Raw genomic sequence first — 115,343 nt, 5'->3', positions numbered from 1 at the left:
ACGGCGTTCTTCGCAGCGCTAGCGGTCTTCCCTCCCCTTCTCGGCCGCTGATTCGTTCGTCCCGTCCGCTTCGTTGAGCCCTCGGCGTACGAACTCGCTCGTCGGAATCGGTTGGTCGTCCGCGCCGAGGCGATCGACGAACACTCGTTCGGCCGGCAAAGCTTCGCGAAGGCCGACGAGCGCGGTCGTACACTTCCCGCAGACGGTGAAACGGTCGTGCTTCCGAATCAGTCGCACGACGGGGTTGGTGCCGACGGCCTTCGTAGTGAGTTCGTACTCGGCGGGGTCGTCACAGAGCACGCACCGATCGCCGACCGTCGTCCACCGCGGATCCCACCAGACGAGCGAGCGCTTCGAGAGTTTCTTTCGTCGCAGTTTTCCCCCCTCGGCCAGTGCATCGAGTCGATTGAGCGTTCCCCGTCGTCCGAGCGGCACGCGGTCGGCGACCTCGCCCGTCGCGAGGACGGGATCGGTCGTCTCGCGGAACACGGAGAGGATTTCCGCGTCGGTGACCTTCTCCTTCGAGTTCGGGTCCGGCATCGAATAGGGACGACGAGACCCGTCGAGTTAAGTGTTTCCTTATTAGGAAGGAAATCTTCGAGCAGAGATCGCGGCACGGACCAAAGAAACGATAGATCTCAGATAATGCAAAATTCGTCCACTTCAGAGAGAAAAATCGTGATCAATGGAAACAGCGCACAATATTACATTCCCTATAAGGAAATAAAGAACGCCGACTACGATAAACGTCCATCTTTTCTCCGCGAGAAGCCCCGAACTGAGCGAAGCGGAAAAATCGCAATCTCGCTCCGTTCCGCATCCGAATCGAGGTACCGTCGCGCGTCGCTCGCCCTCCGATCGGGGGACACTCCGCCGTCCGTGTTCGCATCGGTCGAAGAGGACCGGCGTCAGGGGGAGGTGAACCGCGCCTACGCGCTCGTTCGACGGAAACGGCCGTCCGAAGCTATCTCAGCGGTTAGAGGCCGAAACGTTCACCCAGAGGTGAAGCTCGCGGTACGCGTTCCCCGCCGCAGGCCGAGGCGGCGCGTCGCCCTTGTAGAGGAGATACTGCAGCCGCAACCGCTCACCCGTCATTCGCGGCGTAACCTCGTGTTTGACCCGCCACGTCTCGTTCGCCCTGACCGACGGATGAAAGCGGTGGAGTTCCCGGGACTGGGTCACTCGCACCGTGCCGTTCGCGGTTTCAACGCGCTGTAACAGGACGACGACGGTGTAGTTCGTGGTTCGGTGCTCGCGGTTTCGGATGCCGACGTACAGGGGTTTGCTCTCGCCGCGCGTGAACTTCGAGGGGTAGTCGTCCGCAACGAGCTCTCCGGTTTCGTCCTCGGAGAGGAGGTAGAATTCCGTGAACGAGTCGCTTCCCTCCTGAACGGTAGCGGGGTACGTCACGCTCCCCACGGCGAGAAGCAGACTCAGAACGAGAGCGACGTTCAGCGCCAATTCCGCGCGAGAATCGGGTTCGAGCAGCTTTTCTCGTCCGAAGTTCACCCAGTACTCGTACGAAACGGCAAAGCGTTCGTTCGCGGGTAACTTCTCCCGGCGATACGTAGCGATTCCGGCGGCGATCAGGGTGAAACCGCTGGTCGCGAGGAGCATCGGAACGAGGCGAATCTTCCAGGGAGTGAAGTTCAACAGGAGAGCGATCGTCGGGACGACGGTAATGCTCGTCCCGATGGAAAGGAGGAGACGTTCCGATCCGCCAATGCCGCGACCGGGCCGCGGGAGAACGGTGTTCCGCTCTCCGGCGTCGTCCGTTCGAGACTCGGCGTCCCCACCGTCCCGCGCTTCCGGAAACAAAGCCGCGATACACGCGTAGCCGGGGGCGAACGACACGAAAAACAGACCGAAAACGATCCGAAGAGGCGTTCCTTCGAGACCCGGGAGTAGTACGGAGCCGCAAGTTAGCGCGACGATGCAAACGACGGCGGCCAGATCGGCGGGGAACCGACGAACCGAGCGAGGAATCAACAACCACAGATCGCTTTCGAAGGCCATCGGCTCGCACTTCGATAGTGATAGTAAAAAGTATTGAGCCGGTTCGCTACTCGTCCGCGGTCGGCTCCGAAACCAGAGCGGCCGCCGCATCGACGGCAGTTCGTGCGTCATCGGGTGAGAGAGACGCCGACGCGAACGCTGCGACCTCGTACGCTCGCGTCAACTCGTGTAACGCGCTCAGGCTGTCGTCGTCACCGTCGCCGAGTTGGAAAGCGCGGTACATCTCCCAGTGCGTCAACCCGGTACGTCCGTCGTCCGCCCCCTCGACCGCGAGGTGCCGCCGAACGGCCGCGTACGCCGTTTGAACGGCGACGTTGGATCGTCCGGCGGCTAGCTGTTCGCGCGCCGTCCGAATCAATTCGCGAGAGACCTCGCCTTCGGCGGACTCCTCGGTCGAGTCCGGTTCTTCGATACCGTCCTCCGGGACGATGGACTCGTCCGAGTCCGAATCGCGCTCCAGCAGCTCCCGCGACCGAATTGCGTACGCGCAGCCGACGATGAGGCCGAGCAGGCCGACGCCGGCGAGCCAGAGTCGCCAGTCGGCTAGCTCGGTCGATTCCGCGGGGAGTTGAATGCGAGTTCGTGCGGTCGAAGACTCGAGGTTCGTCGTCGGTTCGGCGTAGACGGCAGCGACCTCGACGCTCTCTCTGCCCGAGACCGTGTCGTTCGGGAGGGGGGTTACCACCGAATAGTGCCCCGTCTCGTTCGTTCGAACGGTCGTGACGGTTCGCCCGCTCACGCGGAGTTGAATCGTCTGGTTGGCCGCCGGAGCGCCGGTTGTAGTGGTAAGCGCCCCCGTCGCGTGGATTAGACTCCCGTTCCGAGTCGCGTTTATCGAGATATCGGTGGCGGTCGGCCGGACGGTGATCGGTTTCGACGTTTTCGCGCTCGCTATCGCTCGTCCCGTCTGCGCGATACGCGCCCGAACGCGCCGTTCGCCGGCGGATACGTTGGCCGGAAGCGTACCTTCGACGGTGAACGAACCGTCCGACGACGTTTGCGCGGTTCCGATCGGCGCGCCGCCGACGGTTACGACCACCGGCACCTGCGATGCGCCCGCGTTCGCCGCCGTGACGTTCCCGGTGACGGTGAGGTTATCTTCGTAACGCCCGGTCCTCGGTGCTTCCTCGATCTCGACCGTCGGCTCGGTTTGTCTGATGGTAACGTTCACCGTCGCGTTCGTCCCGAGATAGGCCGAATTGGGCTGGGGAATGTACTTAATCGTACGCGGCGCGGAACCCGCCTTCAGCGAAGTCGGACGATAGCTCGCGTTGAACCACCCGTCGCCGTCGGTCTTCGTCCGGATGGATCGGTTCCCTATCCTGAGCGTGATCGGTCGACTACTCAGCGCGGATCCGTTCGCCGCGGTCAGTTTCCCGGTTATTGTAAGCGGATTGCGGAAGGAAGCGGGCGTTTGGACGATCAGGTTCGACAGTCTCGTCCCCGTGAACTCCCGCTGAGCGATGGAAGTTTGGCGCTGGGTGATATTCTGCGAAATCTCGTCGATGGTTCGCGTGGTGTTCGAGAACTGCGTCTGGTTGGACGAAACGTTCTTTAGATTCCGCTTGAGGTCGTCGCCGTTTCGTTTTACCCGATCGGAATACCGGTTCAGTTCGCGTGCGAGCTGGTTCGCCCGCTGCTCGTTCCCGTTTCGCTTGGCTTTCTGGTACTTTTTTAGCGTTTTTCGATACGATCTCACGTTTTCGACGAACTGCTGTTGGTTCCGTTGGGATCGCTCGAACTGCTTTCCGGACTCCCCTTCCTTCGCCCCCTCGGAGACGTTGACGTACTTTCCGAGCATCTCGGAGTACTCGGAGTCGTTGTCGACGAGACGCTTGGCGCGCTGGTAATCCCCTTGACTGATCTGAACCACGCTCTGGTTGAGTCGCCCGGACAACCGGTTGGCGAGCCACCGCTCCACGTCCTCGGACGACCCCTTCTCGCCCGCGCTGTCCGGGTTTTTATGCCGTAGAACCGACGAATTGTTCGCGGCGCTCTTTCCGACACCGGTTCCGACGAAGAGTTCACCTCCGTCGACTTCCGAGATGATCCCCCGCTCGGTACCCGACGCCGTCGGATCTTCCGCCGCTGTCCCCGCTCCCGAGAGTAACAACAGGAGCACGAGTACGACTTCACCGTGTCGCATAACCTTGGATCCCGAAAGACGGTACAAGTTACTAGGTAATACCTCTTTTTGGTCGCGGACCGAGAAGGGAAAGCCTACGCGAACGAATCGACCAGTACCTTGAACTACCGCGGTATCCTCTCTGAGGCCGATGGAGTTCACGCGTCACTACGTGGCGGGTATCGGTCTCGGGGTCTTCCTCACGGGCGGAGCGGTCGTTCTCGCCAGACCGCTACTGCTAGGCGGTGCGGTGGGCATTTTTGCGTGGCTGTTGGCTCGGCAGTACTTGTTCGTCCGAACCGCGCGAGAAACCGTGGAGAACCTTTCCGTGACGCAGTCGCTCGAGCGCGAAACGGTGTCTCGCGGAGAGGAGGTCGGTGTCGGCCTCACCGCCGAGTTACCGGATACTGCGGCGGTGCGACTGGACGTGGAGGCGGACCCGCCCGTCGCCGCGGCGGGGTCGGACGCAACGGAGCGCGGCGCGACGATCCTGACCGGCGATCGAGCCGCCACGACGACGTACTCCGTCACGATGCCCGTAGCGGGTTCCTTCGAGTTCGCCGCCCCGACCGTGACGCTGACCGACCGCGCGAACCTGTTTCGGACGGCGGTCACGGCCGGCGAGGCGCGGACGATCACGGTCGACGCACGAGCGCCCGAAGACATCCACGTCGGAATCGGCGGCGAGCGCGTGGCGGGCGAGTACGGGGAATACAAGACGAGCGGGAGGGGAATCGGGATCGACCCGGAGGAGATTCGGGAGTACGTCCCCGGAGATTCGCTCAGACGGATCGACTGGAAGGCGACGGCTCGACTGGCTCACCCCCACGTTCGCGAGTTCGAGCCGCAAATCGACCTGCGGACGGCCATCCTCATCGACCACGGCGAATCGATGGCCACCGGCGCGGAAGGCAGAACGAAGCTGGATTACGCCCGCCAAGTCGCGATATCGCTCGTCAGCTACGCCTTTTCGGAGGGGGAGCCGCTCGGTTTGTACGCGGTCGATGAAAGCGGTCTCACCGCCAAGCACCCCCCGAGCGCCAACAGGAGTCACTACGTGACGGTTCGGAGGTGGCTGTACGGCCTCGATACGTCCGTCTCACCGGCGACGGGGGTGACGCCGGCGCCGGTGAGACGGTCGCCGGCCCGAGCGCAACGCGCGATGGATCATCTCCGCGCGGACGATTCCCCGTTCGGAACGCGACTCCGACCCTTTTTCGGCGAGTCGGAGTCGTACCGTCGCCGAGTCGAGACGGATTCGCTGTACGACGTCACTCGAACCGAACTCGTGCGATTGCGCGGAACGGTCGTCACCGTGTTGCTAACTGACGACACGAACAGAAGCGAAGTGAGCGAGACCGTGAAGCTGGCGAGGCGACGTAACGACGCGGTGCTCGTGTTCCTGACACCGTCGGTTCTCTTCGCGGAAACCGGAGTGGCCGACGTCGAAAACATCTACGATCGGTACGTCAACTTCGAATCGTTCCGCCGGGAGCTCGCCGGACTCAACGGCGTTCAGGCGTTCGAGGTGGGACCGAGGGACGAACTCGAACGTCTGCTGGAGGCAGCAGCGCACCGCAGGCGTACGACGACCACGTAAAACCATGAAAAGACGAATCATACCCGACAGGCATCGGACGACCATCGGCGGTGGCGGCGCGTTTGCCGCCTCCCTGGCGCTCGCGGCGTTTCACGGTTCGTCGGGGCTGGCGGCGGGCGCGGCGCTTCTAGCCGCGTGGTACGTGCTGGCGCCGATGTACGCGTTCGCCTTGGGACACGTCGTGTTGGGTGCGCTGTTTCCGGACGGAATCGGAGCCGTCCCGTTTGCGATCGTCGAGGCGGGGCTCCTCGGCGTACTGATCGAACCCGCGATTCGGTTCGATCACCGGCGTCTGCTCACGGGGCTCGTCGTCGGCTGTTTCCTACTGCTCGGTGCGCTCGTGTGGGGAATCCACCGATGGAGCGAAATCACGTGGCACGCGGCCCTCGTACTCGTCGGAACCGCTGCGCTGTTCGCGTACGGCATTCACCGGTACGACATCGTCGTGCTCGGATCCGAAGGGAGGATGAGCGATGAGTAGCGATCGACCCGCCGAACTGGCGGACGACGAATCGATCGCGCAAAGCTCGACCGACGAACTCGCGGCGCAGGTGGCACTTCTGACCGAGGAGAATCAGCGTCTGCGCGCCGAGTACGTACGCGCCCGTCAGGCGCAACATCGAAGGGCCGCGCTCGGAATGGCCGCGCTCGGCGGACTGGCCGCCGTCGCCGCCGTTCTCCTTCCGGACTCGCGCCCGCTTTTACTGGCGTTGGCCGGAACCGGCTTTTTCGCGGCCGTCCTGACGTACTATCTCACGCCGCAGCAGTTCGTCTCGGCCGAGGTCGGCGAACGGGTCTACGCGTCCGCGGCGGCGATGGGAGCCAGTATCGTCGACGACCTCGGACTGCAAGACGAGCGCGTGTACGTCCCGACGGAATCCGACGGGAACGAAACGTTCGCCAACGTTCGACTGTTCCTCCCTCAGCACGCCGATTACGTCGTCCCCGACGGCGACGAGCTGATTTCGCCGTTCGTCGTGACGAACGACGAACGCGGGCGAGGGGCGTCCTTTTTCCCGACCGGTGCCGCACTCTTTCGGGAGTTCGAGACGACCATGACGAACGCGGTTCCGGACGAACCGGAGGCGCTCGCCGGACAGTTGACCGATGCGGTGGTCGAGGGGTTCGAACTGGTCGATAGCGCCAGCGCCGACGTAGACCGAGGCGGTACGACCGTCACGGTCGGAGTTCGCGGAAGCGCGTACGGATCCGTGACTCGCTTCGACCACCCGGTCGCGTCGTTCATTGCGACCGGGATGGCGAAGGGTCTCGACGCGCCGGTGACGGTCGAACAGCTACCGGCCGACGACGACCGGTTCGATTATCTCGTCTCCTGCGACTGGACGGAAGCGACCGAACGAGAGTCGTAGACCGACCACGACGGTCGACGTAACGCGTTTATCACGTCCTGTTCAAAAAAGTCCGTTTCGAACCCGCCGGTGGTTCGCTCCGGCGAGGCGGTTTATCCGTCGACGCGAGATGCACGTCCGTGCTCAGTTCAGCCCCCGCATCCGAAAGTAGGACTGTTCATGAGGCCGGTTATCGCCTGAATCGCGCTGTTCGGGACGAACGGATTGTCATTGAGCTGGCTCAAGGCATTCTGTAGGCCGGGACAGGCTGGGTTTGCCGGCGCGTTACCCTGTGCACTGGCGGTTCCCACCGCCGATAGGGCGAGAACCACACTGATCACTAGCATTACGGTTAGTATTCGCTTTTTCATGGCAACACCTCAGTCACGATGCTCAACCTGTTCGTATATAGAATCTTCGGCTATCGCACGACAGGTGGTAGAGAAAGCCTGGAGATCGATGACGGTGTGTTCTCCCCGGAGTTCGATGTCCTAGCGGGATGAGCCGCACGGTTTTGGGGGTCAGGAGAAGAAACCCGACGAGTGCGAAGGACGTGCCAAAAGCCGCCATCTCCTCGAAAAACTTCGAGCAAATCGTCGCCTTCTGTCTTCGCGATGCCCCCCGGTTCCGTCCGACGACGAGCGTCGGAGTCCAACGACTGCCGAGGGACGAGTCGAAAACCGCGGTCGGCCGTGGTCGCAACCGGCGAACTGCGACGGCGATAATCGCCGCCATCCGCTCCGCCTCTCTTACGGATCGCCTCGTTTCGACCGAGGCGATCGGGACCGGGATGCGCCGACGCTCGCGACGAGTAATCGCCGATACGTGCGGAGTTCGGCGTATCTCTTCCGGGCACCGTTCGGTACTCGAACGCAACTTCGGAATTTTCCGATTTAACAAGAAAACTCCGAGCTTCAAATAAACGATGTCAGTTTTTGAACGCTTTCGGCGCTCCCGTGAACCCCCGTACGGCGGCCTGTCTTTCCGACGAGTGCGTATCCTAACTTGATTATGCCGCGTTGACAGGGTGTATTACATTACTATCGTTGTAATGGAACCCTTGTGGAGTAATCGTCTGTTTATGGAAATACTGGCCCATGAAATTGGAGCTGGAACCAATTTCGGGTGGAAATTTGCATCTATTCCAATCATACGGGTCGGAGCGGCGTCGGTACGCCGATTCGGAGTCGTTAGGCCCCCTCGCGACCACCCGACCGGATTCCAGTATAATTGGGATATTCCCGAAATGATCCGTTCATCCACCGTAATAAAAAGACGCCGAGCGGAACGACGCTTCGAGAGCGACGGACGTCGGCTTCCCGATACTGCTCTGCCGTCAGATTCCGGTCACCGTCCCACCGTTCGCTCGCCGGTTCCAATCAGTTGGGAACGAGCTCCTCTTCTCGTTACACCGACCCGATAAGTCGTCGCGCGATATCGCGGATGCGGTAGTCGGAACTCGCTTCCGCTCCCCGCCCGCAGTTTTGGCGTCGACGGAGGCGGGCGAGCCGAAGACCGAGCAGTGGCTAACGGGCGCTTGCACCGCCGCGAACGAAGGACCGAATCGGAACGACGATTGGCCCGTATCGCGGTCGCACGCTACGCGGACTATCCGTCCGTCGGACGAGGACATCGTCCCATCGCTTTCGGACGAACTGCTCCGTCGGAGACGCGGACCTCGTCGATCGCGCCCTCGAAGGTTCGTCGGTTACCGTCGGCGTACCCGCCCGCGATGCGGAGGCGACCACCCCACTCCGCCGTTCCCTCGCCGATTCTATCCCTGCCGACGCTTCGCCCGTTGACGTATATAGTCCGGTGCGTTCCGTCGTAGGTCGCCGTGACGCGCGTCCAGCGGTCGGAAGGGACGCTTCCGGCGACGAGGGGTTCCGTTTCGACGCCGGGCACGCGGAAGCTCACTCGACCGTTCCCCGTCAACGTGAGCAGGCGACCCGCCTCGCTGCTGACGAGGTGCTGGGGCCCGGAACCCGCCCGCGATTCGTCCGGGTTGACCCACATGTCGAGGGTGAATCGACGCGGCGCGTCCACCTTCGATTTCACGTACGATTTCTGGCCGCCGAATGCCAAGGCCTGACCACAGACGCCGTTCCGTACCGATGCGGCACCGTCGATGTTACCGCGGTGGCCGCCGATTCGGTCGTAGACATCGGCCCCGTCCACGCGATCGAAGGGCCAGTGAACGAGGCCGTCCCGGTCGTGCCACATCACGCGTCGACCGGCGGTCGCGGCTCCCTTCTGAACCGTTTCCACCCGCCCGTCGACGGAGTAGTTGCCTGCGTACGGAACCGTCAGGGCGTAGATGCCGTACGGGTTCGCTCGAGCCGTGCGCCTGTAGACGAACTGCTCGCCCTCGAGGCGAACCGTCTTCGACACCGACACCGTTTCGCCCGGCCGCGCGGTGCCGACGACGGTCGCTCCGCGAACGATCTCGAACGCCTTCTGCGATCCGTCGTCGCTCGCGTACACGGCCCGGTAGTGTCCCACTCCGGCCACTCCGTTTCCGCGACTTCCGAAGCGCTCGTGCAACCGCGAGTGCATCGACTCGTCGGGGAGCGCGGTGGAACGGTCGTGAGTTACCACGAACCCGGTTCGGTTTTTTCGTTCGAACGTCCGGATCCACCTGTCCGGATCCGTGGAGGTGGCGAACTCGTGAAAGTACGACCTCGCGAATCCGTACGATCTGGACTCGCCGTTTACGAAGTAGTTGTAGACGCGGTTTCGCCACCAAGCGCTGAAGACGTAGTTGTCGGGGTACGTCAGGTCGTTCCGGTCCGCGTACGCGTCCACGCGAGTCGCCGTCTCGTGAGTATCGGCTTGGACGCCGATTTGTGTCGTCTGCACGAACGAGAAGAAGAGTCCGATGCTTCCGACGAGCAGAACCACGGACAGGACCACGAGCACCGTCCGCTTGGTCGGAAGGGACGACCGAAGGGTCGCTCGTCCTCGGAAACCGAGGTCGGTTTCGATTCGGCGACGGAACGGAGCCTCTTTCGTCGCCAGGTGAACGACGCCGGCTCCGGCGAACAGAGCGACGAAAAGCGAGAGTTCCCCGGCGAACCGAACCTGAACGAGCGCGAGGAAGAGGAAGTACCACGCGTAGACGGAGACCGCGAACAAGGCCGGTCGACGTTCGCGGATCGCGACGTAACTTCCCCACGCCACGTACGGTATCGCCACGAACAGCAGCAACCCGAACACGTAGAGCGGTCTGAGGACGAACGCGTATCCACCTCCGACCAGCGGCGCTGACTCCATGACGCCGCCGCCGCGAGTTTGACGAATGTGGCCGAACAACGCGGCGATCGGGTCGGAAAACAGCACCGCGACGGTGATAACGGAGAGAACCGTGACGCCGACGGCGCCCGCTAACACTCGCCGGGACACCGTCCGCCTGGTGGAACTCTCGGCCACGGCGAACAGAACGAAGACGGCACCGAATAACAGCGCCGGGGCAAACGCGCGAAACGCGGGAAGCCAGCCGAAGGCGACGTGCGCGATGCACGCCCCCGCCGAGCCGAGTCCGAGACCCACGAGCAGCCGCTGGTTCTCGGCGAGCGGAGACCGCCCTGCTCTAGCGTCGACGACCGCCTTGAAGGGAGCGTAGAGTGCGATCGGAAGGAGAAGGAGCGGTCCGCCGCGCCAAACGAGCGTCTGTGCGGCGATGCCGATCCCCAACGCGGCGGTCGCCGCCCTGAGACGCCACCTCGTCAGTCGGGGAGCGTCCGTCCCCTCGCTCGCGCTCTCGGTCGCGAGGATGACGACCGAGAGTACGGTGAGCGCGAGCCACGCGTAGTCGAACGCGTGGTGGTCGGCGAATCCCAACGCGGTTCGAAACGCGTGAACCGGCGTAATCGCGAGCAGCGCCACCGCCGCGACACCCGCCCAGCGGGTGTCGGTCACCTCAATCGTCAACGCGTACACGAGGATCGCGCTAATCAGAGCCGCGACTACCGGGGACCAGGCTAACACCTCTCCAACGGACTGCGGGCTTCCGCCGACCGCGCTCGCGGCCGCCCACATCGTGACGACGGTCAGTACGTCGTGGTTTTCGAGGGACGAAGGGAGGTGAGCCAAAGCGCGGACGTCGAACGTCGAGTGGCCGGCGGTCAACTGCTCGACCCAGTACCGATAGTAGTACGGATCGTTTCCGGCCAACACCACGTCGCCGTTCCTGAACACCATGTGGTGAATGAACGCGACGCGGACGCCGACGACCAGCGCTAGCGCACCGGCGATTGCGAACAGAGCGAGGACGCGACCGCTCATCCGAACCCGGCGATCCGCGGACGCCCCGGTCGGCGCGTCGTTTCTATCTACTACCCTGCGGATCGCCGCACGGTCGGTCACCCGCGCACCGTCGCCGTTTCGAACGACGATCCCCTCGGAGACGAGTTCTTCGAAGAGCGCAGCGTCGACGGACACGTCCTCGGGCGACCACCGGTCCCGTCGTTCGTCGATCGCCAGTATCTCTCGCAGCGCGGCCGTTCGCTCCGGGTCTTCGCGGACGAGAGCCTCTACCGCCCTACTAGCGTCGTCCATGCTCGCTTACGTACTCCAGCGAATCCCTTAAATATCCGCCTCGTCGGCGGTACGACGGGTGACCGTAACCGCCGGGGACGAACCGAGAGTGTAGATTCCACGTTCACCGCGGCGAGAAATTCGATTCGAGTACGCAAGTCGTTCGCGTCCGTGCTCGTTTTGTAACGGAGCGGACACAACCTTAAAGTTGAACAGGATGGTTCACCAGCGTGGAGATGAAGGATGTCAAACGAAATTGACGAGAGTAGCCGAGAGTACGTCCAGCACTTACAGGGAGTGCCGGACGGATGCGGCTGCACCGAAATTTGGGAGCACTTGAGCGACAACAGGGAGTGCGAGAAAGAAAACGAGAAGTTGAAGGAGGAGTTATGACCATCCTCGTCACGGGCGGCGACGGGTATCTGGGGTGGCCTACTTCCCTTCGCATCGCCACGCGGACGGACGAGCGGGTGGTCATCGTCGACAACGGAAGCCGTCGGCGATGGGTCGAGGAGGTCGGAAGCGTTAGCGGCGTTCCGATCGAGGATCCCGTCGACCGGGTCGAGGCGGCGAAATCCGAGCTAGACGCGTCGAACCTCTCATTCGTCGACGGCGACCTCGTGAACCGCTCGTTCGTCGACGAGCTCCTCGCCGTTCACGAACCCCGCGTCATCATCCACACGGCGGCCCAACCGTCGGCCCCCTACTCGCAGATCAACGGCGAGCGCGCGAACTACACCCAGCACAACAACCTCCAAGCGACGCGCAATCTTCTGTGGGGGTTAGAGGAGAACGGTCTCACCGGAACGCACTTCGTGGAGACCACGACGACCGGCGTGTACGGCGCACCCGAATTTCCGATCCCCGAGGGCGGCGCGACGATGGAAAACGACGGCCACCGCGACGAAGTACCGTTCCCCGCGATGGCCGGTAGCTGGTATCACCTCACGAAAGCTCACGATGCGGCTAACATGCGCCTCGCGCACGACCAGTTCGGGCTTTCGGTTAGCGACGTCCGGACGGCCATCGTGTACGGCACCGAGACCGAGGAGACCAGGAACACGGACGAACTGAAGACGCGATTCGACTTCGATTACTACTTCGGGACGGTCGCCCACCGCTTTTGCGCCCAAGCGGCCGCGGGCTACCCGGTGACGGTGTACGGCAAAGGGAAACAACGCAAGCCGTTCGTCAGCCTCGAAGACGCCGTCGAGGGGTTGGCGCGACTCGCACTGGCCGACTCCGACGACCCCTCGGACGAGTACGTCGTGTACAATCAGGTGACGCGGGCCATCAGCATCATCGAAATCGCCGAAACCATCGCGGACGTCGGCGAGGAGTTCGACCTCGACGTGTCGGTCGAACACTTCGAAAATCCGCGCGACGAGGACGAGACGCACAAAATGAGGATCGAAAATGAACGGTACGCGTCGCTCATCGGAGAACAGCGGCAGTCGTTCGAGGACGGTGTCAGGGACATTCTCGCGACGCTCACACGTCACGAGGAAACGATCACGGAACACGAAGACCGATTCCTTCCGGACGTTCTCGAACGCTCCGAGAGCCGCCCCGTGGCTCAACACACCGACTGAGGGTTCGCCGACCGATCCATGCCGAGATGCATCTCTGGATTCGTTTACCTTTTCCGTTGTCGCAGTCCGAATCCACCGCGAACGACCGTCGATTCGATCGTCGAAGGGGAACGCGAACCGGGCCACCGACGTCTCGAACAGTAAGTATATAATCGCTCGTATCGATTCGGTAGCTGGAACATGGCGAGACTCGCGCTTATCTGGGAGACTCACGTTTCGGCGAATCGAAACTCGGTCCGTTTTCAGCGGGCGCGCAGTTTGTCCGAGAACTACGACTGCGCTTTCTACACGCGAGCGGACGGCGGTGTGCCCGAGGAGATATCGATACCGGAGTCGGCGGTCCACGTCTGTCCGGGCGAATCGCTCGTCTCGCACCTCCTGTTTCCGTTCTGGGTCGTGTACCGGATTCTCGTTACGGACGACGCTAACGTCGACGCCGTGCACACGAGCTACCACCTGGTCTGCATCCTCGCGGGGTTCGTCTGTTCCGTCGGCGGGAAAACGTGGATTCTCGACGTCTGGGATCATCCCCGTCTGAAGATAGAATTCTTACAGGAAAGCGAAGGGATCGTCTTAAAATCGGCCCTGATGTTCTATCGGGCGGTGTACGTCGTCGCGCTCCCCGCGATGGCTCGCGCCGATCTCATCGTTCTCACCCTTCACTCGAAGTTCGCCGAAACCAACGGACTGCCAGGAAAGAAGGTCGTGAACGTGCCCAACGGAACCGACCTGGCGCTGTACGACGACGTGCGGACGGAGACCGGCGACGGATTCAACGTCGTGTACGTCGGGTACGTACAGCCGAGCAGAGGGGTCGACACCGTAATCGAGGCGCTTTCCGAATTCGACTCCGCGAACGATCAGTGGACCGCCACCATGATCGGACCGGCGACCGACGAGGACGAACGGCGGCTACGACGGTTCGCTCGGCGGAAGAATATCGCCGAGAACGTCGACTTCGTCGGACGACTCAGTCACGAGGAGACCATCGCGAGGATAGCGAGCTCCGACGCTTGCCTGTACCCGTTTCCCCGCCGGCAGGTGCTGCGGTACATCTACCCGATCAAGCTATTCGAGTACATGGCGCTCGGAAAGCCCACCGTCGCGTCGAGGCTCGAGGGTGCGACCGAGGTGCTGGAACACGACGTGACGGGACTCCTGGTCGAACCCAGCGACGCCCAAGCGCTCTCCGAGGCGCTGCGTCGTCTTTCCGAGGACGAGGACTTACGGGCCGAGATCGGTCGGAACGCCGCGCGGGCGGTCGAGCGGTACGACTGGAACGGTATCAACGACCGATTCATCGCCGCTACCGACCGATGTCTCGCGTCGCAGGGCGACTTCGAAACCGAGTGATTCCGTCGCGGCGCCCCCGCCGCTTACCGGGTTTCGTCGACGCGGCACCCTCGCCGGGGGAAAAAATATGTCCCCTTCCCGCGAACACCGTATATGGATAATTCCAAGATAGTGACGGAACCCGTTCCGGATAAAACGTGCGTGATCGTCGGTACCCGTCCCGGAATCATCAAGATGAGTCCGATAATCGCGGCGCTGAACGACAGAGACATCGAGTCGTTCACGATTCACGCCGGGCAGCACTACTCCTACGAACTCGACGGTCGCATGTTCGAGGATCTGCAACTCGACGAACCGAAATACAGAATCGAGGGCATCGAGGAGACGGAGTACCACGGCGAGCAGACCGCGGCGATGCTCGAAGGTATCGAAGCCGTGCTGCTCGAGGAACGGCCGCAGACGGTTCTCGTCTGCGGCGACGCCAACTTCAACCTCGCCGGAGCGCTGGCGGCTCGGAAACTTCGACTCGACCTCGGACACGTCGAAGCCGGGCTTCGAAGCGGCGACTGGCGAATGCCGGAGGAGCACAACCGGGTGATGATAGACCACATCTCCGATTATCTGTTCGCTCCGACCGAACAGACGCGAGCGAATGCCGTCGAGGATAACGTCAAGGGTGAGATAGTCGTCACCGGGAACACGATCGTCGATGCGGTCGAACGGAACATGGAAATCGCCCGAGAGCGGAGCGATATTCTGGAGCGCCTCTCGCTGGGGGGGAAGGAGTACGCGGTCTTCACCGCGCACCGGGAGGAGAACGTCGACGATCGGGCCGTTCTTTCCGACTTGGTCGAAATCCTCGACCGGGTGACGTCCGAGGTGGGGATTCCGGCCGTCTATCCGCTACATCCCCGCACCGAAAAGCGCCTCGAACAGTTCGGGTTGATGGAGCGCATTCGCGAGATTGCGGACTTGCACCTTATCGATCCGGTCGGCTACCTCGATTTCCTGCAGTTGCTGGCCAACGCGGACGTAACGCTCACGGACAGCGGCGGTATACAGGAGGAATCGTGCATCATCGGCGTCCCTTGCGTAACGCTGCGGGAGAACACGGAACGGCCGGAGACGGTCGAAGTCGGCGCGAACACCATCGCCGGAACCGACCCCGATGCCGTGATACGCAGGGTCGAGGAAGCGCGAGGGCGGACCGGGGATTGGGAGAACCCCTTCGGCGACGGAGACGCGGCGCATCGAATCGCGGACACCGTACTCGACGAAGGAAGATGACCCTCGTGACGCGTTCGGCTGACCGAGGGATACTCGAGCGACTCGCCTACTCCGACGCGGTACTCGCCGCGGCGTCGCGGTCGAATCACCATCAGCTATTTAGCGGTGATACGCGACATAGGCCATGATGTTCGGTAAAGTAGCGAAAGCGCTCGACGAGCCGGCGTTGATCAAGTACGCCATCGGACGGAAAATCAACCGAGCGTACCACACGCGATTCGGAAAACGCGAACACAATCCCGACGGAATCGACGTGTTCGAGGAGGACTGGGACAACCTCGTCATTCTCGACTCGTGCCGGTACGATCACTTCGTGGGGTACGACCTCCCGGGGACGCTCGACTGGCGGTACTCGAAGGGCTCTTCGACTCGCGAGTTTCTCACCGCGAACTTCCGGGAGACGAAGCTCCACGACACGGTGTACGTCTCCGCGAACGCCTGGTTTCCGCGCCTCGCCGACGATATCGGCGCTGAAATCCACGACTTCGTCAATCTCCAGCAGAGCGAGTATCAGGACGAGCAACTCGGCGTGGAACTCCCCGAGACCGTGACGGATGCTGCGATACGAACCGAAAAGGAGTACCCCAATAAGCGTCTGCTGATCCACTACATCCAGCCTCACTACCCGTACATCGGGCCGGTCGGCCGGCAACACATCTCGCCGAAAACCAACATGCTCACGGCCATACTGGAGGCGGACGTGCCGCCGGCGGTCGTCCGAAAGGCGTATTGGGAGAATCTCGACGAGGTGATGGACGAGATGAAAACGTTGTTCGACTCGCTTCGCGGGAAGACGGTCGTCACCGCCGATCACGGCGAACTGATAGCCGAGCGGTCGTTCCCGCTCCCGTACAGGGAGTACGGCCATCCCCTCGGCACGTACACGAGAAAGTTGGTGAAGGTGCCGTGGCACGTTCACGATTCGGGGGAACGAAAAACCGTCGTCCCGGAGGAACCGAGATACGATCGAAGCGAGGTCGATGAGGACGTGATAGACGAGCGGCTCAAGAACTTGGGATATCGCGTTTAGCGGTCGCGTGTCCGCGTCGTGGCGTTGGACGGCGTCGCAGAGTAGAGGACGACGTCGCCGTTATCGTACGTTCTGTGGTACTCGCGGTCGAATCCCCGTTCGGGACGCCACGTCGGCCGCCACGACTCTCCCGGCGTCCTGTAAACGCTGACCGTCTCCCGGAACAACACGTGTTGGTGGCGGTACAGGGCGTTCGATCGGTTCAGGAGTTCTTCGCTGAGGGAACTGTACTTCTCCTCCGGGCCGACGAGAGCCGGGTTCGCGGGGGGCGCGTTGGCAAACACGTAATCCGTGTGTACCGTTCCGTCGACGCGTTCGTCGACGAACCGCTTCCCCGCCATTTCGGTCGTCACGAAGTAGCTCCGCGGCGCCTCGGGATGGGCCGGGAAGGCCGGAATCGCGAACAGATTCGCCGTTAGTAGCATCCCGACGATGAGCAGGCGAAGCGGGCGGGTGGGGAGTCGGGTCCCCGACGGCACCAACCGATAGACGGCGACCGAAGCGAGAACGACGAGGAGGATCTCGCCGATGAAGGTAAACCGCCGCGGATTCGCGACCGCCCGCCGTAAATAGCCCAACGCGATCATGGCGGTGATAAAAGCGGTGGCCGCGAGGAGCACCCGAGTGCTCGGCTCTCGTCGCCGGCGCAGGAACAAGACGAGCCAGCCGAGTCCCGCAAGCGGGATGAGGGCGATGGCGTACGTGTTCATCAGGAAGAATAACAACAGGGGATTCAGAGGATTCGCCCACTCGTACTGCATCGAGCCTCCGGACGCGCCTCCGAGGAAGAGACTGGTGAACCGCTCCGCGAAGGCGGCGAGCGCCTGCGGCGTCGCGAGCAGCGCCATGCGCAACACCACTCGGTACGCGTAATCGGTGACGAACACCCATTGAACGAGAACCGCGACCGCTGCGAGCGCCGCGAGGGTTCGTACGGATCGGGAACGGAGCTTTTCCGCCATCGATTCGGTCGCCCCGTCGCGGACGAGACGGTCGAACGCTATCAGAGTCACGAAGGTTCCCGCCACGACGAAGCCCGGGATCTTGTGCGTGAATATCAGCGCGAACAGCAGCAGGGCGAGCAACAGGAAGAAGCGAGGATCGCGATCGGTGTAGTAGCGCACGACGACGACGACGAAGACCAGCCACAACATCACCGCGAGCGTCTGTGCGACCGGCCAGAAACCGTACCGAAGCGAAAGGGTTGCGGTTGCGGCGATCGTCGCGGCGATACACGGGAGTCGCCACCCCTCTTCGGAGGCGACGCACCGAACCAACGCGAACGCGATGAGCGGGTAGAACACGCCGACGACGACCGGATAGATGACCATCGCCTCCGCCGGCGGAAGCCGTACGAGCGTCCCGAACGCGCCGATCAACACGAGGAACAACGGCGCTTTCGTGTAAAAGGAGATCTCGCTCTCCTGAATGCTGCCGAGCCGTCCCGTTTCCATCAGCTGTCCGACCTGCTGGGCGTAGAGTCCCGGGTCGTGTCCGACGACGCTCGCGGGGAACAGGAAGACGTGACAGCGGTAGAGAACCGAGAGGAAGACGATGCCGCCCACGTACGCGAGCGCGGTCCGGGCGTTCATCGAGTCCCGAAAGAGCAGGGAGACCAGCGGTAGACCGACTGCCAGCAGGAATCCGACGGGTAGCGTCGGGAAAACGTTCCCCGAGACGTTCGCGTAGATCACGCTCCCGGCGAAGACGACGAACGAGAGGGAGAAGATGCGTTTCATCTTGCTGAATCCACCCCGTGGAAGAACCGCGGATGGTAAGTTAAATCGTCCGGCCGTTCGAACGGTCGTCTGGACACGTATCTCACTCCTCGGTGTCGGTTCGCCGACTTACGTGGCGGAGTTGCCGCTTGATACTCCGCAGTTTGCCTTCGAACCTGTTATCGGCGGTTTCGAACAGCGCGAGTTCTTCCCGCGTGATTCCAAATCGAATGATGATGACGGCGTAGGCGGGCGCGAACACCGCCGCGGTGACGAGCATGGTCGATATCTGCCGTAAATCGAACTGCCGCGTTACTGCCCACGCGGCGATGAACGCCAGGGCTCCGATGGCACCGATTCGGAGCACCTCCAACGACACCGGTCGAATGCCGACTCTGCGGTACAGTTGAACGGTCACGATCACGTTCAGCAAACAGAACGAGAGCGCGGTCGCGACGGCCGCGCCGAAGTACGAGTAGTGAGGGATGAGAGCGACGTTCAGGCCGACGTTCGCGAGCGCGACGATGATGTTATCGTACATGATGAGTCGGCTTTCGCCGATCGAGGTCAAGGCCTCCGCGTTCGGTCCGGCCATCGAGTGCGTGAAAAACGCGAGCGAAAGCACGGCGAGCGTCGGCCCGGCGATCGCGTACTTCTCGCCGAACGTGTAGCTGATTATCGTCTCGGGGAAGAGAACGAACGTGAGGCACACCGGGAGCATGAAGAGGAACACCCACTTCACGGCGACTCGGTACACCCGCCGAATCTCGTCCTCGTTCTTCTCGCTGTGTAACTCCGAGATGATCGGTAGGATCATGAAGCCCACGGGACCGAGAAAGACCGTGAGTAACTGCGAAAGCGGATAGACGACCTGATAGACGCCGATCGGTGCCGTTGAACCCGTGAAGTACCCCAAGAGAAACACGTCGATGTTGGTGAACATTTGGTACGTCATCGACGAGATGAGGAGCGGCGCCGAAAACAACAACAGATCGCGATACATGGTTTTCGACGGCACGTTCACGTCGAAGACGGCGGTGTGACGTCCAAGGTAGACGAACGCTATGGCGGTGGCAATCACGTAGGCGACGAGGTACGCCAGGGCGATATCGAACGCCGTTCCCCCTACTGCGATGACGGCGAAAATGAGCACGAGTCGGGCGAGCGGAAGCGCGATATCCTTGGCGTAGACCCGGGGGGTAGCGAGTTGGAGGCCGCGGATGCTTCCCACGGTCAGGCGAAGCAGCGCGGCTATCGGGATCATCAGCCCGAAGACTCGGATGACGCCCACCGCATCGCTCCCGCCGAGCACGGACGCGATGCGGGCGGGAAACAGCGCGGTCACCGCGCCGACGAGCACGGCGACCGGGATACTCATCCGGAACGCGGAGACGAGAACGCCCCGCGTCGAACGGGAGTCATCGTACCGAGGGAGAAACCGAGCGACGCCCATATCGACGCCGAGAACGGAGAGCGTCCCGAAGAACGTGACCAAGCTGATACCGAGACCGATCGCCCCGTACTCCGCCGGCGAGAGGTATCGCGCGGTGACTATTCTGGCGACGAATCCGAGCACTAACTGACAGACCATCCCCCCGAATAGGACGACGCTTCCGCCCAGGAGCGTTCGAAGCGAGCTATCGCTCACGATACCCCTCGATACGAACTACGACGCGTCCGCTGGGAAGACGGTGCGTAGTCGTCATACGTGTTACCGAGTTTCGACGTATCCGAGGTTTCGTAACTGTTGCCGTGCGTCGACCGAGAGATCGGTTTCCCGGACGGTTCCGAGCCTCCGCATCGACTCGAAAAGAACGCGACGGGCTTCTTCACGATCGAATCTCGGCGTGCCGTAGCGCGTTTCCGAGCGGGCGTACGCGACCGCTAGCGATCCTACCCGTCGGCGCATGTGGCGGCGCTTCGAACTCCGAAACAGCTTCGCTCCGAGCACGGCCAGCCGATCGGCCCGGGAACCCCTGGCGAACGCGTATCCGCCGTTTGCGTCCCACGCCCCTCCGTAGGCCAAGTCGCCCGATAGCATCGGTACGGAGTCGGGAAGAAATTCCCTGAAGCAGGCGGAGGGCCGCGCTTCGTTCGACAGTCCCTTGGTCGCCACCGCGCCATCACAGGCGTTCGGAGGCGTCTCTAGGTCCAGCACGTCGAACGCGGTCGGAAGGAGGTCTGCGTGGTGCAACACCTCGTTCCGAACGCCCCTTTCCGGCAGGTCGGGATGGATGAAAACGGTCGGCACGTACACGAGTTCGGGGCGCATCGGCGAACTGTGGCCGACCATCCCGTCCTCCCCGAGTAGCTCACCGTGGTCGGAGGTGTACACTACCAGAGTGTCATCCGTGAGCCCGCGCCGTTCGAGTTCCTCGATTCGGCGGAGGAACTGGTTCGCGTCGAGTTCGACGCTTCGCAGGTAGTCCGAGACGAGGTCGTCACAGTCGGTCGCGTCCTCGCTCAGGAAGTACTCGGTAGCGGTACCCGAAAACTCGCCGTAGGGCGCGTGTCCGCCCGGCCCGCGCTCCATCGCGATAAAAGGCGGTTCGACGTCGTCGAACGGGTCCGCGTCGTCCGGCGGTTCGACGCCGAGGACCGAGAAGATCGGGTCGACGTCCCGCCGATGTTCCCTGTCGGCGTACTCGAAAATCGAGTTGACGAACGTCGTTTCGACGTCCTCCGCATCGAAGAAACGAAATACGTCGTTCGGTATCCGGTGGGAGAACGTCCGAACTCCGTGATTGGGAGTGTACCGACCGGTGACGAGCGAGGCGAACGACGAGGGACTGTACGTCGAGGCGGCGACCGTTTTCACCGTCGTTCCGAGCCCCGCAATCCGAGGCGAGAGCGCGTCCCAGCGAACGGCGTCGCCGACGTATATGAAGATGTTATCGACGTCGATACCGTCGAGTGTCGACTCGAACGCATCGTCTATCATGGAGTGTTTATACTTCGGTGCTCGTTAAATGCTTATCCCCGGACGGCGGTGTCCGGAGCGCCGGATGAACGTGAGCCCCGACCAAGGAGTTATACGCAGGGAGAGAAACAACTCGAACGAATGCGAGTGCTGAACTGCCTTCCCGACCCTCGCGTCGGCGGTCCGCAACTCCGGGCGCTGTCCGTCGCCGTGAAACTCCGAGAGCGAGGTATCGAGACGTCGTTTCTCCTCCCGAACGGAACGGACGCGTTCGAGCGGCGAGCGGTCGAACGCGGATTCGACGTCTACCGACCCGGTCTCCCCCGCCTCCGTCCGCCGCGCAGGGTCGGCGCGAACGCACGATACCTCGCAAACCTCCCTCTTTCAACCCGTCAGATCGCGCGCGTCTTCGGCGCCGCGTCCGCCGACGTCGCTCACGTGAACGGCCCGTTGAACGTCCAAGCCGGGATCGCGGCCGCTGCCGCCGACGTTCCGCTCGTTTGGCACTTCAACGACACGTCGATGTCGTGGCCGGTAACCCGGATTGCGGCGGCGCTGGCGACTCGACTCGCGGACGAGATCGTCGTCGCCGCCGACGCCGTCGACGATCACTACTTCTCAGCGGAGAGTTCCCACCGAACGATATACGCGCCGGTTGACGTACGCGCGTTCGACCCCGATCGGATCGAGCCGTCCGTCGATGGACTGCCGGAAGCAGTGAACTTAGATTCGGAGAGGACGGTCATCGGAGCCATCGGTAACCTCAATCCGATAAAAGGGTACGAGTACTTGCTGCGAGCTACGAGACGGATCGTCGACCGGCACGGTTCCGTCACCGTACTGATCGTCGGCAAGCGACTCGAGACGCGCGCCGAGTACGTCCGTCGCCTTGAACGGCTCCGTTCGAAGCTCGATCTCGACGGTATCGTCCACTTCCTCGGCCACCGTTCGGACGTCGCCGAGGTGCTCGCCCTGTTCGATATTTTCGTGCTGCCGTCGGTCGCGGAGGCGTGTCCGATGGCCGTTCTCGAGGCGATGGCGATGCGCCGCCCCATCGTGGCCACGGACGTCGGCGGCGTTAGCGAACAGATCCGCGACGGTTCGCACGGATGGGTCGTCCCGCCGAAGGACCCCGACTCGCTGGCAACGGCCGTGAGTCAGGCGATCTGCCGACCCGAGGAACGACGACGGCGGGGAAACCGAGCGCGACGTCGAGCGGAGCGCGTGTTCTCGCTAGAGCGGTGCGCCGACCGACACGAACGCGCGTACCGCGCGGCGGTCAAGGGGGAGTCGGCCGCGGAAGGCGTTTCACTCTCGACCTCGTCGTGAAAAACAGTAGCCTTCTTGAGGTCGGAGGTAGCGTTTCAAATTGGAATGGGGGACACGAGATTCGTAACGATACTAGGGACGCGTCCGGAGATCATAAAACTGTCACCAATAATACGAAAGTTCGGCGACGATAACGTTCCGAACGCGGTGATTCATACGGGACAGCACTACTCCGAAAACTTGGACGCGGTGTTCTTCGAGCAACTCGACCTCCCGCCGCCGGAGTACAATCTCGACGTGGGTTCGGGGTCACACGGGCGACAGACCGCCGAGATGCTCGCCCGTATCGAGGACGTGCTCGCGGACGAACGGCCCGACGCCGTCTTAGTTCAGGGCGATACGAACTCCGTTCTCGCCGGAGCGCTCGCGTCGGCGAAACTCGACGTCGAACTCGCCCACGTCGAGGCGGGGTTACGGAGTTTTGATCGCCGGATGCCCGAGGAGGTCAACCGGGTGCTCACCGACCACGCCGCGGATTACCTGTTCGCGCCGACCGAGCAGTCCAAGGAGTACTTGCGGGCAGAGGGCATTTCCGACGATCGGATCTTCGTCACGGGAAACACCATCGTCGACGCGGTCGAGCAGCACCGAAAGTTGGCGGCGCAGCGAAGCACCGTCCTCGACGAGCACGACCTCATTCCCGGGGAGTTCTGTCTCATGACCGCGCACCGTGCGAGCAACGTCGACGACCCCGGTCGATTCGCGTGCATCCTCGACGGGGTCGCCTCCTTCGCCGAGGAGACCGATAGCGACATCGTGTACCCGCTCCACCCGAGGGCCGAATCCATGCTCGCGGCGCACGACTTGCCGGTTCCGGACGTGATACGAGTCATCGAACCGCAGGACTTCCTCGATTTCCTCCGACTCGAAAGCGCATCCGCGCTCGTCTTCACCGACTCGGGCGGCGTTCAGGAGGAGGCGTGTATCCTCAACACGCCGTGCGTGACGATGCGAACGGCGACGGAGCGACCGGAGACGCTCGAAGTGAACGCGAACGTCCTCGTCGGCACCGACCCGGATCGCATCCGTACCGCTGGGGAACAGATGCTATCGGCGACGCGCGACTGGCCGAATCCCTTCGGAAACGGGACGGCGGCCGAACGCATCGTCGACGCGTTACTGAACGGCGACGACCCGAGCGACGGACGATCGGGCGGGACGCGTCCATAAACTAAATAACACCGGCCGGTGTCTACTTTGCTGCGATGACGGACATCTTAGTCACCGGAGGGTTAGGTGCGATTGGCGCACCGCTCACAGAGGAGTTAGAATCCCGAGGCCACGACGTCTGGGTTGCGGATCTCCCGTGGCACGAACGCGATCGATACTACCGCTGCGACGTGAGCGAGTATCGGCAACTCGAACGAGTGTTCGAGAGTCGGGATTTCGATTACGTCTACCACCTCGCCGCCGAATTCGGGAGGCGAAACGGGGAGGACTTCTACGAAACGATGTGGAATTCGAACGCCGTCGGAACGAAGAACATGCTCCGACTCCAGAAGGAGCACGGATTCCGCATGATATTCTCCTCGAGTAGCGAGGTGTACGGCGACTACGACGGCGTCATGACCGAAGACGTTCCGTTGCGAGACGGCCCTCGCCATCTGAACGATTACGCCATCTCGAAGTGGGTGAACGAACAGCAAATCTTGAACGCCGCCGACCGCTACGACACCGAGACCGTGCGCGTTCGATTCTTCAACACCTACGGTCCCGGGGAGAAGTACAGCGAGTACCGAAGCGTCGTCTGCAAGTTCTGCTACCGCTCGCTCCACGATTTACCGTACCACGTTTACGTGAACCACCACCGGTCGTTCACGTACATCGACGACACGGTTCGCACGCTCGCGAACATCGTCGAGAACTTCAACCCCGGCGAGGCGTACAACATCGCCGGCGAGGAGTACCACGACATCGCGGAACTTTCGGATCTCGTCCTCGACTACCTCGACAAGGACGACGACCTCGTCGAGTATCGCGGCAGAGAGCCCCACAACACGCTGAACAAGCGGGCCAGCGTCGAGAAGACCAAGCGTCACCTGAACCACGAGGCGCGAGTTCCGTTGGAGGAGGGAGTTCCGGAAACGATCGAGTGGATGCGTGAGTACTATGACGTCGAGTAACGATCGAGTCGCACGGGCGGCCGGCGGAGACGCGCTCGACACGATCGTCGTTGTCGGTACCGGATTCATCGGATTGCCGCTCGCGCTCCTGCTCGCGAAGCACGAACGGAACGTCGTCGGCGTCGACATCGACGAGAAGGTGGTGAAGGCGATCAACGACCGAAACCTCAACTTTGACGAGGACGAGTTCGAGACGCTGTTAGCCAGCGACCGTGTGAGCGAGCACCTCGAAGCGCGAACCGAGCCCACCGAGGGCGACGCTTTCGTCATATCGGTTCCGACGCCCTTGGCGGAGCCGAGCAAGACGCCCGACATCTCGTTCGTCGAGACCGCGCTCGATTCGATCCTCCCGTACCTCTCCGAGGGTGATCTGGTGAACATCGAGTCGACTCTGCCACCGCGCACCTTCGAAAAGACGATCGTACCGACGCTCCGGCAGGAGGGGTTCGAACCCGGACGAGACGTACAACTGGCGCACTCGCCGGAACGAATCCTCCCCGGCAACGTCTTCGAGGAGATTCGACACAACGACCGCATCATCGGCGGCGTGGACGACGCGAGCAGGCGCCGCGCGGCGGCGATATACGAACCGTTCTTGGAGGGGGACGTCTACTTCACGGATCTACTCTCCGCGGAACTGTGCAAACTCCTCGAAAACACGTTTCGCGACGTCAACATCGCGCTGGCGAACGAATTCGCGCTCATCGGCGAGCAACTCGACCTGAACATGAATCGGGTCATCGAACTGGCGAACAACCATCCGCGCGTCGATATACTGACGCCCGGAATCGGGGTGGGCGGCCACTGTCTCCCCGTCGATCCCTGGTTCCTCAACGAGGTCGACCCGGAGCACACGAATCTCATCACGGGCTCGCGGCGAATCAACGATAAGATGCCGGAGGTCGCCGCTCGAAAGATCCGTCAAGCGGTCGGCGATCGGACGGCCCCGCTAATCCTCGCCCTCGGCGCGGCGTACAAGCCGGAGACGTACGATTCCAGGAACAGTCCCGCGATAGAGATCGTAGAGTCCCTTCGCAACGAGCACTTTCGCGTCGATCACTACGACCGCCACGTAGACGGAATGGGGTACGACGACCTCGATTCGCTACTTCGCAGGGTGAAACCCGACGTCGTTCTTCAACTCGTTTCGCACGACGCGACCGACGCGGAACTGCGCGCGCTCGAACCGGAACTGGCTGAAGCGGGTATTCAGCTGCTACGTTTCGGGGGAGAAAATCCGCTCGATCCTCGACGGTACGATGAGTGAATCGGCGAACACGGAGACGGTGCGCGTGCTCGTCGTTTCGCAGATGTTCCCCCCGGAATCCGTCGGAGGCGCGCATCGATGGCAGCAGATGAGCCGACACCTTCCGGAGCGGTTCGAACCTCACGTCGTCTGTCCACCGCCGTCGGTTCCGTGCGAGGAGTTCGACCGGACGTACCGTCCGTGGAAACGCGAACGGGTCGAGGGCGTCCCCGTGACGCGCCTGTGGACGTACCAACCGGCCGAGGACAGATCGAACTTCGCCCGAATACTCAACTACGCCATTTTCGCGGTTCACGCCGCTCTGTACGTGCTCTGTACGTGGTGGCGTTACGACTGCGTAGTGACGCTCGTCGGACCGCACAGCACCCTCCTTCCGGGCGTCGTAGCGAAAGCGCTCGGTCGGGGATGGGTGGTGGACGTCTTCGACCTCTGGATCGACAACGCGGCCGACTTCGGGTTCGTGTCCGAGCGCTCGATCAGCTACAGCGCGGTTAGCTACCTCGAACGGCTCGCGATCACGCACGCCGACCACGTCACGGTGATTACACCGACGATGGCTCGGCAGTATCGGGAGAAATACGACGTCGGGTCGGACCAGTTCACGGTGCTCCCGTTCGGCGTGAACACGGATCTGTTCGACGGCGCGTCGGGGAGATCCGTACCTCGAGTCGTCTACACCGGGAAGCTGGGCGTCGGGCAGGCGTTCGAACCGTTTCTCCGCGGATTCGCGGATCTGACCGACGACTACGATCACGAGCTCCTGATGGTCGGGTTCGGGGAACGACGGGAGGAACTCGAAGCGCTGTGCGACGACCTCGGCATCGGATCCAGCGTTACGTTTCGCGGCGTCGTTCCCCGCGAAGAGGTCGCGGACTTGGTCGCCTCGTCGACGCTCAGCTGGGTGCCGCTTAAAACGGACCACCAACTCGATTACGCGCGTCCGACCAAGTTCCTCGAGACGATGGCCGTCGGAACACCGTACGTCGCCAGCGAGACCGCGGAGATCAGATCGGTCACCGACAACGTCGATGCCGGTATCGCGGTCGCGAACGATCCGAACGAGATCGCCGACGCGATGCGACGACTCATCGCCGACGACGAAAAGCGGAGGGGAATGGGCGAGCGAGGCGTCGAATTCATCGCCACCAACCATCGGTGGGAGACCATCGGTGAGCGGGCGGGTTCGGTGCTTTCGAAGGTGGCGCGAGAAAGCGCGTAACTGACCGTTCCTCGAACGGTCGGTGCGCGAGCGGCCTCCGTCCGGGCGAAGCGGCTTCGCTGCGATTACACGCGAGAATGGTATCCGTCGCGGAGGACGAACGCTACCGCATCCACGTACTGATTATCGTCCGAACGAGTCCGATCGCGTACCCGAGGCGCGGCTTTTTCGTCTCCCCGTCCTGTCGTTCGTTGATGGTTATCGGAATCTCCATGATTCGGAGGCCGTTCTTTCGCGCTTCGATGATCAACTCCGGCGCGCTGAACCGCTCTTCCGTCAGCGTGAGTTCGGTAAGGCTGTCGCCGCGGATCGCACGGAATCCGTTCGTGCAGTCGGTTATGTCGGATTTCAGGAGAACGTTTATGAGAGCGGTAAACACCCGAATCCCGGCTCGGCGGATCGTTCCGTTCCCGGAGCGATCGGTTCCCTTGTATCTCGACCCCATCACGAAATCCGCCTCGTCGTTGATGATCGGTAAGATGAGCGCCTCGAGTTCCTCCACAGGGTGCTGGCCGTCACCGTCCATCGTTACGATGATGGATGCGCCCGTCCGTCGCGCGATCTCGAATCCCGTCTTCAGCGCGCCTCCCTGTCCCTGATTGAGCGGATGTTCGACGACGATCGAGGAGTCGATGCGCGCTCGTTCCGCGGTGTCGTCCGCGGAGCCGTCCGAGACGACGATCGGCGTGACTTTCCGCTCCGCGATCGAATCCGGTAGCGATTCGACGATGGTCCGAATCGTGCTCTCCTCGTTGTACGCCGGGATGACGACCTGAATATCCCCCCGTTCGCCGGGAGAATCCGAGAGTTGGTCGATAGAGAGGTTTCGGGTCAGCTTATTCACTCGCTTGCGGGTGGTCCGAACGTTCGTGTGGAGGTAGAGAACGAGCGTGAGAAGCGCGAGATTCCCCAGCAGCGCGACGACGACGAATCGTTTTCGGATATCGAGTGCTAGGCCGACGAGGTCGTAGATCTGCGGGACGAACACGAACCCGAGAACTCCAACCGCCAGGATGATTCCGGTGAGCAGATCGGCCTTGACGAACTGCGTTCGATACCGATTGAACCCCCAAACGAGGATCGTGACGGCGATCCCCACGAGGAATAAATCGAGGGAAAAACTCATCGGTCGCTCCTTTTAGCGGAGCCCCTATCGCTTCCGCTGTTACTGATCGGTCGTCCGACTAGCCCACCCATGCTCTACCACCACTCATCACCACTGCCCGCTATAGTAGTAATGGATGCGAGCTGACTTGATAACCATCTAACTAGTGTGCCGTCAGTTAGCGTTGTCGCCCTGGTTCGATCTCCGGCGTCTATGAATTAATAACCGATATTCGAGCAGGAAGAGTGTAATCTTTTTACCACTAGCCGATGTCATCCTTTTAGAGGTAGATGGTAGTGCTATTCGACACCAGCAACGGTAGGCATAATCGACGAACACCCTTACGGCTCATTCGGAAGAACGGGCGAGTCGACGCTACTCCCCGATACTAATGCGGGTGCTAGTTACCGGGGGATGCGGTTACATCGGGAGCGTCCTCGTCCCCGAATTACAGGAAGCGACCGAAATAGAGGAGGTCGTCGTCCTCGACTCCTTAGAAACCGGATCTCCGCGAAATTTATTCGATGCGAACGTCGCGGAGGAGTTCTCGTTCTATCGGGGCGACGTCCGCAATTACGACGACGTTGAAAACGCCACGCGGAACGTCGACGCCGTCGTTCACCTCGCCGCGATAACCGGTGCTGAGAGCACTCACAATCGACCGGACGAAACTCGCTCCGTGAACTTAGAAGGGATGAGGAACGCGCTGAATGCGGCGAGAAAGTTCGATGTCGAGAACTTCGTGTACGCGTCTTCGTGCAACATCTACGGACGCGCGGGTAGCACGAACATCGACGAGGGAACTGAGCCCGATCCCCTAACGCCGTACGCGGAAACGAAAGTCGAAGCCGAGGACTTACTGCGGCAGTACGTCGACGAGTACGGGATCGCCGGCACGGCGCTACGAATGAGTACGAACTACGGGTACGCGCCGGGGATGCGGTTCAACCTCGTCGCCAATCGATTCGTCTTTCAGGCGCTAACCGACCGACCGCTAACGGTGTACGGAGACGGAACCAACTGGCGGCCGTTTATCCACGTTCACGACGCCGCTCGGGCGTACGCCCACGCCGTCCGCAGTCCCGCTTCGTGGCCGAAGACCGAGTACAACGTCGGCGTGAACGGGGAAAACTACCGTATCTCGGAGATCGGCAAACTCGTCCGCGAGGAGACGAGAACCGGGACGGAGATTACGTATCTCGAAGACAAGAATCCGGGGCCGTCCTACCACGTTAACTTCGATCGAATGACCGAGACGGGATTCGAACTGAGTTGGTCGCTCCGCGAGGGAATCAGGGAACTGATACGGCGTTTCCGCGGATTCGAAGCAGCGCCGGAGGTGTCGGTCCGTGGCTGAGGACAACTCCGATGCACCGCGCGTTACCGTCACCGGTGCCGCCGGGTACATCGGGAGCCGCGTCGTGAACCAACTCAACGCCGTCCACCCGGAGTGGGACGTCCGCGGCCTCGACAATTACTACAACGGCCAGGTTCGGTCCGTGGCCGACACGAGTATCGAGTACGTCGACGTTCGCAACCGTGAACGTCTCGAGCGAGCGCTCTCGGGGTCCGACTTGGTTCTGCACCTCGCCGCGCTCAGCGGCGTAGACGACTGCGAGGCGAATCCCGATCTCGCTCAGGAAGTCAACGTGCAGGGAACGAACAACGTCGCGTGGTGGTGTCGAAAGACCGGTTCCGGTCTCACGTTCCCGTTCAGTATGGCCGTGCTCGGCGACCCGACTTCGTTCCCCATCACGACCGACTTCCCGCGAGCGCCGATGAACTGGTACGGTCGAACGAAGCTACTCGGTGAGCACGCCGTCACCGCGCTCGCGGAGGAAACGTTTCCCGCGCACCTCTTCATGAAATCCAACGTCTACGGGGAGCATTCGATCGACGGACAAGTGCTCTCGAAAGGGACGGTCGTCAACTTCTTCGTGAACCGCGCACTCTCGAACGAACCGCTGACCGTCTACGAGCCGGGGACTCAGTCGCGCGACTACATCCACGTCGTCGACGTGGCCGACGCGTATCTGCGAAGCGCGGAGCGTCTACTCGAGGAGTTAGAGGGGGGCGAAACCGGAACATCGGCGTACGAAATAGCGAGCGGCAACGATAGGAGCGTCATCGACATCGCCCACCTCGTACGGCAGACCGTCGCAGAAGAGGCGGACGTCGATGTGGACGTCCAGCTCGTCGACAACCCGCGAGGGAACGAAACACTGGTCGAGGAGTTCTCCGTCGACACGAGCAAGGCGCGGACGGAACTGGACTGGACGGCCGACGAGGAGATCGAGGATAGCGTCCGAGAACTCGTCAGACGGAAAGTCGACGATAGCGCCTGAACGGCGACCGATGAGGGCGTAACGGTGGATCCGCATCCATGGTTCCAGCGAGCGCGTCCGATTCACCTTCCCGCCGGTTCGATTTCGACGAGCTACGTTCCTCACACCGCCGCTTCGTTCGAGTTAGGAAAGGGACCCGGGCCATAAACTCGAAGCGGCTCGAAAGCGGGAGTACTCGTTCCGTCGGTCGCAGAACCGGACTAACGAGACCGAACGGACGGTCGCGCTCCTCGGTTCAATCTCCCTCTCTCTGGCTTACCGGTACCGTCCCGTCACCATCCGAGACGTCCGCATTCTCGGCATCGACGGCGCCGCTCGGCGGTGATACCGACTCGAGGATCTCCTCGACGAGATCGCCGCTCGTCACGCCACTCAGCTCCGCTTCGGTGTTGATCTGGAGGCGGTGAATCAGAATCGGTTTCGCTAAAGCCTTCACGTCGTCCGGGATGACGTACTCCCGTCCGTGAATGGCGGCGCGCGCTTTTGCGGCGTTGAGAAATGCCAGCGACGACCGCGGCGATGCGCCGTATTTCACGTTCGAATTCTCGCGCGTCGCTCCGATGATGTCCAAGATGTATCCCTTCACCGCTTCGTCGATGTACACGTCCGAGACGATATCCCGAGCGGAGATGATGTCATCGACCGACACGACCTGCGATACGTCCTCCGATCCGAGATCGGGGTGACCATCGAATCGGTTCAGTAACTCGAGTTCGTCGTCTCGTTCGAGCAGGTCCACCGTCAGTTTGAGTTGGAAGCGATCGCGCTGCGCCTCCGGGAGTTCGTACGTACCCTCCATCTCGATCGGGTTTTGGGTCGCGATCACGATGAAGGGGGACGCAAGCGGGAACGTGTCTCCCTGGATCGTCACCGCCTGCTCCTGCATCGCCTCCAGCAGTGCACTCTGGGTTTTCGGGGTTGCGCGGTTGATCTCGTCGGCGACGGCGACGTTCGCGAAGATCGGTCCGCGTTGAATCTCGAACTCGCCGGTTCCTTCCCGGTAAACGTACGTCCCGGTGATGTCGGCGGGAAGGAGGTCGGGCGTCATCTGCATTCGGTTGTACTCCAAGCCCGTCGCGCGCGCAAATAAATTGGCGATCGTCGTCTTCGCCACGCCCGGTACCCCCTCCAAAAGCACGTGGCCCCGCGATAGCATCGCGATCGTGAGGTTTTCGACGATCGCCTCGTTTCCGATCAGAACGTTGCTCACTTCGTCGACGACGCTGGTGTAGATCTCGGCTGGATTACCCATTGGTGCGGCTTCGACTTCCAGCCAGATAATTCATCTGGCGCGGTGCGCCCGTGGCGGGTGTTCATCGCCCCCTATCGCTTTTCGCGTAGCGACTCGACGACTCGTTCGACGCGCTCGGAGTCCCACTCGGGGTGTCGTTTTTCGACGTAGGCGACCATCTCGCGTTCGCCGACTCGCGGGGTACTATCCGCGACGTCATTCCGCCGGAACTCGGCGAGTCGTCGCGGCAGTTCCGGCCGTCTCACCCAGAGTGCGAGCATCCCGATTCCGCAGGCTCCTACGACGATCTGAAGTAGCGGAGACGTTCGAAGCGTCAGTACGGCGAGCGCCAGCGGCGGAAGCTCGTTTGCGTGTGAGTAATCCAGTAGTACCGTCGAGTGGCCTTCGAAGATCTGACGGACGAACGCCCGGTTTCCGGATCGGTCGAGCATCGCGTTGACGAACAGGCTCGGATCGCTGACGATGATGACTCGTCCGTCGCCGATGCGCTCAGTGGCGGCGACCGGATGAGTTGCGAGCGTCTCGTCGGCGTCCAGATTCCCGTTCCGATTCGCATCGAGGTAGGCGTACTCCGACGTGTTCGCGAGCACGGTCGCGTTGTGCGGGCGGACGACCGTCCCGTAATTGAGCGTAAGCCTCTCGACGCCTCGGGTGAGGGAGCGGTTCCCTACGTTACGCGCCACCGGCATCGCCGGGGATCGATAGTTGTACCGCTCGTCCCGAACGAGTTGACCGTCTACGCGCGTTTTCGCTCCGAGCGATCGGAGCAGCGGATTGGAGTGCGGGCCGAAATCCTCCGCGACGATGAGCGTCCCCCCGTTCTGAACGAACTCCTTAACGTCGGCGCGTTCGGCGGGACGGTACGGCGTATCGGGGGAGAGAACGACCGCGACCGTCCCGTTCGGATTCGCGTCATCGTACATCGCCGTCTTCCGAACTATCTTGCTATCTGCCCCGGTAGCACTCGCTTCGGACTGTAGTTTCGACGCGCCGTCCCACGCGGAGTTGTAACTGCTGAACGACGCCGTCGATGTGCTCATGGCTACGAAAAGCGCTCCGATCGTCACCACGGCCAGCGCGAGGAGAAGCAGTTTCGGGTACTCCGCATCGAGTGGGTTGCTCACGGAATCAACCCCGAAGGTACGATTTTCAGGATCTTTCGAACGACGATGACCATGAGAATCAAAAATCCGAGGATCGTGATCCATCGCAGTCGCGCCCGCCACCGCGGAGCGACGTTAACCGGAGTAGTCAGTTCGACCACGATGACGAACCCGACGAAGGAAACGACGAAAAAAAGGGGAAGGGAGAAGACGCCTAACGCAACCAAAGCGACGAGCGCAGAGACCATCCACAGGACCTGCCAGTGAATAAAGCGTTGGCGGCGTCGAGTGACCATCGTCTTCCCAAACGTCCTTCGCGAACTTAAGCCGTGGGGGTGGAAGATCGCCGCTCGTGTCGGCCTTTCTTTCTTCCTGCGACACCACGACTACAAGGGTCCGCAAACGATCTCCGCCCCGTACGGTTCCGCACCGCGTCGCAGTAACGGAGGACTACCATCGGAGCACGGTATTTTAGGCTCTTCGAGTTCCGTCGCCATCCTCGTTTGAAGCATACGAATTAGCCGGTCGAATCGGATCGACGCCCCCGCCCTGGCTTCTCAGAACGGAAAATCGTATTTACAAGGAGGACGCTAACCGTTTCGGCGAACGGTACGCACGCCATTCTATTACATTACTATGGGCGTAATGGAATGGTACTGGAACAGAGTAGGTAGATCGGAAAAATCCAGACACGGTAGTCGACCCAAAACGTCACGGTGGCACGAACTTCGAGAGCGGGCGACGATTCCCCGGAAACGTCGGTGCACGGAAGGCGCGTCGATAACGCTTCGCGGAGAAACCGAGGAGGTGCCGAAACCCGCGTTCGTTCGTAACCGGTTCCTTGATGATTCGGAGTCTAAAATAAGCCGATGCCGGTCAGGAGGAAATAAGGACCTGAGAACGTGCTATCGTACGAGAAAAGAGTACCTACTCGCGAGCGGAAGTATATAGCTGCGTTGAGTAGAATTTAAAATCACTAAAATTCATTCGAAAAATCCTCATAACTGGGTATTAGGGCGGTTTGAAGGGGAAAATATATTATCTGGAAATTATATAGCCATTTTCACCACCGAGAGAATCGGTGATAGAATCAGCGCTCTCTTTTCCTCTCGTACTCGTGTGAGAATATAATACGAAAATAGGGTACCGAAAATCGGCGTCGATGGACGGTACTTCTCCGACATCCGCGTGCCGTCCGCGCGAAAAATTACCCTTCGCGCGTATCGGCGGTGAACCGACGTAAAGACCCGAAGAAAACGGCGCAAACGGAAAGGAACCGGCGACGCCGGTTCTAGTAAACGTCGAGAAGTAGTACGATACGCGTCCGATACTACCCGGTTCGATCGAAAGACGCGATACAAACGGACCAGCCCGGTGAACCGTTGGATTCCCGTTAAAATCGGACGTCGCTGACCACCCGAAGGGTGGCTGCGGACTACCGTATTCGGTAGTTATCGGAACTGACGCGTCACGTTCACTCGCCGATTTTGAGAAACGTTGCTTCGCCGTCCTGATAGACCGATACGCGATAGCCCTCGTAGGTGAACTCGATTTTAGCCTGCGCGGGTTCCGGCGGTGGGCTCGTAAAGAGGTTGCTCATGAAGGAATCGATCGCGTCGTAGACGGGCGTGAGCTCGTCGACGTCCTTGCCTTCGAACATCGCAATTACTTCTGCGACATCTGCTTGTGGGTCGCCGTCGTCTTCGGCGCGGAAACTCCAGTGACGGATTTCGCCGGGTTCAAGTGGCGTCTCGCTGGTCATCATTTGACCATCGGCGGTCATGGTGGTAAGCGAAGTGGCTGTTTTTTCGGCATATCTACCGTACCGAGCGTCTGAGAACCGATACGCTCACCCCGATACGGATTCTTCCGAGGTGTACGAGGGAGAGGGTCGGTCTTTATGGAACCGCTTGTCTCGGATACGTGACCAGCTTCTGATACGGTATACGCTAAACGGGAACTCGGGCGGCTTTTTCTCGATGGATGGTTCTGTGAACGTCACGGATGATTCCACTCACGAAATATCCGATCGCGTCAGTCGGCGGCCACTGATCCGATGGATGCCTGCACAACTGTCGTGTATCGGTCGGCGGTTGCCGCATCTACGCCGGCCGTGTACAGATCGCTGATGACGGCCTCGTCGCCGGCCGCCCAGGCGATTACGTCGAGATCGTTTTCGTGAGCGAGGTCGACGATACCCGTCTCCAGACACTGCGTCGAGTGAGGGTGGAGCGAGTCACACTCGAGGGTGAGCGCGGTTTGGATACCGACGGTGGCATCGACCGGCTCGCCGAACAGGTAGCCTCGCTTCACACTCGGGTCGTGTTCCCGCACCTCTGTCAGTGCGCTCGGGAGGAACGAGGTGATGCGTGCGTCTACGCCTGCGTCGTCGATGCGTCGCAGCACGTCGGCTGCCGTCCCCGTTTGTTTGAGTTCGATTTGAACGCTCACGCTCGACGGAATCGCGGCCAGCGCCTCGGATAACAGCGGAATTCGCTCGCCGGAGTCCAGAATCTCTAGGTTCCGTAGTTCGTCCCATTCTTTCCCGGCGACCGAACCGCGCCCTTCGGTCAGGCGATCGACGGTTTCGTCGTGGAAGACGACGAGCTCTCCCGACCGACATCGTCGGACGTCTATCTCGATGGCCGAAAAATCGCGCGATGCTCGCTCGACTGCAAAGACGGTGTTTTCAGGATATTGATCCGCACACCCTCGATGGGCGATGAGTTCCATTACTCTATCGGTGCACTGAACTCCCGAAGAATAAGTCTACCGTTTCGAAATCGGATCGGTCGACGCCGTTGAACGTCGGTTATCGCGGTGCGATAATCGTTTACGTGCACTCGCGAGGTCGTCGGGCCGATTGATTTCGAGATGATGGACGGGCGGAATCAGATGTCGCTTCGTCGGCAACTCGGCGTAAACGTGTGGATACCATTCCGTGCGGTTACGGGCGAGGAACTCGATCGCCTCCGTCCGGTACCGACGACTGACGATTCCGACGCCGGCGTGGCGAAGGCCGGGAACCATCCCGTAGTCGATGACGGTTCCCTCCTCGTCGCATCGGATCGCGGTGTGTTCGGTCTGACGGCCCGGAAGACAGGCGACGACGTTGTACCGACCGTTCAGCGCCTCGTGACGCTGGAGTAGCCGGTCGATAACCGACGGCGTGACCACCACGTCGCCGTTCAACACGAGAACGTCGTCGTCGATACATTCGAGCGCACGTCGAAGCGACTCCGCGTTTTCGTACTTCTCCCAACCTTCGAGGACGATGACCTCGGTTGCGGTGAGGTCGCCGATGACGTTCTCGCACCTGTAGCCGAGCACGATCGTAATCCCGTCGACGCGACCGTCGAGTGCTTCGCGTTGCCGGTCGTAAAGCGTCCGGTCGTTGACCTCGAGGAAGGCCTTCGGAATCTCGGCGGTCGCGTCTCCCATCCGGCTTCCGCAACCCGCCGCGAGAATCACTGCCTGCATGCGAGCACCTCCTTGGCGGCGCGTTCGCCGGCCCGTCCGTCCATCGGAATGCCGAGTTCCGCGCGACGCGCCGCCTCGCGCTCGGCGATCGAATCGGGGTAGCCGCGTTCGTACAGGTCGCCGACGGACGAGATATCGAAGTCGACGACGCTCGTTGCGTATCCGATCTCGGGGACGACGTTTTCCTCGGTGGCGATATCGGTTAGCTGGATGAGCGGCCGTTCGGTGTGGAGCCACTCGGCGATGATACCGGAGTAGTCGGAAACGAGCAGGTCGGCGACCCGCATGCTCGCGTTCGGCGTCGGATTCTCATCGAAGGTAACGTTCGGCAGCGTTGAGATTCGCTTCTTGCACGCTCTCGTGAGCGACCGCCCCGGCTCCTCGATTCGATCCATCGGATGCGGTCGGAAGAGCAGTTCGTACTCGGCGTCGGCGAACGTGTCGAGGACCGCTTTGGCGGTGTTCAAATAGGAACCACCGCCGTAGTTGTGATTGGTCGGCGCGTACAGCACCCGTTTTTCGCGAGGTGCGTCGGTCGTGACGAGGTCGTCGGCCTCCGGAATACCGACGACTGCGACGCGGGTGTCGTCGGAAAACGCCGCTCGGTATCGCCGCGCCCACCGCTCGCCGGGTGCAAGTGCGACGGCGACGGCGTGTCTGATCGTTTCTGCCGTTACGGTTCTCTCTCCACGTCCAATCGACGCACCGTGGCGGACGTGGACGAGCGGGTACTCGTCGTAAAAATCGATGTCCTTGATGCGGTATCGGTGGTTGTACACCACGACCGCCGGGTCGATCGTCCGTACGTTACGGTTGATATCGGTTATATCGTCGACGTCGATCTCCGATATAGTGTCGCTGCATCCACGGGCTTCCGATCGAACCGGAAGATACGCTGATGGGACGGTGACGTGCCTATCGATCGATTCGAACGTCTTCCCCATGAATTCTCGCTCTATGACATACAGTATTTCGACCATAATTACCCCTCTTATTCCACCCCTGGAAACGAGCACGTTATACTCGAATAACGCGATAGCAACGCAACTGCGTCTCGTCTTCCCTACTAACTAGGTGTGGTTCATATTTAATAATGTCCCTTGCTGCAGGACAAACGGTGCCCGCGAACCGCGACGAGTCACGCGCTCGTGCCAGCGAGAGCGAAATAGCCGGAATGAACGGTCACCGTACGAACGCGGTTCTCGCGTCCCGACCCGCCACGGCGAGGGAAAGCGAGCCCTCTCACCTTCAACCCCGATTCAACACGAACTATCGTTGAAATCATTCGGAAGAGAGTTCGTTTACGGGCGCGTGAGAGCAGTAATGGGAGAGAGCACACATACGGCGACGAAGGAAACGCTCGCACGGCTACCATCGGGGACGCAAATCGAGACGACGATACACACCTACACCGGTTCTGACGAGGGGCCAACGGTGTATTTACAGGCCGCACAACACGGTCGCGAAGTGAACGGGGCGGAGGTTCTTCGCCGGCTGCACGATCACATCGTCGACGTCGATTTGGCGGGCCGAGTCATCGCCGTGCCGGTTGCAGATCCGCTCACCTTCGATCACGTCTCGTACATTACTCCGGAGCAACTGGATCCGGTCAATCCAAATATGAACCGAGTCTGGCCGGGGAACCAAAACGGAACCGTTCACGAGCGAATGGCGGCGCGGCTTTGGCAACACGCTCGCCAAGCGGACGTAATCATCGACTTGCACACGGGCAGTCCGGATATGCTTCCCCACGTGGTCGCACTGGCAGGGCACGATAAATCACTCGCGCTAGGGCGCGTCTTCGGTACCAAGCTACTGCTCACCGAGCAAGCACACGCGGCCGCGAGCGAGGAATGGCATCGGCGAAGCTTCGGGGGGAAACTTCGCGTCGCCGCGGTCGAAGAAGGGATTCCGAGCATCACGCCGGAGTTGGCGTACAACAAACAAATTCTCGAAGATGCCGTCGATGCCGGCGTCACGGGGATTTTAAACGTACTGCGGCACCTGGATATCCTCGATGGTGCACCGATCGACACGGGGCCGCAAACCCTCGCTCGTAATCATCTCGGTCGCATCGTCGCATCGGAGTCCGGTCTCTTTCGCTCTAATCCGGACGTCACCGTCGGCTCGTCAGTTCGGAGCGGCGCGTTCCTCGGGACACTGTACGATCCGACGACGTACGAGCCACTCCAAACCGTTCGAGCGGATCGAGACGGTCTCCTCTACGCACTGACGCAAGAAGCGACGATCATAATGGGCGAGGCGCTCGCTAACATCGCGGAGCCGATCGAGGCGGAGGGCTGAGCCCTCGGTCGGCGTGACACCCCGACCAACGATCACGTTTACAAGGAAACGATAAACTAGGGGTCGGTCCTGCGGCGTGACTGCGATCAGTCAGCCGGGTAGGTAACCCGCCCGTCGGTTACCTCCGCGAAGCGAGTCAGTTCGTGCTCGTCAGCGCGGTCAGCGTCGTAGATATCGACGACCTCGCAGCCGCGGGCGAGGAGCCAATCGGCGACGATACGGCGGTGACAGCGCCAATAGACGGCCTCGGCGCAGACGATCACCGGCACGGACGTTTCGGCGAGCGCGACCACCTCGTCGAGCGCGGTCTGAAACTCGTCGGTGAGCGCGTAGTCGGCGTAGGCCCGGAACGAGTCGTTCTCCCACGCATCGTTCGGCGAATCCTCCAACGGGGACGAACGTCGCCCTCCGAGCGCCTCGAGATGGCGATACTCGATGCCCTGCTCGTCGAGAGCCCCGGCGAGCGCGTCGGCATCGAACTGCGGATTTCGACGCGAGCCAGGGAACCGGCGGATATCGACCGCGAGCGTGACGTCGTAGCTGCGAAGCGCCGATATGAACTCCTCGATCGAACGTGAGGAGTGCCCGATGGTGTACGCGCGTGTCACGCGGACCGATAGGGGACAGAGGGTAAAAGGCGCGTTGGCGAAAGGCGTTGATCGCCGAGACGGGACCGTCCGGCTTCTACCCGAAGCCGGGGTCTCGTCACCCGAGAAAAATCGCGCATACGGGCGAGAGATGGACGGAGGTGCGGTCGATGCCGTGTTCTCGAACCCGCTGAACGAGGGGTCCCGGTGACCGGCGCGAAAGCTACCCGACAACGCTCGTCTCCCCCGTGATGACCGAGATTCCGTTTTCGGATCTCTATCCGGTGATATCGGGAGTACGATAGAGAATCCGCCGACCGGGTTTTTGAGTCAGAAATACGAGCGCTTCCGCTAGTGGGACTGTTCGTTGACGATATAGCGATTGGTGATTTGGTAGCCGTCCCGCCAGTAGAGAACCGCGTGAATCACGAGTGCAACCGCGAACAGTCCGAAGTTCACGAGCGGTGAGTTGTAGTAGTAAAGATCGAGCGTCACGATCTGTCCGTTCACGAGCGGCCACAACGGTTCGAGTCGCGGGGCGATGTCCGGCGCTGAGAGCATGTCGGCGAAAATATGGCTAATGCTCCCGAGGAAGAAAGCACTCGCACAGAAGACGAATACGGTCTCTCGATCGAGAGTTCCTTCCGGGAACCAATTTCGATCGAGGTAGTCGGTCAATACGACTGCCGCGATAGCGCCACCGACGAGACTCACGACGATGGCAAAAAGGAGAGTATGGGTCACACCGTGGTGGTGTATCGTGGGGAATATCTTCCGCAAGTACAAGTCGCTGTCCGGAAAGAGCGCGCTGACGATCGTGATGCCGATGAACAGCATCGCGGGCCGGCGATTCCATAAAAACCACGCCGGGATTGCGAACAGTGCTCCGACGGCGATGTGTCCAGCGACGTCGGCCATGGTTCAAAATTGGCCGCGAGACGGATAACCATTGTCCCCGAGAGGTGCGTCCCTTCCCGAAACCGGCATTTATGGGGATATCAAACGCTCAATTAGGGAATCTATATCGAGAAACTATTTAACCATCTATGTGAAATGTGATACGTGAATCGACGGAGGTTCCTCGCTACAATTGCCGCCTCTCTCCGCCCTCTCCGGTTGCGTTAACGACCCGGGGGTGAGTGGTGGCTGGCTGCAGTTGCTGTCTACTGCTAATCCACCCGGCGCGATAGTCACCGACGCCTCCGACGAACGAAGATATCGCTCCTCTACAACGGGGGCTCCGACGAGCACGGCGAACCGGCGCTGCGGACATCGAAGTGACCGAACGCGAGTACGATACGGTGGCGCAGGCGCTGTCGGGTCTTCCGCGGTACTCACGAACCGAACACGACCCGGACCGTATCTCCGGTATCTATCTCCTGTACGAGGACGCCGTGTACGTGGTCGTCCTCACGCCGTTCTGTGCCGACTCGTGGATTCGGAACGCTCGCAGCAAGCGTGGGGAGTACGGATGGGGCGGCTGCGTCGACCGAGAGGAAATGACCAGAGGCAAACCCGATGCGCCGAGTCGATATCCGTGGGCTCGCTGGGCGAATCCTGCGTACCGGATACGCTACCGACGAAATACACCTTCTACGTTCAGCACGGCACTCTCGCTCGCCGTTCGGCAGTACACCCAGTTGTTGAACAGCGATACGTATCGACTGGGTAGCGGTGAGAACCGGGACGAGTTCGCGTTCAACGCTCGAATCGCGCTCGTCACTACTACGGAGTTCGTCGTGGATATCGACCGCTGCAACGCCCGTGGCCTCCCGCGTTCGAAATCGCCGCCACGACTGACCCTCGGTTTCGACTCTTGCAGGTCTCCGGCCACGGCGTAATCACGTCGCTTCGCTCGCCCGCTTCGGAATGCGAGTAGCTCTCGGTCGTGATCGCATCGACCAGCGGCGCGGTTCGTGTATCGGTTCGATCGAGATCAGACCGGTAGGCCCGCGCTCTCGCGCCACTCCTCGTCTAACCGCGCTCCCGTCTCTGCCAGGCCGTCGAACACCGTTTCGATGTCTTCGACGGTCGTCCGATGGCTGCAGATGGACATCCGGAGAGCGCGCCTGCCGCGGATGCTCGTGGTCGTGAGAAACGCGAGCCCGCTCTGTACGACCTCGTCGGCGATGCTCTGGTTCAGTTCGTCTACGTACTGGTGGATTCTCGCCAACGGGATTGCCGGCGGGTCGGCCAGCACCTCTCGGAGGTCCGCCGGAACGTAGCGAAACGAGTAGATGAACAGGTTCGGCTCCTGAACCGTCGCGAAGTCGTCGTGGGCATCGACGAGCGAATCGAGGTGCTCGGCACAGTCGACACTCTTTCGGAGCAGCGTTCGATATCCCTCCAACCCGTACTGTTTCAGGGTCATCCAGAGTTTCAGCGCGCGGAACCCGCGCGACATCTGCGGTCCGAACTCGTAGTAGTCGAATTCCTCCGGGGTCTCCGCGATCGATCCGCGGAGATACGACGCGTCCATCGCGAAGGTCTTTGCGAGTACGGTCTGCTCCCGGACGAGAACTGCTCCGCACTCGTAGGGAATAAACAGCCACTTGTGGGGGTCGAGCGTCACGGAATCGGCCCGTTGCATCCCGACGTAACGAGATTCGAACTCGGGAACCATCGCCCCGACTGCCCCGCAGGCCCCATCGACGTGGAACCAGAGATCCCGCTCCGCACAGACATCGGCGATCGCGTCGAGCGGGTCGATCGCACTGACGTTAATGGAGCCCGCCTGCCCGACGACGCAGAACGGTTCGTCGCCGTTCGCTCGATCGGCCTCGAGCATCCGTTCTAATGCGGTCACGTCCATCGTGAAGTCGTCGCGACTCGGGACGCGCCGAACGGCGTCGCGCCCGAGATTTAGCATGTCCGCGGCCCGAACGACGCTGGAGTGGCCTTCGTGGTCGACCATGTAAATCGTGTATCGCGGTCGGTCCGCTCCTTGCAACCCGGAACCGGTGGTCTCGTAATTAGTACGGTCACGGAGCGCAGCCAGAAGGGCGGTGAAGTTGGCCATCGTTCCGCCGCTGGTCAGTAGGCCGCCGGTATCGGGCGTGAATCCAATCGCCTCGGCTAACCACCGGATGCAACGGCGCTCGACTTCCGTTCCGGAGGGTGCGGGGTGCCAGCCGCCCGTATTCATATTAACCGTCGCCGCGATAGCGTCGGCCAGCGGAGCGAGCGCGGTTCCCGATCCCATCACGAAGCCGAAGTACCGCGGCGAGGGATTGTGGGTCGCGTACGGGATGACGTACTCTTCTACGGCGTCGAGGATCGTCTCCGGATCTTCACCGTTCTCGGGGAGGGGCTCTTCGAACGCAGCGACGACGTCCGCCGGTTCGGCCTGGACGTAAACCGGGCGGTCACGGATACCCTCGTAGTAGTCGGCGATCAAATCAACCGTCCGGTATCCCAAGTCTCTGAACCTCTCGCTGTCGATTTCGGCGACCGAGGATTCGTCCGAGGGTGTCATAGCAGACGATACTCTATGTGGGAAGTTAACGATTCCCTCGGACCGCGGATCGATGACCCGTTTGTCGGTCGAATAAACGACGCCGGTTTCGCCGGCGATGTCCGCGTCCACCCCACCGCTGATGCGGGAGGACACCGAAGGAACACACCGTTCGTACCGCCGTCCAGCGAACCGGCTTCTCGGACGACGAGTACGCGCTAAAACGCATCGTGACCAACCGAGCAACCTTCCCTCTACATCTCCACTCGCTCTACGAAAGTAGTCAGATAGAAGTGGATCGCACGTCAAGATCCGCTAATGGTACTGACACGGGGGCGATCGAGAGACGGAGATGCCGAAGAGAGGTTGCCCTATCTCAGGTTCGGACGACCGCTTTCCGTTCTACTCCTTTTTACGCTCTCGCTTACGCGAATCCCCACCGCCGCCGCGCACGGGGCAACTGCGACGGCGGGGCTCGCTCAGTGGCACGGAATCCTCCTCGGTCTCGGCGGTATCGTCGTCCTCGGAGGCGCCGTTCTCCTCAAGCGTACTAACCGTATTTCGCCAACGGTCGCGCTCTACGGTGTGTTCGCCGGAATCGCCGTAACTGCGCTCGGGGTTATCCTCTTCGAAGGGCTGTCATCTGATCCCACCTATTCGGCGCGGTCGATGCCGTTCCCACGTTCGTGGTATCAGCCGCTGGCGTTGTCGGTCGGCCTGTTGATCACGGTAACGAGTCTCGTCGTCGGCTTGCTTCGATGGCCGAACCGACCTCGCTACACCTTCCTCGGAATTATAGCGGGGATGTGGATCGCGTATCCCTATCTCCTTTCGGGTTCGACCGGCGATTCTCACCCGCTCGGATACGCGATCGTCTTCGGTACTCCCATCCTCGTCGGTTACGTCGTCTGGAAAGACGCGGGAAGTACGCTCCGCGCAGTGTTACGCGATCCAATTGCTCGTCGGTTCGGAATCGGAGTCGGCGTCGTGCTCGCTCTATTCTTCGTCACTGTAACGGGCTATCTATCGTTTTTCCCGGATGAGGCGTTCCCGCACGAAAACACCGTTGTCGTCTTGCCCGCGACCTATCAGTTGGTCACGTGGCCGACGCTCGAAATCGCACTGCCGCACGTCCCGCTATTCCTGGCGATTTCGCCCGGACAGATCATCGTGGTCGGACTGCTGAGCACCCTTATCGGGTTGAACGCCGCCCTCATCGCTCGCCACTGGCGCGTCGAAGAACGGGCGGGCATGACGGAAGGAACCGTCGGGAGTGCTGCGATTGTCGGATCGTGTACCTGCGGCTGCTGCGGTCCGCTCGTCGCCAAAATCGCTGTGTTAGCTGCCGGCCCCTCCATCGCAGCACCGCTGTACTGGGTGTTCGTCGATACCGCCTCCCCGCTGAGCGCACTGTTCATCGTCGGCAGTATCGTCCTGTTCGCCGGAAGCCTGATCTATTCGGTCGAAGCAGCACGGCGGCCCGATCGATCGAGCTCGATCGTTCCTGCGGATTGAACCGCAGCAATCCCGAATTCGGTGCGCAGGAACGTCGGGTCGCCATTCCCGCGTGTGAGCCGAGCAAGCTCGGAGAATATACCGGAGGATCGAGGGTTGTCCGCTTCCCAATCAGCGTCGACCCGAATCGTGCTGCCTCGACGGGTGGCTACCGGAATTCTCTATCGACGGCACTCGCGAGGCCCCCCACGTCGAGCCGCTACCGCTGCCACAGCGATAGTATTGCACCACCGCCGCCGATACTCATACCAACGAGGCCGTACTCGAACTCCTCCTGGCGGAACTGGTACGCAAGCGAGGCCGTCAGCATGCCGCCAGAGGCTCCGATCGGGTGTCCGAAGGCGACGGCGCCGCCGCGGGGATTCATCCTTTCGCGGGGAATGCCGATTCGTTCCATGACGTAGACGGACTGGACCGCGAACGCTTCGTTAATCCAGTACGCGCCGATATCGTCGGCGTCGAGATCGTTAGCGTCGAGAAGCCGTTCGACCACATCGCCGACCGCTTCGTTGAACTCGTCCGGGTTTCGGTAGACGACTTCGTAGTCCAATAACCGAGCCATCGGGTCGAGACCGGCGTCAGCGGCTGCATCGGCATCGGCGAGCAAAACGGCCCCGGCGCCGTCCGAGAGCTTCGACGCGTTCGCGGGTGTCACGGTACCGTCTTCCCGGAACGCTGGCGATAGTCGAGAGAGATCCTCCAGGGTCGACTCCGGACGCGGTCCCTCGTCGCGGTCGACGGTACCGGTTGGCGTCTCCACCGGGACGATTTCGTCGTCGAAAGTTCCGTTTTCTATCGCTTCGGCCGCTAACCGATGACTCTCGAGAGCGTACCGGTCCTGCCGTCCGCGCGAGAGATCGTACTGATCACCGGCTCGGTCGACGAGTCGTTCGGCGATCTCGCCCATGTGAACGTCGAGGTTGACGTCCCAGAGGGCGTCGAGGATCATCGAATCTTCGAGCGTGACGTTCCCGTGGCGCTTCCCTTTCCGGTGATCGGGGAGAATCCACGGGGCGTTGGTCATCGACTCGAACCCGCCCGCGATGGCGAACGAGGAGCGACCGGCATCGATTCGATCGGCGGCGAGTGCGATCGCCCGGACACCTGAACCGGACGCTTCGTTGATCGTCGTGACTTCGGTGGTGTTCGGGAGGTCGGATTTTACGACCGCCTGTCGGGCGGGAACCTGACCGATACCCGCCTGAATCGCATTTCCGAGTCCGACCCAGTCGATCCGATTTGGGTCGAGTGGGATGCGGTCGAGTAGGCCGTCGAGCGCTGTTTTTCCGAGGTCGACGGCTGACACGTCCGCGAGCGAGCCGAGCAGCGTCCCGTGCGGTGTCCGAACCCCATCCACGAGCACGACGTTCTCACGCGGAGTCATCCGTCGCTTCCCGACCTAGTTCCTCCTCGACGGACGTAACCTGCTCATCGGCCTGCTCGTCGGTGGTTCGCTCGTCATCGATCTGCAGGACGGTGGCGACCCGTTCGGCATCGACCGCTCGGTGGGCGGCCTTTACCGCTGCAAACAGTTCGTCGATGTCGTCCGCCTCGATCACGGTTCCCATCGCGTTCGTCTCGTACGAGACGTCGAATCCATCGAGTTCTTCGACCGCTGTCGCGACGTCCTCCGCCATCGATTCTTTCGGTACCGGCGTTACGCTGAGTGATGCAATGACTGTCACGCACACCGTAACGAGGTGCAGTTCCTAAACCGTACGGGCCGACCGGGGGGAGGACAGTGAGACGTGACGCCACCGGAAGAGGAACACCGACGGACCCGCGAATCGGACGCGGGCAACTGACGGCCGCCGTTCCCGAACCGCTTCCCTCTCGGAGAGCACACCGGCGACGACTCACTCGACGGACTCCTCGCTCGACTGAAGGAATTGAAGGAAGGGTAGTCTTCGACCGATTTGACCGCTCCTCCAACGGACCGTTTAGAATAACTTACCCGATAGCGTGGGGAAGTCGATGCGCGCTCACCTGCGAAATCCTTCTCCGAACTAGCGCCGGAAACGGTGTTACTCGTTCGGCGTAACGGTCAACGTTCTCGAGCGACCCTTCCGGTGGAAGGAGACCTCTGGTCGCTCTTCGTGCTCGGATTTTGGTAGACGGGCGGTACGGAACCGTCCCGCTGGCCGCATCGTTCGAATAAAATACGCCTCGAGCGTGGAAGCGGTTCCAGACCGTTTTCCGGAGCGACAGAGCTACGGCTACGTCCGTCTGCGTACCGTTCTCTCGGATGCGATCGTGACCGCGATCCACTTCTTTGCTGGAACCTCATCTCCAGAAGCGGGCGCATCCGTTTTCGGCGACCGGGATATCCGTCAAATGGCCCATCGCCGAGACGGCGAGATACCGTGTAAACAATTTCGGGACGACGTAGCGAATTTCGTGGTCGCCAGGGTACACGTCTACGGTCGGCCAGAATACGTTTTCCAGCCCGCAATTTTGATGACGTGGTCACAACGGATTAGACGTGCTAGCTGGTATCCTATTCCGTCGGGCATTGGTTGACACGCGCCAATCGGGGGATGCCCGACACAGCGAGGGAAACAAATCGGAGTCCAGGGTGGCCGTCAAAGCGTCCTCTGCCGACTCATCAGAGACGCTACCCTGGCGACACGATTTTCGGTGCCGGGAAGCGATATCGAGTTTCGCGGTGGAATACCGTACTCTCGAGTTCCGAGTTCTCCCAACGAACTCCGTCCGAGACGGACGAGAATCGGGGGAAGGGGGCGCCGTGTTTTAAGGCTGGTAATCGTTGTTGTCCCGTCACCACCGCCCCGATGGCTCGTGGAAGGCTGCTACTGAGGAAAGTTTGGCGGGCGGCTCTCCGATGGCGGAAGGAGTAAAACCGCAAGTTCTCGGGGGTTCGGTCGAAAACATCGGATATTCACGAGTGGACGACGACCTTCCCATCCGTGATTTCAACGTCGACGAGGCTCTTCACCTCGACGGGAACGTCGCAACGATGGTCGGTCCGCCGTCGAATGACGACGATAGCGTCGACGATTTCGGCGCCGATGTCGAGGAGACCGGAACAAATCGCTGCGAGCGTCCCCCCGGTTGAGCAGACATCGTCGAGAACGAGAACGCGGTCACCTGCGCCAACGTTGTTAATATATAGCTCCTGTTCGCTGTACGCCGTTCGTTGTTCGACCGCGACCTCACCTTCGAAGTAGTACGGTCGTTTTCGAATGACTGAGAAGGGGACGTCAGTCTCGAGGGAGAGGGCCGTCGCGTGGTGAATCCCCATCGATTCGGGTGTGACAATCTTGTCGACGGTATCGATCGCCGTGCGTTCTACGATTCCGTGGACGATCTCGCGCAGTAAATCCGCTTCGACGAGCGGAATACCATCGGTCACAGGGTGCACGAAATACTCGTACTCACCGCGAGTGACGACGGGTGCATCTTCGAGAGTTCGCCGGAGTGTTTCCATCGGTACTCAATGGGCGCTTCACCGGATTTGCTCTTGCGGCCATCAACGAATAGGCGGTTCGCGCTCCCACCCGCCGGATGCGATACCACCGGGCGACAACTGCGGTAGAATCACTCTTCGATGGACTGGGTAACGTCGACGGCGTAGTACTGAAGAACGTCTCGGCCGAGCAAAACGGGATGCTTCATATGTCCGCGGTCGGTAACGTTCGCGGTCACCGTGTGCCAGTCCCCTTTGATTCCAAGAACGACGTCCACGATAGGTCGCGCCGTTGTCGTTTTCGAAATGCCGGATTTCACCCGCGTTCGTTGTTTGATCGGTCCGACCCCGAGTCGCGCTGCCAATCCGAGATCGATGCTCGTTCGGGTGGCTCCCGTGTCCGATTTTGCGAGGACGGACTCCGAACCCTGCGCCCCACTCACGGTTATCCGCTCCGTGTATCCGATGAGCGGCGGTTCCCGACGGCGTTCGTACGTCGGTCGAGGAGTACAGCGAGGCGTCGAATCGTCCAACTGCGTGGCGAGGGTTGCTACTTGGTCGCCGTCGACCGCGCCACCGACGTGCTCGATCGCTAGCTGCGCGATGTACGGTGCAGGACTAACGCCAGTCGCTCGGAAGAACCCGCGAAAACCCGCTGTCGGGTTCACTTCGAGCACGTACCATCCGTCGTCCCCGCCAACGATATCCACACCGGCGTAGTCGAGTCCGACGGCAGTTGTTGCGTCTCGCGCCATCTCTCGGACGTGATGCGGGAGTTCTTCCGTCGCGTTCGTAACTTCGCCGCCCTCCGCTACGTTCGTTCGAAACTTGCCCTGCACTGCGGTTCGTTTCATCGACCCAAGAACTTCTCCACCGACGACGTAGACGCGATAATCGAAGTGACGACTACCCGCTGTTCTGACGAATTTTTGGAGGAACGCCTGCCGATTGCCGACTTTGGGTTGGATCGGAGTATCCAGTTCGATAAGCCACGTCCCGCCACCGTGAGTCCCGATCGCAGATTTATAGACCGCCTGGTTCGCAAAGTACGACCGCGCCTCGTTCAGTCGGGAGGGATCGAGACCGAGAAAGGCGTCCGGGATCGGAATCCCCGCGGAGTGCAACGTGGAGGCGGTCGCGAATTTGTGGACTGCTTTTAGAACGGCACAGGGTTCGTTTAGCATTGGTACGATATCTTCGTAGATACAGGCTAACCCGAGCGCCTCAGCCGGTTGATCGGTGTTCGAAACGAGGAGACGGTTGATGATAACGTCCACGTGCGGCTCGAACGTGAACTCGTCGCCGTGGACGCGAACGGACGTGTTTTCCTGGCGGAGCCACTCCGTATCGTACCCGAGCGCGGCAACGGCGTTCAAAATCGCCTTCGTCTCTTTGCTCTTATGGAGGCTCAGTACTCCTACCGTTATTTCGGAACTATCGGTCGTCATGTCGTTCACTACCGTCCCCTACGTTCGACGCTAGCGAGAATGTGACGGCGCGGCGCTCGCAATCCTCCCGGCGATCAAACTTCGGAACTGGTCGAACCGGTCGGTCGCGGCAGCGCGACGAACGACAGTTTCTCGATGGAGAAGGGGTCGTACACCGACTGGTGGCACGGACAGTAGATCTCGTTTTCCGCGTTGAACTTCGCGCTCGTCGGATCCGCTTTGAACAGCGGGACGCAACAGAAGTGCGTACACTTGTCCAAGATAGCGACGAAGCCCTCCTTCGTACTGGCCCGCAGCCACCGGTTGGTTTTTGCCGCCTGCTCGATTCTGGGACTCCGGATGATTTGGACGGGAATCGTTCCGCTCGCCGGGACGTCCTGCGAGCGCCAGATCGCCGAGGCCGGTTTTCCGAGTCCCGACTTTCCGATGCCGTTCCCCCACGTCGTGTAGTCGGCGAAATCGTCGATGTTTACCCTGTCCCCCTCCGATACCTCCTGGGACTGCCACTCGTACTGTGACGATGCGTACCGGAAGTAATTGTCCTGGTCTGCGTCGGGTGCAACGCCGGGATACGTCTGCACCCCGCAGTACTGGAACCACTCCGAGGAGTACGTGATACCGCCTAAGCGCTGCTCGGCGACAGTAGTCGTTCGGCCTCCTTTCTGCTTTTTCTTCACTTCCGGCCACACTCCCAGCAGATCCCCGTTGTCGTCTATCTCGACGGGAATTTGCGGCATTCCTCGCGGAGCAGGCCCCGCGACGCTCTCGACACCGTAGTACTGCGTGAGACCACCGCCGGCGCCGGTCGGTGCGGTCGCGGTCTTCATCATCGCCGCGGTCCCCGTCCCGATACCAACCAGCGCCGCGCTTCCCACGACTCCCTTCACGAAGCGACGACGAGACGAGCTCTCTGGATATTTATCCGCGGCAGACATCGTAGTTCGCGCTACACTTGCATCTCTCACCGCTAATCTGTTGTGACCAGTTCATCAAAATTGCTCGCTGAAAGTATGCGGAGGGTGACGGGAACCGACGGGGACTAGCTCTCGAACGAGGGCGAGGCCCGTTCCGGGAACTCGTAGCCGTCAGCTTGCTCCGCGGCCTCGTATATCCATAGTGCTCCGTGAGACGTCTCCGCTTTGTCGTAGATCTTCGTCTCGTCCATCGTGATGAGTTTGTACCTCGTCCCGCCGTCGTACGGGACGGGAACGACCGACGGATGCGGCGCCTCATCGTTCGTGTTCACTTCCAAATCGAAGCCCGTCCGGTTCGTCGAGACAGTCGGGTAATCGCAACTCACCATCTGGCCCGACATCGTGGGGTCGGCGTACAGAACCTTGTATTCGCCGTTGACCCTCACGATCCGGCCGCCCTCGATCTGATTCGTCGGATCCCGATACGAATCGAGTACCGACCACCCACCGGTTAACGAATCGTCGGTCGTCTCTACGATCGACACCTCGTCGATTCCACCGGAGTTGTACACCGCACGCCATTTCCCGGCTTCCTCGTCATAGATACCGTTGAAGTCGTGGTAACCCCCGTTCCCCGCGGTACGGTTCCGCGGTAAGTTCGAGTCGACCGCCTCCAAGTAATGCGTACCGTGGAGGATGTTCTCTCCCGTGTGCGTCACCCAAATCCGTTGGAAGCCGTCGTCTTGCTTCGGGTCGTTCGGACCGTTTCCGAATCCGCTCCACATAATCGTGAACTCGTCGCTCTTATCGTCGTAGATAACGTGCGACGCGACGTAGTTCGAGATGTAGTCGGTCTTGGCTTCCGCGAAGAGAACGGATTTCATCTCGATTTCGAACGTCTCCAAGTCGATGGTCGCTATCGATTGGAACCCTCGATGCTCGACCGCTCCCGGCGTGAGCGCGCAGTAGAGCTTATCTCCTTCGATGAGCGGTGCTCCGTCTTTGTAGGTGACCGGAATCGGCCCACGCACGCCGATTTGGTACGAGTAGAACAACTCGAAATCGCTGAGCACGACACTTTCACCGTCGTCACACGCCGCGTGGACGTACGGATTGAACCGCTCCCACGTCGGCCTATCGAAGAAATCGTACACCGCGTTGGTCGTCCCGGCTTTCCCGATGGTGGCGTCTCCGTAGTACTTCCAGCCTTTGTCGTCACCCTCCTCTCGGGCCAGACAAGAAACGCGGTCGCCCTGAAAGATGACGTACAAGTCGAACGGGGCCGACGGTAAAGCGTAGTCCGAGTCGAACGCCACCGTGTTCGTACGAGTTGTCCCGGCGTCGTCGGTTAGTTTCTCGAACAACTGGAGTCGGTTAGCGGCCACGTTACTTCCGACCCAGAGATAGTTGTCGTCGTCCTCGACGAGTCCGATGCCAGCGTTCGATGCGGCGCCGGAGGCTCCGCCAGTTCCGCTGTACTCCTCGACGCGGAGCATTCCGCTGAAAAACGGCGCGACGGGATGACAGCGAGGCTCGTACCCCATCGCCTCGAAACTCCCCGACTTGTTCGACACGGTCATCGTCCCCGCCTCGATGGATTGGCCGATATCCTTCCCCGTAAGGAGGTGTTTTCCGATCATGTTGCCGGCACCTTCCGCCGCGCTCCTGAACGGTTGAGCGTCCATCTGCCACCGGTACAACGAGAGCGCCGGCGTTTCGTCGATCCCGAACTCCTCTGGGAGCACGTCGCGCCACGTCCGGTCGATCTCCCACGTCATCTTCTCGAGGGGGATTCCATCCGTGATTCCGGACGACCGTTCCGCAGTCGTTCCCGGCGTTACGGAAGCGGCGGTGAACCCCGCCGAAGCGATGGCCGTAACGGCCGCACCAGCCGCCTTTAGATACGAACGTCGGTCGAGTAACGACTCGTTGTTCTCCTTCTCGCGTGCCATAGCGGACTTCAATGTTTGCCTATAGCTTAAATAGCCTCTGGTTCGGTTCGGCGATGCGCTTCTACGAATACGGGGGAGGAAATCGCGCTCTAACGCGGTGGAGTAACCTCGAGTAGGCGCGCGGCCTACCCCCGTAACGGTTCGTTTTCTCGACGACGCGATCGCGATTTCCGACGGTCTTTCGAGAGGCGGAGATCTTTCGAGAAATTCGAGGAGATTGATCCGCAGGCAATTCGATTTTTCTCGAAGAACCTCGATTGACAAGCACGCGAACGCGGCGCGAAACGTCCGTTCGCGGTGGGATTTCGACGGAGGACGCCGGATCGACCGATTCGGGGACCGGACTTCGCCGTCGAATCCCGTCACTCGGTTCGCTTCTCCCGGAACCGTGCGTTTACTCGTCGAAGGTGAGGACTACGTGATTCTCGATCTGTTACTACAGGTATCGGCAATTCGTTTCAAACCTATGACTGGAAACGCCATATTTCAACCTCGGCTTCCACTTCTCAGTGAGATATACTTATAGACGTAGACAACATTACTACCTATTGGTATGACAGAGAATACCAATCGACGCGATTTTTTGCAGAAGGTGGGGGTAGCGAGCGCCATCGGACTTGCCGGCTACACCGGCAGCGTCTCTGGCCAACAAGGACAACAGATTAGAGTCGGAGTCTTACAACCGGTAACTGGCGACTTAGCATCGGTCGGCCGACCGATCAGGGACGCCGCACTACTGCCGGCGACGCAATTGAACGACGCTAACACCGACTTTCAGATAGTCACGCAGGCTGAGGACACGCAAACCGATCCGCAAGCCGGCATCAGCGGGGCGCAGGCGCTCGTCGACGCCGGTTTTCCGTCCATCACCGGTGCGGCCTCCTCGGAGGTGACGATTCAAGTCGCTCAGAACGTCTTGATTCCGAACCAAGTCGTCGGTTGCTCGCCCGCAAGTACGTCGCCGGAGATTACGGAACTGCAAGACAACGGCTTCATCTGGCGGACGTGTCCGAGCGATACCGTCCAAGGACGGGTGCTAGCGCAGCTCGCGACGAATCGCGTGAACGCCTCGTCGGTGTCGGTCATGTACGTCAACAACTCCTACGGGCAGGCGCTCGCGAACACCTTCGCGCAGTCGTTCAACGGACAAATTCCGGCACGGGTCGCCTTCGAACAGGCGCAGTCGTCCTACGCCGCGCAGTTGCAGGAGGCGATGGCGAACCAACCGGACGCGCTGTTGGTCATCGCCTACCCCGAAAGCGGCGTTCAACTGTTCCGGGATTACTATTCCAGTTACGGCCGCGATACGCAAATTCTCGTGACCGACGGGTTACGCGATACCGCACTCCCCGGAGACGTCGGCCAACCCTTGACGAACGTCATCGGGACGGCACCGTCCGCCGCCGGGCCGGCGAGGCAGTTCTTCACGCAACTGTTCGAGGACGAGACCGGCGGACCACCCGGCGTGTTCACTGCCCAAGCGTACGATGCGACCGCCGTCCAGATCCTCGCGAACATCGCCGGTGGTGCCCAGAACTCCGGACAGCGCGTCCGAGACAACATGCAATCGGTCGCGAATCCACCCGGACAGCAGGTCGGTCCCGACAACCTCCCCGAAGCGCTCACGATGGCCGCGAACGGCGACGAGATCAACTACCAGGGTGCGTCGAGCAGCGTCTCGTTCGACGATAACGGTGACGTCACGTCGGCCGCGTACGAGATCTTCAGCTTCACGGAGGGCGGTGAGATCAGACAACTGGATCTCATCGAATTCCAGACCGACCAAGGACAAGGCGGGGGCGGAGGTGGAGGACAAGGATAAGTCGGCGATACTCTAGCTCCTTCGCCTCGACTCATCCGCCGAGGAACTCACGACGAACCTCGGTATCCGCGAGCAGCGCGTCGCCGGTGTCGGCAAAGCGGTTTTGCCCTTGCGCTAGCACGTAGCCGCGGTCACACCGTCTGAGCGCCTCGTTCGCGTTCTGTTCGACGATCAGCACCGCGGTTCCAGCGTCGTTGATAACGTCGATTCGATCGAACATCTCGTCGACGAGGTCGGGTGCCAGTCCCGCGGAAGGCTCGTCGAGCAACAACAGATCGGGATCGAGCATGAGCGCCCGTCCCATGGCGACCATCTGTTGTTGCCCGCCCGAGAGGGTGCCAGCGCGCTGTGATTGGCGCTGTTCGAGAACCGGGAACCGGTCGAACACCTCACGAAGCGCATCTTCCGGCACCGAATCGAGGATGTACGCGCCCATCTCGAGGTTCTCTCGAACCGTCAGCGCCGAAAAGACGTTCTCGTTCTGGGGGACGTAGCTGATTCCTCGTCGAATGATCGCTTCGGGTGGGAGGGCGCTTATGTCTTCGCCGTTGAACGTGATTTGCCCGCCCATGTACGTCGTGAGTCCGAAGATCGACTTGAGAACGGTGGACTTTCCGGCACCGTTCGGGCCGACGAGCGCGACGTACTCGTCACCCCTCACCCTGAGATCGACGCCGTCGAGTATCCGTAAATCCCCGTAGCCCGCGCCGAGATCTTCGATGATGAGTTGTCCGTCGTGTTCGCTTCGGTCGTGGACGCCCTGATCTTTCTGGTTCGTGGTCATACGTTCGCTCCCAAGTACGCGTCGATCACCTGTTCGTCCTCCAGTATCACCTGGGGTACGTCGTCCGCGATCACCCGCCCCTGATGCATGACGATGACGCGCTCGCAGTTGTTCATGATCAGATCCATGTCGTGTTCGACGAGCAGAAACGTGTAGCCCCGGTCGCTGAGATCGTGTATCCGTTCGAGCAACTTCTCCTCTAAGACGGGGTTCACACCGGCGAACGGTTCGTCGAGCAACAGGACGTCGGGGTCGGTCAGAAGCGCCCGCGCCATCTCCAGCAGTTTTCGCTGGCCGCCGGAGAGGTTGCCCGCGTGCTCTTCGGCGAGGTGGTCGATCTCGAAGAACTCGAGGGTTTCCCAGGTTCGCTCGCGGAGTTCGCGTTCCTGCTCGGCGATCTTTCGACGATATCCGGGTAGTATCGTCCGCCAGAGCCGTTCGCCTTGCTGGTTCTTCGGCGCGAGCATCATGTTCTCGAGAACCGTCATCTCGTCGAGTTCGCGGGCGATCTGGAACGTTCGCACTACGCCGCGCTCGGCGGTCGCGTACGGCGGTAAACCGGTGATATCCTCTCCGTAAAGGCGAACAGAGCCGCTATCGGGCCGGTGGACGCCGGTGATGCAGTCGAACGTCGTCGACTTCCCGGCTCCGTTCGGCCCGATGAGACCGGTCAACGAGTTCTCAGCCACGTCGAAACTCGCTCCGTCGACGGCGGCTACTCCCCCGAAGTGCTTTTTCAAGTCTCGGATGCGAAGCGGTGGCACCGTCGTCGTCGTTTCGGCCTCGTTCTCGCCCTGCGACACACGCACACCGCCGTCGAGGGCCACCGTGGTCGACTCCCTATGCTTTCGGTTGTCGGTTCTGTCAGTCTTCGGTTCGCCTCTCGAGTGTCTCATGTGTTTTCACCGTCGGGTTCTTCGGTGGACTGGGTTGCTCCGTCGTCGGTCGGCGCTCGACCGCCGTCGGCCTGCACCGGTTGCCGTCGGCGGCGGGAGAGGTCGACGCTCGAAGCGACCTCTTTGCGGTGACCGAGCAGTCCCTCCGGTCGGTTCTGAATCATGTAGATGAGCACCACCCCCGCCAGCACGAACCGGAAGGAATCGAGGTTCCCTAACAGGAACGAAAACAGCGGAACGACGTCGAGAGACGCCAACGGCGCCACGGCGTCGATGAACGTGTTCGGAGCGTTGCCGAGCGGGAGGACCTGTCCGAGAATCCGCCGGACGAACGTCGGGCCCTCGAAAAGGAGACCGACGAACAACACGCCGCCGATGACGCTGCCGGTGTTCGACCCCGATCCGCCGATGATGAGGGCGATGAAGATGTAGAACGTGAGCATCGGAAGGAAGCTACTCGGACTGACGTACGACTGACTCCCCTGCCAGAGAATCCCTCCGAGCCCCATGAAGGCGCATCCGAGCATGAACACCTTGATCTTGAAGCGACCGGTGCGCTTTCCGAGCGAGGAAGCGACGAGTTCGTCCTCGCGGATGGCCTTCAACACTCGACCGAACGGCGAGTTACCGACGCGACTCAGTACCGCGTAGAATAGACCGACGAAGACGATGAGCACGATCGTGTACGCCCAGTCGACGACGGTCGTCTGCTCGACGCCTACGAGTCCGAAGAATCCGAATACGGCTTCGCCGAGGGCGGTTGGCGGAGACGCCGGACTGTTGGCGTTGCTGTAGAACAGCGCGCTGATCGGATTCGTCGGTAGCGGCATCCCCTGTGACGCGCCGGTGCCAAGGTCGACTCCGGCGATCGAGAACGTCTGGAGACTCGTCGAGTTGAAGGTGATTCGAATGATCTCCGAGAGTGCGAGCGTGACGATCGCGAGGTAGTCGGCCTTCAATCGGAGCGCGGGTAACGCCGCGAGAGCGCCGACGAGCGCTGCGGCGATCATCCCGCCGACGATTCCCACGGGAAGGGGCAGTCCGAGACCGGGAACCCCTCCGGGACCCGGGTTGACGGGTGCGGTAAGCATCGCCATCGTGTACACGCCGACGGCCATGAAGCCGGCGACGCCGATGTTGAACAGGCCGGCGTACCCCCATTGGAGGTTGAGCGCGAGCGCGAGGAGCGCGTAGACCGCCGCGAAGAAGGTAATTCGTTGGAGGGTGCTCGCCAACCCGTTAACGTCGAGTCCCAGGAGGAGACCGATGAGGGTGAATCCGACGTACAACGCGAAAAGTACGCCGAGAATCAAGCCCGCGTCGCCGCCAGGTAGGCGGCTCGACCCGCGCTCAGTGCTCTCACTCATCGGATATCACCTCGCAGTGTTCGTCCGCTCTTTCGAGCCGTGCGTCGCGATTTCGAACCTCCCGTCCGACCGGGCGAACTCGACGCGCGCGTCCGCTGAACCTCACGTGCGGGAAGAACCGCGGTCATGCCGTCGTCACTCCGCTGAAGAGCCCCGCCGGTTTTATCACGAGGATGACGATCATGACGCTGAAGGCGGCGGCGTACGTGAACTCGGAGGGAAGCCAGATCAACGACATCGTGCTCGCAATACCGATCGTGAGGCCGCCGAGGACCGCACCGTAGACCGAACCGATCCCGCCGAGGATGACCGCCGCGAAAATCAACAGGAGGAGCGTCCATCCGTAATCGAACGAGATGGTGCCGGTTTCGAGGACGACGAGGTAGCCTGCAGCGGCCGTCAGCCCTCCGCCAATCATCCACGTTGCGCGAATCACTCGCTCGGTTTGGATGCCGGTCACGCGCGCGAGATCGGGATTGTCGGCCATCGCTCGCATCGCCTTGCCGAGTTTCGTCCGTTGGAGTAACGCGTGGACGCCTCCCATCATCGATAACACGAGGATCACCAACACGAGTTCGTGTGCGCTGATGATGAGGTCGATCACCGGCACGGTGTACGTCGGCAGCGTCCCGCCCGTGACCCCGGTGCGGCTCGTCCCGAAGACGATCGCGAGAACGTATCGAAGCGCGAGCGCCACGCCGATGCTCGCGATGAGTAGGGCGATGGCGTTCTGACCGCGCATGGGTCGATAGACGATACGATCGATCGCCAGCGAGAGACCGACACCGAACAGAATCGCGACGCCGAATCCGGCGAGGACTGCCAACGGTGTGGCGACAGCACTTGCCCCCACGCTTCCCGCGTCCGCACCGCCGCTGACACCGACCAGGAATAAATCGCCAGCGGGTATTCTACCGAACCCGGCGATCAGATACGTCGTTACCCAACCGGCGAACGCACCGGCGGTGAGGTAATCACCGTGCGCGAAGTTCGCGAAGTTCAGGATGCTGTACGTCATCGAAAGCCCGATTCCGGCGAGCCCGATGATGAGCCCGATGATGATTCCGTCTTTCAGAAAGAGGGCGAGTGTGAGCCCGGTTACCGCCCCGGAAACCAGCTTCGAGACGAGATCGATGACGAGCAGTATGCCGAAAAGTATGAGACCGATTTGAAACGGTCGCTCTACGAAGAGCTGTTTGCCCTGGATGTACGCTTCCCCCATTCTCATTGGTACTCCCTCACAATGGTGAGAGAGGTGTAAAAGTAAATATCTTCGCACTAATCCGGGTCCGTTCTCTATGCAATCTACTCCGCTTCGTGTCGGATAATTTTGGTTGGGATTCTCCCGACGGCGAGTACGCGTTACCGAGTATCGTTTCTCTTCCCAGCTGTCTTCCGCGGGTACTTCCTCTCTATTCGAACCGAGAGGATATTACCGAACGGCGAATTTCCGTTACAGGACTAACTTTGTAAAGCAAATGGGTTTCCTTCTTGATCCTATCCGACCGTCAAGGAGCGTCCGTCTGCCGTTTCGGCCTGTTTTCGATAAGCGGTCCGTTCGTGCTCGAACCTCTCGATATTCGAACTGTGCGTCATCGACCGCCGGAAGAACCGCATACCGAGCGTTTCCCGTCAGCGGCGAAGCGCCGCGGCATCCCCCCGCGATCGTCCGACAAACTCCAAACGTGCTTCCGGAACCGCTCAGTCGCTAGCGATAATCACGACGTCATCCCGTTTCCGGTGTCGCTCTAACCGGTAGCAGTACGCAAAGTGGCGAACAAGCTACCCTCTCATTGATATATACCGCAGGTCTACTTAGTAGGGGGAAGAAAAATGAAATCGCGACACTCCACCAGCGACAAGCCTCCGCGATCCGGTGTTACACGGCGGGGATTCGTGCAATCGGTCGGTGCACTAGGCGGACTCGGTGTTGCAGGGGGGGCTGCATCAACTCGCGCCGCTCGGGACGGTACGACGGTACAATGGGCCTCGAACACCGATTTCTGGGAGCTATCGGAGGTGTTCCAGAAAGCGCTGTGGGAGTCCGGACTGGATAGAAGTATCTCTCTCGAAATCCTCCCCGGTCCCGCTGAGACCACGGAAGTCGAGCAACAGTACACGCGATGGCTCTCGGCCAATCTGGAAGCGCCCGACCTCCTTATGACGGACAGCGGTTGGACGCTCGATCTCATCGTTCGGCAACAGCTGTTGAATTTGAGCGAACACCTTCCCGGAAAGCTGCTGAAACACATCGAAGGGAACTACTTCGAGACCAGTCTCTCGACGGCGAAGGGGCCAAACGGTGACCTCTACGCCGTACCGCTCTACCCGGACTTTCCGACGATGCTGTATCGGAAAGACCTGGTCGAAAAAGCGGGATACGATCCGGAAGGGGAGAAGTGGGCGACGAACTCCATCAGGTGGAAGCAGTTCTCACACGTCACGCGGGACGTACTCGACCGAAACCGGAACGTTCCGTACGGATTTACCTTCCAGGCGAGCCAATACGAAGGGCTCTCCTGTTGTGACTTCAACGAGTTTATGACGGGATGGGGTGGCGCGTATTTCGGCGGACGGAAATATCTCTTCGGACCCGTCGGAAAGCGGCCGATCACGGTCAACGAACAGCCCACGATCGACTCGCTCCGAATGATTAGGACGTTCATGAACGGGCAGCGCGACGAATCCGCCCTCGAGGGGTATGCCGGGGGGATCGTTCCCAGAGCGGTCCTTTCTTGGATCGAGGATACGTCGTTGGGGCCGTTTCTCAGCGGCGACGCCGTGATGCACCGCAACTGGCCGTACGCCATCCTCAGTGCCGGCGATCCGAGTGCGTTCGGTACCGACTTAGGCGTGATGCCGATTCCCTACGCAGTAACGCAACAACAGGCGAAGTATCCCGGGGCGGGCGGACCAACCGCCGCACTCGGCGGGTGGCACGTCGCAGTAAATCCCAACTCGAAGAAGTTGAGCGAAACGTTACAAGTTATCGAAGCGATGACGCAGGAACACTTCCAGTTGGCACTCCTCCGGAACATCGGATTGCTGCCGCCGAATCGGGTGCTCTTTCGATCCAAGGAGGCGAAGCAAGTTCCGGTGATGGGACGCTACCTGGACTCGCTGCGCATTGCGGGCGAGAACGCGATTCCGCGCCCCGTTACGGTGGCTTGGATACAGGAATCCGGGAAAATCGCCGAGAACGTCCACGCGGTGTACTCCGGACTCACCTCACCGGAGCGGGGGATGGCCGAGCTGGAATCGCAGCTACGGTTCATCGAAAACTATAACGAGTTATGACTTTTGTTCGCGCCGTAAACCGGTGATCACTTCGCCTTTCGCCACTCGGCTATTAGTCGTCCCGCCAAGGACCGTCGTGGAAATGCTCGAATCTACTAGAGACAAGTTCCAAAATAAATTTCTCGAACTTCGGAGATGACGATACGTGTTCGTGCCGAGTTCGCAACCTCTAACCACCCGTCTAAAACCGTTGAACGATTGGAGCGCTTCGTTCCTTGGCGTTACGGCAGGCGCTCTCGGGAAATCCCCACAGCGGTCGGAACGCCCCGGGTCGGTCTCCGCGATCGAGTTTCGACGGGCCGCCCGTTCAGAACTCCTCGAAGACTACGTTACCGACGGATTCGTCCTCGAATCGTTCGAACCGGTTGTACACACGCTTTCGGGAGCCTGTACCGTCCGACTACGTCCTATCGGGAGATATCTCGCTTATAGGCAATCGCCACCGTGAACCGTTTTTGTCGATTCGGGGCAGCCGGTGATTCGACGAGGAAACGAGTAACCATTTTTGGGCCGAGTGGGTTTCGCCGATAAACCGATCACGTCCCTGAATTGTTTCCAATCCCGACCGGCGTCGCCCGACTTTCACCCGTCGCCCGGTCGCCGGCAGCCGACGTTCGAGCGAGCTCCGTCGGTCTCGGTTTTCGGAGTCGGCTCTACGTGCTCGGATGGTCCTCGTAGACGGCCTCGGCGAGCGCGTCCTTGTGACCTTCGTTCGGCCCTCCGGCGATCGTCAGGAGACGAGCGTCGCGAAGGTACCGCTCGACGTGCTTTTCGGTCGTGTAGCCGATGCCGCCGTGGAGCTGGACCGCCTCGTTCGCGTTGTCGACGGCGGCCTGTGTCGCGTACACCTTCGCCATGCTGAACTCTCGGGCGGTATCGCGGCCTCGATCTGCCATCTCGGCCGCCCGGAGCGTGAGCAGTCGAGCCGTATCGACCCGTTCGGCCATCTTTCCCACGTTCCACTTCACGCCCTGAAAATCGGAGATGGTACGGCCGTACTGTTCGCGTTGGCGCGTGTACTCGACGGTATCGTCGAGCGCGGCACGGGCGATGCCCACGCCGCGAGCGGGGACGTTCACGCCGGTTTTGATCCCGCTCCGTTGAACGTACGCTTCGCCTTCGTCGCCGACCATCCGACGGTCCGGAACGCGGACGGCGGAGAGCGTCGCCTTCGTCGCTTTCGCCGAATTCGCACCGAGTGTGTCCCAGACCGCCTCCACCTCGAACTCGTCGGTCGGAACGAGAAACGCGCTGATGTTGTGCGGCGCCTCGTCGTCGGGGCCGGTCTTCGCGTACGTGAGAACGTAATCGGCGTGCTGGAAGTTGGTGATCCACCGCTTGTGTCCGTTCACCACCCATTCGTCCCCGTCACGTCTCGCGCTCGTTTCCATCTGCAGTTTGTTGCTCCCGGCGTTCTCCTCGCTCAGTCCGAGAGCGCCGACCGTCTCGTACGACGCCATCTCCGGCAGGAATCGGTCCCGCTGTTCGTCCGTCCCGAAGCGTTCGATGACCGTTGCGACGCCCAGGTGAAGGGCGAGGGCGCTCGCCACCGACATGAGCGCAGCGGATAGCTCCTCGACGAGGAGCGCGAGTTCGACCGGTCCCTCCCCCATCCCGCCGTACGTCTCGGGAAGCGTGACGCCCGCGTACCCCCGGTCGCCGAGTTCGTCCAGTATCGCGCTCGGGTGCTCCCCGTTTCGGTCGAGGTCGATCGCTCGCGGCCTGATCTGCGTCCGGGCGTATTCGCGGGCCTCGTCGCGAAGCATCCGCTGGGACTCCGTGAGTTCGAATTTCATGGTCGTTCTTCGGCTTTTCCACCCGCGTAGCCATCAAGATTTTCACGGACTCCCGATACGGCGTTCGACGCCGGCGCGAATGCCGAAAGACGATACGCCACACGTTCGGACCCGCGATTCGGCGACGGAACCGCGCGACCCCATCGAAGAGCGGATCGCCGACGGGCGGCTAGGGGCGGAACCAGCAGTAACCGTGCGCGGGCAGCGAGACGTGCAGGTCGTCGCCGTCAGGCCCGAACCGAGCGTCGCCGAAGACCGGCGTCGGGTCGGCGTTCAGCGCCAACGTGACCGTCGCCGCCTCGTCGCCGAGATTGTGAACCGCCACGACGGTGTCGCCGTCGAGCGTGCTCGCGTGGGCGAACACCCCCGGATGATCCGCGTCGAGGATAGTGCAGTCCCCGCGCGCGAGTTCGGGGAACTCGTCGCGGGTGCGGATCAGACGGCTCGTCCAGTTGAGCAGGGAGTCGGGGTCGGTTCGCTGGTCGGCGACGTTCACCGCTTCGGGACCGAACGCCTCGTCCGACACCAGCGGGCGGACGAGGTCGTCGGGATCGGCGGTCGAAAAGTCCGCGTTCTTCTCGTCGGACCACTGCATCGGCGTTCGGACGGCGAAGCGGCCGGACTGTCCTAGATCCTCTCCCATGCCGATCTCGTCGCCGTAGACGACGATGGGGGTTCCCGGAAGCGAGAACAGGAGGCTGTAGGCGAGTTCGAACCGGTCGCGGTCGCCGGCGAGTATCGGCGCGAGTCGCCGACGGATGCCCCGGTCGTAGATGCGCATGTCCTCGTCGGGTGCGAACGCCTCGTACACGTCCGCCTGTTCGGCCTCCGTGAGCGAGCCGATGTTGAGTTCGTCCAGGTTCCGCAGGAAGTTCGCCCAACCGGCGTCGGCGGGGGGGTCGGGCAATTTTTCGAGCACCGAGGCCAGCGGTGCGGATTCGCCCCGGGCCAGCGCGAGCACCAGGCGCGCGTTGAGTTGGAAGTTCAACAGGAGGTGCATCTCGTCGCCGTCGCCGAAGTACTCCCCCAGTTCGGCGGGCGGTCTGTCGGCCTCCGCGAGGAGGACGGCGTCGCTACGCCGCCGGGAGACGAACGCGCGCATCTCCCTCAGGAAACCGTGGGGGTCGTCCAGTTCCCCCTCCGCCAGCCCCTTCGTCTGCGTGAGCAACCCCGCGGCGTCGATGCGGAAGCCGGCGACGCCGAGCTCCAGCCAGAACCCGAGTATCCTCTTGACCTCCTCGCGCACCGCGGGGTTGGCGACGTTCAGGTCCGGCTGGAAATTGTAGAACCGGTGGTAGTAGTACGCGTCCGCTCGCTCGTCGTACGACCAAACGTGATCCTCCTCCCCGGGGAAGATCGGTCCGCGGTCGGGACGGAGGTCGGGCTTCTCGTCCGCCCAGAGGTAGAAATCCCGGTGCTTCGAGTCGGGGTTCTCGCGCGCCTTTCGAAACCACGGGTGCTGGTCGGACGTGTGGTTCACCACGAGGTCGACGACGACACGGATGCCCCGCGACTCGGCCTCGCGCACGAACTCCACGAAGTCGCCGAGCGTGCCCAGCCGAGGATCCACACCGTAGTAGTCCATCACGTCGTACCCGTTGTCGCGACCCGGACTCGGATAGAACGGCAACAGCCAGACGCAGTCCACTCCCAACCTGGAGAGGTAGTCCAAGCTCTCGGTGAGCCCCCGAAAGTCACCGACGCCGTCGCCGTTCGCGTCACGAAACGCCTTCACGTCCACGGAGTAGATGGTGGCATCGCGGTACCACGAATGCTTTTTCTCTCGCACAGCCGCAACCAAGAAGAGCGGATAGGAAAATCATGTGGCTCTCGAGTTACGTCTAGCGATCCCTCTTCGTCCTAAAGAACGGAGTATTCCGTTTCAACGACGCGCATCGTCGGAATCGGATCGGTTCCTCTCGAGCGAAATCTCGGCGGGCGGTGATTCGGGGAGGCTAAACTCCAATCACGGTCGCGAGCCAAGGCGACCGCACCGGATCCGCGCGCTGTCCGATTTCCGCTTCGGTGGAACGCGAACGCTTCAGCACTCGCGGCGAGAAATTAGTTCGGCAGTTCTTTCCGACCCGTTCGAACGCACTCCCAACACGGAAATCCGCCCAAGTCGTCGCAGTCGCAGTTCTCCGGCGGTTCGTCGTCGGTTCGATTCGCGCGCTGCGCCGTATCGTCGGGTTCGGTCGACACGATAAATCACCCACCCGCCGTCCGGCGTCGCGTGCCGGTGGACGGACGATCGGTCCCGCGGCCGACCGCGCCGACAGCGGTGGAGCCGATTCCGGCTCCCGCGAAATGCGCGACCTTCCGCGAAGGGTCGTCGCTCGTGACCGCGTCGTTCGGCGCTTCGACGGTGACCGGTGGCGATGAACGAATCATGTATTCTAGTCCACCGCAAGCACCATAGTCCCGCGCCATCACCGTAGTGAAAGTGGTTTTTCCATCCCCCGAGACCCCGATTTTCGAGCGGGTGAGCGGCCGTCCGTACACTTTCATCGGCGATGAGACGGTCGGTGATCGGGGAGCGACGAGAACCGCTCCCGGAGCGAAACACCGGGCGCGCGACGCTGCTCCATCGCGTCCCGGGAACTCGGTGGCACGGTTGGAGGGTCGACCGCGGTAATTCTCGAAGACGACATCCTGATCTTCGGCACCGAGACCGAGCGTCTCGTCGGGTAAAAACGTGAAAACGAAGCGTTCCCCTTTGTCCGTATCTCGACTCCGTTCTACCTCGTAGGCCGACGAAAACGCTCACGGCATATCGATCGGTTCGGCCAAAATACCGAGAGAGTACGACAGTTCGCAACGGAAATCGGGGTTTCGCCGACCCGTTGGACTACGAATGCGTACTGCTAGTGGCGAAGGTAGCCATGTGCGGGTAGTCCGCGATCAGTCCATCTACGCCCAGTTCGAGTGGTTTTCGCGCTTCTCTCCAACTATCGATCGTCCAAACGTTCACTTCCCGGCCCTCTTCGTGGGCGGTCTCTACGAGATCCCGGTCGAGAACTCCGATGGACGGATTGACCGCTTTAGCGTCCAGTTCGCGAGCGATCTCCAGATTTTCGTCCTTGTTGCTTCCGAAAATCGGGGCCACGCCGACGTCGGGATCCACGTTCCGAACGGCTCTGAGCGCGTCCGGGTCGAACGAGGACGCGTAGTACTCTCCGGGGTACCGTGACGCGATCCGCAGCGTCCGTTCGGCGAACTCCTCCCAGGAAAGGGGGCCCGAATCTTTGAACTCGATATTAATCAGGACGCTCGGTCTAGTTGCGGCAAGGGTTTCGGCGAGCGTTGGAATCGTCTCCCCGGAGTCGAGAACCTCCGCTTGCAAGACTGTTTCAGCCGGGGTTTCCGCGACGAGACCCTCTTCGTCCGTGAGATCGTCGAGCCGCGCATCGTGAAAAACGACGATTTCGCCGTCGCTTGTCGCTTCGACGTCGATTTCGATTCGTTCCGCTCCTAAGCGCGACGAACCTTCTACAGCGGCGATCGTATTCTGCGGAAACACGTCTCTGAACCCGCGGTGTGCCGTTATATAAGGGTCCTCACGGGCTCCTCGGGTACCGTTCCGCGTTTCGCGTGCCGTTCCGGTACCACTCAGTGCGGAAACGCCGAGTGTCATGCCGGCGGCTCCGAGGACATTTCGTCGGGACACTCGATTCACGACGCGTTTACTATATCTCGACATCCGTTAAGTTAACGCATCGAAGGAATATAAATATTTGCGGCGGTAGGATACGTTTACGAATAGGAACGTGGATGCCCGCCCTCGCGGTTCACGCTTAACGGTAGTTAGAACCGCGATTTTCACCCGGAGCGCACGCTGAAACAGCCGAAACGGAAAGTTAGTCCGTCGAAACCGCCGTCGTTTCGGCCACCGAGTCATCGATGACGGTCGAAGTCCTCGGGCGATAGATAGCGGAATTCTCACCCGGCTAAGAGAGACGGCCTCGCTGCGAGGAGATCGGCGGCTTCGGAGACCGCTCGATCGCGGTGCCGATCGACCGTGGATTACCGTTTCGGAGCTCCGCGATAACCCGGGCGATTAGGCGGACGAGTCGAAAGACGCGTTCGCCGTGCGGGAGGGGAACCCACTGCTGTCGGTTCGAAGAAGACTTCGCTCGGGGATGTAGTCGGCTTCCGCCCTCGGAAACGCGAATGCCCGACGGTACATCCCGAATTCGTCCACCATCGTCCGATGCGCTCCCGTCACCGCCTGCGCCGAAACCGTGATGACCGCATCTCTCGGGCTGGTAGAGAGCCCCGACCGCGGTTCGTCCACTCGCCGGAGCGTTACGGCTGCGAGTAGTCCATTTTTCCTTCCCCCTCGCTCATGTGGATCCAATAGAGGCGAGTGTACGGAATGTGTAGGTACCCTTCTTCTTTGAGGTTGACCCTGATTCCTTCGACCTTTCCAGAATCGGAGATGTTGTCCGCATCCACGGTTCGTTCGTGGACTCCGTCCGGCCCGTCGTAGACGACGTTTGCCATACTGTTTGCTCGCGTTCCAGTTCAATAAACGTGGTTCTCGCACGACGCCGCCATCCTCCCATACCATCTCCGAAAGGGCGAGGTCGTGCGCCGGTTTAAGCGCGACCGGGCGACTGCTGCGGCGGGACGGCGAGTAGTGCGTCAGTCGTCCTCCCGTGCCGCGTCCAGTAGCATGATGCTGCACCCGAGCAGCGCGCAGTTCTTCAGGAAGTTTATCTTGTTCCCCTGCCGCTCCTCGCCCTCCATCGTCCAGAAATTGTGGATGACGGGCGTCGTCCCGAGGAAGAACGCGATGAGAGCGGCGGCGGAGGCTCGCGGGTACTTCCAGAGGACGATTCCCACGTTGGCCGCGAAGAGCACCCCCGTGACGAACGGGACGAGGAGTTCCGGAACGGGGACGCCGCTTTCCTTTGCGATTTCGACCCGTTTCTCGTTGTTCTTGAAGCCGTCAATCGCCATGTACGCCAGAATCCCGCCGTACAGGAGTCGTCCCAGCGCGGACGGTGGTTCGTTCGATGTCATTGAGTCGGTGGTGGTTGATTCGTTGGATGGTGGTTCGTGATCTGTCCTACTCGCTCCGTTCGCTCCCCTCTCGATCAGAGCGCTTTGATGCGGCTCACGTTCGACGAGAGGTGCCCGACGGTGCGATAGGTACCGTCGTCGTCCCGGCGCATGATGCGCCCCTCGACGTCGTCGCGCGCGTCGGGCACGTCGAAGAGTCCCGAACCGCAGATGACGGCCCCCTCGTAGACGTCCCACGTTTCGATGACTTCGTGGGGTTCGCCCGGGTAGGACACGCGCTCGAAATCGCGACCGAAGTTCGTCGACTCGAAGAGGGCCGACTCGTGTTCGTCGTTGACCCACGCCGGCGGGGCCTCCTCACCGCCGCAGAAGAACACGGTGCCGTCGTGGACGAACACGCGTCGGATGTACGAGAAATCGTTTCCGCCGTCGAGGCGCGTCCACGAGTCGCCGGCGTCGACCGTTCGGTACAACCCCCCTTCGCCGACCGCGTGACCCAGCCCTAGATTCTCCAGATTGTGGTCGAGGTAGCCGGTCGTCGCGAGCCACACGTCCTCCGAGATGGGGAGAACCTGATGGACGTCGTCGACGATGGTGTCCCGACGGTCGGTCCACGTCCGACCGCCGTCGTCGCTGAGGTGGATGCCGCCGGCCTCGACGCCCGCGATCAGACGCTCCGGGCGTCCCGGAACGGACTCGAGCGCCCGTAAACGGGCGTAGTGCGGGTCGATGGGGGACTCCCAGTGGCCTCTGGAGGGGAGGTCGCGAAATCCCTTCAGTTCGGACCACGTCTCCCCGTCGTCGACCGACCGGTAGATGTAGGGGTCGTTCGTCCCGGCGTACAGCGCTCCGTCCGACGTCCCGAGGATCGACCAGACCTCGCTCTGCCCGGCGTGCCAGAACCGGTCGCCGAGCGGCACGCCCAAGTCCGTCCACGTCTCCCCTCCGTCCGCGGAACGGAACGCCCCTTCGGAGGACGCCACGAAGACGCCTCGGTGGTGGTCGAACGTCTTTACGGCGGTTACGACGCCGCAGTCCAAGACCTGCTCGGCGTCCTCCTTTTCGAACGGAATCTCGGCGACGCGATACAGTCCGGTATCCGTTCCGATGAGCAGCGTCATATGGGATGTGAAAGCGTGGCACATAATAAAGATTTACCAAGCCGTAAAACGCTAAGTGGCGGCCTTCCCAAAGGCGAACGAGAGGCGTTCGCGGCCAAACGAGTGCACCCACCGGACATCATGAAATCGACACCACCTACGAAGCGACCGACCGACGCAGCGCACCTGGACGACGAATCGCGCTCGCTCCCGACCGAGCTGCTCAACCTTCCGTGGATCGACGGGCACAACCACGCCCACACGCTCTCGTGGGAGGACCGCGAGCGATACGCCCTCTCGGGCTGTGAGGGCATGGTCATGGTCGCATCGGGGTATCACTGGACGCCGTACAAGCCGGCGAGGGCCGAGGACGTTCGATACCTCTGGGACGACGCGATCAACCGGCGAGCGGCCATCGAACGCAACCACTTCTTCGAAGCGCGACTCGGGCTCGGCATCCACACCGGCGTCCGCATCCAGAACCCCGACGAACTGCTGAACGCGATGGCCGACTACTGCGAACTGGACGAGGTCGTCGCGGTCGGCGAAACCGGGGTGACGCCGTCACAGCACGTCGAGGCGTGGGACGTGGACGAACAGCGCGCCATCGTGCAGGGCCAGATGGAACTCGCGGCCGCGCGTGACCTTCCGGTCATCCTCCACACCCCGAACACGTCGGCTGACGGCGGTCGCAGCTACCGGCCCGAGCTGGGGACGCCGGGATACGAGAAGAACACGACGCTCGGCCAGCCGCCGGTCCTCGCGGGGGAGAACCCGGCCCTGGAGTCCGTGAAACTCGATTTCGAGGCGGCGCGCGACGCAGGGCTGGACGAGACGAGGGTGGTCGCCTCCCACGCCGACGAAAACAACACGGAGTACTTGATGGAGGAGACGGACTGCTATCTCAGCTACACCATCGGCCACTCGTGGTTGATCGGCATCGACGCCGAGGACGTCGCAAACGCGATCGACGAGTACGGGCCGGAGCGGATCATGATCGATACCGACTGCGCGAACGTCCTCCGCACCGACCCGTACGCCATCAAGCGGGCGATCTTCGAACTGTACCGCTACGGTATCGACCCCGAGTCGATTCGGCGGGTCGTCCTCGAGAACCCGCGGGACGTGTACGGGTTCGCCGAGTGAAGGATCTCCGCTTACTCGAACGCGCAGTCGTTCGTTAGCTCTCCGAGCTTCTCGATGCCGATAGTGACGCTGTCGCCGTCCTCGAGAAGCACGGGCGGCTCTCGATAGACGCCGACGCCGGGCGGTGTGCCGGTGAACAGCAGGTCGCCCGGTTTGAGCGTGAAGGCCCGACTGCAGAACGAGACGAGTTCGCCGACGCCGAAGATGAGGTTCGACGTCGAAGAGTCCTGCAGTCGCTCGCCGTTGACCTCCGCCCAGATGTGGAGGTCGTGCGGGTCGGACACCTCGTCGGCGGTGACCAGTTCCGGGCCGATCGGCGCAAAAGAGTCGAGGCTCTTGCCCCGTACCCACTGGCCGTCGCCGTGTTGGAGGTCGCGGGCCGAGACGTCGTTTCCGACGAGGTAGCCCGCGACGTGGTCGAGCGCCTCGTCTTCCTCGACGCGTCGCGTCTCGCTGCCGATGACGACGACCAACTCCGCCTCGTAGTCGACCTTCTCGGTGAGGTCGGGACTCCACGCGATGGTGCTGTCCGGCCCCGTGACGGTCGTGGGAAATTTCGAGAAGAGTACCGGCGTCTCGGGGATCTCGTTGCCCCCTTCCTCGGCGTGGTCGCGGTAGTTCAACCCGACGCAGACGACCTTCTCGGGGTTCGTCACCGGTGCGCGTCGGTCGATTCGCTCGTCGTCGTACAGTCCGCTACCGGTCTCTCGGGCGAACTCGACGGCGAGTTCCGCCTTCTTCTGCCACTCCCAGTCGGCCAGCAGTTCGGTGCTCGTTTCGGGAAGGTGGACGCCGGCCCCCGCCCCCGCCTCGGGGAGGTTGACCACCGTCCCATCGTCGAGTCGTACTCCCGTCCACGGTGCTTCCGCGTCGTCCGCGCTGTATTGTCCGATTCGCATGTCTGTGTCTGTGTTTCGGTCTGAAGATAGTTACAACGGCCTACCGGCGACCGTCGCGTTACAGGTCGATTCCGGCCTCCTCGATGAGGCGGTTGCCGGACTCGACGAATCGGTCGAACTCCTCGTTGACCTTCGAATTGCGTAGCTCACCGTCGGCCTTGACGACCTCGCCGTCGACGAGTACCGTGTCGATGTGCGACGGGTCGGACTGGAACACGGCCGTCTGGATGGGCGAGTGGGAGGGAGCGGTCATGAAGTCACTGGCGTCGATCATGACGATGTCCGCCCGCTTCCCGGGGGTGAGCGTCCCGATCTCGTCCTCCATGTTCAGCGCCCGTGCCCCTTCGATGGTCGCCATCTCGAGGGTGTCGCGGGCGGTTAGATTCACGCTCATCACCTCGTCGCCCTCCTCGAGGAGCGTCTGATTCTCGAGCATCCGCTGGACTTGGAGGCCGATTCGCATCTGGCTCCCCATGTCGCCGCTGACGTTGGAACAGACGTCGACGCCCCACGTCGGACGGCCGCCTGCCTCGAGTACTTTCCCGGTGACTGGGATGCCGTGGCCCATCTGCATCTCCACCTCGGGCGTCGCCGAGAACGAGACGCCCTGCTCGACGGCGTGTTCGATGTCCTCCTGGGAAAAGTGATTCGCGTGGGCGACGTTCACGTCAGGGCCCAGCATGTCGCTGATCGCGCCGAAGCCCTGATAGTCGGGGTTGTACTCGGACGATGTCCACTGCGCCGCCCCCATGTGAATGGTGGCGACGACGCCGAGTTCGCGGGCGAGTTCGACGTCGCTGCGCGCGACCTCCTCGGTCGTGAAGTCCGGGCCGCGGAGGGCAACCCCCAGCGACAGCAGGTCGTCCTCCGCGATCTTGTCGTCGCGAAGTTCTTTGACGTGTTCCTCCGGGTGGTGCGTCGAGCTGTCGAACCACCACGTCTCGGCGTCGTTGCCCGGCGGACCGTACGCGTAGAGCGCCCGGAGCCCGGCGTCCTTGATACCGTCGACGGCCCGCTCGGCGTGTTCCGGCGTGTTGATGGCGTGTGACCAGTCCATGGCCGTCGTCGTCCCGGTGTGGAGTTTCTCGAGCGAGCCGAACAGGTTTCCGAGATACATGTCCTCGGGTTGGTAGAGTCCGGCGATGTTGCCGAGCATATCTTGGAAGTAGTCTCCCATCAGCGACCAGTCGCCGGCTATCCCTCGAACCTGCGTCTGCCAGAGGTGGATGTGCGAGTCGACGAATCCGGGGAGGACGATGTGGTCCTCCGCGTCGATCACGTCGGCGTTCGACGCGGTCAGACCGTGACCGATCTCGACGATCTCCCCGTCCTCTATCAGGACGTCAGCTCCGTCTAACTCCCCGATCTCCGGATCGAGCGAAACGACCGTTCCGTTTCGTATGAGTGTTTCTGTCATGCACGGTAGCACAGTCTTACCAAGAGGTTAAAAATTTACCGTCCGGTAAACAACGGCGGGAAATCGCTGAAACAATCAGATTATATGGCTCTCCACCGGAGCAACAGTATGAGCGAATCCGACGGGAAGGTCACCTCCAAAGATACGCGGGAGGTGATCATGGAGGCGACGTTCCGTGCGTTGAGTAAACACGGATACAAGGATCTCAGGATGCGCGACATCGGCGAGGAGATGGAACTGACCCGGCAGGTGATCCACTATCACTTCGACGGGAAGTACGACCTGATGTCCTCCTTTCTAGAATACATCATCGAGCAGTACGAGGGGAGCGTCGAAGTGGAAGCGGACGCGGATCCGCGGACGGAACTCGACGCTCGAATCGACCAGTGTCTGTTCGGACCGGAGTTCGACGAGTTCACCCACTGGGACCGCATGAGGGTCTACCACGAACTGTTCGCACACGCCCAAAACGACGACCAGCACAGAGCGACCCTCAACGAGCACTACGACCAGATTCGGGGAAGCATCGTCGAGGTCGTCGAAGAAGGAATCGAAGAGGGTGTTTTCCGCGACGTCGACGCCAACCTCGTGGGGCAGCTCATCACGGACGTGATCCACGTCGGTCGCGAACGACGAATCTCCCTCGGACACGACGACGCCCCCGAAGAAGCGCGCCGGGCCATCGACGAGTACGTCCTCGACACCCTGTACGTCGACGATTGACATCTGTCGAGTGCTCCTGCCGTTCTTTACGTCTGTTCGATTTCTTTGCGCGTACTTCCCGCATCTGTATGGCCGTTTATCGCGTTCGCCGAGTAACGACGGTGGTAATCCGAATCCGTTTTGGAGACGAACGAACCCTTGGCGCTGAGAGAAATCGAGCCTTTTTGGCGTGCTGCGGTCGTCGTTCTTCTCGAATCTAACCGAGGTCGGTGTGCTTAAACCACCAGTAGCCTACGACCAGTGGGACAACGCCCCACGCGAGCAAGACGACCACCGAAAACCAGTCCGCGAGATAAAACGGAACCTCGCCCGCGAGACGGTTAGCGAGTTCGAGTCTCTCGAATCGGGAACCGGCGGGAACGTCTTCGAGGGGAAACTCGGGAACCTCGTTCACCCGCCGGTCGAGGACGGTTCCGGTAAGCACGCGGTAGGCCTCGAGCGGATTGAGGCGCTTGAGGAAGAAGTACCACCGCTCGGCTCGGAACCCCGGGACCGACCCGGTGACCGCGTAGTACAGTCCAACGACCATCGGTTTCCAGAAGAATAGCATCCCCGTGAACGACCCGACGGTGAGTAGCATCGCCCGCCCTCTGGTCGACGCCGCAGCGGACCCCCCGACGGCGAGAGCCGTGAACGTCAGCCCGACCAACACGCCGGTGGCTACGAATCCTACGAACGCGATACCGTCGGGAGCGCCGTACAGTGCGACGACGAGAACGCCGGCCACGGCGAACCCGACGAGCAGCGCCGTACCGGTGACGAGCGTCCGTCCGACGAGTTTTCCAACTACGACGTCGAACCGGCTGAAGGAATAGCTCAGCAGTAGTCGCAGGCTCCCCGAGCGGCGTTCGCCGACGACCGCCATGTAGCCGGCGACCAACGCGATGCCCGGAACGAACAGTTGCGCGAGCATCGCCACGCCCGTCAGCGCCATCGCGGCGTCGACAGTCACGGTCTCCGGGAAGAGTCGTTCGGCGGAGAGCAACGACATCACCAGAAAAGCGACGAAGACGAGGATGAGTCCCCACAGCATCTTCGAGCGCACGGCGTCCTCGAAGTCCTTGCGAGCGATGGCCATCCAAGTGGCCCTCATGTCGACGCCTCCGTGGCCGTCGCAGGTTCGATTCGTTGCGCTTCGGGAACGCTATCGCCCGTCGTGTACGCCGCGAACACGTCCTCCAACGAGGCTTCCTCTGAGGTGACGTCGAGGATACCGACGCCGGCGTTAGTGAGCCGGGTGACGACCGTTGCTTTCGAATGCGAATCCGAGCATTTGACCCGGAAGATGCCATCCGCAGATCGCACTGAATCGACGCCCTCGATATCGTGCACGTCGACGTCCACGTCGTCGGTCACGTGCAGGCGCAGTTCGGAGCCTGCCCCAACGGTTTTCCGCAGCCCTTCCACGGTATCGACGGCCACGAGTTCACCCTCGTACAGGATGCCGACCCGATCACAGATGGCCTCCACTTGACCGAGCAGGTGACTGGAGAAGAACACGGTCGTTCCGCTCTCGGCTTCCTCGCGGACGAGTTCGCGCATCTCACGGATTCCGTGTGGATCGAGACCGGAAGAGGGCTCGTCGAGGACGAGAAGATCTGGGTTGCCGACCACCGCCATCCCGAGCGCGAGCCGTTGTCGCATCCCCTTCGAGTAGTCACCGACTGCGCGGGCGGCATCGCCTTCCGCTAGACCGACCCGGTTCAGCACCGCATCGGGATCGTCGTCGTCGTCCTTCCAATCGACGGCGAACTCGAGGTGTCGCCGTCCCGAGAGACGCTCGTAAAGGCCGAACCCCTCCGGGAGGACGCCGATGCGTTCGCGGAGCGCCTCCGATTCCTCGTGGACGTCCATGCCGAGTACCGTCGCGGTTCCCGCTGTTGGACGCACGTAATCCAGGAGCATGTTGATTGTCGTGGACTTCCCCGCGCCGTTCGGGCCGAGGAAGCCGAACACTTCGCCCTCCGTAACGTCTAAGTTGAGGCTATCGACGACCACGGCATCGTCGAAGCGTTTGGTGAGGCCGTCCGTCTGAATCACGGTCATCGTCATAGCGATACTGGAAGGATAGCCAAAGATTGCGCTCCGGATATGCTGGGCCGTTTTATGCTCACCTCGCAGCTCGTCTACCGCGCTGCGAATCCGTAGTTTGGAAGATCGTGCCGCGCGAGGGGGCGATGCAGCGGTTGAATTCGCCGTCAGCGGAGCTGGGAGCGAAACGAGGCCTCAGTTCATCACTTCACACTGGACACCACAGCCCAGTATATTGGGCGCAACCCTTTATTGGGTTCCCGACGAGTGGCACGTAGTGCCATGAGGGAAGCCCACGTGACGATCAGCGATTCGGAGTTCGACACGATGGGTATCGCAGGACTCGTCTTGCTCTGTCGTGAAGCCGGAATTCGAGACTTTGAGGAACTTGTGTGCCATGGGACTGGTGCCATCGTGCAAGTGACGGTGGAGACGCAGATCGACGGAGACCGATTGTCGTCGATCGAGTGCGTCGACCAGTGGGAACACGTCGAAGTCTCGAACGACGCGCACCTCTACATCATCGCGTTTACCGCACCGGACCTCCCGGAAACCCTCTCCGACAAGGTGAACGACTTAGTCGGCACGTGTGATCCGGAGGTGAGCGATCGCGGTGCCACCATGTCGCTCGTTGGATCGCAGGAGGCGATTTCTGACACCATCGACGAGTACGAAACTGCCGGAATTTCGACGACCCTCAGAAAGTTCGGCGCGTATGCAGGTCGTGAGCAACCGCTGGACGAGTTGACCGACCGCCAACGCGAGGTTATCCGAACCGCTTACGACATGGGGTACTACGAGGTGCCACGAGCGGTGACGACCGAAGACATCGCCGCTGAACTGGGTGTCGATCCGTCCACGGTCGCCGAACATTTGCAACGTGCCGAACGAAATCTAGTGAGCTACCACCTCTGAAGCGGACCCCCTCCGGGCAGTTCCGATAACGGACTTCCGCGTCGACCTGACGACCGAAAGCGCCTCTCCTCGCGTCACGAGTTCCGTGTGGTCGGAGTGAATATTGAGCCACCGTCCGGTCGACCGATCATTCGACGAGTTTGGCTGCCACGTTCGTTGCACCCGCAAGCGGCAGTGCGACGGTCGCTGCCGGAACGGTCCTCACCCACCGTTCGTACGCTTCGAGACGGGGGAACGCCCTAACGTAGGGACAGACTGCCGCGTAGACATCTACGGGTGACGGTCCCTCGTTCGAGACTGGTTCAGTAGGGTCACGAACACCAAACGAAAAGACCGCCGTTTCGGGGATGACTGTCAACTCGGTAGTTCCCACCGCGCGTGCTTCGATTACTGCTCCGTCCGGACTTTCGGTTCGGATGTCGACGGGTGTCTCTGCGAGGGCGGACAGTATCACCGCGTCGTAGAAGCATCGGAAGTGGTACGTTTTTCCATCCATTTCGCCCAGGTGACCCGTCTCGATACTGGCGTGGCACAAATCGTCGATTGCGATTGATTCGTCGCCGGTGTGACGACGAACTTCGGCTACCCAATCGCCCAACGTTTCTACTGGTTCCGTACCGAGGAGCTGCCCTAATGTCTCTTGTACGTCGCTGGGGAGCGCCGCATCGAGAACCTTAGCGTCGGCAATCCACCGGTCGGTAGTCGGTTCTGTCTCCGGTTCATCAATGGTACTGTCGCAGCTGCGAGCATCGTCTACCATACTGAATACACACGATTGGGAAGCCCTATCGGCGTGACTCCCGATATTCTGGGTCGATTTACTATCGCACCGAATCGTCACCTCAGCGGTTTCCACACGGCCAGCGGAATATTTGACTCCGATCACCGTGTGCGCGCCCCAACGATTAATGGCCCCTCGTCGCAGAGGGGAACGTTGCATGAGGGGGGAGCGGTATCGATTCAACGGCGACGCAGGAGTCCTGCATCGGCAAGCGGTGACAACACCGCTTGCCGACGAGAACGCCGAGCGGATTTTCCACGAGAATATGATGACCGTGGCGGACGCCCGAGAGAAGAAAGCGGAGATGCTCGCCGATCCAGACGTCTCGTTGCTCGACGCCTACGATACGGAACTCGAACGCGTCGCCGAGAGTTTCACGCGGCGACTCCGCCAGATCGCGGGGGACGACTACGCAAAGGTTGCGACGGCGTATCACCGTGGCGAGCGAGACGACCGAATTGGGGCACTGACGTCGTACTACCTCGAGGGCTTATGGCGAATCCAACAGCGGACCACGGTTACCGATATGCTCTTTTTCCCTATCATTCTCCGGTATCCGGATAGCTTCACGATGAACGTTTGATTCGCAAGCGGGTACGCCACGGAAGGGTCGGTATGCTACGAATCGCCGGAACACTCGACCGAAGAACTCGACGAGAAGTACGCCGCAACGTACTACGAGGAAAGCGCGTACTCTCAGCAGCAGGCGGCTGACTACGTCAAAGAGACAGCACAAATCATCCGTGAGGAGTTTCCCCACCCAGATGCGACCTCCTTCGAGGAACGCAAATTCGGCGGCATCGTCTCGGCGGGCGGCCGGCGAGGGTCGGTCTTCTCGGCGATGCTTACACGCGTCGAACCGGATCCGAACCGGTCCGCAGAACCGGTTGACGAACCAACCCTCGTCAAAGAGGGCACCGAAGCAAGGCGAACGGAGCGCGAACTGCTCCCAGACGGTGAAGTCGTCCTCTGACGCCCGGTGAAAAATACGGTAGAGTACCGCCGAAATCGACCAGCGTCCACGGACACCGTCGTCAGCGCGCACTCGCGTTCCACCGTCCGCTCGACACCACCAACCCCGATCCAAGACTTACAGGGCAGTAGCCGACAGTTGCCCGCAACGGTTCGTGACGCGGTGTTTGGATTCCGGGTTTTTCGACAACACCTGACGCGACAAGAGCCACACCTCCTTCCGGACGATGGATTCGTCCGTCGCCGTGGCGAGAAGCGACGTGCTGCTGTTTCGAGTCTTTATCAGCACGCCTTTCTACGTCCTCGTCGACCACTTCTCCCAGTGTTCGAAGGGGGTGACGGAACGCCTGTCGGTGGCATGCCGTGCTCGTTCAGTGTCACTTCGCCGATCCCCGACGGACGCTCGATCTCCTCATGATTCAAATAACCCGCCTTCATATCGTCTTTTCGTGGCAGTTTCGTTCGACCTCTTCGGAACGCTCGTCGAAGTCACTCCTCCAGACGACCCTGCACGGGCCGTTGCGACTGCACTCACCGAACGAGGCGTCTCCGTCCCCGGCGATTGGGAGGTCGTCTACGCGACGCACCACATCGAAACCCCTCCAGGCGCAGAGCTCTCGCTCGTCGAACACGTTGAGGCGGGACTCGAATCCCGCGGCAGGGAAATTTCTCACGCGGTCGTTCGCGCGGCGTTACTGGACGCGTTCGAACCAACTGTTCGAACCCGTCCGGGGGCCCGGACCGCCGTCTCCGCCGCCGCCAACCGTGGATCGGTTGGTGTCCTCTCGAACTGTAGCGTTCCAGGGTTGGTACAACGAACCCTCGTTCGTTCTGCGCTCGACTTCGAGGCCTTCGACGCAGTCGTCAGTAGCGTCGACTGCGGGCGGCGGAAACCGGACGAACGCGCGTTCCGCGAAATCGCAGAGCGTCTCGGTGTTCCGCTCTCCGAACTCACCCACGTCGGCGACGATTCGGAGACGGACGGCGGCGCGACCGAAGCGGGAGCCACCGCGATTCTCCTCGATGACGTACCGCTCCGCGACGTCGTAACGGAACTGGAGCGATCGCAATGACCCCCTACGGTGTCCTCGCGGTCGCGGTCGCGTTCCTTTTGGATTGGCGCTTCGCGGAACCGCCGACGCGACTGCATCCAGTGGTCTGGTTCGGGAACGCGGTTGCCGCGGTCGACCGCGAATGGGTAGCCCCCCGTGGCATCGGCGTACTAATCGCGGTGGGCTTCCCCGCGATAGCCGCCGTCGTTGTCGGCGTTCTCGTCCGGTTCGCCCTCGCGGTGCATCCCTTCGTCGCTGCACTGTTCGCGGGTATCGTTCTGTTTACAACGACGAGCATGCGGATGCTCCTCGAAACCGCGTCCGAGGTGACCGAACTGACCGAGACGGACATCGAGGCCGCCCGCCGGGAGGTTCGGGCGCTCGCGGGACGCGACGCGTCGACCCTCTCGCCGGGACAGATTCGGAGTGCGGTCGCCGAGAGCCTCTCCGAGAATTTGGCCGACGGTCTCGTTGCACCGCTGCTGGCTTTCGGCGTCTGTGCCCCTTTCTCTCTCCCCCTGGCTGCCGCCGCTGCGACGTGGGTGAAGGCGGTCAACACGCTGGACTCCATGCTCGGGTACCGTTCGAAACCCGTCGGCTGGGCGAGCGCTCGACTCGACGATATCGTCATGTGGATTCCGGCCCGAGTCAGCGCCGTGTCGATAGCAGTCGCAGACACCGCGGGTGATGCGCTTTCGGTGGCTCAGTCGTGGGCGCACGAGCCACCGTCGCCGAACTCGGGGTGGCCGATGGCGACCCTCGCCGCGGTGCTCGACGCTCGGTTCGAGAAGCCGGGCGTCTACACGCTCAATCCGAACGCGACGCTTCCGTCTGTCGCAACCGTGGAAGCGGGGGTGCGCGTCGTTCGACGAGCGAGCGTCCTCGCGTACATCACGACGGGGGTGTTCGCGTGGTTCTAACGGCGCTTCGCGGTGCGCTCGGTTTCCTGAGCCGGCTTCCGGTCGGCCACGACCAGGATGCGTGGAACGCGTTTCGACGGACGGCGGCGGCGTTTCCGCTGGCCGGATACGTTATCGGCGGTTTGCTCGCCGTTCCACTGGTTCTCCCGTTACCTACTTCCGCCGGTGCAACGCTGTTTCTCGCAACCGTGTACGGAGTCACTGGAATCAATCACATCGACGGACTCGCCGACCTCGGTGATGCGGCCGCGGTGCACGACCCGGAGAAACGCCGCGCCGCGATGAAAGACACGGAGGTCGGCGTCGGTGCCCTCCTCGCCGTCGCCCTCGTCGTCGTCGGACTCGCCCTCGCAGCGGTCGGCTTGGTCGCGCTCCCGCCCGTGACCGTCATCGCCATCGTCGTTGCCGCGGAGGTTAGCGCGAAACTAGGAATGGCCGCGCTGGCAAGCTTCGGAACGTTCGCACACGAAGGGTTGGGTTCGCAGCTTAGCGACCAGACGCTCGGAGGATTCGCGGTCGCAGTCGTCGTCTCGATGCCAGCGGTAGCGCTCTCTTGGCCCACGCTCGTTGGTATCGGAACGATGGGCGCCGGTCTGCTCACCACCGCGATCGTCGGCCGGTGGGCGCGGTCGTGGCTCGGTGGCATCAGCGGCGACGTGTTCGGGGCAGCCAACGAACTTTCTCGGCTGGTCGCGCTTCACGTGGGGGTGGTCGCGTGGACGCTCTCCTGATATGCGGCGGTAAAGGAACGCGGCTCGACGCCCCCGTCGAAAAACCGCTGTTCGAAATCGGCGGCGTCCCGATGGTGGAACACGTCGGCAACGCCGTAGCCGAGAGCCGAATCGACGACGTTCGCGCCGTCGTCTCTCCGCACACGCCCGAAACGCGACAGCATCTCGACTCCCGTTCGATATCGATCATCGACGCGCCGGGAGACGGCTACGTAGAAGACCTCTTGTACGCCCTCGACCGCGTCGAACCACCCGTTCTCACCGTCGTCGCCGACCTCCCGCTCCTCGACGGTGTTTGTATCGACCGCGTTCTCGCTGCGCACGAGCGCGGTTCGCTCACGGTCTGCGTGCCCGCCGCGCTCAAGCGGCAGTTGGGGGCGAGCACCGACACGACGTTCGAGCACGAGGGTCGGGAACTCGCCCCGACCGGCGTCAACGTCGTGGGCGACGGCGACGGCGAAACCACCTACGTTACTTACGATGCGCGACTCGCAGTCAACGTGAACCGACGGACCGACGCATCCGTGGCGGAGGAGTTCGTGTGAGATTCGTCCTCGCCGCGGGAACGACGCGGACTGCCGAAATCGACGGTATCAGCGCCGCCGGCGCATCTCCGGATCTGATGGCGCACACGCCGAGCGCGGACGCCGAAATAGTCGAGTACGGGCGGCCGATTCGAGCACCAATCGTTCCGGTGAGTCCGAGCGGGTGTCCCACGCCCGCCGTTATTACGCGCGCCGTCCGAGAACTAATCGACTTCGAGACGACGGTCATCGACGCCGGCTTGGTACGACCCACGGGTGCGCCGACGGTTTCGGTCGGTGCACGACACGGCGAGGATATTCGCGAGACGGAGCCGGTTCCCGACGCGAAGGAGGTGTACGAGGCCGGACGGCGGTTCGGCGCGGCACTCCCCGACGACGAAGTCACGGTCGGCGAGACGATTCCCGGCGGGACGACGACCGCATTGGGCGTCCTTACCGCGTTGGGAGAGGACGTGGGCGTGTCGTCGTCGCTTCGGGAAAACCCCCTCGACCTCAAACGCGGGGTCGTTGGAGAGGCGTTGGCCTCGAGCGAACTCGACGGCGGTGAAGCGGCCGGTGAACCCATCCTCGCAGTGACGAGCGCGGGCGACCCCGTTCTCGCCGCGGTTGCGGGAATCAGCGCCGGTGCCCTCGAATCCGGGACTGACGTGACCCTCGCGGGCGGGACGCAGATGCTCGCAGCGGCGGCGCTCGTTCGACACGCCGGAATCGACGCACCGCTCGGAGTGGCGACGACGTCGTTCGTCGCCGATGACGATACGGTCGCACTCGACCGGGCGTGTGACGCCCTGGGGCTCGAACTCGAAGTCACCGACCCCGCGTTCGAGGAGACCGACCACGTATCGATGCGACGGTACGTTGAAGGGGAAGGAAAGGAAGGCGTCGGTATGGGCGGAGCACTCGCGCTTGCACGGCGGGAAGGCGTCGAAATGGATTCGGTGCGAGACAGCATTATCGAGGTGTACGACCGACTCGACGGTGACTCCCATGAACCCTGACTCCGTTGACGGCGTCGGACGCGTTCCGCACGGAAGTTCCGACGATCCGAATCTCCTCGATTTCAGCGCGAACATCAACCCGCGAACGCCGTCCGGCGTAAAGGAGGTGTACTGCGACGCACTGGAGCAGTCGGGAACGTATCCCCCCGACGACTACCCCGAGTTCCGTCGTGCAGCAGCGGAGTACGTTGGCTGTGCACCCGACGAAGTGACCCCGACGCCCGGCGGCCTTGCGGCGATTCGGTCGACTATCGAGCTCACGGTTTCCGCGGGCGACAAAGTACTCGTTCCGTATCCGAGTTTCGGCGAGTACGACCGCGAAGTGCGTCTTCAGGGGGCGACCCCGGAATTCGTCCCGCACGACCGCATTCTCGCGACGGACCCGACTCAACACGCGCTCGTCATCGTCTGCAATCCGAACAACCCGACCGGTGACGCCTACGACGCCGACGAACTACGTCGCTACGCGTCCCGGTGTCGAGACGCCGGAACACCGCTGCTCGTCGACGAGGCGTTCCTCGGCTTCACAGAACAGGAATCGATGGCGGGAGAGCCGGACGTTGTCGTCGCTCGATCCCTGACGAAGCTGTTCGGACTGCCCGGACTTCGCGCCGGATTCGCGGTCGCGACGGGGACGGTCGGCGACCGCCTCGAGGTCGCCCGCCGAGCGTGGACGCTCGGTACGCCCGCTGCCACCGTCGGGGCCTACAGTATGGGTTGTGCCGAATTCATCGCGGAAACCCGCGAACGCGTTCGAAACGAACGCAGCAGAATGCGAGACGCACTCGGCGGTCGGTTCAACGCGTATCGTTCGGACGCACCGTTCCTCCTGTTGGATGTCGGCGACCGCGACCCCCAGGAAATCGTTCGGACGGCCCGCGAGCGCGGTGTCGCCATCCGCGATGCGACGACGTTCCGCGGCCTCGACTCGCACGTTCGGGTGGCGGTGCGGTTGCCCGGCGAGAACGATCGGCTGTTGACCGTTCTCGACGATGTTTGACGTGACGATCCGGGATGACGTCCTCCAACTCGTCCGTCCCGACACCGCGTGGCTCAGTAGCGGGTGGAACGGCGGGTTGCTCGACGCGGACGCCGCATACAACATCTCGGTTCCCGAAGGCTTTCAGCGGACGGATTTAGACGCCTACATCGACGAGCGCCGAACGAGCGCGGGATTCGACCGCTCCGGCCCGACGCTCCTCACGGGCGTCGACCTCCGTCACGCCCGGGGTGCACGGTGTGGTTCGGTCGAAGCCGTCGTCACCGCCGGCATCTCGAATCCGGCGGCGCTCCCCGTGGAAGCAGAGAAACCCGGATCGCTCAGCGACGCGACTGAAGACGAAGCAGAGCTGGGAACGGTGAACGTTATCGTCGGAACCAGGCGTTCAATCGATGACGGAAGCCTCGCTACCCTCCTGTCGGTTGCCGTCGAGGCGAAGACCGCGACACTCCTCGCCGAAACGGGGTTCCCCGGGACCACCACGGACGCGGTCATCGCGGCGTGCGACCCGAACGGGGACGAAGCGACCTTCGCCGGGAGCGGCACGCCGATCGGCGCGGCGGCGCGGGTCTGCGTTCGTGACGCCGTTCGAGCGAGCCTTCGGTCGCGCTACGCGACGCGAGCGCTTCCGTCCTCCGTCGAGGATGCGAAATACGGCGTTACGACCGACGTAGAGGCCGACACGTTCGAACCATAGGTGTTGACGATCCCAGTCGGTGGATTCAGTACTCCCCCCGAACCAACAGCATTGCTCCGAGCATCGCGACGACGGTGCTTGCCACACCGAATCCCGGTTGTCCCTGCGTTTCGGTCGTCGTCTCTTCGCTTCCGCCAGAGGTTTTCGTCGGTTCGACGGTCGTCTCGGTAGTGGTGTTCGCTGTGGTGGAGTTCGCAGCCGCATACGCCTCCGGATGGAATTGCTTCGTGAGGTTCGTGATGGCATGGACTACTCGCGGCCCGGGCTGATTCAGATACTCAATGGGGACCACGACGGTCTGGTTCTTCCGGATAGCGGTGAGATTTTCGTAAGCGGCACCTTCCGGAACGGCAGGGTCGTTGTCATTCAGGACGATCCAATCGGGGTTCTGCTCGACGACTACTTCCTTGCTGATTTGTTTATAGCCGGAGACACCCACTTCGGCGGCGACGTTGTTTCCGCCCGCAATCTGGACGATCTCGTTGATGAACGTTCCTTTGCCGGCGGTATACCCGTAGAAAAGGTACAGCACGTCCGGACGCTTTTCTCCCTCGACAGCCTGTCGAACGGTCTTAACGCGGTCTTTCATCCACGAGACGGTTTCCGCCGCACCATCACATTCACCTACGAGACGACCGGTAACGGTGGTGTCCCGGTAGACGTCCTCGATAGTAGCCGCCCGTCGATAGTAGTACACCGTCAGTCCTGCATCACGGAGCTTCTTGACGGTCCGTTTGGGGACCGAGTTCGGTGCGAGGACGAGATCGGGTTTGAGCGCCACGACTTTCTCGATGTTGACGAACGACTGGCCGGAACCGGACACGTTGGCCTTCTCGTTCGCTCCTTTCAGGTAGTTCGCGTACTGCGTCACCCCGACGACTTTCCCTTTCGCACCGATTTCCCACATCGTCTGCGCAGCACTCGGTGAGAGCGTGACGACGCGCCGCGGTTCCTTGTCGAGCGATACCGTCGTTCCGGTCGCGTCGACCTTCGACACTGGAAACGAACAGCTCGCATTTTGCGGCGACGTCGGCGTCGCCATCGCCGCCGGCGGAACAGTAACTGTTGCCAAGAACAAGAGACTGATCAGTATCGCTTTCGTTCGCATATGAGCCCGGTACAAAGTTATACAATAAGTATTTACCTAACGAAACTAAACTTGCGCCAGATGAACTGTCGTGCGGGTTCGAGCGAACGGTCGCATCGGCCTCCCTCGGAAGCAACGGCGGACGCATCGTCCCTACGGACAATCTAGCAGCACCGACGAGAGCTCGACGATGAATGGATTTATTATCGCCGGAACGGCTTCGGGCGTCGGGAAGACCGTCGCGACGCTCGCCGTGATCGAGGCACTGCAAGCAACCGGGCGGACCGTTCAGCCCGCGAAGACGGGGCCGGACTTCATCGACCCGAGTCACCACACCGCCGTCGCGGGCCGCCCGTCGCGCACGCTCGACGTTTGGCTCGAAGGAGCGAACGGGGTTCGGCGAAACTATCATCGCGGGATCGGCGACGTGTGCGTTGTCGAAGGCGTCATGGGAATGTACGATGGAGATCGCTCGAGTACCGCGCAGGTTGCCGAGGTTCTCGACCTGCCGGTCGTCCTCGTCGTCGACGCGAGCGCGGGAATGGAGAGCGTGGCTGCGACGGCACTCGGATTTCGAGCCTATGCGGAACGTGCGGGAGTGGACGTCGACGTTGTCGGCGTACTCGCACAACGCGCTCACGGTGGGCGGCACGAGCGGGGCATCCGTGACGCGCTTCCCGACGAACTGGAGTATTTCGGGCGGATTCCGCCGATAGCAGATCTCGAAATACCCGACCGCCACCTCGGGTTACACATGGGCGACGAGCAACCGGTGGACGCGGACGCGCTCGACGAGGCCGCGGCTCACGTTCGCGTGGATCGACTGTTGGCTATCGCTCGCGAGCCACCCCATCCGCCGACAGACGACCCGAACCCGACTCGCGATCGGCGCGTCGCGGTCGCTCGAGACGACGCATTCCGGTTCGTCTACCCAGCCGTCGCGGAACGACTCCGAGCGCGGACAGAGGTCGTGACGTTCGCACCGACGGCTGGTGACGATCTCCCTGACTGCGATGGCATCTACCTACCCGGCGGCTACCCGGAACTCCACGCGGAACGGCTTGCCAACGGTCCATCACTGTCGACGCTTTTCGAGCGAGCGACCGATGGTGTGCCGATTCTTGGCGAGTGTGGCGGGCTGATGGCGTTGTCCGAATCGCTCACCACTACCTCCGGCCGGACGCACCCGATGGCGGGCGTGCTTCCCGCCGACGTTCGAATGAACGACCGGTATCAAGCACTCGACCATATCGAACTTCGCGCCCGCTCGAACACGCTGACGGCCGGAGCAGGGAAGACGCTTCGGGGCCACGAATTTCACTATTCGAATGCGAACGTCGCATCCGACGCCACGTTCGCATTCGACGTGATACGTGGAACCGGCATCGACGGGGAGCGTGACGGACTGACCGAGTTCGAGACGGTCGGCACGTATTGTCACCTTCACGCCGAGAGTGGCGCGTTCGACACCTTCATCGACACACTGTAACCATGTCAAACGACGAAACAGATACCACCGAGACGACCCGCGACGGACAACTGCAACGAACGCCCGGAAAGGGGCGAACACCGACGGCCCGACCCATCGAACCCGACGCTCCCGGCGAGTTCGGGCTCGTTCAACTCTGGTGGGGAGACGGCAAGGGAAAGACCACCGCAGCACTGGGAATGGGCTTTCGCGCGGCGGGACACGGCTACCGCGTCCACATGCTCCAGTTCATGAAGGGTGGGGCGTCGAGCGTCGAGGACGTCCGCGGTGAGTACAACGCCATCGACCACTTTCCCGGCTTTAGCTACGAGAACACGGGAAACTACGGCTGGCACGGGTTCCTCGACGGATCGGAAGACGACGAGCACGTCGCCAAAGCGAAAGCGGGGTTCGCACGGGCCGAAGAACTCGTCCGCGCCGCAGGAGAGGCGACCCTCGACGAATCGCTCCCGCTCGACGGCCCGCCCGACGCGGGGGTTCACATGTTGATTCTGGACGAAATTCTCTACGCGGTGAACCGCGAGTTGATCGATTCGGAGTCGGTCGTCGCTCTCGTCGAATCGAAGCCCGAGAGCTTGGAACTTGTCCTCACGGGCGGGCACCGCAGGCCGGAGTATCTCCTCGATCACGCGGATCTCGTCACCAACGTCCGCAAGGAGAAACACCCCATCGACGATGGGCAACGTGCTCGGAAGGGAACCGAGTACTGATGACGAAAACGGTACTCGTCGCAGGGACGGAAAGCCACGTCGGGAAGAGCACCGTGACTGCAGGACTGTGCCGACTGCTCGCCCGACGCGGCGTGTCAGTCGCACCGTTTAAAGCGCAAAACATGAGCACCAACGCTCGAGTCGCCGTCGATCCCGCCGGGGAGTGGGGCGAAATCGGCGTTTCGCAGTACGTTCAGGCGCGAGCCGCTCGGGTTCCGGCGACGACGGATATGAATCCGGTCCTCCTGAAACCGCGCGGCGACGGTGAAAGCCAACTCGTCCTTCACGGCGAGGCCGTCGAAAACGTCGCCGCCGGATCGTACTACGAGTCGCACTGGGAGCCGGCGCGACGTGCCGCGATCGAGTCCTACGAGCGGTTGGCGGACCAGTACGACGTCATCGTCGCGGAAGGAGCGGGCGGCATCGCCGAAATCAACCTCCGTCACCGCGACCTTGCGAACCTGGAGACGGCGCGGTTCGCGGACGCGTCGATTCTCCTGCTCGTGAACATCGAACGCGGCGGCGCGTTTGCCAGCCTCTACGGTACGTTGGAACTCGTGCCGGACGACGTTCGTGACCGTATTCGCGGGGCGATCATCACGAAGTTTCGCGGGGACGAGTCGCTCTTAACGTCCGGCATCGAAGCGATCGAAGACCGAACGGGCGTTCCCGTTCTCGGTATCCTTCCCCACGACGACCCCGGTCTTCCGGCGGAGGACAGCGTCTCGCTTCCGCAGCCGGGTGAGACGGCCATTCTCGGCGACGACGTCGTCCCCGAGGGTCGATCCGTAACGATCGGCGTTCCGCGATTACCGCGGATATCGAATTTTACCGATCTCGAACCGCTCGCGAACGAACCCGGCGTCCGCGTCGCGTACCTTCCACTTCAGTCCAGTCTCGATCGTGTCGACGCGGTCGTCCTCCCCGGGTCGAAGAACACGGTCGATGATTTGCTCGCCCTGCGGGACGCCGGATTCGACGCGAAACTGACCGATTTCTCCGGCCCCATCGTCGGCCTTTGTGGCGGGTATCAGATGCTCGGCGAGCGAATCACGAACGCGTCGATCGAAAGCACGGCCGACCACGACGTCGTGTCCGGTCTCGGCCTGCTCCCGGTCGAAACGCGATTCTCGGCTCAGAAACGCGTCGCACGAGTAACTCGAACGCTCGACCCGGTCGAGCTACTGTCCGGTGCGCGAGGGACGGTTCACGGGTACGAGATTCACATGGGGCGGACGACACCGACGCGACGAATCGATCAGCCGATCGGCGAGGGAAGCGCCGCGGTAAATCGTGTTCTCGGCACCTACCTTCACGGACTCTTCGAAAACGAGAACGCTCGAACCGCGTTCCTGAAGGCCGTGTTCCGCTCCGCTGGCAAACCGTATCCCGAAGAGACGGTATCGCAATCACCCTACGATGGAGCCGCCACCCTGCTCACGAAGGCTATTCCGGACCTCTGCGATCGTCTCGACATTCGTCCCGGTGACGACGACCGCATCCCGATTGAGTAATTTATATTTCGTCGTGGCTTCGCCTTTGGACATGGCAAGCGCCACCGAACACGACGTCCTGATCATCGGGGGCGGTCCCGCAGGACTGTCGGCCGGCATCTTCACCGGACGAGCAGATCTCCGGACGCTCATCGTCAACGACGGCGATCCGATTCTCCGCCGCAACGCGCACTTGGAGAACTATCCGGGATTCCCCGCCGGCGTCAACAGTCGACTCTTGTTGGATATGATGGCCGACCACGCCGAGCGCGCCGGGTGTGAGCGCCGCGAAGCGCGAATCGTTAGTCTCGAATCGACCGACGACGGATTCGCCGCCGAGACAGCGTCAGGGGAGGTGTTCACCGCATCCGCCGTTATCGCCGCCACGAAGAATACGGTCGACTTCCTCGAGGGAATCGACGGCGTCGAGATTATCGAGCGCGGTAAATCGTTCGTCGAGACCGACGACCGCGGACGAACCGGAGTTCCCGGATTGTACGCCGCGGGGCGGCTTGCCCTCCAGCCCTACCAAACGATTATCGTCGCCGGTCACGGCGCGTCCGTCGGGAGGGCTGTGATCGAGGACTCGGACGTCGCCTTCTATCACGACTGGATCGCTCCCGAGGGGTACTTTACCGGGCGTGACCGCGAGATTCCGCCGGGCTGTGAGGAGATCGGTCCGGAGGAACGAAAGCGTCGCGAGCGCGAATCTCTCGACGTCATGCGAGAGTTCTTCGCCGAGCCGCACCCCGACGACCCGATTCAGCATCCGAGCGTCCGAGAGGAGTGAGGACCGTCGCTGCCGGGGGGACGCGCAACCGTACTCTCCCCGCCGAGGATCCCCACCGTTTCTGGCTTTCTGCCGGGGTGGCTGTCAACACCGACTGAAGTGCTGCCGAAAGACGTACGGAACCGGGCTCGAAACTAGTCCGATCGACGGACCGCGTTCCGGTGATCCAAATGGCTGGACGAATCAAACGCATCGCACGGGGGATCGACGACGTAACACGAGCGGTGTGGGATGACTCGGGGGTACTCACGAAAACGGTCGTTTTAGCGATCCTGATCGTGACGGCTGCCGCAATCCCCGTCATCCCGCTCGCGATCATCGCCCGATACATCGCCAACCGCTAGCCAAAACGATACTTTATTTTCGATATCTATAACGACGAGAACTCGGAAGACCGGTCTACAGTACGCCACTCGAAAACAGCGCAGGGACTTTTACATCGGTTTTCGGTCAGTTCGACGGGTTCTCCGATAGAAGAAAGCGACTGATAAAATATGAATCTCGTCATCAATTTTCAAAACGGAGCAAAAGAGTCTATAACGGCGTAGTTAGGCATCTAGCGCACAAGAGTCGAGACCAAATGAGTATGGGCGAACAGCAAGAATCCTCGGCGATATTCCCGACGGGCCGGTTTCAGCGTACGCCCCTTCTTCTCTCACTCACGCAGCTCTTTCTCATCGTTATCGTCTTTGCTGACGTGCTCCTTCGAGCGACGAACAGTCCCGAATGGTACGGGTCATTTTATCTCAACCTCTTGTACGTTTTCTTCGCCCCTCTCCTACTATTCGTACAGGCCTACTATCGAATCGATCGTAATCTCTGGCTCCACGTCGCTCAACTGGCGATCGCGATTCTGCTGACGTCCGCCCTCCTCCGTCAGGAGTACAAGTACATCCCGCCCGCAGACGAGGGGCGCACCATCCAAATTATTCTCCTTTACTGCTACTTTCTGTTGTATCCGCTCCTCGGATACGATCTCGTTGACTTCCTCAAAGAACGGGCGCTCTATATCGCGGCGTACGCGACGGTGCTCGGTGTGTACTTCTTCCACCTCGACAGGATGGCCGCTGGGTCATCGCAGGCGGTCTACGTCGTCTTCGTCACGCTACTCTTCGGAATGAACCTCTTTTTCATCCCGCGACACGTCTCACGCGATATCTTCCTCTGGAGTGTGAGTCTCGCCTCCACGTTCGCCGTCGGGCTTGGACTGCCGGCTTACGTGCTCGGGGAATACCAGGTCTCTTGGTTCCAAATCCGATTGTTCGCATCACAGTTCACCCCCCCGCTGCTCGGCGCTAAATTTCACTATCTGCAATCCATCTTCGAGAACCCGAACACCCTCGGCGGACTCGCGTTCGCGGGCGCGTTCGCGGCGCTCGTGCTTGCGGGTGAGTCTGTTCGCCGTAAATCGTTCTCGCTCGTTCCGATTGCCGGAGTGATGGTCGTGGTCAATGGTATCGGGTTGTACGCAACTTACTCTCGGGCGAGTTGGCTCGCCTTTGCGCTCGCGGCGGCGATATACGTCGCGTACATCGGCCTCGGTAGACGGACCGCAGCCTATTCTACGATTGTGTTCATTGGACTGTTGATTCTCTTCTTCGTGGGGATGTTCCTCTCCCTCGTTCCGATCGAACCCCACGGTCGATTTGCGCTCTGGGAGGGCGGCCTGCGAGCGGTGCTGAGTGCGCAGGGGCCGTTCGGCTACGGAATCGTCCCCGAAGACGAACTGATCGCACCGTTCGTGCCGGACCCGAACTTCCGCGGATACTCACCACACAACTCCTACGTGGTGATATTCATACACACCGGGATCGTCGGTGGGTTCGCGTACCTGGTGTTGATGTTCGGGAGTATCACTGAAGGCTTACTTCGATACGACCGCGTGGATTTCCCGATGCTCGCCTTCGCAGTTGGCGTTGTCGCCCATCACATGTTCGAAGCATATACGATGGTCAACGTCGCTATCGCATCGATCATCTCCGCGTTGGTCTTTGGCTATCTCATCAACGGGTACCGACGATGAAATCTCGCCGTCGGGGTGACCGCCGCGATAGTCCCGAGATACCCGGTAGGAACTCTGTCCGGAGTCGCGTTGGAAGCCGCGAATTGCTACAGTACGACTCAGCGGTCGGCGACGGATTCTCGAAGAAGTGGTCGGCGACGAGGCTCGTGTACGTATCCCGAGTGAGGATCTCCGTCGTTTGAGCATCCACCCGTGGATATCGTGCTGGAAGAACGCGAGGCGTCCTCGCGGATGTCGACTACTGTTTTTATGATAGATGTACCGCTGTGGGAACTAGTGGCTTAAAGCACCGATCGGTTGCTCCACGCGACGAGCGGGTATTTCGTGGAACAGTGCCCACACTTCATCGTCGCCGTCGGCCCAATCGACGAGACGCGGGCCCTCGTAGGTCTGCCCCTCATCGATGCAATTGCAGACGACGAGTGACGTTTCCGGCATCTCAAGTTTCAACGCATGTACCGCCGTGCCGTACATCGGGTCGAATACGATATTCATAGGTAGGTATCTTCAAGAACGCCGCCGCACGATGTCCGAGTCCTCACTCTCAAACGGGTCATAGGGGTCACACCGACCTCGACGGTCTGATCGAGCCGAAGGTCGTGTTTTTGCTGCCATCTGAGTGCGAGAACCGCGAGAACAAGAGGTATTCGATTTAGCTATCTCACGTCGATTCCTGGAATAGTATTACTCCCTGTTCGAGTTCACAATCGTAATCTCGAACTCACGGCCCCGATACGAACCATCGACGCCCTTCCTACGAACGCACCGTTCGAAGTCACGGCAGCGTTCGGCGCGCAAGTTCCCGTGAGTACTTCTTGCTCACACCGGATTCTTCGAGGCCAATCCCACCGACAAAGTCTGAGGCGCCACGGGAGGCGCGAATCTCGCTTTCCGAGAGCGTCAGCGTCACGCGGGGGTGGCCCGGCGTGTTCCAAGTCGTGCCAGACGAAGTCTAAGCCACGATCACCGTGTACCTCGATCACTTCTGGGCTATAGAGATCATCGAGTACGCCTATCCCAACATTTCCCCTTCGACAGTTGCTCGCAACCCGTCGCTGTGTAATATTGGTCTTCATCCGTTAAATCGTCGTTTCCACCTGTAGCACGGTTCCGTCGCAACAAACGCGCGGGGTCGGTGGAGTGGGCGTCGGTCATGTAGGTTCACTCATGACCTCGCCGGACTCGGAGCTACCGCTCCTCGCGGTACTTCCGGAGCGAAAGCGGCGCGAAGACGGCGACGATCACGACGGAGGTGACGAGCACCCACGCGACGTCCACGAACTCGACGCCACCGTGCATGAGACCGCGAGTGGCGTCTGCGAGGTGCGTGACCGGGTTGACGTCGACGACGATCTGGAGCCACCCCGGCATGGTCGCGGGGTCGACGAAGATGTTGGACACGAACGTGAGCGGAAACAGCAGGAGAAAGCTCATTGTCATGACGGACTCGGGCTTTTCGACTGTCAGCCCGACGACGATCCAGATCCAAGAGAGGCTGAACGCGAACACGAGCACGAGCGCCAGCGCGAGAAGCACGCCCGCGACACCGGCCCCGGGCCGGAAACCGAGCACGACGCCGAGTCCGATGACCATCACCGCGGCGATGGTGTAGCGCATGACGTCGCCTAAGAGCGCGCCGACGATAGGTGCGGGCTGCCAGATTGGGAGCGACTGGAAGCGGTCGAACAGACCGTTGTCGATGTCCGTATTGAGCCCAAAACCGGTGTAGACGGTGATGAAGACTATGGACTGCACCAGGATGCCCGGCAGGAGGAACTGGATGTACTCGCGGGGCGACCCCGCGAGGGCGCCTCCGAAGAGATAGGTGAACAACAGCGTAAACATGAGCGGGAACGCCGTGACGTCGAATAGCTGGAACGGGACGTGCTTGATTTTCAAGAGAGCCCGCCATCCGAGGGTGACCGAGGCGGAGACGGCCCCGGCACGTGGTGGGCGCTCAGCCGATGAAAGGACGTCGCTCAGATCTTCCTCCACGACGGGCGGCGTTTCCGCGGTCTCGGTGCTCATGCCGCCACCTCCTCGGTCTGGTCCTCCGCGGGGCGGCCCGTCAGTGCCAGGAACACCTCATCTAAACTCGCCTGTCCGAGCGAGAACTCGTCGACGCGCACACCGGCGCCCGCGAGTGCGGAAAGCGCCGCCGCCGCGTTCTCGTCATCCGTGACGCTCGCAGAGAGCGTGTCACGGTCGGCTCCGTCGAGGACCTCCACGCCGAGGAGGTCTTCGAGGATGGTTTTGGCCTCCGCGTGCCGTCCGTGGTCGTGCAGTTGGACGTGGAGCGTGCTGGCGCCTACCGCGGCCTTCAGCTCGCGGCTCGTGCCCTCGGCGATGACTCGCCCGTCGTCGATCACTGCGAGCCGGTCCGCTAGATGATCCGCCTCGTCCAGATACTGCGTGGTGAGGAGCACGGTCGTTCCCTCGGCGGCGATTGCACGGATGATGTCCCAGACCTGGTTCCGGCTACGCGGGTCGAGACCCGTCGTCGGCTCGTCCAGAAAGAGCACCTCGGGCGTGACGACCAGACTCGCGGCGACGTCAAGGCGACGCTTCATGCCGCCGGAGTACGTCCGCACTTGTCGCCTGGCCGCATCGGCCAGGCCGAAGGAGTCGAGTAGTTCGTCGGCGCGCTCGCCGGCGTTGCGCCAGGAGAATCCGAGCAGGCGCCCGACGAGGATGAGGTTCTCGCGGCCGGTTAGTTCCTCGTCGATGGAGGCGTACTGGCCAGTGAGGCTCACCTTCGCGCGAACCGCAGCCGCATCCCGCACGACGTCGTGTCCGAGGACGGTCGCGGTGCCCGCACTTGGGCGGAGCAGCGTCGCAAGCATCCTGATCGTCGTCGTCTTCCCGGCGCCGTTGGGACCGAGGAGACCGAACACGGTCCCTCGGGGTATCTGGAGGTCGACGCCGTCCACGGCGAGCGTGTCGCCGAAGAACTTGCGCAGGCCGGTGGTCTCGATTGCGAATGTCATTTCGTCGTTCTCCTCGATGCTGTCTCGTTTATGCGGTTCCGGAGATTCAACGGAGCGGTCGGCGCCGTTTCGATCGATCGCACGCGGTTCCGAGGGTGCCGTGTCGTCTCTCCGTCTCCGGCGAGCCCCGTCGTGTCCCCGGCTTCGGGGAGCACCCGCCATGCTGGGGCGGCGAATTTTACTCTCGTCTCTGGTACTGTAATCATCTCTCTCGAGCTATTTTTGTGAGTCATGATATCTGCTTCGCGCGGAGGTCAGTCCCCAATATAGCATAGGCTCGCAGAGGAGAAATAGGAGCGCATAGTGGAGTGTAAGTGAAGCCATTTAGTCAGTGTCGGAGACGGGAAATAATATCTACGGGACTAACGAAAGGCGTCCAGTAACATAACGAAACCACCGAGGCCGACGAACGTCCACCACCGCTAGCCCCGTTTCCTCGGCGGCCCAAACCGAAATGCCGCGATACGGCTACTGTGCTCCGTCTCCGGTGGCGGCCGGCGGTTTAGTTTCGATTCGACTTCTACCTCAGGTACCGTGGCGGACTCAGTCATACGTCCTCCGCGGGGGTCTCCGTTCGCTCCCGTTCCTTTTTAGAGGGGTGAGTCACTTCGAAGTTCGCCGCTCGCGAGAAGGCATCAATTCGATACGACTACAACTGAGTGATTCACTCTGAGGGAGATCACGCTATGACACCGGTTTCCCCGGGAGTCGATTCGTCACGTGAAGTCCGGCGAGGATAACTATCGCAGATCCGACGAATAAGGCGAGTCCGAGGAAAACGACGTCAAATCGATAGCCGGCCTCTGTGAGCAAGCCGACGACAGCAGTTCCGTTTGCTTCGATTAACAGGGAAAGGCCAGTGAATGCCGCGTAAACGACGCCGCGACTTTCGTCAGGAAGCGAGTTGAGAAAGTACGTATCCAAGGCGGGAAAGAGACTGTGAATCGAGTACCCGATGCAAACGGAAACGAGGATCAAGCCACCAAGGCCATCAACAGAGGTGAGTGCGACGACCGAACCCACGAATCCGGTCAGTATCGCCAGAATATACGGCACGATCGGCAGTCGATCGGCGAGCCGTCCTCCGAACCAGAACGCTGGTAGTCCGGCAGCGAAAACGACGGTGAGTAGAAGGTTTGCCGTTGTCGTTGGGAGCCCCTTTGCGACGTCTAAATAAACGACGTAAAAGTTGAACAAGCCTTGCCACGCGAACCCGGCAACGCCGACCATCAGGAGGCCGGTCGCGATCAGTCGCCAGTAAGATCGCACGGCTGAGAGAAAGGCGTGGTCAGGAGTAGCGTCATCCGCAATGGAAGACCCGCGAACGACAGCTACCAGTAGAACGCTGAGTATGATAGCGGACGCCGCCAGAGCGACGAATACCATTCGCCACGAGGCAACGAGTAGAATACCAACTACGAGGGTGGGCGCAAGAACTGCGGACAGTTGGGTAGCTGCACCGTGAATGCCGACGGTACGTCCTACCGCATTCGGGTACAACTCTGCGATCAGCGGAACCGCGGCGACGAAATACGCCCCGCTAGCCATCCCGAGCAAAAACGTTGCGACTTGAAGTGTCGGTAGCGAACGTGCGAGTGCGATGAGTCCTGATGCTCCGGCGAGTACGATTCCCGTCCCGAGAACTGCTTGGTGCCGTGGGATGTGGGTAAGAACGTACCCCATCGGAATCCGCGGAACTGCAGTTCCGAGCCACACCAGCGAGATTAGAATGCCGATGGTTGCACGGTCAGTCCCGAACGCGACCGTCAATGGATTAAGTAACGGTGCGAATATAGTTCGCCCGAAACTCATCAAGAAACCTAACCCGCAGAGCGTTCCGAACAGGCGTTTCCTCACTACCCTGCCGTACTAAGCCGGGTGACTCAACCGTTCCGGAAACGGCAGCTGAGGAACGACCTTCGTGGCAGCATCTGATAATTCTTCCACTGATACCATTAATTGGGTGCATCGACGTGCATAGTCGATCCCGTAGCGGATACGGGACGCTATCGACGGATAGTACGCGCCAGATGGCCATAGCGGCGATTGATGACGTTCAGAATCGAGAGCGGAGATAGTCCCGTCGAGGTTTACGTCCGACCCGGCGGTAGATAGTGAACTGACGGCTACGATGATAGACGAGAAAACAGGGTACTCGCGGCTTCCAAGGTGCCCCGCAGCGCCGAGTTCGTCGATTCGCTTCCACGGATGCCGAGCGCGCGTCTCCAACGTGTCCGGTTCGCCGAGCGAACGGAAGATCGCAATAACCGCGGCTGGGACGGCGACTCCGAACTTCCTGACCGGAAAACCGAATCGGACTGCCGATTACTCCGTACTTCGGTCGCGCAGTTTTCGCCGTTGAATTTTCCCCGTCGTCGTGGTCGGCAGGTCGGTAACGAACTCGATTTCTCGAGGGTATTCGTATTTTGCGAGCTGGTCTTTGACCAGCTGCTGTATTTCCTCGCGGAGCCCATCTTCGTCGCCAGCGATACCGCCAACGGGTTGGACAAACGCTTTGATTATCTCACCACGGATCTGGTTGGGAACGCCCACGACGGCGACCTGCTCGACATTCGGATGGTTAAGAATAGTGCTCTCGACCTCACCGGGCCCAACTCGGTAGCCCGATGTGAGGATGACATCGTCGTCTCGTGCCTTGAACCAGAAGTAGCCGTCCTCGTCACGGTATCCGAGATCTTCGGTCAGGTGCCACGGTTTGCCGCCATCGGCTGCGTCCACGCGCGCTGCTTCGGATTTCTCCGGCTGATTCCAGTACTCTTGGAAGATGACTGGATCGTCACCACGGCGAACCGCAATCATGCCGATTTCGCCATCAGGTAAGCGTTCACCGGTCTCGGAGTTGATGATCGCAACTTCGTGCCCGGGAACCGGTTTCCCCATACTGCCGGCCTGCACTGGAAACCACTCCTGACAGTTGGTTACCAGGAGGTTCGCTTCCGTCTGCCCGTAGAGTTCGTTCACTACGACGCCCTCTAACTGTTCGGCAGCCCAGTCGAGAATTTCGGGCGTCAGTGGCTCTCCACCGGTACAGATGGCTTCCAACGAAAGGTCGTACTTCTCGGTGGGATTCCCGATGTTCATCATCATTCGAATAGCCGTCGGCGGGAGGAATGTGTTAGTCACATTGAATTCTTCGCAGAGTTTGAAGGCGGTCTCCGCGTCGAATCCTTCCATCGGATAGCTGACGACGGGTTGTCCGTAGTGCCACGCCGGAAACAGGAGGTCACCTAGCGCGCCGATCCACGCCCAATCGGCCGGTGTCCAGTACACCGAGTCGAAGACATCCCGTTCGAAATACATGCAGAAAGCTGCGCAGTGACCGGCCCAGAGCCCATGAGTCTGCAGGACGCCTTTCGGCGGACCGGTCGATCCGCTGGTATACATGATAATCGCCGGCGTCTTCTCGTCCGTGTCAGCGATCTCGACCGTCTTCGGCTGCTCCTCGTACAAGGCATCAAATGGTTCGGCGTCCTCGAGGGGGCCGGCAGCGTCGACAGCAACCACGTGTTCCAAATCCGGACACTCGTCTTGAATCTCCCGTACCGTATCGAGCATCGATTCATCGACCACGGCAACGCAAGATTCGCTGTCTGCAAGACGATATTGGAGCGCATCCGGCCCGAATAGTACCGACAGTGGTAGCGATATCGCCCCTAATTTCCAGCATGCGAGGTGCGTCAGTGGGTTCGCTGGCTTCTGTGATACGACGACCGCGACGCGGTCACCGGACTCGACGCCGCGCTCTTCGAGTGCGTGAGCGACTTGATTCGATAACTCGTCCAATTTCTGGAAGGTGTACGTCTCCCGTCGCCCATCAGGGTAAGCCTGGTAAAGTGCCGGTCGGTCGCGGTCGTGTTTTTGCAGAATATCCCGCGCAATATTGTAATCGTTGGGGAAGTCCCACACGAACTCCTCGCGCGCCTGTTCGTAGGTATCGTAATCGAGGGATATGTACCAAACCATTAACAAACGCTGTTCGAATGCGCATGATATAGAACCTCGTGGTAAGTGTGAACAATATGACTGAATCGGGTAACGGAGCCGCTTAGAGCCTCCGTGATGCGCGATATTGCCGACGCACTTGAGTGTAAGAATGATTTGTCGCAATAGGTACGGCTACACAGTGTGGTAGACCTCGACCCACGGACAAAGGCTGTCCTCCAACTCGTTGATGGTTGAATTCTCCCGTCCAACTCGGGTTCGCGGCCGAAAGCGGGGGTTCCGTCGTTCTCGGATTACGCGAATTCTTCTTCCTTTTTCTGGTCTTTGTTTATAGCCGGTGTTTCACTTGCCCGCGTGTCTTTGCGCCAAATAAACGTCGAAAGTACCACGAATAGCGTCTCGACGATAAGTGCAGCTATGGTTACCCACGTCCAAATTGGCAGTTCGAAGGCTGCTCGCGCGTTCCAACTTTCAGGCGCATACCACGGAACCATGATGACAAACACTACCGCAAGGCCGATCCAGAACGTTTTCGTCTGTGCCGGAAGTATGTATTCCACGTCATCTTCCCCGGTCGTTTCGGACGATTCTAACGAATTATATTCGAGGATGTTCCTCGCTCGCTCGGTTTCTTCATCTTCTCCGGAAACGTAACTTCCCGCCAACAGTATTAGTGAGTTAGCGATGAGTCCAACGATACCCGCATGGAGACCGTATACTTCGGAATTCCCCGTGAGATACAGTCCGACTGCAACCAAGCTCCCGATAATCATCCCTGCGATAGCGGGTTTATTCTTCACCCGGTGCGAGTAGAGGCCGAAGATGAATACGGGAGTGGCTTGGAGCAGGAACTCGAATTTCAGTTCCGTCCAGCCCCAAATCGTGAGAGATGGATTGAAAGCGATCGCGAGTGCGAGGAGTAAGAAGACGGCTAAAAACCCCCGACTCACGTTAATGACACGGCCATCGGGAGCGTCTGAATCGATGAACCTCCCGTACAGATCCTTCGATAAGACCATTGAAAGAACCATCACGGCGGCGCCCGCTGTCGAAAGAGTTGCCATGATTACACCAAGCGATATCAGCGACGGAAGTAGCGTGCTCCCGTGCGTCTGAACGAATGCGCCGAGTAAAAACGGAACAACCTGTTCGGATTGCGATTTTGTGAGGTTGGGAAACACTCCGCTGCCAAACATCCCGATTAACCACAGCGTCCCCGCCGCGAAGAGAAATATCGGCGCTTGGAGTCTAAACGTCCGCCTGAGGTCCTTCGTATTTTGCACCCCAAGATAGAACTGTTGAATGTGGATATACGTCGGCAGACCAAGCAAGATCAATATTATCGTGCTATACCATCCGCTCATGGTTGAGGTGGACGGCAGTGTTAGTTTCTCAGGGGAGGCCTGCCAAACGTTGCTCATCTGGGACGTAAACCCGCCTAGTTGCCCGATGAGGACGAGCATCGTAAAGAGCGCGAAGATCATTAGCGCCCCTTGTAGAGCGGCGGTAAGTGCCGTTCCTCTGAACCCTCCGATTCCAACGTAGAGGAGGATGATGGCAGCGAAAAGCACTATCACCGCCTGATACGGTAACACCCCGCCAGAGGCTACGTGACCTAAGTGACCCATCGCAAAGAACTGTTCTGTGAATTGAACGAAGGTTCCCCACAATAAGAAAAATACCGCGAGAAACGCGACTTTGCCGTTGAATCGGTGTTCGAGGAAGTCGACCGGAGACGTGTAATTCCACTTTTGCCCCAAGTTTATAAGCGGAGGAGCGATTACGAGCGCTCCTATTATCCCGGCCACCATAAATTGCGGATACACGAGGAACCAGGCCCCGGATCGGTACGTTGCTGCAGCGTATCCTAAGAAGGAATTCCCGCTGTACGAATCCGCGAAGATCGTGAGGGCGATAACGACGAACCCCAGCGATTTGCTCGCCGAGAAAAAATCGTCGACGTCGACACCGACTCTCTTGGTGTACGAGTACCAGCCGATAAACGTCATTCCGGCGAGACCGAGGATGGTCAACGCTACGATTTCCCATCCCAACGAAACAGTCTGCGGTTCTACGGCCATCGGCTTCCCTCGATTCTCGTAGTCATCGTCTTGCCCTCAACAAGCGATCGCTGTCTCATCTCTCCTTGCTTGCAGCAACCGTATTTCATCATCGCTCTCGTGGTGCCTTGAGAACATACCTCAAAGAGGCTTGTCCCAACGATGATTGGCCGTTTAAGTGGCGGAAGTGCGAACCGCGTTAAAATCGCCGCAGAGCGGGCTCTCGTACGGAAGGATCCGAAGGAGCAGTCGTGTTGGATCGTTGAACTACACTAACCCTTATTTTATCCGTTAAAGAATAGCCGAGGCAATGTACGAAGCAACGCTCCATCTGAACCTGGAAAAAGAGTGCGTACTCTCCGAATTAGCTTCGGAAACAGGCGACGCCATCGAAATCGAGGTGCTGGAGCTCCATAACGAACTTGTGACGTTCATCATCCACACGACGACGAACGCGGAGGAATTCTACGAGCGCCTCTCGAACACCGAGCGGATCGAGAATGCCGAACTTTTAGGAGATGAAGCGGTGCTCATCACAAAACCTTCGTGCGGAGCGTATCCCGCGGTCCACAGAAACAACGGCGTGCTCCGCCGACAGAATCGAATCGACGAGCGAAGTCGGGAATATAACGTTCTCGCGTTCCAACACGAGGATATGACGAATATTATCAAGGATTTTCGGTCATTTGGAACGGTTACCGTCGACTCCCTCTCGGAATTCCCCGGCAACGATCCGGCGCTCACTCCTCGCCAGCGGGAGGTCGTCGAGACAGCGCTCACGGCCGGTTACTTCGAGTGGCCCCGCGAAATCTCTAGCGAGGAACTCGCCGATAAACTAGGCATTTCGCGCGGAACTTGTCTCGAACATCTTCGGAAAGCTCAGGCGAAACTTCTCCGCGATGCGGTCGATTCTCTAGACGATCTTCAGACGGCGTGAACGGCGGAATCTCCCCGCTCGACGACATCTCGGGAATAAAAGCTTTGGTGGTTCTTCGACCACATATAAACGGCCAACTCACGATGGAACAACCTACTTTCTGCATCACCGTCCGAGACTAGATACACCGATAACCAGACTATGGCTCCCAAGGATACTACCGGCCCCCTCGACGGGTTGCGAGTGATCGATTGTTCCGGCATGATTAGCGGTGGATTCGCAACGGCGCAATTAGCGGATTTCGGCGCAGACGTCATCATGGTCGAACACCCCGAATATCCGGATCCGCTTCGCGAGTGGCCGCCGTTCGAGGATGGGACTTCGCTGTGGTGGAAATCGATCGGACGCAACAAACGGTGTATCACGCTCGATTTGAGTACGTCCGAGGGCGCCGAGATCCTCCGCGAACTCGTCGAAGACGCGGATCTCTTTTTTGAGAACTTCCGACCCGGAACGCTCGAACGGTGGCACCTCGGGCCGTCAACGCTGCAAGGGGTTAATCCAGGACTGATCGTGGTTCGCCTCTCCGGATATGGGCAAACCGGACCACGCTCGGAGAAGCCCGGATTTGGAACCGTCGCCGAAGGCATCTCCGGGTGGGCGCACGCCAACGGCTTCCCCGACCGAGAACCGTTGTTGCCGCCCATCAGTCTCGCTGACCTGACAGCTGCCCAATTCGCGGTGCAATCGGCGATGTTTGCAGTGTTCGAACGCGACGTGGGCCGAGGGGGGAGCGGCGAAGGACAGGTGATCGATGTTAGCCTCTATGAACCGTTATTTCGGCTGTTTGTTGGCGATGTCGAAGCGTACGACGTTCAAAACGATGTCAGGGAGCGCACGGGGAACCGGCACCCTAACGCCGCCCCGCGAAACGTCTACGAGACCAAAGACGGCCATATGACGCTGTCCGCTTCCTCACAATCGATTTTCGAAAATGTGGCGGATGCGATCGGTCGGCCGGACCTGATTGGCGATCCTCGATTCGAGACCAACGAAGATCGCGTGGCGAACGCGGAGCAACTCGACGAGATTATCGAGAAGTGGACCCGACAGCGTAGTACCGAGCAGGCAATCGAGGAGATGGAGGAGGCGGACGCCATCGTCGGTCCCGTTTACGATATGAGCGATATCTTCGAGGACGACCAATACCGGGCTCGCAACGATATCGTTGAGGTCGACGACGATGACCTCGGGACGCTAAAAACACCAGCACCAGTCCCGAAGTTCTCTCGAACCCCCGGTAACGTTCGGCATCCCGGCCCCGACCACGGTGAGAGCAATCGAGAAATATACTGCGAAGAGCTGGGTCTCAAGTCAGAGACGTACGAACAGCTTGCCGACGCGGGGGTGATTTAGTATGATCCTGAACGACGTAACACTCCGCGAGGGCGATCAGATGCCCGGCCGAGACTATTCGATCGACCAAAAGGTCGATGCCGGAAAGCAACTTGACGAACTCGGAATCGCCTTCATCCAATCCGGCTTCCCAGTCACCGGCGAGAAAGACCGCGAAGCAACCCGTCGCCTTGCCGGTACGGTCAACGCGCGAGTAGTCGCCCTTGCTCGTGCCGTTCCGGGCGACATCGAAGCGGCCGTCGAAGCCCAAGCCGACGTCGTCGAAGTGATCATCCCCGTGTCGGATCTCCAGCTCGAATACAGCCTCGGTAAATCTCGAGACACCGTTCTCGACATGGCTCGAGACGCGGTCGATCTCGTAGTGGAGCACGGGGCGACTCCCCACCTGACGCTTGTCGACGCGTTCCGAACGCAACCGGAACACCTTCTCAAGGCAGCGACGGCGTTCGATGACGTCGAGTACCTCACTCTCGCCGACACGGTCGGGGCTCGAACGCCCGTCTCTGTCAGAGCACTCCTCTCGGAGCTCAGCAGCGATATCGACCTCTCGAATATCGGCGTCCACTTCCACGATGATCTCGGCGTCGCGACCGCAAACGCCTTGGCGGCGTACGAGACCGGTGTCGGAAAGGCAGACGTCAGCGTCGCGTCTCTCGGCGAGCGGGCAGGGAACCCAGCCCTCGAAGAACTCGTCGTCGGAGGAGTCGTCGAACACAACGACTCGTTCGGCATCGCCAAAGCACAGCTCGTTCCGGCGTGCGAATCCGTCCTCGACATCCTCGACGAGAGCGACAACGCCGATCCGCGGAAAGCAATACTCGGCTCCGAAGTGACAGAGCACGAGTCGGGAATCCACACGGCCGCAATGTTACACGAGCCGAGCGTCTTCGAGCCGTTCGATCCCGAGACGTTCGGCGGTGAACGGCGATTATTGTTCGGTGCAGGAACCGGGAGATCCGGCGCATCAACAGTATTGTCCAGCGCCGGCATCGAACCGACGGAACAACGTATCGAAGAGTTTCTTTCCTTGCTCGCGGAGGTCGGACCGGTGGACGAAGATGAAGCACTTGCGCTCGCGGAAACCGATTTTTCGGCAACCGACGACTAGATTCTTAGATGATTTTGTTGGTCGACTGCGTTACAACCTGCATCTGCGAGCGTGAGTGCGACATGCTTTCCGATATCCGCGCCGTTCCCGTGATGAACGCAGTTCGTCCGCTCAGATTCGGCTCGACCGCCGTATCTAGCGTTTAGTACGCTTCCGCCTAAGCGATGTGGAGTTCGGAAAAAGCGATTCGAGTTCGGGTGGGCAATCATGTCGAGTCGCGTCGTTGCCCATTCGATGAGCTCATGAGTCCGTTACTTCCGGCTCTACGGAGTCGCGGGAGCAGAGAGAAAGACGTCGAGACGATTCGATCGAATTCGGTCGTTAGTCCGTGGCAAAGACGTATATTACTGAGCCTGTTAATAGCTCTCATGCCAGAAGGATACATGTGCGATGAATGCGGTGACTTTCTCTCCGTCAAACCTCACTCGGTGTTCCGATTCGGGCCCGGAGGGACGGAACAGGACCGTGAATTCACGTTTTGTGAAAAATGTGCGCCGAACATCGTCAAGGAACACGGGTGGTCGACGTCGAGTCGAGAAACCGAACAAGCGGGGTGAACGCCGGTCGTGAGACAGACTGGGATAGCCGCTAGATCCTCGGCGGTCTCTTCGAAGTCGAATCCTGTGCGGAAAGCCACCTAGTACTCAGGAGCGATGCAGATCCGAGGGCGAGGGGTACTTTTCGGCGGCTTCGATTCTTTGGCCCGTAGGTTCGTGTTCGTCGTCTCGAGAACGTCGACTTCGTCCATCGACCAAGTTGTCAGATTGGATCGTTATCCGGTGGAAGGCGGCTTTGACTAATACTCTTGGAATACCATCGTCGTTCCAACAAGTAAATTGGAATATATAATACAAGAATGTTCGTTCTCGGGCTCAGTCCTCCAGTAAATAAAACGAATAGGTGATCATCCGCGCAACGATCCGAGAAGACGGAGTAGAAGCCCTAGTCAGTAGGATCACTGCATCTTCTCTAATGATCTGACGGTATCCGACATAATCCACGCCGCTTCATTATCAGAGTCTTCGATACAAACTGCAAAAAACGACTCACGGCCGTTATCGACGGTGATTCGGTACCCACTACTTGTTAATCTTGGATCTTCGTCAAAAGACGATTTCGGGGCAGTCACACTTGCCCTCAGAGTTACCAGTAGATAACATCACTGGGTGTATTTCTCACGCCGTCGGTGCGCGGAGGGTCGCTCAATGCCAAGCGTATCTATACCTCGAGCGGTCAGAGCCGGAAACTCTGACTCGCGCATCGCCGTCAGTCGTCTCCTCTGTACGCTAGAAACCAGTGTTATGTATTCGTTTGCGTCTGGTACGATACTACCCACCTATATATCGTAAGAGTTGATCTCCGATACGGCGAGACAGCTACTCACTCACGGCTACCCACACCGGGAAATGATCCGACGCTCGTTCGGCCACAGCTCGGTGATTTTCAGCTTTAGCCGGCCAGCCGATTCCGGATGATCGGATCGTAAAATCCGTCGATGGGAGGACGTAATCGGCTCGTGTGGGCCCACGAGAGAGGTTGCTGGTCGCGTAAGGTGCTCCGTACTCGCTTCCCCCAGGACTGGACGGCGTCGCGGCAATCACTCGTGAATTATCAAGCAGGTAGCGTGCGACCGCGTCATCGGTCACCGCGTCACCGGGTTCGGCGTTCAAGTCGCCAAGTACGACGAACCGCTCATCGGTGTACAGACCGCCTTCGAAACCGTCGTCGTCGTACGGGTAGTCCGCACCGGCGACGTAGTCGCCTAAAAAGCGAATCTCATCGTGACACCGTGGGGCGTTGAGGGTGTCCATGCCGTCTGCGAGTGGCGGTGACGGATGTGCGATCACGGCATGGATTTTACCGTCGGGAAACTCGATCGGCACATCTACCACCGTCTTTGCCGGGAGTCGAAACCGCTCACATTCGTCGGCGGTGAGGTACAAGTCACGGTCAGGATTGGTCGGGATCCGGTGGTTGGGAAGGTCGGCCCAGCGAAATCTCTGGAAAGTGCGAACGCCGTCCATATCGATCGGGAACGAACTGTACAGCGTCATTGCGTATCGCCCTGCGTACGGGGCGTAGCTGAAACAGTCTCGGGCATACGCATCCGTTCCTGGCTCGCCGCTGAGTCCGTCTTTGCCGATGTCCATCCCGCTTGGGATACCCGTGTTACACCGTGGGGCAATCCATGCCTCGAAGTCGACGCCCTCGAGAGTAGGGGCTTGCGGCTCGCGAAGGTAGTTTTCCAGGAACGCTGTCGCGTTGTGCACCTTTTCCCATCCCTGTACGAAGTTGTCGTCCATTTCGTTGACCAGAAGAACGTCCGGCGTCGGCAAACGTTGAATCATTTCGGCGGCCGCCTCGAGTTGCCTGGTTCCTCGTTGCTGGACTTTCTCCGTCGTCAGTAGTTCGATGTTGTACTGAGCGAAGACGTAGTTTCCCATGTGTCCCACTGTCACACGTACTACTCGAATGCCTGAGAACCTCTCGATCAGTACACTAGTAGCACCTCTAGCAGCGCTCGTGGATTCATCCACGCGAAAAACCTGTTTCCTAAGCCCTGATGTGTCTCCAACACTTGTGCTTTCGTTTGCTGCCGATCGATCGTCCGTTTCTTAACATTTCCATATATTATAAATAAAAATTCTTGGCAGTAGCAAGCAGTTCCTCGACGCGCCGCTTATGGTCGAATCGGGATAGAAGGGGTGTACCCTAACGTTGGATCGCTCCTGAGGCAGCGATGCCTCTTCTGTCGATGTGATCACTGGTATCGCCGGCGCGGTCAATGATTCAAATTCTCTTGCGGGGGTCGATACTATTTCGAAACACCATCGGAACCGTGATTTGGTCAGCTTGGTTCCGACAGTGCCCATGAAGAAAACACTTAGCCTTACCGCTAAATGTTGGAGGCTTGCGAGCGATGCCTCCAACCCTAGTTCTCCGTGGAGAGCTATAAAGTGACTGGATGATTCCAACGGTGATGGAGTTTTCCACGATCTGTGGTGGGTTAGAATCGCGAAGGCACCAGCTCATCGAACAGTATTCATCGTCGGACACCGCGTTTTCAGTGGGAAACACAGAGAACGCAACCGATTTTTAGATCGAAACTGTATCGACTGCCACTCGTTCGGAACCCTCTGCTGCAATCACGAGCATATTCAGAGCGGGCGTACAGGGAGCTCGATCACCAACGTGAAATCCAGCGTTAGCAGAACCGGGGGAAATCATACGGAGAGGAATCACTTCTACCATCGCACCAGGAGCAAGCAGGCTTATGGTCGTCTCTTTAAAACTTTTCTTCGATGGCGAGACTGGCAGATGAGACCCGTCGTGCGTACGGACTCGTCGTCGTTGCGTCGTTTGGGTACACGTGCCTGATGTTCATCTGGTTCTCACTACCGGCGTATCTCTCTTCGATCATTGAGGAAATCGGTCTCACGGGCATACAGGCTGGTGTGTTAGTCGGTGCCGTCCCGTTGACCTATATTCCGCTTGCCCTATTTTCGGGGGTCGTCATTGACCGCGTGGGGCCCGGTCGTAGTCTTGCGACCGGTGTCCTGATTTACGGTGTTGCACAGATTGGCCGAAGTACCGCACCCGGATTTCTGTCACTACTGCTATTCACACTCCTGATTGGCGTCGGCGCAACCGCCATCACCTTCGGACTCCCGAAGCTCGTTTCGTTTCTCTTCCCACCAGAGCGAACTGGGTCCCCTTCCTCGATCTATCTCATCGGAGCCTCCGTGGGTTCGGCTGGCGTCTTCAGCGTCGGTCGGCCGATACTCGGCCCGATGCTCGGCGGATGGCGCCCGCTTTTCTTTTGGAGCGGTCTCGTCGCAGTCATCTATTCCGCGGTCTGGTTCGTCGTCGCGCGACAAGCAGGGATCGACGATCGCACCGACGAGCACGATTCGTCGTTCTCGGTCGACTCGATCAGCCACGATCTTCGGCTCATCCTCTCGCACAGGGAGCTCCAACTCGTCGTTATCATCGGGACAATGTACCTCCTCGTCAATCACGGTGTCCAAGGTTGGCTCCCGACGGTACTGGAATCACGTGGGCTGTCACCGGACCAAGCTGGGCAAACGACGAGTGTATTTGTCGCAGCCTTCGCTCTCGGCGTCTTGGTCGTTCCCGTCGCCGCCGATCGATATTCTGCCCGACGAACGGCCCTGGTATCGTGTGGAAGTCTCATGTTCCTCGGAGCCGTTGGGATGGTGTTCGGCGGTATCCATTTTCTGATGTTCGCTAGCGTTGTTATCACCGGAATTGGCGTCGGCGGGGTCTCGCCGCTTGTTCGAGCAATACCTCCGGCTTTGGACGGAATCGGAGCTCGGCTCACCAGCACTGCGATGGGATTCATCTTTGCGGTCGGCGAAATCGGTGGATTTCTCGGTCCGGTGCTCATCGGAACGCTCCACGAGATCACGGGGTCGTTCGTCCCCGGGTTCGGACTACTCTCCACTGCTGGGCTCATCGTTATCATCGCCGGGGAAGCCTTGCGGCGTCTGCGTGAGTGACCGCGACACGACACTGCTGGCGAACCGCCGGTCGACCGTTCCTTCACCGCAGGTCGGACAAGTGAACTCGTGGGCTTTCGCCGTAATTCGCCGTGACCTCTCTAAGGATCACGGCTCGAAAGTACGACGAGAAGAGTCGATTCAGCCGTCCGGCAGAAGCGAGCCTCGAAGGCTACGACTCGTTGCGCGGCTGTTCAATCATCCGCGTGTATCGCCGGGGACGATGACGAAACGGACTCCTCATCGCGAGCAAAGTAGGAAGCCAAGGCAGGCCCACTCACATTGTGCCAGATGCTGAACAGTGCTGGCGGTAGGGCTACAGCGGGTGAGAAAAAGGATGTCGCAAGCGCCACAGCGAGGCCGCTGTTCTGCAAGCCGACCTCAAACGCACAGGTACGAACACGGTCTTCGGACATTCCGGTTGAACGACCCACGCTGTAACCTGCTCCGAGGCCGATTGTGTTGTGCGCCACGACTGCGACGATGGCGGTCGCACCGGCAGTGAGGATCGTCGCTTTACTAAGCCCGACGACGGCCGCGACGATCGCCACGATGGCGATAACGCTCACTGCCGGGAAGACGTCAAGCCCCGCTTCAGCAAGCTCGGGTGCCTTTCGGTCGAGGAAGTATCGGAGTGCGAAGCCAGCGATAACGGGAACGAGTACGACTTGCACGATGCTCGTAAATAGCTGCGCGAAGGTGACGTCGAGCTGTTCGCCAGCGAGGAAGACGACCCATGCGGGCATGACGATCGGTGCTGCGATCGTCGTCACGGTAGTAATCGCCACGGAGAGGGCGACATCGCCATCGCCGAGGTATGTCATTACGTTTGAGGCAGTGCCACCTGGCGCAGCGCCAACGAGGACGACGCCCAGTGCAAGTTCCGGAGGAAGAGCCAGTGCGACGGTGATGGCATATGCTGCCGTCGGCATGACGACCCACTGTGTAACGGCACCGATGCATACGTCGCGTGGTCGTTCGACGAGTCGACGGAAGTCGACAGGTTGGAGCGTCAACCCCATTCCAAGCATGATGACGCCGAGTAGCGGTGTGATATAGGGGCTAATCCACGTGAACGCCGTAGGAGCCGCGAGAGCAAGCCCGGAGAATACGAGCACCCAAACGACGAAGTAGCGATTCGCGATAGCGCTCACACGCCGTACGACGTCGAGCGTACTCATTGTCCCCTCCCATTGATCCAACGACGCTGTTGTTGTACCATGTGCCTATGCATATCAAACCCCACGCTTATGTTTGTCGGTAATGGTATTCGTGGCAATACTCACCCCCTAGTATCGGCTACAACCTCACGAAAAGCCCCGCACGAACCACGGAACGCGCTAAAGTTCCTTCAAAGGTGACCGCCTCGACGACCGGCATAGCCGCCTGCCGTTGTAAACGCGGGGGATGCCGCTGAAAGACATTTCTCACCCCTTGCAACAGTAATCAATACGTCGTAGGGCAGAACGTACCGTCATCGGACGCGGTTGGTGACCGTTTCTGACGGCGCTCAGCGTGAACCACCGTTCTATACTTCTGTAACTACGAAATCCGCGATGCCCCAGTCGTGGCGAGTCTCCTTACTCGGATTGTGGCGCTGGGCTGTGTCGACTGGGGCATTCTGGATGACAGGTTCTCGTTGCGAACTGGTGACGGTTCGCTCTTGTTCAGCTGGTGTACCTCACATCCCGATGACGGCGTGACAGCCGGGATGTGGAGGCCAGGTCGGTCGTCACCGACCCAATTAGACAAAGAGCGGAACGTGGAAAAACTATTCTGACCAATGTTTCAAAACTCATCTGCGACTGATGAGATGACCGAATTGGGAGAGGAGAGGCCATTTAAATCGGCCAACGGAATTTCTCGGAGGATGGTAACGAGCACCGATAATTTTGCCATTTGCATCTTCCGTACAAGTTATCGTACGAGAACCGCGGTTGGTGGCTCATGGCATACGTGATCGGAGTGGATACAGGTGAGACGTTCACTGATACGGTGACCGTCGACGATGGCGGGTTCACGTGTAACCGGGAAAGCCGGGACGACGCCTGAAAATTCGGCTAAAGGCGTCTTCGACTCGCTCCGGAATAGTGCTCAGAATCTGGGTCGTGACCTCTACGAAGTACTAAAAGAGGTTGAAATACTCTTTATAGGGCGACCCTGACGAACACCGTTCTCAAACGGAGCGGGAGTACCCGTTGGCCTCCTTACGATAAATGGACAGTCGGGGGCGTTCTTATCTGGATTTAGTAGATGTATATCATAATCAGACTATCTTTACGGAAGGTACTGCACTTTGTAATGTCATACGGAACTTTGAGCTTACAGCAAATAAGAATAGAAAGTATGTGAAACCACCAAGACCGATGATCAACGCGAGGTAGACCCATGAGTTGATTTGTATAAAACTCTGTATGGAGGTTACAATGATAAACATTGCAAGTCCTGCACCAACTTGTTCAAGCAAGGAGTGTGGAATTAGGTTTATTGTCGTGAGTTCCTGCTTGAGCAGAAGCGCTGCTCCCACATACCGGATAGATTCAGCAGCAATTGTTGACACGACAACGCCGACAGGACCAATCCACAGTATCAGTCCTATACCCCCGACAATATTCACAACGACTGCAATGGCAGACAATCGCATCGAAATATCAGGTCGGTCAAGTCCATTCACTGCTTGAAGGAGAGGGCCGCTCTGTGTCCGAATGACGCGATAAATAGCAAGCGCTATCAACAACGGAGCTGCCGCAGCAAATGCCCCTCCGTAAGCTGTAACGATGATTTCGTCGGCGAACACAAGCGTGCCAAAGCATATGGGAATAGCAATGAGACTAGTGAATGAGATTGTATTTTCGATATCAAGGTGAATGTTACCGCCACGAGCTGATATAGCAGATGTTTTTGCCATGAGACCACTTCCAGCCACCTCTGCTATGAAGATAGCCGGAATCGTGAGTTTGAACGCTGCTTCATAGTAACCGGCCACTGTAGGTGTTAATACTGCTCCAAGTAAGAGAATATCGAGACGGTCGTATATTGTTCCGAGGGCGTCTGATGGGATACTGTACTTTGCAAACCTCCAATACCTCCGAAGTAATTCCTTAGAGGGTGTCCTTGGTCGTGCACTAAGATAGAACACTACGATCGGTAGCGTTGCCAATGACGCACCAGCTAAACCAACAATCATACCGACAGCACCTAAGCCAGCAATAACAAGTAAGAGTTGTAGACCGAGTGTGAGATATGAACGTACAGTATCTAACCAGACGGCTGTGGAAATTCGTCCTCGTGCTTGCACTAATCGTTCAAGAGTAATAAAGACAGATTCACTCGAAAGTAATAAAATTAAAAGTAATGGTGCGGCCAGTAATCCGGTATACTCACGCAATGATTTTGCGAATAGAAGAATGCCGATCGTGACCACTATAATCCATAGTGTATTAAACAAAAGATTTGCACCGAGGGCTTCATTGCGTAGGTTATCTGATTCAGAAAGACGTTTCTTTCCGGCAGCTGCCCAACCCGACATTGGTCGATCAACAATTCGGACAAGCCCAAGTAAGAGATAGACGCCACCGAACATCGTTGGACCGAGTACGCGTGCAAATACGATTGACCCAACAAAGCCTGCAAGAGCCATAACAATCTTCGCAACCGTCCCAGACAACGTTTCCCGGCCGAGGCTAATGTTTGCGGCGTTACTCATTGCTGCGCGTCGAGAGACACTTTGGGCAAGCATCCTGATCTGTCGACCGATATCCACATCTTTTACAGCGGGTTATTGACCGAAACATTCGAACAAGATCCCATAGAGACAACTTTGTCATTCCACCACCTCCGTTCGCTTCCTGAGGCGGAAAGTTAGATTTCCGCCACCTAATGGGAGTCCATCCCATCTGTCGGTTGTGATGATTTTACTCGCTTGTCGAACAAGGAATGAAAACGCCCGAAGAGGTAGCCAGTCAACGTCAAGCCAGGCAACGGCATCCCTCTCAACGAGTTCTAGCGAGATTTCATCGCTTTCATAATAGTCCGGAAATATAGTGGGATCCCACCCTAGTCGTGCTACTTCATCTCTCGGAAGGAAATAGAGTATTGTTTTGAAATACCATTGCGTCTGGTGTGTCGGATCGGCCTGCCACGTCCGCCCAAACGGTACGTCAAAAATGAATTCACCATTGGGTTCCAACACTCGGGAAATTTCTTTAAACGCCCTAGGTAATTGTTCTTCTCCGTTAAGATGCTCAAGTAACTGTGATGCATAGATTTGATTGGCAGATTCATTTTCAAATGGGAGGTTACAGACATCGGCCTGAATATCACAGCTCTCATAGGGTCGGATATCAACCCCGATCGCTCCATCTCGAGGATTATCCCCACAGCCAATATCAATGGTTACTTTGTTCATGATAGATATCCTAATTCCTGCAAACGACTTTTGGTACTGGCAGCAATTGCATGAGTAGTACTTCCGGCGTTTGCTCGGTGAGCAAGTTCCTCAAACGATACATCAAACACTTCATCAAAGAGATCATCTGGAACATTCTCGTCCGAAAGTGGATATTGGATACTAGGGTCACCAACGACATCGTAGACGTTCGTTTCTCCATACTCATCGCATACGTATTTCCGACCATCTCGATAGACGGCGCGTTGTGCTCGATCCCAATAATCCGAGGTTTCGTCGGGGATCTTACTACCACACCCAGCTATTTCAGCTGGTATAGTTGATCGAGTGTATGCCTCCATCGACGCCTCCTCCCGAAGATTCGTCGCAATTTCCCCTAGATCCAAGTGCGTGGTATAATCTTCGACGATACCGGTATGATTCGTTGAATAAACATCAAATGGGACGTGTAAAAGTGCCTCCGATAGACTGCTAAAATGGTTAATAAGAAACTCATCTTCGGAATATCCCAGATTTTCGCCATGATCAGCGGTAATGACGAACATGATATCTCGATCAAGCGACTTAGTAAGTGAATCCATCAGGTCTGAAATAATTTGATCAAGATAGGCAATTTCAGCCGCGTACAGCTGCCGAACGTAGTTAATCTCTTTTGCATAATTCCCTTCTTTCTCAGCCGTATTCACATCCCAGTCGTTGAAATCAAGAGAGGTGAACGAGGGCGGACAGTCGTAAAGGTCACGATCAAGGCCGAGAAATGGTGAATGCGGGCCGTGAGCATCCATGAAATTTGCGAACAGGAATGTAGGCTTTGTAGCCTCTGTAAGTTTGCTCTTAATCGCACGTGTGATACTCTTTGCCCCGTAATCAAAGGGATTCAGAATAGGGAGTCGCTGAGCCCAGTTTTGGAACTTAAATAGTCCGCCATTTGCAAGCGAATGTATTGGATACTCATGTTTAGCGGCTTGATGGATGAAGCTGAGAATACCATCCTCTGTACCACGGTTTTGAATATATGAATTGATATTGATACCCTTTGGGAAGCGCCGTGAGGGTGATATCGCAAGACAATCATCAAAGAGGGTATCAAAACCGAAAGTGGAGCTGGCGTAGATATTTGCTGAGATACAGCATGAGTGATAGCCCTCCCAATTAGCAAACCAAGTATCGCGAGAATCGAGTGTACTAAAGTCCCGATTGTATGCATGGACACCGGATTGAGATGGAAGTAACCCAGTAACCATCGCTGCGTGACTTGGAACGCTCCAAGATGACGCCGCCCGCATTTCTTCAAATTTGAGTGTCGCCCGCTCTCGAAGTCGCGGTGCAAACTGATCGTAGTAGTCCTTGCGAACTGTGTCGAGACAAAGCACGACAAAGTGGGGATCCGACATCAGGCAATCAGCTCCGAAACAGCTGCATGGAAATGGCGTTGTTGGGTGGACTCTCGGAGTCCAAAAACACGCTCGCGCCCAGCAGTCCCCCGCTCAACGCGCTCCTCAACCCCGAGTTCGTAGAGAAATGATAATCGCTCGGTTAGGCTGTCGACGGTTGGCTCTGCAATTTGATCGGCTGGAAGAAATTGACGGGTTCCAACGCTTGTTGTGACGACGGTTGGTGTTCCCGAGAGCATTCCTTCGAGACTGCCCACAGGGAATGAGTCACCGATTGAAGGCTGTACGTAAACGCTCGCGCGCTCAAACCAATCAACAAACTCAGCTAGCGGTACAAATCCAGGTGTTTCAATCCCCGGCTGCGTAGCATACGGTTGTTCCGTATGACCATTTCCGAGGAACACTGTTCGAATGTGGTCACCAAACTTCTCACGAAGTCGTTCAGTTACTGTTGCTAGCATCAGCTGATTTTTTGATTCTTGTGCACTTCCTGCTGACAAAACCACGAAGTCTTTTTGTTGTGATCGTGGTTTCAGTTTGGCGAGCGAGGAATATTTTGAATCTGCGATTGGAGGGTGGACAATTCCAACTGGAAGATTACCTAAATACGGCGTGGCCCAGTCGTACACGTCCTGACCAACCGCGATACAGCCATCGAGAAGGCGATAAGCGACGGGTTTCAGGCCATACCATAGATACTTTGACTTTCGTTCCGAGAGCGTATAGAACGTCTCATCAGCAGCTAAGTAGAGTGCCTTTACATCGGGATTGGTGGCCGTGGCATACACGAGAAGCGTCTGTATTGGTGCCGTTCCTTCTGCAATTACAACATCATACTTCTCGGAAATTGATCGTCCAGCTCTAACGCGGGCTTGAATTGAATGTTGATCTTGGCAGAGATAGTTACCTTCCTTGTCTGTCGTTGGAGTATCTCCCGTCTCAAAGTGAATGTACTCGGCCCCAACAGAATCACCGAAGACGCGATGTGCTGGATGAGCATGTTTACCTTGGAATAGCATGCATATATCTTTATCAAATGACATCATTTACTCACGCTCCCATTAAAGGGAACCAAGATTTGAGGTAGAGTAGATCGACTCAAAATACCCTTCACAATGAAACGATCTATTATCGCACTTCTCAATCTATCAATTCTTATTGCGTTTATATGGTGGTAGATGTGTGTCAGGTACATCATTAATCTAATTTCTGTATCTTGAGATATGGAATCAGTATCCATTCCTCATAACACTTTTAACTCCTTGTTTGAGGCATAAATACCAATTGAAAAATATAAACCTTTTGATTCTGTATGGGCCATGTCAGTATCCTGCGATCCTCTATTTGTTTGGATACCTTATGGCCTCGTATTCACATGTGAACTTCTTAAGACCCTTAATCGCCGGAGGTGATAAATACGCCCACGTTTTTATTTATGAATCTTTAGTCAATTCTGGTGAGTAGTTATCTTCCTTACCATAACTCTGTCTTTCATTCGGCAATCTCTGTTTGAACTCGTTGCCTTTCTTCTTCGACTTCTTCTTTAGAGTAGTTTGCCTCTTTGATAGTAAGGTCGTGATCATACCCTGACTCAACGGTCACAGGTGCAGCATCATCTTCATACTCTCACCGCAGACAGGTATCTCGCTACGCAATCACTACGGGGATCAAATCGATGCTTCGTGGCGGGGAACTATGGTCAATACGATCGCTTGCCGCTACGTTTCGGAACGAGGAGTTGCGTGAACTCATCAATATGCTTCATCAACATGGACCCCTGTCTGATCCGGAATTGACTGAGATTACCGGGAGAG

The 115,343-nt window shown here is 60.1% G+C and carries 95 protein-coding genes and 1 pseudogene; 41 read left to right on the top strand and 55 right to left on the bottom strand.

Annotated elements, in window-relative coordinates:
• Window positions 1-18: 18 nt before the first annotated feature.
• The 3 genes from LIX00_RS20030 to LIX00_RS20020 all read right to left on the bottom strand — a co-directional run bounded on the left by LIX00_RS20030 (window position 19) and on the right by LIX00_RS20020 (window position 4,162).
• Window positions 19-540 (bottom strand): hypothetical protein, encoded by a 522-nt coding sequence (locus LIX00_RS20030; RefSeq protein ID WP_227356324.1) that lies wholly within the window; start codon window positions 538-540, stop codon window positions 19-21.
• A 429-nt stretch (window positions 541-969) separates the two neighbouring features.
• Window positions 970-2,016 carry a DUF1616 domain-containing protein gene (locus LIX00_RS20025; RefSeq protein ID WP_227356323.1) on the bottom strand — a complete coding sequence of 349 codons (1,047 nt, stop codon included), beginning with the start codon at window positions 2,014-2,016 and terminating at the stop codon, window positions 970-972.
• 46 nt (window positions 2,017-2,062) lie between these two features.
• Entirely contained in the window at window positions 2,063-4,162 is a 2,100-nt protein-coding gene (locus tag LIX00_RS20020) for an SPX domain-containing protein (protein ID WP_227356322.1), read from the bottom strand.
• Window positions 4,163-4,292: 130 nt separating this feature from the next.
• Between LIX00_RS20020 and LIX00_RS20015 the strand changes: the two genes are divergently transcribed.
• From LIX00_RS20015 to LIX00_RS20005, 3 genes are read left to right on the top strand one after another with little or no spacing between them, the layout of a single operon-like run.
• Entirely contained in the window at window positions 4,293-5,741 is a 1,449-nt protein-coding gene (locus LIX00_RS20015; RefSeq protein WP_227356321.1) for a DUF58 domain-containing protein, read from the top strand.
• Window positions 5,742-5,745: 4 nt separating this feature from the next.
• On the top strand, window positions 5,746-6,222 hold the full coding sequence (locus LIX00_RS20010; RefSeq protein WP_227356320.1) for a DUF8163 family membrane protein: 477 nt from the start codon (window positions 5,746-5,748) through the stop codon (window positions 6,220-6,222).
• Window positions 6,215-7,111, top strand: coding sequence for a DUF7982 domain-containing protein (locus LIX00_RS20005; RefSeq protein ID WP_227356319.1), 897 nt, complete (start codon window positions 6,215-6,217; stop codon window positions 7,109-7,111). The genes LIX00_RS20010 and LIX00_RS20005 overlap by 8 nt, the downstream gene beginning before the upstream one ends.
• Before the next feature lie 1,587 nt (window positions 7,112-8,698).
• Here the strand turns inward: LIX00_RS20005 and LIX00_RS20000 are convergent.
• Complete coding sequence (locus LIX00_RS20000; RefSeq protein ID WP_227356318.1) at window positions 8,699-11,647, bottom strand: LamG-like jellyroll fold domain-containing protein; 2,949 nt, start codon at window positions 11,645-11,647, stop codon at window positions 8,699-8,701.
• A 222-nt stretch (window positions 11,648-11,869) separates the two neighbouring features.
• Between LIX00_RS20000 and LIX00_RS19995 the strand changes: the two genes are divergently transcribed.
• The 5 genes from LIX00_RS19995 to LIX00_RS19975 all read left to right on the top strand — a co-directional run bounded on the left by LIX00_RS19995 (window position 11,870) and on the right by LIX00_RS19975 (window position 16,828).
• On the top strand, window positions 11,870-12,019 hold the full coding sequence (locus tag LIX00_RS19995) for a DUF8595 family protein (protein WP_227356317.1): 150 nt from the start codon (window positions 11,870-11,872) through the stop codon (window positions 12,017-12,019).
• Window positions 12,016-13,218 carry an NAD-dependent epimerase/dehydratase family protein gene (locus LIX00_RS19990; protein WP_227356316.1) on the top strand — a complete coding sequence of 401 codons (1,203 nt, stop codon included), beginning with the start codon at window positions 12,016-12,018 and terminating at the stop codon, window positions 13,216-13,218. Before LIX00_RS19995 ends, LIX00_RS19990 begins: the two co-directional genes overlap by 4 nt.
• Window positions 13,219-13,476: 258 nt before the next feature.
• Complete coding sequence (locus LIX00_RS19985) at window positions 13,477-14,571, top strand: glycosyltransferase family 4 protein (protein WP_227356315.1); 1,095 nt, start codon at window positions 13,477-13,479, stop codon at window positions 14,569-14,571.
• 93 nt (window positions 14,572-14,664) lie between these two features.
• Window positions 14,665-15,798 carry a non-hydrolyzing UDP-N-acetylglucosamine 2-epimerase gene (wecB, locus tag LIX00_RS19980; RefSeq protein ID WP_227356314.1) on the top strand — a complete coding sequence of 378 codons (1,134 nt, stop codon included), beginning with the start codon at window positions 14,665-14,667 and terminating at the stop codon, window positions 15,796-15,798.
• Window positions 15,799-15,925: 127 nt separating this feature from the next.
• A complete protein-coding gene (locus tag LIX00_RS19975) occupies window positions 15,926-16,828 on the top strand; it encodes an alkaline phosphatase family protein (protein WP_227356313.1) in 903 nt (300 codons plus the stop codon).
• Here the strand turns inward: LIX00_RS19975 and LIX00_RS19970 are convergent.
• From LIX00_RS19970 to LIX00_RS19960, 3 genes are all read right to left on the bottom strand, one after another.
• Window positions 16,825-18,567: a hypothetical protein gene (locus LIX00_RS19970; protein WP_227356312.1), complete on the bottom strand. Its 1,743-nt coding sequence runs from the start codon at window positions 18,565-18,567 to the stop codon at window positions 16,825-16,827. The two genes, LIX00_RS19975 and LIX00_RS19970, sit on opposite strands and share 4 nt — an antisense overlap.
• 82 nt (window positions 18,568-18,649) lie before the next feature.
• Window positions 18,650-20,194, bottom strand: coding sequence for a flippase (locus LIX00_RS19965; RefSeq protein ID WP_227356311.1), 1,545 nt, complete (start codon window positions 20,192-20,194; stop codon window positions 18,650-18,652).
• 63 nt (window positions 20,195-20,257) lie between these two features.
• The gene (locus LIX00_RS19960) at window positions 20,258-21,487 is read right to left on the bottom strand and encodes a sulfatase-like hydrolase/transferase (RefSeq protein ID WP_227356310.1); all 1,230 of its coding nucleotides are present in this window, start codon (window positions 21,485-21,487) and stop codon (window positions 20,258-20,260) included.
• Window positions 21,488-21,607: 120 nt separating this feature from the next.
• On the opposite strand from LIX00_RS19960, the gene LIX00_RS19955 reads away from it, so the two are divergent.
• From LIX00_RS19955 to LIX00_RS19935, 5 genes are read left to right on the top strand one after another with little or no spacing between them, the layout of a single operon-like run.
• A complete protein-coding gene (locus LIX00_RS19955) occupies window positions 21,608-22,795 on the top strand; it encodes a glycosyltransferase family 4 protein (RefSeq protein WP_227356309.1) in 1,188 nt (395 codons plus the stop codon).
• A gap of 45 nt (window positions 22,796-22,840) precedes the next feature.
• Window positions 22,841-23,965 (top strand): non-hydrolyzing UDP-N-acetylglucosamine 2-epimerase, encoded by a 1,125-nt coding sequence (gene wecB, locus LIX00_RS19950; RefSeq protein ID WP_227356308.1) that lies wholly within the window; start codon window positions 22,841-22,843, stop codon window positions 23,963-23,965.
• Window positions 23,966-24,000: 35 nt separating this feature from the next.
• Window positions 24,001-24,918, top strand: coding sequence for an NAD-dependent epimerase/dehydratase family protein (locus LIX00_RS19945; RefSeq protein ID WP_227356307.1), 918 nt, complete (start codon window positions 24,001-24,003; stop codon window positions 24,916-24,918).
• Complete coding sequence (locus LIX00_RS19940; RefSeq protein ID WP_227356306.1) at window positions 24,905-26,185, top strand: nucleotide sugar dehydrogenase; 1,281 nt, start codon at window positions 24,905-24,907, stop codon at window positions 26,183-26,185. The genes LIX00_RS19945 and LIX00_RS19940 overlap by 14 nt, the downstream gene beginning before the upstream one ends.
• The gene (locus LIX00_RS19935; protein WP_227356305.1) at window positions 26,178-27,404 is read left to right on the top strand and encodes a glycosyltransferase family 4 protein; all 1,227 of its coding nucleotides are present in this window, start codon (window positions 26,178-26,180) and stop codon (window positions 27,402-27,404) included. The genes LIX00_RS19940 and LIX00_RS19935 overlap by 8 nt, the downstream gene beginning before the upstream one ends.
• A 103-nt stretch (window positions 27,405-27,507) precedes the next feature.
• Here LIX00_RS19935 and LIX00_RS19930 read toward each other — a convergent pair whose 3' ends face one another.
• Window positions 27,508-28,530, bottom strand: coding sequence for a glycosyltransferase family 2 protein (locus LIX00_RS19930; protein ID WP_227356304.1), 1,023 nt, complete (start codon window positions 28,528-28,530; stop codon window positions 27,508-27,510).
• Window positions 28,531-28,900: 370 nt separating this feature from the next.
• Here LIX00_RS19930 and LIX00_RS19925 point away from each other — a divergent pair, with 370 nt between their 5' ends.
• Both LIX00_RS19925 and LIX00_RS19920 read left to right on the top strand, forming a co-directional pair.
• Entirely contained in the window at window positions 28,901-29,866 is a 966-nt protein-coding gene (locus LIX00_RS19925) for an NAD-dependent epimerase/dehydratase family protein (protein ID WP_227356303.1), read from the top strand.
• Entirely contained in the window at window positions 29,859-30,854 is a 996-nt protein-coding gene (locus LIX00_RS19920; RefSeq protein WP_227356302.1) for an NAD-dependent epimerase/dehydratase family protein, read from the top strand. The genes LIX00_RS19925 and LIX00_RS19920 overlap by 8 nt, the downstream gene beginning before the upstream one ends.
• Window positions 30,855-31,089: 235 nt before the next feature.
• Here the strand turns inward: LIX00_RS19920 and LIX00_RS19915 are convergent, their stop codons facing one another.
• From LIX00_RS19915 to LIX00_RS19885, 7 genes are all read right to left on the bottom strand, one after another.
• Window positions 31,090-32,106 carry an AAA family ATPase gene (locus tag LIX00_RS19915; RefSeq protein ID WP_227356301.1) on the bottom strand — a complete coding sequence of 339 codons (1,017 nt, stop codon included), beginning with the start codon at window positions 32,104-32,106 and terminating at the stop codon, window positions 31,090-31,092.
• 71 nt (window positions 32,107-32,177) lie between these two features.
• Window positions 32,178-33,230 (bottom strand): DUF4350 domain-containing protein, encoded by a 1,053-nt coding sequence (locus LIX00_RS19910; protein WP_227356300.1) that lies wholly within the window; start codon window positions 33,228-33,230, stop codon window positions 32,178-32,180.
• Window positions 33,227-33,505 carry a DUF8044 family membrane protein gene (locus LIX00_RS19905; RefSeq protein ID WP_227356299.1) on the bottom strand — a complete coding sequence of 93 codons (279 nt, stop codon included), beginning with the start codon at window positions 33,503-33,505 and terminating at the stop codon, window positions 33,227-33,229. Before LIX00_RS19905 ends, LIX00_RS19910 begins: the two co-directional genes overlap by 4 nt.
• 1,178 nt (window positions 33,506-34,683) lie before the next feature.
• Complete coding sequence (locus LIX00_RS19900; protein ID WP_227356298.1) at window positions 34,684-34,992, bottom strand: HalOD1 output domain-containing protein; 309 nt, start codon at window positions 34,990-34,992, stop codon at window positions 34,684-34,686.
• Between the two features lie 251 nt (window positions 34,993-35,243).
• Window positions 35,244-35,942, bottom strand: coding sequence for a glycerophosphodiester phosphodiesterase (locus LIX00_RS19895; RefSeq protein WP_227356297.1), 699 nt, complete (start codon window positions 35,940-35,942; stop codon window positions 35,244-35,246).
• Window positions 35,943-35,978: 36 nt separating this feature from the next.
• The gene (locus tag LIX00_RS19890; protein ID WP_227356296.1) at window positions 35,979-36,689 is read right to left on the bottom strand and encodes an NTP transferase domain-containing protein; all 711 of its coding nucleotides are present in this window, start codon (window positions 36,687-36,689) and stop codon (window positions 35,979-35,981) included.
• Entirely contained in the window at window positions 36,677-37,705 is a 1,029-nt protein-coding gene (locus LIX00_RS19885; protein WP_227356295.1) for a CDP-glycerol glycerophosphotransferase family protein, read from the bottom strand. Before LIX00_RS19885 ends, LIX00_RS19890 begins: the two co-directional genes overlap by 13 nt.
• Before the next feature lie 307 nt (window positions 37,706-38,012).
• Here LIX00_RS19885 and LIX00_RS19880 point away from each other — a divergent pair, with 307 nt between their 5' ends.
• Window positions 38,013-38,993: a succinylglutamate desuccinylase/aspartoacylase family protein gene (locus tag LIX00_RS19880; protein ID WP_227356294.1), complete on the top strand. Its 981-nt coding sequence runs from the start codon at window positions 38,013-38,015 to the stop codon at window positions 38,991-38,993.
• A gap of 86 nt (window positions 38,994-39,079) precedes the next feature.
• Here LIX00_RS19880 and LIX00_RS19875 read toward each other — a convergent pair whose 3' ends face one another.
• Both LIX00_RS19875 and LIX00_RS19870 read right to left on the bottom strand, forming a co-directional pair.
• Window positions 39,080-39,601, bottom strand: coding sequence for a DUF488 domain-containing protein (locus tag LIX00_RS19875; RefSeq protein ID WP_227356293.1), 522 nt, complete (start codon window positions 39,599-39,601; stop codon window positions 39,080-39,082).
• Between the two features lie 330 nt (window positions 39,602-39,931).
• A complete protein-coding gene (locus tag LIX00_RS19870) occupies window positions 39,932-40,498 on the bottom strand; it encodes a metal-dependent hydrolase (RefSeq protein ID WP_227356292.1) in 567 nt (188 codons plus the stop codon).
• A gap of 359 nt (window positions 40,499-40,857) precedes the next feature.
• Here LIX00_RS19870 and LIX00_RS19865 point away from each other — a divergent pair, with 359 nt between their 5' ends.
• Entirely contained in the window at window positions 40,858-41,421 is a 564-nt protein-coding gene (locus tag LIX00_RS19865) for a hypothetical protein (protein ID WP_227356291.1), read from the top strand.
• Between the two features lie 95 nt (window positions 41,422-41,516).
• Here LIX00_RS19865 and LIX00_RS19860 read toward each other — a convergent pair whose 3' ends face one another.
• A complete protein-coding gene (locus LIX00_RS19860) occupies window positions 41,517-43,055 on the bottom strand; it encodes a pyridoxal phosphate-dependent decarboxylase family protein (protein WP_227356290.1) in 1,539 nt (512 codons plus the stop codon).
• 297 nt (window positions 43,056-43,352) lie between these two features.
• Between LIX00_RS19860 and LIX00_RS19855 the strand changes: the two genes are divergently transcribed.
• A complete protein-coding gene (locus tag LIX00_RS19855) occupies window positions 43,353-44,549 on the top strand; it encodes a hypothetical protein (protein ID WP_227356289.1) in 1,197 nt (398 codons plus the stop codon).
• Between the two features lie 199 nt (window positions 44,550-44,748).
• On the opposite strand, the gene LIX00_RS19850 is transcribed toward LIX00_RS19855, so the two are convergent.
• The 6 genes from LIX00_RS19850 to LIX00_RS19825 all read right to left on the bottom strand — a co-directional run bounded on the left by LIX00_RS19850 (window position 44,749) and on the right by LIX00_RS19825 (window position 52,290).
• Window positions 44,749-45,933, bottom strand: a complete 1,185-nt coding sequence (locus tag LIX00_RS19850; protein WP_227356288.1) for a thiolase family protein — start codon at window positions 45,931-45,933, stop codon at window positions 44,749-44,751.
• On the bottom strand, window positions 45,920-46,234 hold the full coding sequence (locus LIX00_RS19845) for an MTH1187 family thiamine-binding protein (RefSeq protein ID WP_227356287.1): 315 nt from the start codon (window positions 46,232-46,234) through the stop codon (window positions 45,920-45,922). Before LIX00_RS19845 ends, LIX00_RS19850 begins: the two co-directional genes overlap by 14 nt.
• Window positions 46,235-47,448: 1,214 nt before the next feature.
• Window positions 47,449-47,997 carry a hypoxanthine/guanine phosphoribosyltransferase gene (hpt, locus tag LIX00_RS19840; protein ID WP_227356286.1) on the bottom strand — a complete coding sequence of 183 codons (549 nt, stop codon included), beginning with the start codon at window positions 47,995-47,997 and terminating at the stop codon, window positions 47,449-47,451.
• Between the two features lie 110 nt (window positions 47,998-48,107).
• Window positions 48,108-49,424, bottom strand: a complete 1,317-nt coding sequence (locus tag LIX00_RS19835) for an ATP-grasp domain-containing protein (protein ID WP_227356285.1) — start codon at window positions 49,422-49,424, stop codon at window positions 48,108-48,110.
• Between the two features lie 74 nt (window positions 49,425-49,498).
• Window positions 49,499-50,359 carry a QcrA and Rieske domain-containing protein gene (locus tag LIX00_RS19830; protein WP_227356284.1) on the bottom strand — a complete coding sequence of 287 codons (861 nt, stop codon included), beginning with the start codon at window positions 50,357-50,359 and terminating at the stop codon, window positions 49,499-49,501.
• A 104-nt stretch (window positions 50,360-50,463) separates the two neighbouring features.
• Window positions 50,464-52,290, bottom strand: coding sequence for a hypothetical protein (locus LIX00_RS19825; RefSeq protein ID WP_227356283.1), 1,827 nt, complete (start codon window positions 52,288-52,290; stop codon window positions 50,464-50,466).
• Between the two features lie 553 nt (window positions 52,291-52,843).
• Between LIX00_RS19825 and LIX00_RS19820 the strand changes: the two genes are divergently transcribed.
• Window positions 52,844-54,112, top strand: coding sequence for an ABC transporter substrate-binding protein (locus tag LIX00_RS19820; RefSeq protein WP_227356282.1), 1,269 nt, complete (start codon window positions 52,844-52,846; stop codon window positions 54,110-54,112).
• Between the two features lie 31 nt (window positions 54,113-54,143).
• On the opposite strand, the gene LIX00_RS19815 is transcribed toward LIX00_RS19820, so the two are convergent.
• The 4 genes from LIX00_RS19815 to LIX00_RS19800 form a co-directional block, all read right to left on the bottom strand.
• A complete protein-coding gene (locus LIX00_RS19815; RefSeq protein WP_227356281.1) occupies window positions 54,144-54,896 on the bottom strand; it encodes an ABC transporter ATP-binding protein in 753 nt (250 codons plus the stop codon).
• Window positions 54,893-55,792, bottom strand: a complete 900-nt coding sequence (locus tag LIX00_RS19810) for an ABC transporter ATP-binding protein (protein ID WP_227356280.1) — start codon at window positions 55,790-55,792, stop codon at window positions 54,893-54,895. The genes LIX00_RS19815 and LIX00_RS19810 overlap by 4 nt, the downstream gene beginning before the upstream one ends.
• On the bottom strand, window positions 55,789-57,159 hold the full coding sequence (locus LIX00_RS19805) for a branched-chain amino acid ABC transporter permease (RefSeq protein WP_227356279.1): 1,371 nt from the start codon (window positions 57,157-57,159) through the stop codon (window positions 55,789-55,791). Before LIX00_RS19805 ends, LIX00_RS19810 begins: the two co-directional genes overlap by 4 nt.
• Before the next feature lie 124 nt (window positions 57,160-57,283).
• Entirely contained in the window at window positions 57,284-58,387 is a 1,104-nt protein-coding gene (locus LIX00_RS19800) for a branched-chain amino acid ABC transporter permease (protein WP_227356278.1), read from the bottom strand.
• Between the two features lie 605 nt (window positions 58,388-58,992).
• On the opposite strand from LIX00_RS19800, the gene LIX00_RS19795 reads away from it, so the two are divergent.
• On the top strand, window positions 58,993-60,456 hold the full coding sequence (locus tag LIX00_RS19795) for an extracellular solute-binding protein (RefSeq protein WP_438267100.1): 1,464 nt from the start codon (window positions 58,993-58,995) through the stop codon (window positions 60,454-60,456).
• 653 nt (window positions 60,457-61,109) lie between these two features.
• Here LIX00_RS19795 and LIX00_RS19790 read toward each other — a convergent pair.
• The 9 genes from LIX00_RS19790 to LIX00_RS19750 form a co-directional block, all read right to left on the bottom strand.
• Window positions 61,110-62,252 carry an acyl-CoA dehydrogenase family protein gene (locus tag LIX00_RS19790; protein ID WP_227356276.1) on the bottom strand — a complete coding sequence of 381 codons (1,143 nt, stop codon included), beginning with the start codon at window positions 62,250-62,252 and terminating at the stop codon, window positions 61,110-61,112.
• Between the two features lie 169 nt (window positions 62,253-62,421).
• Complete coding sequence (locus LIX00_RS19785) at window positions 62,422-64,041, bottom strand: alpha-amylase family protein (RefSeq protein ID WP_227356275.1); 1,620 nt, start codon at window positions 64,039-64,041, stop codon at window positions 62,422-62,424.
• Between the two features lie 272 nt (window positions 64,042-64,313).
• Window positions 64,314-64,454 (bottom strand): hypothetical protein, encoded by a 141-nt coding sequence (locus LIX00_RS19780; RefSeq protein WP_227356274.1) that lies wholly within the window; start codon window positions 64,452-64,454, stop codon window positions 64,314-64,316.
• 6 nt (window positions 64,455-64,460) lie between these two features.
• The gene (locus LIX00_RS19775) at window positions 64,461-64,643 is read right to left on the bottom strand and encodes a hypothetical protein (RefSeq protein WP_227356273.1); all 183 of its coding nucleotides are present in this window, start codon (window positions 64,641-64,643) and stop codon (window positions 64,461-64,463) included.
• Between the two features lie 457 nt (window positions 64,644-65,100).
• Window positions 65,101-65,952, bottom strand: a complete 852-nt coding sequence (locus LIX00_RS19770; RefSeq protein ID WP_227356272.1) for a glycerophosphodiester phosphodiesterase — start codon at window positions 65,950-65,952, stop codon at window positions 65,101-65,103.
• Window positions 65,953-66,309: 357 nt separating this feature from the next.
• Window positions 66,310-66,546, bottom strand: a complete 237-nt coding sequence (locus LIX00_RS19765; protein WP_227356271.1) for a hypothetical protein — start codon at window positions 66,544-66,546, stop codon at window positions 66,310-66,312.
• Between the two features lie 11 nt (window positions 66,547-66,557).
• Window positions 66,558-66,755: a hypothetical protein gene (locus LIX00_RS19760; protein WP_227356270.1), complete on the bottom strand. Its 198-nt coding sequence runs from the start codon at window positions 66,753-66,755 to the stop codon at window positions 66,558-66,560.
• Window positions 66,756-66,896: 141 nt separating this feature from the next.
• Entirely contained in the window at window positions 66,897-67,277 is a 381-nt protein-coding gene (locus tag LIX00_RS19755; RefSeq protein ID WP_227356269.1) for a DoxX family protein, read from the bottom strand.
• A gap of 74 nt (window positions 67,278-67,351) precedes the next feature.
• A complete protein-coding gene (locus tag LIX00_RS19750) occupies window positions 67,352-68,398 on the bottom strand; it encodes a WD40/YVTN/BNR-like repeat-containing protein (RefSeq protein ID WP_227356268.1) in 1,047 nt (348 codons plus the stop codon).
• 120 nt (window positions 68,399-68,518) lie between these two features.
• Between LIX00_RS19750 and LIX00_RS19745 the strand changes: the two genes are divergently transcribed.
• Window positions 68,519-69,523 (top strand): TatD family hydrolase, encoded by a 1,005-nt coding sequence (locus tag LIX00_RS19745; protein ID WP_227356267.1) that lies wholly within the window; start codon window positions 68,519-68,521, stop codon window positions 69,521-69,523.
• 11 nt (window positions 69,524-69,534) lie between these two features.
• Here the strand turns inward: LIX00_RS19745 and LIX00_RS19740 are convergent, their stop codons facing one another.
• Window positions 69,535-70,422 carry a fumarylacetoacetate hydrolase family protein gene (locus tag LIX00_RS19740; RefSeq protein WP_227356266.1) on the bottom strand — a complete coding sequence of 296 codons (888 nt, stop codon included), beginning with the start codon at window positions 70,420-70,422 and terminating at the stop codon, window positions 69,535-69,537.
• Window positions 70,423-70,480: 58 nt separating this feature from the next.
• Complete coding sequence (locus tag LIX00_RS19735) at window positions 70,481-71,839, bottom strand: amidohydrolase family protein (RefSeq protein WP_227356265.1); 1,359 nt, start codon at window positions 71,837-71,839, stop codon at window positions 70,481-70,483.
• Window positions 71,840-71,947: 108 nt separating this feature from the next.
• Here LIX00_RS19735 and LIX00_RS19730 point away from each other — a divergent pair, with 108 nt between their 5' ends.
• Complete coding sequence (locus LIX00_RS19730) at window positions 71,948-72,562, top strand: TetR/AcrR family transcriptional regulator (protein WP_227356264.1); 615 nt, start codon at window positions 71,948-71,950, stop codon at window positions 72,560-72,562.
• Window positions 72,563-72,758: 196 nt separating this feature from the next.
• Here LIX00_RS19730 and LIX00_RS19725 read toward each other — a convergent pair whose 3' ends face one another.
• Together LIX00_RS19725 and LIX00_RS19720 are read right to left on the bottom strand one after the other, a co-directional pair.
• Entirely contained in the window at window positions 72,759-73,655 is an 897-nt protein-coding gene (locus tag LIX00_RS19725; RefSeq protein ID WP_227356263.1) for an ABC transporter permease subunit, read from the bottom strand.
• Entirely contained in the window at window positions 73,652-74,608 is a 957-nt protein-coding gene (locus LIX00_RS19720; protein ID WP_227356262.1) for an ABC transporter ATP-binding protein, read from the bottom strand. Before LIX00_RS19720 ends, LIX00_RS19725 begins: the two co-directional genes overlap by 4 nt.
• Before the next feature lie 267 nt (window positions 74,609-74,875).
• Between LIX00_RS19720 and LIX00_RS19715 the strand changes: the two genes are divergently transcribed.
• On the top strand, window positions 74,876-75,508 hold the full coding sequence (locus LIX00_RS19715) for a helix-turn-helix domain-containing protein (RefSeq protein WP_227356261.1): 633 nt from the start codon (window positions 74,876-74,878) through the stop codon (window positions 75,506-75,508).
• A gap of 127 nt (window positions 75,509-75,635) precedes the next feature.
• On the opposite strand, the gene merB is transcribed toward LIX00_RS19715, so the two are convergent.
• Entirely contained in the window at window positions 75,636-76,268 is a 633-nt protein-coding gene (merB, locus tag LIX00_RS19710) for an organomercurial lyase (protein ID WP_227356260.1), read from the bottom strand.
• Window positions 76,269-76,446: 178 nt separating this feature from the next.
• On the opposite strand from merB, the pseudogene LIX00_RS19705 reads away from it, so the two are divergent.
• The 8 genes and pseudogenes from LIX00_RS19705 (at window position 76,447) to LIX00_RS19670 (ending at window position 83,204) form a co-directional block, all read left to right on the top strand.
• Window positions 76,447-77,262, top strand: a pseudogene (locus LIX00_RS19705) (hypothetical protein).
• A 448-nt stretch (window positions 77,263-77,710) separates the two neighbouring features.
• On the top strand, window positions 77,711-78,334 hold the full coding sequence (locus LIX00_RS19700) for an HAD family hydrolase (RefSeq protein ID WP_227356259.1): 624 nt from the start codon (window positions 77,711-77,713) through the stop codon (window positions 78,332-78,334).
• On the top strand, window positions 78,331-79,233 hold the full coding sequence (cbiB, locus tag LIX00_RS19695) for an adenosylcobinamide-phosphate synthase CbiB (RefSeq protein WP_227356258.1): 903 nt from the start codon (window positions 78,331-78,333) through the stop codon (window positions 79,231-79,233). Before LIX00_RS19700 ends, cbiB begins: the two co-directional genes overlap by 4 nt.
• Window positions 79,224-79,964 carry an adenosylcobinamide-GDP ribazoletransferase gene (gene cobS / locus LIX00_RS19690; RefSeq protein ID WP_227356257.1) on the top strand — a complete coding sequence of 247 codons (741 nt, stop codon included), beginning with the start codon at window positions 79,224-79,226 and terminating at the stop codon, window positions 79,962-79,964. The genes cbiB and cobS overlap by 10 nt, the downstream gene beginning before the upstream one ends.
• Entirely contained in the window at window positions 79,964-80,509 is a 546-nt protein-coding gene (locus LIX00_RS19685) for an NTP transferase domain-containing protein (protein WP_227356637.1), read from the top strand. Before cobS ends, LIX00_RS19685 begins: the two co-directional genes overlap by 1 nt.
• Complete coding sequence (gene cobT, locus LIX00_RS19680) at window positions 80,506-81,507, top strand: nicotinate mononucleotide-dependent phosphoribosyltransferase CobT (RefSeq protein ID WP_227356256.1); 1,002 nt, start codon at window positions 80,506-80,508, stop codon at window positions 81,505-81,507. The genes LIX00_RS19685 and cobT overlap by 4 nt, the downstream gene beginning before the upstream one ends.
• On the top strand, window positions 81,497-82,507 hold the full coding sequence (locus LIX00_RS19675) for a threonine-phosphate decarboxylase (RefSeq protein ID WP_227356255.1): 1,011 nt from the start codon (window positions 81,497-81,499) through the stop codon (window positions 82,505-82,507). Before cobT ends, LIX00_RS19675 begins: the two co-directional genes overlap by 11 nt.
• On the top strand, window positions 82,500-83,204 hold the full coding sequence (locus LIX00_RS19670) for an adenosylcobinamide amidohydrolase (RefSeq protein WP_227356254.1): 705 nt from the start codon (window positions 82,500-82,502) through the stop codon (window positions 83,202-83,204). The genes LIX00_RS19675 and LIX00_RS19670 overlap by 8 nt, the downstream gene beginning before the upstream one ends.
• 25 nt (window positions 83,205-83,229) lie before the next feature.
• Here LIX00_RS19670 and LIX00_RS19665 read toward each other — a convergent pair whose 3' ends face one another.
• Complete coding sequence (locus LIX00_RS19665; protein WP_227356636.1) at window positions 83,230-84,246, bottom strand: PGF-CTERM-anchored ABC transporter substrate-binding protein; 1,017 nt, start codon at window positions 84,244-84,246, stop codon at window positions 83,230-83,232.
• A 235-nt stretch (window positions 84,247-84,481) separates the two neighbouring features.
• Between LIX00_RS19665 and LIX00_RS19660 the strand changes: the two genes are divergently transcribed.
• The 6 genes from LIX00_RS19660 (at window position 84,482) to LIX00_RS19635 (ending at window position 90,796) form a co-directional block, all read left to right on the top strand.
• Window positions 84,482-85,780 (top strand): cobyrinic acid a,c-diamide synthase, encoded by a 1,299-nt coding sequence (locus LIX00_RS19660; protein WP_227356253.1) that lies wholly within the window; start codon window positions 84,482-84,484, stop codon window positions 85,778-85,780.
• 2 nt (window positions 85,781-85,782) lie between these two features.
• Window positions 85,783-86,490 carry a cob(I)yrinic acid a,c-diamide adenosyltransferase gene (locus tag LIX00_RS19655; RefSeq protein ID WP_227356252.1) on the top strand — a complete coding sequence of 236 codons (708 nt, stop codon included), beginning with the start codon at window positions 85,783-85,785 and terminating at the stop codon, window positions 86,488-86,490.
• Window positions 86,490-88,004 (top strand): cobyric acid synthase, encoded by a 1,515-nt coding sequence (locus tag LIX00_RS19650; protein ID WP_227356251.1) that lies wholly within the window; start codon window positions 86,490-86,492, stop codon window positions 88,002-88,004. Before LIX00_RS19655 ends, LIX00_RS19650 begins: the two co-directional genes overlap by 1 nt.
• 31 nt (window positions 88,005-88,035) lie before the next feature.
• Entirely contained in the window at window positions 88,036-88,773 is a 738-nt protein-coding gene (locus tag LIX00_RS19645; protein WP_227356250.1) for an FAD-binding protein, read from the top strand.
• A 170-nt stretch (window positions 88,774-88,943) separates the two neighbouring features.
• Window positions 88,944-89,117 (top strand): hypothetical protein, encoded by a 174-nt coding sequence (locus tag LIX00_RS19640; protein ID WP_227356249.1) that lies wholly within the window; start codon window positions 88,944-88,946, stop codon window positions 89,115-89,117.
• Window positions 89,118-89,359: 242 nt separating this feature from the next.
• A complete protein-coding gene (locus LIX00_RS19635) occupies window positions 89,360-90,796 on the top strand; it encodes an O-antigen ligase family protein (protein ID WP_227356248.1) in 1,437 nt (478 codons plus the stop codon).
• Between the two features lie 273 nt (window positions 90,797-91,069).
• Here LIX00_RS19635 and LIX00_RS19630 read toward each other — a convergent pair whose 3' ends face one another.
• From LIX00_RS19630 to LIX00_RS19605, 6 genes are all read right to left on the bottom strand, one after another.
• Window positions 91,070-91,291 (bottom strand): hypothetical protein, encoded by a 222-nt coding sequence (locus LIX00_RS19630; RefSeq protein ID WP_227356247.1) that lies wholly within the window; start codon window positions 91,289-91,291, stop codon window positions 91,070-91,072.
• A 693-nt stretch (window positions 91,292-91,984) separates the two neighbouring features.
• Window positions 91,985-92,824, bottom strand: a complete 840-nt coding sequence (locus tag LIX00_RS19625; protein ID WP_227356246.1) for an ABC transporter permease — start codon at window positions 92,822-92,824, stop codon at window positions 91,985-91,987.
• Window positions 92,821-93,783, bottom strand: a complete 963-nt coding sequence (locus LIX00_RS19620; RefSeq protein WP_227356245.1) for an ATP-binding cassette domain-containing protein — start codon at window positions 93,781-93,783, stop codon at window positions 92,821-92,823. Before LIX00_RS19620 ends, LIX00_RS19625 begins: the two co-directional genes overlap by 4 nt.
• Window positions 93,784-94,467: 684 nt before the next feature.
• Complete coding sequence (locus LIX00_RS19615) at window positions 94,468-95,640, bottom strand: MFS transporter (RefSeq protein ID WP_255679365.1); 1,173 nt, start codon at window positions 95,638-95,640, stop codon at window positions 94,468-94,470.
• Between the two features lie 468 nt (window positions 95,641-96,108).
• A complete protein-coding gene (locus tag LIX00_RS19610; RefSeq protein WP_227356244.1) occupies window positions 96,109-97,767 on the bottom strand; it encodes an acetate--CoA ligase in 1,659 nt (552 codons plus the stop codon).
• Between the two features lie 272 nt (window positions 97,768-98,039).
• Window positions 98,040-99,827: a sodium:solute symporter family protein gene (locus tag LIX00_RS19605; protein WP_227356243.1), complete on the bottom strand. Its 1,788-nt coding sequence runs from the start codon at window positions 99,825-99,827 to the stop codon at window positions 98,040-98,042.
• A 289-nt stretch (window positions 99,828-100,116) separates the two neighbouring features.
• Between LIX00_RS19605 and LIX00_RS19600 the strand changes: the two genes are divergently transcribed.
• The 3 genes from LIX00_RS19600 to LIX00_RS19590 all read left to right on the top strand — a co-directional run bounded on the left by LIX00_RS19600 (window position 100,117) and on the right by LIX00_RS19590 (window position 103,207).
• Complete coding sequence (locus LIX00_RS19600; RefSeq protein WP_227356242.1) at window positions 100,117-100,743, top strand: helix-turn-helix domain-containing protein; 627 nt, start codon at window positions 100,117-100,119, stop codon at window positions 100,741-100,743.
• A 141-nt stretch (window positions 100,744-100,884) separates the two neighbouring features.
• Complete coding sequence (locus tag LIX00_RS19595; protein WP_227356241.1) at window positions 100,885-102,099, top strand: CaiB/BaiF CoA transferase family protein; 1,215 nt, start codon at window positions 100,885-100,887, stop codon at window positions 102,097-102,099.
• A gap of 1 nt (window position 102,100) precedes the next feature.
• Window positions 102,101-103,207 (top strand): LeuA family protein, encoded by a 1,107-nt coding sequence (locus LIX00_RS19590; RefSeq protein ID WP_227356240.1) that lies wholly within the window; start codon window positions 102,101-102,103, stop codon window positions 103,205-103,207.
• A gap of 1,376 nt (window positions 103,208-104,583) precedes the next feature.
• Here the strand turns inward: LIX00_RS19590 and LIX00_RS19585 are convergent.
• The gene (locus LIX00_RS19585; protein WP_227356239.1) at window positions 104,584-105,651 is read right to left on the bottom strand and encodes an endonuclease/exonuclease/phosphatase family protein; all 1,068 of its coding nucleotides are present in this window, start codon (window positions 105,649-105,651) and stop codon (window positions 104,584-104,586) included.
• A gap of 858 nt (window positions 105,652-106,509) precedes the next feature.
• Between LIX00_RS19585 and LIX00_RS19580 the strand changes: the two genes are divergently transcribed.
• On the top strand, window positions 106,510-107,727 hold the full coding sequence (locus LIX00_RS19580; RefSeq protein WP_227356238.1) for an MFS transporter: 1,218 nt from the start codon (window positions 106,510-106,512) through the stop codon (window positions 107,725-107,727).
• A gap of 194 nt (window positions 107,728-107,921) precedes the next feature.
• Here the strand turns inward: LIX00_RS19580 and LIX00_RS19575 are convergent, their stop codons facing one another.
• The 5 genes from LIX00_RS19575 to LIX00_RS19555 all read right to left on the bottom strand — a co-directional run bounded on the left by LIX00_RS19575 (window position 107,922) and on the right by LIX00_RS19555 (window position 114,572).
• Entirely contained in the window at window positions 107,922-108,908 is a 987-nt protein-coding gene (locus LIX00_RS19575) for a bile acid:sodium symporter family protein (RefSeq protein WP_227356237.1), read from the bottom strand.
• Between the two features lie 1,085 nt (window positions 108,909-109,993).
• Complete coding sequence (locus LIX00_RS19570; RefSeq protein ID WP_227356236.1) at window positions 109,994-111,433, bottom strand: oligosaccharide flippase family protein; 1,440 nt, start codon at window positions 111,431-111,433, stop codon at window positions 109,994-109,996.
• A gap of 117 nt (window positions 111,434-111,550) precedes the next feature.
• Window positions 111,551-112,135 (bottom strand): class I SAM-dependent methyltransferase, encoded by a 585-nt coding sequence (locus LIX00_RS19565; RefSeq protein ID WP_227356235.1) that lies wholly within the window; start codon window positions 112,133-112,135, stop codon window positions 111,551-111,553.
• Complete coding sequence (locus tag LIX00_RS19560; protein ID WP_227356234.1) at window positions 112,132-113,529, bottom strand: sulfatase-like hydrolase/transferase; 1,398 nt, start codon at window positions 113,527-113,529, stop codon at window positions 112,132-112,134. Before LIX00_RS19560 ends, LIX00_RS19565 begins: the two co-directional genes overlap by 4 nt.
• Entirely contained in the window at window positions 113,529-114,572 is a 1,044-nt protein-coding gene (locus tag LIX00_RS19555; RefSeq protein ID WP_227356233.1) for a glycosyltransferase family 4 protein, read from the bottom strand. The genes LIX00_RS19560 and LIX00_RS19555 overlap by 1 nt, the downstream gene beginning before the upstream one ends.
• Window positions 114,573-115,343: the final 771 nt, after the last annotated feature.

It is taken from the genome of Haladaptatus salinisoli (genome assembly GCF_020614375.1).
Taxonomy (GTDB): Archaea; Halobacteriota; Halobacteria; order Halobacteriales; family Haladaptataceae; genus Haladaptatus; species Haladaptatus salinisoli.
Note: the sequence above shows the minus strand (reverse complement) of the source record. Positions and strands in the feature narration are given on the sequence as shown.

What these genes read in the sequence shown, in the direction of transcription:
- LIX00_RS19625 (WP_227356246.1), bottom strand. Translation starts at nt 92,824, where the DNA reads ATGAGCACCGAGACCGCGGAAACGCCGCCCGTCGTGGAGGAAGATCTG.
- LIX00_RS19890 (WP_227356296.1), bottom strand. Translation starts at nt 36,689, where the DNA reads ATGCAGGCAGTGATTCTCGCGGCGGGTTGCGGAAGCCGGATGGGAGAC.
- LIX00_RS19560 (WP_227356234.1), bottom strand. Translation starts at nt 113,529, where the DNA reads ATGTCGGATCCCCACTTTGTCGTGCTTTGTCTCGACACAGTTCGCAAG.
- LIX00_RS19605 (WP_227356243.1), bottom strand. Translation starts at nt 99,827, where the DNA reads ATGGCCGTAGAACCGCAGACTGTTTCGTTGGGATGGGAAATCGTAGCG.
- LIX00_RS19745 (WP_227356267.1), top strand. Translation starts at nt 68,519, where the DNA reads ATGAAATCGACACCACCTACGAAGCGACCGACCGACGCAGCGCACCTG.
- LIX00_RS19815 (WP_227356281.1), bottom strand. Translation starts at nt 54,896, where the DNA reads ATGACCACGAACCAGAAAGATCAGGGCGTCCACGACCGAAGCGAACAC.
- LIX00_RS19735 (WP_227356265.1), bottom strand. Translation starts at nt 71,839, where the DNA reads ATGACAGAAACACTCATACGAAACGGAACGGTCGTTTCGCTCGATCCG.
- LIX00_RS19960 (WP_227356310.1), bottom strand. Translation starts at nt 21,487, where the DNA reads ATGATAGACGATGCGTTCGAGTCGACACTCGACGGTATCGACGTCGAT.
- merB (WP_227356260.1), bottom strand. Translation starts at nt 76,268, where the DNA reads ATGGTAGACGATGCTCGCAGCTGCGACAGTACCATTGATGAACCGGAG.
- LIX00_RS20025 (WP_227356323.1), bottom strand. Translation starts at nt 2,016, where the DNA reads ATGGCCTTCGAAAGCGATCTGTGGTTGTTGATTCCTCGCTCGGTTCGT.
- LIX00_RS19640 (WP_227356249.1), top strand. Translation starts at nt 88,944, where the DNA reads ATGGCTGGACGAATCAAACGCATCGCACGGGGGATCGACGACGTAACA.
- LIX00_RS20010 (WP_227356320.1), top strand. Translation starts at nt 5,746, where the DNA reads ATGAAAAGACGAATCATACCCGACAGGCATCGGACGACCATCGGCGGT.
- LIX00_RS19730 (WP_227356264.1), top strand. Translation starts at nt 71,948, where the DNA reads ATGAGCGAATCCGACGGGAAGGTCACCTCCAAAGATACGCGGGAGGTG.
- LIX00_RS19630 (WP_227356247.1), bottom strand. Translation starts at nt 91,291, where the DNA reads ATGAATATCGTATTCGACCCGATGTACGGCACGGCGGTACATGCGTTG.
- LIX00_RS19555 (WP_227356233.1), bottom strand. Translation starts at nt 114,572, where the DNA reads ATGTCATTTGATAAAGATATATGCATGCTATTCCAAGGTAAACATGCT.
- LIX00_RS19645 (WP_227356250.1), top strand. Translation starts at nt 88,036, where the DNA reads ATGGCAAGCGCCACCGAACACGACGTCCTGATCATCGGGGGCGGTCCC.
- LIX00_RS19825 (WP_227356283.1), bottom strand. Translation starts at nt 52,290, where the DNA reads ATGGCACGCGAGAAGGAGAACAACGAGTCGTTACTCGACCGACGTTCG.
- LIX00_RS19800 (WP_227356278.1), bottom strand. Translation starts at nt 58,387, where the DNA reads ATGAGAATGGGGGAAGCGTACATCCAGGGCAAACAGCTCTTCGTAGAG.
- LIX00_RS19990 (WP_227356316.1), top strand. Translation starts at nt 12,016, where the DNA reads ATGACCATCCTCGTCACGGGCGGCGACGGGTATCTGGGGTGGCCTACT.
- cbiB (WP_227356258.1), top strand. Translation starts at nt 78,331, where the DNA reads ATGACCCCCTACGGTGTCCTCGCGGTCGCGGTCGCGTTCCTTTTGGAT.
- LIX00_RS19975 (WP_227356313.1), top strand. Translation starts at nt 15,926, where the DNA reads ATGTTCGGTAAAGTAGCGAAAGCGCTCGACGAGCCGGCGTTGATCAAG.
- LIX00_RS19820 (WP_227356282.1), top strand. Translation starts at nt 52,844, where the DNA reads ATGACAGAGAATACCAATCGACGCGATTTTTTGCAGAAGGTGGGGGTA.
- LIX00_RS19750 (WP_227356268.1), bottom strand. Translation starts at nt 68,398, where the DNA reads ATGACGCTGCTCATCGGAACGGATACCGGACTGTATCGCGTCGCCGAG.
- LIX00_RS19720 (WP_227356262.1), bottom strand. Translation starts at nt 74,608, where the DNA reads ATGACCGTGATTCAGACGGACGGCCTCACCAAACGCTTCGACGATGCC.
- LIX00_RS19795 (WP_438267100.1), top strand. Translation starts at nt 58,993, where the DNA reads ATGAAATCGCGACACTCCACCAGCGACAAGCCTCCGCGATCCGGTGTT.
- LIX00_RS19660 (WP_227356253.1), top strand. Translation starts at nt 84,482, where the DNA reads ATGAATGGATTTATTATCGCCGGAACGGCTTCGGGCGTCGGGAAGACC.
- LIX00_RS19635 (WP_227356248.1), top strand. Translation starts at nt 89,360, where the DNA reads ATGGGCGAACAGCAAGAATCCTCGGCGATATTCCCGACGGGCCGGTTT.
- LIX00_RS19770 (WP_227356272.1), bottom strand. Translation starts at nt 65,952, where the DNA reads ATGTCGAGATATAGTAAACGCGTCGTGAATCGAGTGTCCCGACGAAAT.
- LIX00_RS19715 (WP_227356261.1), top strand. Translation starts at nt 74,876, where the DNA reads ATGAGGGAAGCCCACGTGACGATCAGCGATTCGGAGTTCGACACGATG.
- LIX00_RS19755 (WP_227356269.1), bottom strand. Translation starts at nt 67,277, where the DNA reads ATGACATCGAACGAACCACCGTCCGCGCTGGGACGACTCCTGTACGGC.
- LIX00_RS19585 (WP_227356239.1), bottom strand. Translation starts at nt 105,651, where the DNA reads ATGGGAAACTACGTCTTCGCTCAGTACAACATCGAACTACTGACGACG.
- LIX00_RS19900 (WP_227356298.1), bottom strand. Translation starts at nt 34,992, where the DNA reads ATGACCGCCGATGGTCAAATGATGACCAGCGAGACGCCACTTGAACCC.
- LIX00_RS19805 (WP_227356279.1), bottom strand. Translation starts at nt 57,159, where the DNA reads ATGAGTGAGAGCACTGAGCGCGGGTCGAGCCGCCTACCTGGCGGCGAC.
- LIX00_RS19945 (WP_227356307.1), top strand. Translation starts at nt 24,001, where the DNA reads ATGACGGACATCTTAGTCACCGGAGGGTTAGGTGCGATTGGCGCACCG.
- LIX00_RS19565 (WP_227356235.1), bottom strand. Translation starts at nt 112,135, where the DNA reads ATGAACAAAGTAACCATTGATATTGGCTGTGGGGATAATCCTCGAGAT.
- LIX00_RS20015 (WP_227356321.1), top strand. Translation starts at nt 4,293, where the DNA reads ATGGAGTTCACGCGTCACTACGTGGCGGGTATCGGTCTCGGGGTCTTC.
- hpt (WP_227356286.1), bottom strand. Translation starts at nt 47,997, where the DNA reads ATGGAAACACTCCGGCGAACTCTCGAAGATGCACCCGTCGTCACTCGC.
- LIX00_RS19760 (WP_227356270.1), bottom strand. Translation starts at nt 66,755, where the DNA reads ATGGCAAACGTCGTCTACGACGGGCCGGACGGAGTCCACGAACGAACC.
- LIX00_RS19835 (WP_227356285.1), bottom strand. Translation starts at nt 49,424, where the DNA reads ATGACGACCGATAGTTCCGAAATAACGGTAGGAGTACTGAGCCTCCAT.
- LIX00_RS19970 (WP_227356312.1), bottom strand. Translation starts at nt 18,567, where the DNA reads ATGAAACGCATCTTCTCCCTCTCGTTCGTCGTCTTCGCCGGGAGCGTG.
- LIX00_RS19600 (WP_227356242.1), top strand. Translation starts at nt 100,117, where the DNA reads ATGTACGAAGCAACGCTCCATCTGAACCTGGAAAAAGAGTGCGTACTC.
- LIX00_RS19590 (WP_227356240.1), top strand. Translation starts at nt 102,101, where the DNA reads ATGATCCTGAACGACGTAACACTCCGCGAGGGCGATCAGATGCCCGGC.
- LIX00_RS19995 (WP_227356317.1), top strand. Translation starts at nt 11,870, where the DNA reads ATGTCAAACGAAATTGACGAGAGTAGCCGAGAGTACGTCCAGCACTTA.
- LIX00_RS19870 (WP_227356292.1), bottom strand. Translation starts at nt 40,498, where the DNA reads ATGGCCGACGTCGCTGGACACATCGCCGTCGGAGCACTGTTCGCAATC.
- LIX00_RS19850 (WP_227356288.1), bottom strand. Translation starts at nt 45,933, where the DNA reads ATGACTCCGCGTGAGAACGTCGTGCTCGTGGATGGGGTTCGGACACCG.
- LIX00_RS19675 (WP_227356255.1), top strand. Translation starts at nt 81,497, where the DNA reads ATGAACCCTGACTCCGTTGACGGCGTCGGACGCGTTCCGCACGGAAGT.
- LIX00_RS19670 (WP_227356254.1), top strand. Translation starts at nt 82,500, where the DNA reads ATGTTTGACGTGACGATCCGGGATGACGTCCTCCAACTCGTCCGTCCC.
- LIX00_RS20005 (WP_227356319.1), top strand. Translation starts at nt 6,215, where the DNA reads ATGAGTAGCGATCGACCCGCCGAACTGGCGGACGACGAATCGATCGCG.
- LIX00_RS19935 (WP_227356305.1), top strand. Translation starts at nt 26,178, where the DNA reads ATGAGTGAATCGGCGAACACGGAGACGGTGCGCGTGCTCGTCGTTTCG.
- LIX00_RS19775 (WP_227356273.1), bottom strand. Translation starts at nt 64,643, where the DNA reads ATGATTCGTTCATCGCCACCGGTCACCGTCGAAGCGCCGAACGACGCG.
- LIX00_RS19915 (WP_227356301.1), bottom strand. Translation starts at nt 32,106, where the DNA reads ATGGGTAATCCAGCCGAGATCTACACCAGCGTCGTCGACGAAGTGAGC.
- LIX00_RS19880 (WP_227356294.1), top strand. Translation starts at nt 38,013, where the DNA reads ATGGGAGAGAGCACACATACGGCGACGAAGGAAACGCTCGCACGGCTA.
- LIX00_RS19650 (WP_227356251.1), top strand. Translation starts at nt 86,490, where the DNA reads ATGACGAAAACGGTACTCGTCGCAGGGACGGAAAGCCACGTCGGGAAG.
- wecB (WP_227356314.1), top strand. Translation starts at nt 14,665, where the DNA reads ATGGATAATTCCAAGATAGTGACGGAACCCGTTCCGGATAAAACGTGC.
- LIX00_RS19860 (WP_227356290.1), bottom strand. Translation starts at nt 43,055, where the DNA reads ATGACACCCTCGGACGAATCCTCGGTCGCCGAAATCGACAGCGAGAGG.
- LIX00_RS19855 (WP_227356289.1), top strand. Translation starts at nt 43,353, where the DNA reads ATGGTACTGACACGGGGGCGATCGAGAGACGGAGATGCCGAAGAGAGG.
- LIX00_RS19575 (WP_227356237.1), bottom strand. Translation starts at nt 108,908, where the DNA reads ATGAGTACGCTCGACGTCGTACGGCGTGTGAGCGCTATCGCGAATCGC.
- LIX00_RS19580 (WP_227356238.1), top strand. Translation starts at nt 106,510, where the DNA reads ATGGCGAGACTGGCAGATGAGACCCGTCGTGCGTACGGACTCGTCGTC.
- LIX00_RS19725 (WP_227356263.1), bottom strand. Translation starts at nt 73,655, where the DNA reads ATGAGGGCCACTTGGATGGCCATCGCTCGCAAGGACTTCGAGGACGCC.
- LIX00_RS19810 (WP_227356280.1), bottom strand. Translation starts at nt 55,792, where the DNA reads ATGAGACACTCGAGAGGCGAACCGAAGACTGACAGAACCGACAACCGA.
- LIX00_RS19790 (WP_227356276.1), bottom strand. Translation starts at nt 62,252, where the DNA reads ATGAAATTCGAACTCACGGAGTCCCAGCGGATGCTTCGCGACGAGGCC.
- LIX00_RS19655 (WP_227356252.1), top strand. Translation starts at nt 85,783, where the DNA reads ATGTCAAACGACGAAACAGATACCACCGAGACGACCCGCGACGGACAA.
- LIX00_RS19740 (WP_227356266.1), bottom strand. Translation starts at nt 70,422, where the DNA reads ATGCGAATCGGACAATACAGCGCGGACGACGCGGAAGCACCGTGGACG.
- LIX00_RS19595 (WP_227356241.1), top strand. Translation starts at nt 100,885, where the DNA reads ATGGCTCCCAAGGATACTACCGGCCCCCTCGACGGGTTGCGAGTGATC.
- LIX00_RS20020 (WP_227356322.1), bottom strand. Translation starts at nt 4,162, where the DNA reads ATGCGACACGGTGAAGTCGTACTCGTGCTCCTGTTGTTACTCTCGGGA.
- LIX00_RS19930 (WP_227356304.1), bottom strand. Translation starts at nt 28,530, where the DNA reads ATGAGTTTTTCCCTCGATTTATTCCTCGTGGGGATCGCCGTCACGATC.
- LIX00_RS20000 (WP_227356318.1), bottom strand. Translation starts at nt 11,647, where the DNA reads ATGGACGACGCTAGTAGGGCGGTAGAGGCTCTCGTCCGCGAAGACCCG.
- LIX00_RS19665 (WP_227356636.1), bottom strand. Translation starts at nt 84,246, where the DNA reads ATGGCGACGCCGACGTCGCCGCAAAATGCGAGCTGTTCGTTTCCAGTG.
- LIX00_RS19610 (WP_227356244.1), bottom strand. Translation starts at nt 97,767, where the DNA reads ATGGTTTGGTACATATCCCTCGATTACGATACCTACGAACAGGCGCGC.
- LIX00_RS20030 (WP_227356324.1), bottom strand. Translation starts at nt 540, where the DNA reads ATGCCGGACCCGAACTCGAAGGAGAAGGTCACCGACGCGGAAATCCTC.
- LIX00_RS19620 (WP_227356245.1), bottom strand. Translation starts at nt 93,783, where the DNA reads ATGACATTCGCAATCGAGACCACCGGCCTGCGCAAGTTCTTCGGCGAC.
- LIX00_RS19940 (WP_227356306.1), top strand. Translation starts at nt 24,905, where the DNA reads ATGACGTCGAGTAACGATCGAGTCGCACGGGCGGCCGGCGGAGACGCG.
- LIX00_RS19895 (WP_227356297.1), bottom strand. Translation starts at nt 35,942, where the DNA reads ATGGAACTCATCGCCCATCGAGGGTGTGCGGATCAATATCCTGAAAAC.
- LIX00_RS19925 (WP_227356303.1), top strand. Translation starts at nt 28,901, where the DNA reads ATGCGGGTGCTAGTTACCGGGGGATGCGGTTACATCGGGAGCGTCCTC.
- LIX00_RS19830 (WP_227356284.1), bottom strand. Translation starts at nt 50,359, where the DNA reads ATGTCTGCCGCGGATAAATATCCAGAGAGCTCGTCTCGTCGTCGCTTC.
- LIX00_RS19905 (WP_227356299.1), bottom strand. Translation starts at nt 33,505, where the DNA reads ATGGTCACTCGACGCCGCCAACGCTTTATTCACTGGCAGGTCCTGTGG.
- LIX00_RS19955 (WP_227356309.1), top strand. Translation starts at nt 21,608, where the DNA reads ATGCGAGTGCTGAACTGCCTTCCCGACCCTCGCGTCGGCGGTCCGCAA.
- LIX00_RS19570 (WP_227356236.1), bottom strand. Translation starts at nt 111,433, where the DNA reads ATGAGTAACGCCGCAAACATTAGCCTCGGCCGGGAAACGTTGTCTGGG.
- wecB (WP_227356308.1), top strand. Translation starts at nt 22,841, where the DNA reads ATGGGGGACACGAGATTCGTAACGATACTAGGGACGCGTCCGGAGATC.